Source organism: Vibrio variabilis (genome assembly GCF_003263785.1).
In the GTDB taxonomy this organism is placed as follows: domain Bacteria; phylum Pseudomonadota; class Gammaproteobacteria; order Enterobacterales; family Vibrionaceae; genus Vibrio; species Vibrio variabilis.
Genome location: NZ_JYJK01000078.1, coordinates 57,672 through 173,014 on the forward strand (window position 1 = coordinate 57,672; position 115,343 = coordinate 173,014).

Annotated in this window: 96 protein-coding genes and 17 pseudogenes (2 of these 113 cut by a window edge); 64 read left to right on the forward strand and 49 right to left on the reverse strand. The window is 45.8% G+C overall.

The window, feature by feature from the left end; translation table 11 throughout:
* On the forward strand, positions 1-1,447 hold the 3' portion of the coding sequence (locus tag TZ48_RS12850) for a glycoside hydrolase family 32 protein (protein WP_112479447.1). Its footprint begins 191 nt before the window's first position; 1,447 of the gene's 1,638 nt are visible here — the last part of the coding sequence; the start codon falls outside the window, past its left edge; its stop codon occupies positions 1,445-1,447.
* Between the two features lie 66 nt (positions 1,448-1,513).
* Here TZ48_RS12850 and TZ48_RS12855 read toward each other — a convergent pair whose 3' ends face one another.
* A complete protein-coding gene (locus TZ48_RS12855) occupies positions 1,514-2,164 on the reverse strand; it encodes an HAD family hydrolase (RefSeq protein ID WP_112479448.1) in 651 nt (216 codons plus the stop codon).
* Positions 2,165-2,631: 467 nt separating this feature from the next.
* Between TZ48_RS12855 and TZ48_RS12860 the strand changes: the two genes are divergently transcribed.
* From TZ48_RS12860 to TZ48_RS25105, 9 genes and pseudogenes are all read left to right on the forward strand, one after another.
* Positions 2,632-4,524, forward strand: coding sequence for a PTS mannitol transporter subunit IICBA (locus TZ48_RS12860; protein ID WP_112479449.1), 1,893 nt, complete (start codon positions 2,632-2,634; stop codon positions 4,522-4,524).
* 131 nt (positions 4,525-4,655) lie between these two features.
* Positions 4,656-5,803 (forward strand): annotated as a pseudogene (locus TZ48_RS12865) (mannitol-1-phosphate 5-dehydrogenase).
* A gap of 50 nt (positions 5,804-5,853) precedes the next feature.
* Positions 5,854-6,387, forward strand: coding sequence for an MltR family transcriptional regulator (locus TZ48_RS12870; RefSeq protein ID WP_112479534.1), 534 nt, complete (start codon positions 5,854-5,856; stop codon positions 6,385-6,387).
* A 228-nt stretch (positions 6,388-6,615) separates the two neighbouring features.
* On the forward strand, positions 6,616-7,383 hold the full coding sequence (locus TZ48_RS12875; protein WP_112479450.1) for a DeoR/GlpR family DNA-binding transcription regulator: 768 nt from the start codon (positions 6,616-6,618) through the stop codon (positions 7,381-7,383).
* A 72-nt stretch (positions 7,384-7,455) separates the two neighbouring features.
* Positions 7,456-9,287, forward strand: a pseudogene (gene glmS, locus TZ48_RS12880) (glutamine--fructose-6-phosphate transaminase (isomerizing)).
* Positions 9,288-9,725: 438 nt separating this feature from the next.
* Positions 9,726-10,769 (forward strand): alpha/beta hydrolase, encoded by a 1,044-nt coding sequence (locus TZ48_RS12885; protein ID WP_112479451.1) that lies wholly within the window; start codon positions 9,726-9,728, stop codon positions 10,767-10,769.
* A 213-nt stretch (positions 10,770-10,982) separates the two neighbouring features.
* Positions 10,983-11,654 (forward strand): hypothetical protein, encoded by a 672-nt coding sequence (locus tag TZ48_RS25095; protein ID WP_239670839.1) that lies wholly within the window; start codon positions 10,983-10,985, stop codon positions 11,652-11,654.
* A gap of 17 nt (positions 11,655-11,671) precedes the next feature.
* Positions 11,672-12,121, forward strand: a complete 450-nt coding sequence (locus TZ48_RS25100) for a mechanosensitive ion channel family protein (RefSeq protein ID WP_239670840.1) — start codon at positions 11,672-11,674, stop codon at positions 12,119-12,121.
* A complete protein-coding gene (locus tag TZ48_RS25105) occupies positions 12,097-12,777 on the forward strand; it encodes a mechanosensitive ion channel family protein (protein ID WP_239670841.1) in 681 nt (226 codons plus the stop codon). Before TZ48_RS25100 ends, TZ48_RS25105 begins: the two co-directional genes overlap by 25 nt.
* A 116-nt stretch (positions 12,778-12,893) precedes the next feature.
* Here the strand turns inward: TZ48_RS25105 and TZ48_RS12895 are convergent, their stop codons facing one another.
* Positions 12,894-13,631, reverse strand: coding sequence for a LysR substrate-binding domain-containing protein (locus tag TZ48_RS12895; RefSeq protein WP_239670842.1), 738 nt, complete (start codon positions 13,629-13,631; stop codon positions 12,894-12,896).
* Positions 13,583-13,825, reverse strand: a complete 243-nt coding sequence (locus TZ48_RS25110; RefSeq protein ID WP_239670843.1) for a helix-turn-helix domain-containing protein — start codon at positions 13,823-13,825, stop codon at positions 13,583-13,585. The genes TZ48_RS12895 and TZ48_RS25110 overlap by 49 nt, the downstream gene beginning before the upstream one ends.
* Positions 13,826-14,178: 353 nt before the next feature.
* Here TZ48_RS25110 and TZ48_RS12900 point away from each other — a divergent pair, with 353 nt between their 5' ends.
* Together TZ48_RS12900 and TZ48_RS12905 are read left to right on the forward strand one after the other, a co-directional pair.
* Positions 14,179-14,856, forward strand: coding sequence for a hypothetical protein (locus TZ48_RS12900; RefSeq protein WP_112459959.1), 678 nt, complete (start codon positions 14,179-14,181; stop codon positions 14,854-14,856).
* A gap of 258 nt (positions 14,857-15,114) precedes the next feature.
* Positions 15,115-16,512, forward strand: coding sequence for a DUF3943 domain-containing protein (locus TZ48_RS12905; RefSeq protein WP_239670844.1), 1,398 nt, complete (start codon positions 15,115-15,117; stop codon positions 16,510-16,512).
* Between the two features lie 133 nt (positions 16,513-16,645).
* On the opposite strand, the gene TZ48_RS12910 is transcribed toward TZ48_RS12905, so the two are convergent.
* The 10 genes and pseudogenes from TZ48_RS12910 to TZ48_RS12955 all read right to left on the reverse strand — a co-directional run bounded on the left by TZ48_RS12910 (position 16,646) and on the right by TZ48_RS12955 (position 26,054).
* Complete coding sequence (locus TZ48_RS12910; RefSeq protein WP_112479452.1) at positions 16,646-17,296, reverse strand: MarC family NAAT transporter; 651 nt, start codon at positions 17,294-17,296, stop codon at positions 16,646-16,648.
* A 35-nt stretch (positions 17,297-17,331) separates the two neighbouring features.
* Positions 17,332-18,723, reverse strand: a complete 1,392-nt coding sequence (locus TZ48_RS12915; protein WP_112479453.1) for a magnesium transporter — start codon at positions 18,721-18,723, stop codon at positions 17,332-17,334.
* Positions 18,724-18,767: 44 nt separating this feature from the next.
* Positions 18,768-19,268 carry a DedA family protein gene (locus tag TZ48_RS12920; RefSeq protein WP_338062271.1) on the reverse strand — a complete coding sequence of 167 codons (501 nt, stop codon included), beginning with the start codon at positions 19,266-19,268 and terminating at the stop codon, positions 18,768-18,770.
* Positions 19,237-19,422: a hypothetical protein gene (locus tag TZ48_RS25115; protein ID WP_239670845.1), complete on the reverse strand. Its 186-nt coding sequence runs from the start codon at positions 19,420-19,422 to the stop codon at positions 19,237-19,239. Before TZ48_RS25115 ends, TZ48_RS12920 begins: the two co-directional genes overlap by 32 nt.
* A 57-nt stretch (positions 19,423-19,479) precedes the next feature.
* Positions 19,480-20,571, reverse strand: a complete 1,092-nt coding sequence (locus TZ48_RS12925) for a calcium:cation antiporter (RefSeq protein ID WP_112479454.1) — start codon at positions 20,569-20,571, stop codon at positions 19,480-19,482.
* A gap of 267 nt (positions 20,572-20,838) precedes the next feature.
* A pseudogene (secF, locus tag TZ48_RS12930) lies at positions 20,839-21,740 on the reverse strand (protein translocase subunit SecF).
* Positions 21,740-23,525: pseudogene (secD, locus tag TZ48_RS12935) on the reverse strand (protein translocase subunit SecD). The pseudogenes secF and secD overlap by 1 nt, the downstream one beginning before the upstream one ends.
* A gap of 742 nt (positions 23,526-24,267) precedes the next feature.
* A pseudogene (locus tag TZ48_RS12945) lies at positions 24,268-25,084 on the reverse strand (IS5 family transposase).
* An 89-nt stretch (positions 25,085-25,173) separates the two neighbouring features.
* Positions 25,174-25,917 (reverse strand): LysR family transcriptional regulator, encoded by a 744-nt coding sequence (locus TZ48_RS12950; RefSeq protein ID WP_112479456.1) that lies wholly within the window; start codon positions 25,915-25,917, stop codon positions 25,174-25,176.
* The gene (locus TZ48_RS12955) at positions 25,917-26,054 is read right to left on the reverse strand and encodes a LysR family transcriptional regulator (RefSeq protein ID WP_162631274.1); all 138 of its coding nucleotides are present in this window, start codon (positions 26,052-26,054) and stop codon (positions 25,917-25,919) included. Before TZ48_RS12955 ends, TZ48_RS12950 begins: the two co-directional genes overlap by 1 nt.
* 135 nt (positions 26,055-26,189) lie before the next feature.
* Between TZ48_RS12955 and TZ48_RS12960 the strand changes: the two genes are divergently transcribed.
* From TZ48_RS12960 to TZ48_RS12980, 5 genes are all read left to right on the forward strand, one after another.
* The gene (locus TZ48_RS12960) at positions 26,190-26,450 is read left to right on the forward strand and encodes a hypothetical protein (RefSeq protein ID WP_112479458.1); all 261 of its coding nucleotides are present in this window, start codon (positions 26,190-26,192) and stop codon (positions 26,448-26,450) included.
* A 29-nt stretch (positions 26,451-26,479) separates the two neighbouring features.
* Positions 26,480-27,430 (forward strand): serine hydrolase domain-containing protein, encoded by a 951-nt coding sequence (locus tag TZ48_RS12965; RefSeq protein ID WP_112479459.1) that lies wholly within the window; start codon positions 26,480-26,482, stop codon positions 27,428-27,430.
* A gap of 452 nt (positions 27,431-27,882) precedes the next feature.
* The gene (locus TZ48_RS12970; protein ID WP_112479460.1) at positions 27,883-28,449 is read left to right on the forward strand and encodes a hypothetical protein; all 567 of its coding nucleotides are present in this window, start codon (positions 27,883-27,885) and stop codon (positions 28,447-28,449) included.
* The gene (locus TZ48_RS12975) at positions 28,430-28,675 is read left to right on the forward strand and encodes a glycoside hydrolase family 20 zincin-like fold domain-containing protein (protein WP_112479461.1); all 246 of its coding nucleotides are present in this window, start codon (positions 28,430-28,432) and stop codon (positions 28,673-28,675) included. The genes TZ48_RS12970 and TZ48_RS12975 overlap by 20 nt, the downstream gene beginning before the upstream one ends.
* Before the next feature lie 32 nt (positions 28,676-28,707).
* On the forward strand, positions 28,708-29,778 hold the full coding sequence (locus tag TZ48_RS12980; protein ID WP_239670846.1) for a beta-N-acetylhexosaminidase: 1,071 nt from the start codon (positions 28,708-28,710) through the stop codon (positions 29,776-29,778).
* A gap of 66 nt (positions 29,779-29,844) precedes the next feature.
* Here the strand turns inward: TZ48_RS12980 and TZ48_RS24400 are convergent, their stop codons facing one another.
* Both TZ48_RS24400 and ykgO read right to left on the reverse strand, forming a co-directional pair.
* Positions 29,845-29,997, reverse strand: a complete 153-nt coding sequence (locus TZ48_RS24400; protein ID WP_162631279.1) for a hypothetical protein — start codon at positions 29,995-29,997, stop codon at positions 29,845-29,847.
* A gap of 94 nt (positions 29,998-30,091) precedes the next feature.
* Complete coding sequence (gene ykgO, locus TZ48_RS12985) at positions 30,092-30,235, reverse strand: type B 50S ribosomal protein L36 (protein WP_112479463.1); 144 nt, start codon at positions 30,233-30,235, stop codon at positions 30,092-30,094.
* Between the two features lie 164 nt (positions 30,236-30,399).
* Between ykgO and TZ48_RS12990 the strand changes: the two genes are divergently transcribed.
* Positions 30,400-30,843 (forward strand): DUF2753 family protein, encoded by a 444-nt coding sequence (locus TZ48_RS12990; protein ID WP_112479536.1) that lies wholly within the window; start codon positions 30,400-30,402, stop codon positions 30,841-30,843.
* Positions 30,844-30,905: 62 nt separating this feature from the next.
* Here the strand turns inward: TZ48_RS12990 and TZ48_RS12995 are convergent, their stop codons facing one another.
* The 4 genes from TZ48_RS12995 to TZ48_RS13010 form a co-directional block, all read right to left on the reverse strand.
* Positions 30,906-31,385: a nuclear transport factor 2 family protein gene (locus tag TZ48_RS12995; RefSeq protein ID WP_052413095.1), complete on the reverse strand. Its 480-nt coding sequence runs from the start codon at positions 31,383-31,385 to the stop codon at positions 30,906-30,908.
* A 49-nt stretch (positions 31,386-31,434) separates the two neighbouring features.
* Positions 31,435-32,004, reverse strand: a complete 570-nt coding sequence (locus TZ48_RS13000; RefSeq protein ID WP_112460000.1) for a TetR/AcrR family transcriptional regulator — start codon at positions 32,002-32,004, stop codon at positions 31,435-31,437.
* Between the two features lie 169 nt (positions 32,005-32,173).
* On the reverse strand, positions 32,174-32,515 hold the full coding sequence (locus TZ48_RS13005; RefSeq protein WP_112479464.1) for a DMT family transporter: 342 nt from the start codon (positions 32,513-32,515) through the stop codon (positions 32,174-32,176).
* A 180-nt stretch (positions 32,516-32,695) separates the two neighbouring features.
* Positions 32,696-34,036, reverse strand: a complete 1,341-nt coding sequence (locus TZ48_RS13010) for an MATE family efflux transporter (protein WP_275426439.1) — start codon at positions 34,034-34,036, stop codon at positions 32,696-32,698.
* Between the two features lie 347 nt (positions 34,037-34,383).
* Between TZ48_RS13010 and TZ48_RS13015 the strand changes: the two are divergent.
* From TZ48_RS13015 to TZ48_RS13030, 4 genes and pseudogenes are all read left to right on the forward strand, one after another.
* Positions 34,384-35,266: pseudogene (locus tag TZ48_RS13015) on the forward strand (NAD(P)-dependent oxidoreductase).
* 348 nt (positions 35,267-35,614) lie between these two features.
* On the forward strand, positions 35,615-37,756 hold the full coding sequence (locus TZ48_RS13020; RefSeq protein ID WP_112479466.1) for a heparinase II/III domain-containing protein: 2,142 nt from the start codon (positions 35,615-35,617) through the stop codon (positions 37,754-37,756).
* 334 nt (positions 37,757-38,090) lie between these two features.
* Complete coding sequence (locus TZ48_RS13025; RefSeq protein WP_162674572.1) at positions 38,091-40,052, forward strand: polysaccharide lyase family 7 protein; 1,962 nt, start codon at positions 38,091-38,093, stop codon at positions 40,050-40,052.
* A 507-nt stretch (positions 40,053-40,559) separates the two neighbouring features.
* Positions 40,560-41,252, forward strand: coding sequence for a LysE family translocator (locus TZ48_RS13030; protein ID WP_112479468.1), 693 nt, complete (start codon positions 40,560-40,562; stop codon positions 41,250-41,252).
* On the opposite strand, the gene TZ48_RS13035 is transcribed toward TZ48_RS13030, so the two are convergent.
* The 7 genes from TZ48_RS13035 to TZ48_RS13065 form a co-directional block, all read right to left on the reverse strand.
* Positions 41,245-41,451, reverse strand: a complete 207-nt coding sequence (locus tag TZ48_RS13035) for a hypothetical protein (protein WP_112479469.1) — start codon at positions 41,449-41,451, stop codon at positions 41,245-41,247. The two genes, TZ48_RS13030 and TZ48_RS13035, sit on opposite strands and share 8 nt — an antisense overlap.
* 211 nt (positions 41,452-41,662) lie before the next feature.
* Complete coding sequence (locus TZ48_RS13040) at positions 41,663-41,836, reverse strand: hypothetical protein (RefSeq protein ID WP_239670847.1); 174 nt, start codon at positions 41,834-41,836, stop codon at positions 41,663-41,665.
* A gap of 147 nt (positions 41,837-41,983) precedes the next feature.
* Positions 41,984-43,534: an extracellular solute-binding protein gene (locus TZ48_RS13045; protein ID WP_112479470.1), complete on the reverse strand. Its 1,551-nt coding sequence runs from the start codon at positions 43,532-43,534 to the stop codon at positions 41,984-41,986.
* Positions 43,437-44,471, reverse strand: coding sequence for a carbohydrate ABC transporter permease (locus TZ48_RS13050; RefSeq protein WP_239670848.1), 1,035 nt, complete (start codon positions 44,469-44,471; stop codon positions 43,437-43,439). Before TZ48_RS13050 ends, TZ48_RS13045 begins: the two co-directional genes overlap by 98 nt.
* Positions 44,472-44,482: 11 nt before the next feature.
* Complete coding sequence (locus TZ48_RS13055) at positions 44,483-45,460, reverse strand: ABC transporter permease (RefSeq protein ID WP_112460012.1); 978 nt, start codon at positions 45,458-45,460, stop codon at positions 44,483-44,485.
* A 14-nt stretch (positions 45,461-45,474) separates the two neighbouring features.
* Entirely contained in the window at positions 45,475-46,569 is a 1,095-nt protein-coding gene (locus tag TZ48_RS13060) for an ABC transporter ATP-binding protein (RefSeq protein WP_112479471.1), read from the reverse strand.
* Between the two features lie 259 nt (positions 46,570-46,828).
* Entirely contained in the window at positions 46,829-47,542 is a 714-nt protein-coding gene (locus TZ48_RS13065; protein ID WP_112479472.1) for an oligogalacturonate-specific porin KdgM family protein, read from the reverse strand.
* Between the two features lie 699 nt (positions 47,543-48,241).
* On the opposite strand from TZ48_RS13065, the gene TZ48_RS13070 reads away from it, so the two are divergent.
* Positions 48,242-50,023: a sodium:solute symporter family transporter gene (locus TZ48_RS13070; RefSeq protein ID WP_112479473.1), complete on the forward strand. Its 1,782-nt coding sequence runs from the start codon at positions 48,242-48,244 to the stop codon at positions 50,021-50,023.
* A gap of 556 nt (positions 50,024-50,579) precedes the next feature.
* On the opposite strand, the gene TZ48_RS13075 is transcribed toward TZ48_RS13070, so the two are convergent.
* Both TZ48_RS13075 and TZ48_RS13080 read right to left on the reverse strand, forming a co-directional pair.
* A complete protein-coding gene (locus TZ48_RS13075) occupies positions 50,580-50,900 on the reverse strand; it encodes a cupin domain-containing protein (protein WP_042494945.1) in 321 nt (106 codons plus the stop codon).
* A 22-nt stretch (positions 50,901-50,922) separates the two neighbouring features.
* The gene (locus tag TZ48_RS13080; RefSeq protein ID WP_112479474.1) at positions 50,923-51,663 is read right to left on the reverse strand and encodes a FadR/GntR family transcriptional regulator; all 741 of its coding nucleotides are present in this window, start codon (positions 51,661-51,663) and stop codon (positions 50,923-50,925) included.
* Positions 51,664-52,070: 407 nt separating this feature from the next.
* Between TZ48_RS13080 and TZ48_RS13085 the strand changes: the two genes are divergently transcribed.
* From TZ48_RS13085 to TZ48_RS13100, 4 genes and pseudogenes are all read left to right on the forward strand, one after another.
* Positions 52,071-52,790 carry a FadR/GntR family transcriptional regulator gene (locus tag TZ48_RS13085; protein WP_112479475.1) on the forward strand — a complete coding sequence of 240 codons (720 nt, stop codon included), beginning with the start codon at positions 52,071-52,073 and terminating at the stop codon, positions 52,788-52,790.
* Positions 52,791-52,901: 111 nt separating this feature from the next.
* A pseudogene (locus tag TZ48_RS13090) lies at positions 52,902-54,808 on the forward strand (DUF294 nucleotidyltransferase-like domain-containing protein).
* 3 nt (positions 54,809-54,811) lie between these two features.
* Positions 54,812-55,030: a hypothetical protein gene (locus TZ48_RS13095; protein ID WP_112479476.1), complete on the forward strand. Its 219-nt coding sequence runs from the start codon at positions 54,812-54,814 to the stop codon at positions 55,028-55,030.
* The gene (locus TZ48_RS13100) at positions 55,003-55,539 is read left to right on the forward strand and encodes a 3'-5' exonuclease (RefSeq protein ID WP_112479477.1); all 537 of its coding nucleotides are present in this window, start codon (positions 55,003-55,005) and stop codon (positions 55,537-55,539) included. Before TZ48_RS13095 ends, TZ48_RS13100 begins: the two co-directional genes overlap by 28 nt.
* Positions 55,540-55,559: 20 nt before the next feature.
* Here the strand turns inward: TZ48_RS13100 and TZ48_RS13105 are convergent.
* Positions 55,560-56,127, reverse strand: a pseudogene (locus TZ48_RS13105) (hypothetical protein).
* 270 nt (positions 56,128-56,397) lie between these two features.
* The gene (locus TZ48_RS13110; RefSeq protein ID WP_112479478.1) at positions 56,398-57,996 is read right to left on the reverse strand and encodes an isocitrate lyase; all 1,599 of its coding nucleotides are present in this window, start codon (positions 57,994-57,996) and stop codon (positions 56,398-56,400) included.
* 133 nt (positions 57,997-58,129) lie between these two features.
* Between TZ48_RS13110 and TZ48_RS13115 the strand changes: the two are divergent.
* The 4 genes and pseudogenes from TZ48_RS13115 (at position 58,130) to TZ48_RS13130 (ending at position 64,561) form a co-directional block, all read left to right on the forward strand.
* Positions 58,130-59,082: pseudogene (locus tag TZ48_RS13115) on the forward strand (LysR family transcriptional regulator).
* A 127-nt stretch (positions 59,083-59,209) separates the two neighbouring features.
* Positions 59,210-61,394, forward strand: a pseudogene (locus tag TZ48_RS13120) (malate synthase G).
* A gap of 447 nt (positions 61,395-61,841) precedes the next feature.
* On the forward strand, positions 61,842-63,725 hold the full coding sequence (locus TZ48_RS13125; RefSeq protein ID WP_162674573.1) for a M16 family metallopeptidase: 1,884 nt from the start codon (positions 61,842-61,844) through the stop codon (positions 63,723-63,725).
* Positions 63,665-64,561, forward strand: coding sequence for an insulinase family protein (locus TZ48_RS13130; protein WP_112479480.1), 897 nt, complete (start codon positions 63,665-63,667; stop codon positions 64,559-64,561). Before TZ48_RS13125 ends, TZ48_RS13130 begins: the two co-directional genes overlap by 61 nt.
* Before the next feature lie 439 nt (positions 64,562-65,000).
* Here TZ48_RS13130 and TZ48_RS25860 read toward each other — a convergent pair whose 3' ends face one another.
* From TZ48_RS25860 to ohr, 4 genes are all read right to left on the reverse strand, one after another.
* Positions 65,001-66,458 (reverse strand): RecQ family ATP-dependent DNA helicase, encoded by a 1,458-nt coding sequence (locus TZ48_RS25860; RefSeq protein ID WP_338062275.1) that lies wholly within the window; start codon positions 66,456-66,458, stop codon positions 65,001-65,003.
* Entirely contained in the window at positions 66,398-67,147 is a 750-nt protein-coding gene (locus tag TZ48_RS25865) for a RecQ family ATP-dependent DNA helicase (RefSeq protein WP_275426438.1), read from the reverse strand. Before TZ48_RS25865 ends, TZ48_RS25860 begins: the two co-directional genes overlap by 61 nt.
* 381 nt (positions 67,148-67,528) lie before the next feature.
* Positions 67,529-68,329: a glucosamine-6-phosphate deaminase gene (nagB, locus tag TZ48_RS13140; protein WP_112460027.1), complete on the reverse strand. Its 801-nt coding sequence runs from the start codon at positions 68,327-68,329 to the stop codon at positions 67,529-67,531.
* A gap of 287 nt (positions 68,330-68,616) precedes the next feature.
* Entirely contained in the window at positions 68,617-69,039 is a 423-nt protein-coding gene (gene ohr / locus TZ48_RS13145) for an organic hydroperoxide reductase Ohr (RefSeq protein WP_112479481.1), read from the reverse strand.
* 118 nt (positions 69,040-69,157) lie between these two features.
* On the opposite strand from ohr, the gene ohrR reads away from it, so the two are divergent.
* The 3 genes and pseudogenes from ohrR (at position 69,158) to TZ48_RS13160 (ending at position 71,691) form a co-directional block, all read left to right on the forward strand.
* On the forward strand, positions 69,158-69,598 hold the full coding sequence (ohrR, locus tag TZ48_RS13150; protein WP_112460029.1) for a transcriptional regulator OhrR: 441 nt from the start codon (positions 69,158-69,160) through the stop codon (positions 69,596-69,598).
* 5 nt (positions 69,599-69,603) lie between these two features.
* A complete protein-coding gene (locus TZ48_RS13155; RefSeq protein ID WP_112479482.1) occupies positions 69,604-70,521 on the forward strand; it encodes a LysR family transcriptional regulator in 918 nt (305 codons plus the stop codon).
* Positions 70,522-70,774: 253 nt separating this feature from the next.
* Positions 70,775-71,691, forward strand: a pseudogene (locus TZ48_RS13160) (DMT family transporter).
* 57 nt (positions 71,692-71,748) lie between these two features.
* Here TZ48_RS13160 and TZ48_RS13165 read toward each other — a convergent pair.
* The gene (locus TZ48_RS13165; protein ID WP_239670849.1) at positions 71,749-72,828 is read right to left on the reverse strand and encodes a BamA/TamA family outer membrane protein; all 1,080 of its coding nucleotides are present in this window, start codon (positions 72,826-72,828) and stop codon (positions 71,749-71,751) included.
* Positions 72,829-73,205: 377 nt separating this feature from the next.
* On the opposite strand from TZ48_RS13165, the gene rarD reads away from it, so the two are divergent.
* A complete protein-coding gene (gene rarD, locus TZ48_RS13170) occupies positions 73,206-74,063 on the forward strand; it encodes an EamA family transporter RarD (protein WP_239670850.1) in 858 nt (285 codons plus the stop codon).
* A gap of 86 nt (positions 74,064-74,149) precedes the next feature.
* Here rarD and TZ48_RS13175 read toward each other — a convergent pair whose 3' ends face one another.
* The 4 genes from TZ48_RS13175 to TZ48_RS13190 form a co-directional block, all read right to left on the reverse strand.
* Positions 74,150-74,458 (reverse strand): DUF6482 family protein, encoded by a 309-nt coding sequence (locus TZ48_RS13175; RefSeq protein ID WP_112479484.1) that lies wholly within the window; start codon positions 74,456-74,458, stop codon positions 74,150-74,152.
* 192 nt (positions 74,459-74,650) lie between these two features.
* Positions 74,651-75,799 carry an iron-containing alcohol dehydrogenase gene (locus tag TZ48_RS13180; RefSeq protein ID WP_112479485.1) on the reverse strand — a complete coding sequence of 383 codons (1,149 nt, stop codon included), beginning with the start codon at positions 75,797-75,799 and terminating at the stop codon, positions 74,651-74,653.
* Between the two features lie 218 nt (positions 75,800-76,017).
* Positions 76,018-76,356 carry a hypothetical protein gene (locus TZ48_RS13185; RefSeq protein ID WP_112479486.1) on the reverse strand — a complete coding sequence of 113 codons (339 nt, stop codon included), beginning with the start codon at positions 76,354-76,356 and terminating at the stop codon, positions 76,018-76,020.
* Between the two features lie 152 nt (positions 76,357-76,508).
* Positions 76,509-77,045 (reverse strand): NUDIX domain-containing protein, encoded by a 537-nt coding sequence (locus TZ48_RS13190; RefSeq protein WP_112479487.1) that lies wholly within the window; start codon positions 77,043-77,045, stop codon positions 76,509-76,511.
* Positions 77,046-77,140: 95 nt separating this feature from the next.
* Between TZ48_RS13190 and TZ48_RS25125 the strand changes: the two genes are divergently transcribed.
* From TZ48_RS25125 to TZ48_RS13200, 4 genes are all read left to right on the forward strand, one after another.
* Positions 77,141-78,034, forward strand: a complete 894-nt coding sequence (locus TZ48_RS25125) for a hypothetical protein (protein WP_239670851.1) — start codon at positions 77,141-77,143, stop codon at positions 78,032-78,034.
* 50 nt (positions 78,035-78,084) lie between these two features.
* Positions 78,085-78,366 carry a mechanosensitive ion channel domain-containing protein gene (locus TZ48_RS26135; RefSeq protein ID WP_338062272.1) on the forward strand — a complete coding sequence of 94 codons (282 nt, stop codon included), beginning with the start codon at positions 78,085-78,087 and terminating at the stop codon, positions 78,364-78,366.
* A complete protein-coding gene (locus TZ48_RS26140; RefSeq protein ID WP_338062273.1) occupies positions 78,363-78,788 on the forward strand; it encodes a mechanosensitive ion channel family protein in 426 nt (141 codons plus the stop codon). Before TZ48_RS26135 ends, TZ48_RS26140 begins: the two co-directional genes overlap by 4 nt.
* Before the next feature lie 175 nt (positions 78,789-78,963).
* Positions 78,964-79,821, forward strand: coding sequence for an SMP-30/gluconolactonase/LRE family protein (locus TZ48_RS13200; protein ID WP_112479488.1), 858 nt, complete (start codon positions 78,964-78,966; stop codon positions 79,819-79,821).
* 46 nt (positions 79,822-79,867) lie between these two features.
* Here TZ48_RS13200 and TZ48_RS13205 read toward each other — a convergent pair whose 3' ends face one another.
* The 3 genes from TZ48_RS13205 to TZ48_RS13215 all read right to left on the reverse strand — a co-directional run bounded on the left by TZ48_RS13205 (position 79,868) and on the right by TZ48_RS13215 (position 81,679).
* Entirely contained in the window at positions 79,868-80,113 is a 246-nt protein-coding gene (locus TZ48_RS13205) for a hypothetical protein (protein ID WP_042494984.1), read from the reverse strand.
* Positions 80,114-80,433: 320 nt separating this feature from the next.
* Entirely contained in the window at positions 80,434-81,165 is a 732-nt protein-coding gene (locus TZ48_RS13210) for a carbonic anhydrase (RefSeq protein WP_112479489.1), read from the reverse strand.
* Positions 81,166-81,433: 268 nt separating this feature from the next.
* Positions 81,434-81,679 (reverse strand): hypothetical protein, encoded by a 246-nt coding sequence (locus TZ48_RS13215; RefSeq protein WP_042494996.1) that lies wholly within the window; start codon positions 81,677-81,679, stop codon positions 81,434-81,436.
* Positions 81,680-81,762: 83 nt separating this feature from the next.
* Here TZ48_RS13215 and pcp point away from each other — a divergent pair, with 83 nt between their 5' ends.
* Complete coding sequence (gene pcp / locus TZ48_RS13220) at positions 81,763-82,401, forward strand: pyroglutamyl-peptidase I (protein ID WP_112479490.1); 639 nt, start codon at positions 81,763-81,765, stop codon at positions 82,399-82,401.
* A 334-nt stretch (positions 82,402-82,735) separates the two neighbouring features.
* Here pcp and TZ48_RS13230 read toward each other — a convergent pair whose 3' ends face one another.
* Complete coding sequence (locus TZ48_RS13230) at positions 82,736-83,233, reverse strand: GNAT family N-acetyltransferase (protein ID WP_112479492.1); 498 nt, start codon at positions 83,231-83,233, stop codon at positions 82,736-82,738.
* Between the two features lie 117 nt (positions 83,234-83,350).
* Complete coding sequence (locus TZ48_RS13235) at positions 83,351-84,256, reverse strand: endonuclease/exonuclease/phosphatase family protein (protein WP_162674575.1); 906 nt, start codon at positions 84,254-84,256, stop codon at positions 83,351-83,353.
* A 166-nt stretch (positions 84,257-84,422) separates the two neighbouring features.
* Here TZ48_RS13235 and TZ48_RS13240 point away from each other — a divergent pair, with 166 nt between their 5' ends.
* The gene (locus tag TZ48_RS13240; protein ID WP_112479494.1) at positions 84,423-85,610 is read left to right on the forward strand and encodes an MFS transporter; all 1,188 of its coding nucleotides are present in this window, start codon (positions 84,423-84,425) and stop codon (positions 85,608-85,610) included.
* A 99-nt stretch (positions 85,611-85,709) separates the two neighbouring features.
* On the opposite strand, the pseudogene TZ48_RS13245 reads toward TZ48_RS13240, so the two are convergent.
* Together TZ48_RS13245 and TZ48_RS13250 are read right to left on the reverse strand one after the other, a co-directional pair.
* Positions 85,710-87,183: pseudogene (locus tag TZ48_RS13245) on the reverse strand (Na+/H+ antiporter NhaC family protein).
* A gap of 16 nt (positions 87,184-87,199) precedes the next feature.
* Positions 87,200-88,546: a glutamine synthetase family protein gene (locus TZ48_RS13250; protein WP_112479495.1), complete on the reverse strand. Its 1,347-nt coding sequence runs from the start codon at positions 88,544-88,546 to the stop codon at positions 87,200-87,202.
* 346 nt (positions 88,547-88,892) lie between these two features.
* Between TZ48_RS13250 and TZ48_RS13255 the strand changes: the two genes are divergently transcribed.
* The 12 genes and pseudogenes from TZ48_RS13255 (at position 88,893) to TZ48_RS13310 (ending at position 101,233) form a co-directional block, all read left to right on the forward strand.
* Positions 88,893-89,639 (forward strand): gamma-glutamyl-gamma-aminobutyrate hydrolase family protein, encoded by a 747-nt coding sequence (locus TZ48_RS13255; protein WP_112479496.1) that lies wholly within the window; start codon positions 88,893-88,895, stop codon positions 89,637-89,639.
* 16 nt (positions 89,640-89,655) lie between these two features.
* Positions 89,656-90,213: an HTH-type transcriptional regulator PuuR gene (gene puuR / locus TZ48_RS13260; protein WP_042470741.1), complete on the forward strand. Its 558-nt coding sequence runs from the start codon at positions 89,656-89,658 to the stop codon at positions 90,211-90,213.
* Between the two features lie 26 nt (positions 90,214-90,239).
* On the forward strand, positions 90,240-91,724 hold the full coding sequence (locus tag TZ48_RS13265; RefSeq protein WP_112479497.1) for an aldehyde dehydrogenase: 1,485 nt from the start codon (positions 90,240-90,242) through the stop codon (positions 91,722-91,724).
* 31 nt (positions 91,725-91,755) lie between these two features.
* A pseudogene (locus TZ48_RS13270) lies at positions 91,756-93,031 on the forward strand (NAD(P)/FAD-dependent oxidoreductase).
* A 93-nt stretch (positions 93,032-93,124) separates the two neighbouring features.
* Positions 93,125-93,991 (forward strand): N-carbamoylputrescine amidase, encoded by an 867-nt coding sequence (gene aguB / locus TZ48_RS13275; RefSeq protein WP_112479498.1) that lies wholly within the window; start codon positions 93,125-93,127, stop codon positions 93,989-93,991.
* A gap of 11 nt (positions 93,992-94,002) precedes the next feature.
* A pseudogene (aguA, locus tag TZ48_RS13280) lies at positions 94,003-95,084 on the forward strand (agmatine deiminase).
* Positions 95,085-95,165: 81 nt separating this feature from the next.
* Positions 95,166-96,593, forward strand: a complete 1,428-nt coding sequence (locus TZ48_RS13285) for an NAD-dependent succinate-semialdehyde dehydrogenase (protein WP_112479499.1) — start codon at positions 95,166-95,168, stop codon at positions 96,591-96,593.
* A 28-nt stretch (positions 96,594-96,621) separates the two neighbouring features.
* Positions 96,622-97,897: pseudogene (gabT, locus tag TZ48_RS13290) on the forward strand (4-aminobutyrate--2-oxoglutarate transaminase).
* Positions 97,898-98,181: 284 nt separating this feature from the next.
* Positions 98,182-99,371, forward strand: a pseudogene (gene manA, locus TZ48_RS13295) (mannose-6-phosphate isomerase, class I).
* Between the two features lie 172 nt (positions 99,372-99,543).
* Entirely contained in the window at positions 99,544-100,095 is a 552-nt protein-coding gene (locus tag TZ48_RS13300) for a GNAT family N-acetyltransferase (protein ID WP_112479500.1), read from the forward strand.
* Between the two features lie 143 nt (positions 100,096-100,238).
* Positions 100,239-100,784 carry a TIGR02594 family protein gene (locus TZ48_RS13305; protein WP_112479501.1) on the forward strand — a complete coding sequence of 182 codons (546 nt, stop codon included), beginning with the start codon at positions 100,239-100,241 and terminating at the stop codon, positions 100,782-100,784.
* Positions 100,781-101,233: a hypothetical protein gene (locus tag TZ48_RS13310; RefSeq protein WP_239670852.1), complete on the forward strand. Its 453-nt coding sequence runs from the start codon at positions 100,781-100,783 to the stop codon at positions 101,231-101,233. The genes TZ48_RS13305 and TZ48_RS13310 overlap by 4 nt, the downstream gene beginning before the upstream one ends.
* A gap of 43 nt (positions 101,234-101,276) precedes the next feature.
* Here the strand turns inward: TZ48_RS13310 and TZ48_RS13315 are convergent, their stop codons facing one another.
* Both TZ48_RS13315 and TZ48_RS13320 read right to left on the reverse strand, forming a co-directional pair.
* Positions 101,277-103,073, reverse strand: coding sequence for a choice-of-anchor I family protein (locus TZ48_RS13315; RefSeq protein WP_112479503.1), 1,797 nt, complete (start codon positions 103,071-103,073; stop codon positions 101,277-101,279).
* A 150-nt stretch (positions 103,074-103,223) separates the two neighbouring features.
* Positions 103,224-105,032: pseudogene (locus tag TZ48_RS13320) on the reverse strand (PLP-dependent transferase).
* Between the two features lie 132 nt (positions 105,033-105,164).
* Here TZ48_RS13320 and TZ48_RS13325 point away from each other — a divergent pair.
* The 7 genes from TZ48_RS13325 (at position 105,165) to TZ48_RS13355 (ending at position 110,692) form a co-directional block, all read left to right on the forward strand.
* On the forward strand, positions 105,165-105,620 hold the full coding sequence (locus tag TZ48_RS13325; protein ID WP_112479504.1) for an Lrp/AsnC family transcriptional regulator: 456 nt from the start codon (positions 105,165-105,167) through the stop codon (positions 105,618-105,620).
* Positions 105,621-105,737: 117 nt separating this feature from the next.
* Positions 105,738-106,262 carry a cytochrome b gene (locus tag TZ48_RS13330; RefSeq protein ID WP_112479505.1) on the forward strand — a complete coding sequence of 175 codons (525 nt, stop codon included), beginning with the start codon at positions 105,738-105,740 and terminating at the stop codon, positions 106,260-106,262.
* Positions 106,263-106,597: 335 nt separating this feature from the next.
* Entirely contained in the window at positions 106,598-107,512 is a 915-nt protein-coding gene (locus TZ48_RS13335; RefSeq protein WP_112479506.1) for a sensor domain-containing diguanylate cyclase, read from the forward strand.
* A gap of 348 nt (positions 107,513-107,860) precedes the next feature.
* Positions 107,861-108,430: a DUF2959 domain-containing protein gene (locus TZ48_RS13340; protein ID WP_420822939.1), complete on the forward strand. Its 570-nt coding sequence runs from the start codon at positions 107,861-107,863 to the stop codon at positions 108,428-108,430.
* 183 nt (positions 108,431-108,613) lie between these two features.
* Complete coding sequence (locus TZ48_RS25135) at positions 108,614-108,829, forward strand: hypothetical protein (RefSeq protein WP_239670862.1); 216 nt, start codon at positions 108,614-108,616, stop codon at positions 108,827-108,829.
* Position 108,830: 1 nt separating this feature from the next.
* Complete coding sequence (locus TZ48_RS13350; RefSeq protein WP_112479508.1) at positions 108,831-109,673, forward strand: beta-keto acid cleavage family enzyme; 843 nt, start codon at positions 108,831-108,833, stop codon at positions 109,671-109,673.
* A gap of 62 nt (positions 109,674-109,735) precedes the next feature.
* Positions 109,736-110,692, forward strand: coding sequence for a TAXI family TRAP transporter solute-binding subunit (locus tag TZ48_RS13355; RefSeq protein ID WP_420822940.1), 957 nt, complete (start codon positions 109,736-109,738; stop codon positions 110,690-110,692).
* Positions 110,693-110,932: 240 nt separating this feature from the next.
* Here TZ48_RS13355 and TZ48_RS13360 read toward each other — a convergent pair whose 3' ends face one another.
* Complete coding sequence (locus TZ48_RS13360) at positions 110,933-111,400, reverse strand: DM13 domain-containing protein (protein WP_112479510.1); 468 nt, start codon at positions 111,398-111,400, stop codon at positions 110,933-110,935.
* A gap of 175 nt (positions 111,401-111,575) precedes the next feature.
* Here TZ48_RS13360 and TZ48_RS24405 point away from each other — a divergent pair, with 175 nt between their 5' ends.
* From TZ48_RS24405 to TZ48_RS13375, 4 genes are all read left to right on the forward strand, one after another.
* Positions 111,576-111,761: a hypothetical protein gene (locus TZ48_RS24405; protein WP_162674576.1), complete on the forward strand. Its 186-nt coding sequence runs from the start codon at positions 111,576-111,578 to the stop codon at positions 111,759-111,761.
* A complete protein-coding gene (locus tag TZ48_RS13365) occupies positions 111,683-113,626 on the forward strand; it encodes a hypothetical protein (RefSeq protein WP_112479511.1) in 1,944 nt (647 codons plus the stop codon). The genes TZ48_RS24405 and TZ48_RS13365 overlap by 79 nt, the downstream gene beginning before the upstream one ends.
* Positions 113,627-113,826: 200 nt before the next feature.
* Positions 113,827-114,330, forward strand: a complete 504-nt coding sequence (locus TZ48_RS13370; protein WP_162674577.1) for a hypothetical protein — start codon at positions 113,827-113,829, stop codon at positions 114,328-114,330.
* A gap of 17 nt (positions 114,331-114,347) precedes the next feature.
* Positions 114,348-115,343, forward strand: partial view of a sensor domain-containing diguanylate cyclase gene (locus tag TZ48_RS13375; RefSeq protein ID WP_112479513.1) — the 5' portion only. Its footprint extends 21 nt past the window's final position; only the first 996 of its 1,017 coding nucleotides appear in the window; the start codon lies at positions 114,348-114,350; the stop codon falls past the right edge of the window.

Sequence of the window (115,343 nt, forward strand, 5' to 3'; positions counted from 1 at the left end):
TGAGACGAGCTTGCTTGAGCTAGGTGCTGTGATTGCGGAGCAACAAAAGCTTCTTGCGGTCGATGCAAGTCAGCCAGCAGCTTGTGAACATCGCCCTACTTGGCACGTTTCGCCTCCGAGAGGGTTGTTGAATGATCCGAATGGCTTTATTTATCACCAAGGGCAATATCACCTTTTCTACCAGTGGTATCCACATGACTGTGTCCACAAAGACAAATACTGGGCGCACCTGACGAGTCGTGATTTGGTCAATTGGGACTGGCAACCATTGGCACTGACACCGTCGGATTGGTTCGATAGTCACGGGGTATTCTCGGGGCATGCGCTGAGTCAGGGTGAACAGCTGATGCTGTTTTATACAGGTAACACTCGAATTGGTAATCAGCGAGATCGTCATACTACTCAGTGCTTGGCGGTCTCTGATGACGGTATCCATTTCAAAAAACTGGGCCCTGTTATTCCTGAGCTACCTGATGGCGTCACACCACATATTCGCGATCCAAAAATTGTTCGACATGGCGATCATTGGCTGATGTTACTCGGTGCGCAAACCACAGATCTCAAAGGTCGATTGGCTGTGTATCGTTCGCAGGATCTCCATAGCTGGGAGTTTGTGGCCTTGTGTGGCGATGAGATGGGCGACTTTGGTTATATGTGGGAGTGTCCAGATCTGTTTGAACTCGGCGGCGAACATTTTGCTGTTGTTGGGCCGCAGGGCATTGAATCGGAGAGTGCGCTTCATACGATTCCTCATCATAACGGTTTTGCGAAAGCCCAGTTAGATATTGATGGCAAAATTACCTTGTCGGAATTTGGCAATCTCGATAAAGGTTTTGATTTTTACGCACCGCAAACCCTGTTAACCGCAGATGGCCGACGCGTCCTCTCTGGCTGGATGGGTCTTCCAGATGAAATCAACCATCCTTCGACGGACAACGGTTGGTTGCACCAATTAACCGCGCTACGTGAACTGAGCAATAAAGATGGACGCTTGATCCAAATGCCAATTGCGGAGATCGAGAGCTTGTATCAAGACAAGCAGTGGTTCACCCTCGATAACGAGCGCTATCAGCAACTCAACAACAAAGCGTTTGATATGAGTGTTGAGTTAGACTGGGGAAGTGAGCTGAGATTGCATGCTAAAGATGATCAGTATGTGTCGATTCGATTGGATGAAGCAACTCATACACTGCTTCTTGATAGAACACATACTTTGATTCGCGAAGGGGATACTCAGCGTGAAGTGGCTTTAACCAGTGACAAAGTGGCATTGCGTATTTTATCCGATGAGTCTTCGCTTGAGATCTTTGTGAATGGTGGTGAGCAAGTTCTGACGAGCAGAGTGTTTACCGATAAAGATGCAACAACCATTGAGCTAATAAATGGCTTGGCAGACTTTGAGATTTTCCCACTTAATGCGGCAAGTGCTCCTTTCATCGTTAGCTAGTTAGTGTCGCAATATATAAAAAGCCCTGAGCTGTCTTGACAGATCAGGGCTTTGTTATTTATGGGGTCACTGCTGTGATTTCAGTAGTTCTGTCACTTGGTTTAGGGACTCAAAGATATAGTCGGCACTTTCGGCAACATCTTGGTGTGGCGGGACAATATCGGGAATCATTGCCGCATGACAACCTGCGGCTTTCCCTGAACGCATACCGTTATTTGAGTCTTCAAGTACTAAGCAATCTTGTGCTTCAAGTCCGAGCTTTCCATACGCCATGATGTAGCAATCGGGTTGAGGCTTTCCATTGTCTACATCTTCTGCAGTGATAATAAGGTCAAACTGGCTAAGGTAGTCAGTATCACCAAAGTTCAGCTTGGTTTCTGGTAAGTGTGATGAGGTAACGAGAGCGATCTTGAGCTGTTGTGCCTTGGCTTCTGTAAATAAGTCATGAAACCCTTCTTTAAACGCAATACCTGTTTGGCGCGCTTCATGGTAATGGGCGTCTCGAATTGCTTTATAGTTGGTGAGGTTAAATCCCGAATCAAAGTGCTCTACAAGCATTCTTTCACAGTCAGGGTCTTGAACACCAATAAAGCCCTGATAGAACTCATCCGTTAACTCGTAACCCATCTTTGTCGCTGCATATTGCCAGCTCGCTTTATATACCGTCTCGGTATCAAAGATAAGTCCGTCCATATCGAACAGTAGTGCCTTGAACATTGTGATGTCCTCTTTATTTTCACGTTTTTTTAATCGCTCTACTTTGTCAGAAGTCTTGTGAAATTAAAACTTCAAAGATGTAATTTAATTACATTCCAATACTATTATGGTTAGTTGTTGTTCGGTTTGTAGTCTGAAATAGCTCCGTTGAATAGGTGTATGTGGAGTGATTTATCCATAACGTGACCATGATCACTAACTATTTAGGGGTGTCTTTGAAGTAAAGTGTGATATTAATCAATGTTAGATGAGAGCTATTCTCATTTAAATTGCCGTGTAATTTATCAACGCTCAATTTATGTGATCTAAATCACCACTAAAAATGGTCGGTAGGCTCTTGTGCGTGACCGTGGTCACAAAAAGTGACGCTATGCTGACTTTTTGAAATCCTGTGTTACTTTTTAATGGACTTTTGAATAAACATTTTTGGTCCATTGGACACATATTCTAATAACGAGGATGACCTTATGCTATCTCCTGAAGCAAAAATCAAAGTACAAAACTTTGGTCGTTTCCTCTCCAACATGGTGATGCCAAATATTGGTGCATTTATCGCTTGGGGTTTGATTACGGCACTATTTATTCCTACTGGTTGGATTCCAAATGAAACTCTAGCCGCAATGGTGGGTCCTATGATCACCTACCTTCTACCGCTACTTATCGGTTACACCGGTGGTAAAATGGTAGCAGGCGATCGCGGTGCTGTCGTTGGTGCAATCACCACAATGGGTGTGATTGTCGGTACAGACATCCCGATGTTCATGGGTGCAATGATTGTTGGTCCTCTTGGTGGTCTAGCGATCAAGAAGTTTGACCAAGCGGTTGAAGGTAAAGTGAAGAGCGGCTTCGAGATGTTGGTGAACAACTTCTCTGCCGGTATCGTAGGTATGCTTTGTGCCATCCTTGCTTTCCTTGTGATTGGTCCTGCTGTAAAAGTGCTATCAACTGCGCTAGCAGCTGGTGTTGGCATGATGGTTAACGCAGGTCTTCTGCCTCTAACCTCTATCTTTGTTGAACCTGCGAAAATCCTATTCCTAAATAACGCAATCAACCACGGTATCTTCTCGCCACTAGGCATTCAACAAGCAGAAGAGATGGGTAAATCTATCTTCTTCTTGATTGAAGCAAACCCAGGTCCTGGTCTAGGTCTACTACTTGCTTACATGTTCTTCGGTCGTGGCAACGCTAAGCAATCAGCACCGGGTGCAGCGATTATCCACTTCTTTGGTGGTATCCACGAAATTTACTTCCCATACGTATTGATGAACCCACGTCTAATCATTGCGGTTATCGCTGGTGGTATGACTGGTGTGTTCACACTAACCATGTTTGATGCAGGTCTAGTATCTCCAGCATCACCTGGTTCAATCTTTGCGGTACTACTGATGACACCTAAATCTTCTTTCATCGGTGTGATTCTATCAGTGATTGCTTCAGCAACGGTTACCTTCTTCGTAGCTTCGCTACTAATGAAAACATCTAAGCAAGATGATGAAGAAGAGTCACTAGAGAAAGCAGCAAGCCAAATGGCAGACATGAAGGCAGCTTCTAAAGGTCAAGGCGGTGAACTAGACCTAGCAAAAGTACGCAAAATTATCGTTGCTTGTGACGCAGGTATGGGTTCAAGTGCAATGGGTGCAAGCATGCTTCGTAAAAAAGTAGAAGCGGCAGGCCTTGGCATTGAAGTGACTAACCTAGCGATTAACAACCTACCTGCTGGCGCTGACATTGTCATCACTCACAAAGACTTGACTGACCGTGCTCGTACTCACGCAGCAGATGCACACCACATTTCACTAGGCAACTTCCTAGACGGTGCCTTGTACGATGGTCTAGTAGCAGATTTAGTTAATGCACAACAAGCGGGTGCAGAGCCAAAAAAGCCTGAAGCACCAGCAGACACTAGCTCAAGCAATGAAGAAGGAACGCTTAAGCTATCAAATGAAAATATCTTCTTGGGCATGGAAGTGAAGACCAAAGAAGAAGTTATCAAGTTTGCTGGTGAGCAACTCGTAAAACTTGGTTATGTAGAACCGCAATATGTTGAAGGCATGTTGGCTCGTGAAGAGTTGGTTTCTACTTACCTAGGTGAGTCGATTGCAGTACCTCACGGCACTATTGAAGCAAAACAATTCGTTAAAAAGACAGGCATTGTGTTCTGTCAGTTCCCTGAAGGTGTTCAGTGGGGCGAAGACGAAGATGATGTCGCTAAGATGGTGATTGGTATCGCGGCGCAAGGTGATGAACATATTCAAGTTATCACGGCGATTACGAATTCACTTGATGACGACGAAGCTGTCGAATGTTTGAAGTCTACCACTGATGCTGAAGATGTCCTTCGCATCCTAAGTGGTAAGTAGCAGAAATGGTGATGATCACCTTGGCTTTGAGTCATAGCTCCTAAGTGAAACGAGACCAACAGCCCCCTTGTTGGTCTCATTTTTGATTTTTTCTTTTTCTTTTTTTAATGAGTTATTTAGGAAGACGTCTTATGAAAGCATTACATTTTGGCGCAGGTAATATCGGTCGTGGCTTTATCGGAAAACTACTTGCAGATGCAGGCATTCACGTAACATTTGCTGATGTCAACGAAACCGTAGTTAACGCTCTGATTGAACGTCAGTCCTACCCGGTAAAAATTGTTGGTGAAGATGTAGTAGTCGAAGAAGTGACAAACGTCACTGCAGTTAACTCGACCAGCAGCGACATTATCGACCTTATCGCTAACGTAGAGTTGGTTACGACAGCAGTCGGTCCGACAGTATTGAAGATCATCTCTAAGTCTGTCGCACAAGGTATTGAAAAGCGCGCAGCGAATGGCAATACAGCGCCCCTTAACATCATGCATGCGAGAACATGGTACGCGGCACTAGCCAGCTAAAAGCGATGATTTTTGAGCACCTTTCAGACGATGTTCAAGCGTTTGCTGAGGCAAACATTGGCTTCGTTGATTCTGCAGTAGACCGTATCGTACCGCCGGCAGAAGAAGGTGAAACGGATCCACTAGCGGTAACGGTTGAAACGTTTAGCGAGTGGATCGTCGATCAAACTCAGTTTGTAGGTGACATCCCGGCAATTAAAGGCATGGAATGCACTGATAACCTAATGGCATTCGTTGAGCGTAAACTTTTCACGCTTAACACAGGGCACCTGATCACAGCTTACCTTGGTGTACTAGCGGGTCACGAAACCATTAAAGATTCTATTGAAGATGAAGCAATCCGTGCAGATGTCACTGCAGCAATGCAAGAGAGTGGTGAAGTATTGATCCGTCGCTACGGTTTTGATGCGGATGCACACGCTAAATACATTCAAAAGATTCTAGGTCGTTTTGCAAACCCATACCTACGCGATGAAGTTGACCGTGTTGGTCGTCAGCCTATTCGTAAGCTAAGTCCACAAGATCGCTTGATTAAGCCTCTTAACGGTACGCTAGAATATGGATTGCCGAATGGTCATCTACTTAAAGGTATCGCTGCAGCATTCCTTTACAAAAACGACGATGACCCACAAGCGGTTGAGCTTCAAGCTATGTTTGCAGAACAAGGATTCGAAAAAACATTGGCTCACTATTCAGAGCTGAATGTTGACTCAGAAATTGTTACACTAGCGCACGAAGCGTATTTAGCGCTCAAATGATTCAAGCTGTTGGTGCCACGCAAGTGGCACCCTTTGTTTTAAGAGATGTTATGCCACTGCACCCGCCCAATGAAACTGAACTATTAGAAGCTCTGTCCGAAGCTAAGGACGCGAGTGAGTGTCTTATGGCCGCTTATGATGCTATAGACGACACTCTGGATACTCTTATCAATAGTATTTTTCATAAAGACGACTATGCAGTGAAGTATGTTGTCGATCCCCTTCTCACCAGTGATGGTCCTTTAGGTGACATTCTAGTTCGCGCTAAACTGCTCCTCGGTCTTGGCGTCATATCTAAAGAAGTGTTCGATGACATCGATATTTTTGTCACCTTGAGAGAGTGGACAAAGCACCAAGAAAACAAGGTCAGCTTTACTGAAGTCGACGTTTTATTCGAGCTGAATAAAATCAGTGCCATTCAAAAGATGATGCCGATCGAATACGACGACAGTATGACCGCTGGCCTTGACGAAGTGATGCTGGAGATGTTTTTAGAGCGTCACTACCAACGAGTGAAATCTACCATCATCCTTGCTATCACCGAAATGGTGAGCACACTTTGCCGAGACAACCCACTTGTCTGATTGATAATCGCCCCAATGCTTAATCCGCTTGGGGCTTTTTGTAACTCCTTTCTTATCCTTCGCGTCAATTTTCATCTTTTCTTATCTTTAAGTTTTGAAACGAAACTTTTTTGTTCAAATAAACACCAGTCAAACCGTGTCTTAGAAATAATACAGTCAATTCCTTGCGGTATAACTTACGTTGTGAAATAATTTTCGCATTAGTTAAGTTTTGAAGCGAAAGTTAAAGTGAGAAAACGTAATACTCAGGTTAGACGTCATTCTATTGCCCAGCTTGTACAAGAGCGTGGTGAAGTCAGTGTTGAAGAGCTATCGGCACTCTTCGATACCTCTGAGGTGACAATTCGAAAAGACCTTACTTCGCTTGAGAAAAACGGTCAGCTGCTACGTCGCTATGGCGGTGCGGTTTCGCTTCCACAAGAGGCGGTGGACGAAATACTGAATGAGTCAGTCGCTACCTCTGAAACGAAAGATAAGATCGCCGAAGCCGCTGTCGCTTTAATTAACGATCACTACCGTATTGTGATCGACTGCGGTAGCACAACCGGCGCTTTGGTTTCTCGCTTGGGGAATAAAAAAGGATTGGTTGTGATGACCAACTCTCTTTCTCTTGCTAATGCGATCAACGAGCTGGAAAACGAACCTACTCTGCTGATGACCGGTGGTACTTGGGATGCCCATTCCGAGTCTTTCCAAGGCAAGGTTGCCGAATCCGTTCTGCGTTCTTACGATTTTGACCAGTTGTTTATCGGTGCAGATGGCGTCGACTTAGCTCGCGGTACAACGACGTTTAACGAGTTAATTGGCCTAAGTAATGTGATGGCCGAAGTCGCTCGCGAAGTGATCGTCATGATTGAATCCGAGAAAATTGGCCGAAAAATTCCTAATCTAGAATTAGCGTGGGATGCCATTGATGTGCTGGTGACCGATCAAGGCTTAACAAAAGAGCAAAAAGCTCAAATTGAATCTAATGGCGTAAAGGTGATTTGCGCTTAAACGAATTCTCCCTCTTTTATTGACTTGCTTGCGTTCATAGAGGGAAACAGAAACTAATAATGGAGAATTGATATGTGTGGAATCGTAGGTGCGGTAGCACAACGAGACGTAGCAGAAATTTTGGTAGAGGGTCTACGCCGTCTGGAGTACCGTGGATATGATTCAGCGGGTGTAGCCGTTGTTGATGCAAATCTGGAGCTTAAGCGCGTTCGCGTCTAGGTAAGGTACAAGAGCTTGCTGATGCAGTTGATGCACAAGATGTGACTGGCGGTACAGGTATCGCACACACTCGCTGGGCAACGCACGGTGAACCTTCTGAAGCCAATGCTCACCCACACGTATCTGGCGATATCGCTGTTGTCCACAATGGCATCATCGAGAACCACGAAGAACTGCGTGCTTTGCTTCAAGAGCGCGGTTACGTGTTCCAATCTCAAACGGATACTGAAGTTATCGCCCACCTTGTCGAATGGGAACGTCGCACATCAGAAACTCTGGTTGAAGCGCTGCAAAAAACAGCAGCCCAGCTAGACGGTGCTTACGGTACAGTAGTTGTTGACCGTAAAGACCCAAGCCGCATCGTTGCTGCTCGTTCTGGTAGCCCAATCGTTATCGGTTTTGGTGTTGGTGAAAACTTCCTAGCTTCTGACCAACTTGCGCTTCTTAGCGTGACTCGTCGCTTCATGTACCTAGAAGAAGGGGATGTGGCAGAGATCACTCGCCGCGAAGTTAAGGTGCTTGATGTTCAAGGCAATCCAGTCGAACGTGAAATCACCGAATCGAACGCAGAACATGATGCAGGTGACAAGGGTCAATACCGTCACTTCATGCAAAAAGAGATCTTCGAGCAGCCGCGCGCACTAATCAACACAATGGAAGGTCGTATCACGGATAAAGCGGTAGTGACTGAAGCGATCGGTGTGAACGCGGTTGATATCCTTAAGAAGGTTGAACACGTACAAATCATCGCATGTGGTACGTCATATAACTCTGGCATGGCGGCTCGCTACTGGTTTGAATCTATCGCTGGCGTAAGCTGTGACGTAGAAATCGCGTCTGAGTTCCGTTACCGTGACTTCGTTGTGCGTCCAAACAGCCTACTTGTGACCCTTTCACAGTCTGGCGAAACAGCCGATACGCTAGCAGCCCTTCGTCTTGCGAAAGAGAAAGGCTACATGTCTGCAATGACCATCTGTAACGTAGCGGGTTCATCTCTGGTTCGCGAATCTGACTTTGCATTCATGACTCGCGCAGGTACTGAAATCGGTGTTGCTTCAACCAAAGCCTTCACTACTCAGCTAGCAGCGATGCTGATGATGGTTGTGTCTATCGCTCGCCTTCAAGGCCGTATGACATCAGAGCGCGAAGCAGAAATCGTGAAGTCATTGCACGAACTGCCTGCAAACATCGAGAAAGCACTGGCGTTCGACAAAGAAATCGAAGCTCTGGCAACAGATTTCGCCGACAAGCACCACACACTATTCTTAGGTCGTGGCGAGTACTACCCAATCGCGATGGAAGCGTCTCTAAAACTCAAAGAGATCTCTTACATCCACGCTGAAGCATACGCAGCAGGTGAACTTAAGCACGGTCCTCTAGCGCTTATCGATGCGGACATGCCGGTCGTTGTTGTAGCCCCAACCAACGATCTGCTAGAAAAGCTTAAGTCAAACATCGAAGAAGTACGTGCACGTGGTGGTCTACTGTATGTATTTGCAGATGAGAAAGCAGGTTTCGAAGGCGACGAAAACATGAAGATCATCCAAATGCCTCATGTCGACGACATCATCGCGCCAATCTACTACACAGTGCCAATGCAACTGCTGTCTTACCACGTAGCGCTTATCAAAGGCACTGACGTTGACCAACCACGTAACCTAGCGAAAGCGGTAACGGTTGAGTAATGGCTCTTAATGTCGGAAGGCGGACATTAAAGATTAGAACTCGATAATAGAGTTTTGGGGTGTCTTACTAAAGTGGCAGCGTTCTCACCGAGGCGCTGCCATTTTTATATTTAAAAATTCCTGATCAAATTTATAGTAAACGCTCATTTAGGCGTAGTGTGGTTTGGCTAGCTACTTAGCCTGATAACAAAAAAGAAAAAGAAGATTAAGTAACTTATAAATATTATGCAGGCAGGTAAATACTTCATTATCACTCCTCATGTTTGTAAGTTAATTATGAATAGACTGCGGAGTATTGAATAGGAATTAGAGAAATTCATTCTTGAAGGAGATGTGAACAAATTTGAATTACAGTAATTCATAGTCTGTTTGATTTTTAGAGCGAATAATAGCCGCACAATAACCAATGTTGGTTTGCATGTTCAATCTGGAGTCACGATGAAAAAGAAATTATTGCGCACACTTATCCCTACTTTGTTTTTGAGCTTATCCACTAGCTCAGTCCTTGCCTCTATCACTATGAATGAGCGAACAATACCGACCCCTGTGGGAGTTTCGTCAGAGTTTGCTCAAATTTTAGAGAACAGAACGGTTCCAGCCCCATTGCCAGTGCCGACTAACACAGAAGAATGGTTAACGCTGCAGACCCAGTTTGATGCGCCAGGAATCGAAGTTACCCATAAAGCACTAGAGCGTTCGGGTGTGACTTATGAAACAAAACAAATCGCCGGTGTTGATATATTCTTGGTGACTCCAAAGAATGTCGCACCAGAGTACAAAGATAAATGGTTAGTTCACATTCATGGTGGGGCATTCGTTTTCGGTGGTGGCGAGGCTGCGCTGCGTGAGGCGATATGGGTTGCTAATGGGCTTGGAGCACAGGTGATTTCTATTGATTACCGTCAACCACCTTTACACCCATTCCCTGCCGCAGTGGATGATGCAGTCGCCGTTTGGAAAGAGTTGATTAAGACTCAGTCGCCAGAGTTAACGGCAATGTTTGGGACATCGGCTGGCGGTAATTTGACCCTCGCCACTACCCTTAAACTTCAAGAATTAGGGCTTCCAACACCAGGTGCTTTGTTTGCAGGAACGCCTGCTGTGGATTTGAAAGAAACATCGGATTCTTGGCTAACGCTTCAAGGGCTTGATCCTCTTGGTCAGCGAGCTGGGATGATTGATGGAACATTTGAACTTTATGCTGGCGGGGAGCCTCTAGATAACCCAATTATTTCGCCGATTTATGCCGAGATCAAAGAGTTTCCACCAACGATATTCATCTCGGGTACTCGTGACCTTTTGCTCAGCGACACGGTTCGAATGCATCGCCTTTTACGCAGCGCAAATGTAGAAACTGATCTTCATATCTATGATGGGCAATCTCATGGTGATTATATGAATAGCCTCTTATTTGATATGCCAGAGTCAGATGACGCACTTAATGAACTCAGGAAATTTTTTAATCAGCACATCAACTATTAGGGGCTGTTGATCTTTCGCTGACAATTATTCACAGGGATGTGGCTTCTCATTTTAGGAGGCTGTGATGACCAATATTTTCGCTTCTGTTTTCAGATGCATCGTTACGTTATTGCATGCAAGCTACCATTATTCTCAGCATCAATCCTTATCTGATCATACATATTCAATAGCTCCGCTGATGGAATTATCCGAACAGACTATCGGGAGAAAAGGGTGACTAGAGTTCTATTCAAAACATTACTTGGGTTGTGCTTAGCGATATTCAGTGCATTAGTGGTTTCAAGCACAACCCTTGAGCTATCTGATACCTCTAGCCCTAACCAAACGCTAGCCAGCTTCATGCGAAACTCAAGCATTGTCATTGAGCACTGGCAGCAAGAGTCCCTACATTTAAAAGAAGCCCAATACGCCTATTCCCAAGTTCAACGAACCATGGATCTTTCTATGGTGCCAAATCGCAGTAGAACCGTTGTAGTGATGGAAAAAGTGATTTTGCTAAGAGAGCTACTGGATAGAATAGAGCAAGAGACGCTTCAACGCGCCCCTAATCTTGAACAAGTCGATGAACAAGGTATTGAACACTGGCGTTTTGGAAATACGGAAATCGTCATTTCACGTCAGATGGAAGGGGAGCGTAGGGATCAGTTTCTGTTTAGTTCTAATACTATTCAAAGCTTAGCTCGTTGGTATCGGACGATGTCAGCGTCGCCCTATTATGTAGAAAAGCGCCCCGATTATTATCAGGAGTTTCTGATTAGCCCTGGACCGCTTTTCTCCAAGCAGCTCATCCAATCTTTACCCCAGTCGTTTAATAGGCTCCATGGCTCTTTGCCTTATGGCAATGGTTTGCTCTTGCTGGAACACTCATCCTGTGCCGATTGCTAATAAAGGTCAGTTTTCATATGGGGGATCGTTGGAACTTGCGCTGGGAGAGCAGAGGGCTTAAGTGGCGGACGGGTAGATTGTTCTCGCTCGTCGGTGTTGTGAACTTATTATTTATTGCGAGATGGATCATTGACGATGGTGTTTGGATTACAGGGGGCGTTTACCAACTGTTCACCACGGCGTTTTTGCTTGCTCAGTTTTTCTTTGTATCATGGTTGATCATGGCGATTTTTAACTATTTCGCCGACATATACGCGTTTAAAAAGCATAAAGGAAAGCATGTTGATTCATCATTGATCACAGTACTCGCTCGCATTTTTGGCGGCCTTACCATTGTTATTCTTGGCATTTATGTAATTGAGTTTATGGGTTTTTCTATCTCTCCAATTCTTGCTGGTTTAGGTGTTGGTGGCTTGGCCGTAGCGTTAGCGATTCGTCTATATTGGAAAACGTTATTAATGGTTTAACCCTGTATGCGGATGGTGGTGTGAAACTCGGAGAATTTTGTCGCTATGGGGATAAACTTGGCACTATTGAGAGCATTGGTTTGCGGTCGACTCGTGTTCGGACGCTAGAGCGTTCTTTGATTACTATCCCTAATTCTGAGTTTGCCAATATGGAAATTGATAACTTGGAGCGAAGAGATAAAAGACGCATGGAGCATGTCATTCGACTTCGTTCAGAAACAACACTCGAGCAGCTAAGGGTGCTCATTGTCAGCATTCGTCGCTTATTATTACAGCACCCAATGATAGAAGAAGAACCAGTGCGAGTTCGATTGATGGGAGTAGGCGAATACTCTATTAATATCAATATGATGGCTTATATCAGCTGTCGTGATCATGAGGAGTTCATGGCGGTGCAAGAAGACATTTTGTTTTCTATGCTGACTCAGGTTGAAAGTGTTGGCGCGAAGATCGCCCATTCTACGCAGTATCAGTTGTTCGATAAGGTATCGGCAGACAATCAAGAACAAAAAAGGAAAGCGGAGCAGGTGGTTGCCCAATGGCATGAAGACCAAGCTTTCCCGTTTCCTGATTTTAGTTACGAGTACAAGTATGAGATTAAAAATACCATTATGTATCCGGCGGCAACCTCTGCTGTGCGCACTCCCTCTGCTTAAAGCAGCCTCAGACACCTTAACCTATAGACACTGTGCCCCTAAAACGACTATATATCGGTTTAGGGGCCGGATCTTATAGTTAAGAGTTTTTTAATTGACGCCATAAATCCTGCTCGCTATCGACCGTCAGGTTGAACAACACTATTAAAGTAGCTCTGCATGGTTTGATGTAATAGTTGGTGTAGTGGAAAGCCTCTCTTCGATTGAAGGTAGCCGCCCTCAATACCAATTTGGCGCATTGCTTTTGGCAAGTTGGGTAATGGGTAACAGCTTAGTTCCGAATCATCTTCTGTCATAAAACTGCTGCCAAAAGAGAAGGCATCCGAATTTCTGAGCTTGCTTCGTAATACTGTGAGGCTATGCGTCGCCAGCACAATATTCGCGTTGTAGCCTTTTGATATGTAGAGATCTTCGATTGGAGCACGCTTGGTGTTAATGCCATCAATTAAGATTCTTGTGATTGGTAGGTGATGAATATCTTCCCATTCACTGCTTTTACTCAACACCGGGTGATCGTTACGTGCAATTAGGCTCAATTTTACTTCGGTGAGCTTATGTTGATAGATATCTTGAGGTAAAGGAAAGCCTGAAAGTTGCAATAAATAATCGATTTGTCCATTCAGCACCTCTACCAAGGTTTTTTCTTGCCAGTAAACTAACTTAAAGCGCGCCTGTGGTAGGGCTTTTTGTAGAACCTTAAAAATCCCTTCTCCATATTGTTCAAGTAGGTATATGTTTAAAGCAATGGTGACTTCACCGGTAAATACTTTAGGGTCAAAGTTGTGGTAGGACTCAACCACTTTTATCAAAGGGGAGTACATTTCATCGGCCGCTTCGGCAAGTTTCTCTGCCAACTCTGAAGCTCAACGCCGTGTGCTTTACGAAGAAAAAGTTGATCGCCAAATGTTTCTCTTAACTTCGCCATCCCTCTGCTGACACTGGTTTGCGATATACCAAGTTTATCTGCAGCGGCATGAGTATTACGAGTTTCGACAACCGCTTTGAGCAACTTGAGCAGATTTAAGTCTAGGTCTTGCAGTTCTTTCATGGGTTACCTTTTCGCAATGATAGTAGGTGGCATTCTTTAAGAATAAGGGCAATTTCAAATTTTTCAATAGGTTATGTCTGGTATGTAGAACGAGTAATTGATAATACTCACAAAAATATAGCATGAAATTGTGGCTAGTATCGCTTAGCGCTGGAGGTGTTGATTATAAGGAGGGGACACTTATTAGAGGCATAATGATAATTGGTATTTTGAACACCTAATTTGAATTTCTCTAATTCATATAAAATATCAACCACAAAACGTAAAGTAGCGTTATTCAAATAACATACAGGCGATGGATTGCTCACTGTTTCATGGATGAATTACACATAGAGTAATACAAGAGAGTATCAATGAAAAAAGTAGCCACTATCGCAGTAATTTTAACAACGCTATCTTCTACGTCGGTTCTAGCGAATAAAAATATCGACTTCTCAAATCCGTATGAATTGTACAATGGCCTTGCTGTTGGGTACGGCAGCAATGACTTTGACGTAAGTGCCCAATTTGCTAGCCAAGTTAATAACCGTTGGAATCTACTAGGTACGTATCATAGTGACGAAAATTTTGACAATCACGATCTGAGACTTAATGTTATCCATGGCACTGGTGTGGGCTATTTTGTTGGTTATAACTACGATTCGAACTTCGACAATAGAGGCATCCGAGCCAATACGGGTGAACTTGGTGTACACGTAAACGTACCGCTAAATAAGGAGATTCGTCTGATCCCAGAGTTAGCTCTAGGCTCATTTGAACATCAAGATATGTCGAACAATGCGTACTATACGCAGTTGTCACTCAATATGGTTTACAACACAAATAGCAACATCTGGTTTAGTGTTACACCTGAATATACCTACAGCTTCAATGACCTTAAGGAGGACAATGGTCGTCGTTCCAGCTTCAGATACTGGGATCTCATCGCGGATGCGGGTTATAAGATTAATAACAATCAGAGTTTGGTTTACACCTACCAATACGACAAAGGGGACCATCTCTCTCTTATCTCATACAGAATTGGTTTCTAGTTTATTTTGGGCCCACTTAACGTGGGCCTGTTTATAGATTGAGTCAGTTGTTGTTTATGATATTCGATAATTACTTTCCTCGGTTGTAATATTGGAGATTTAAATTATAGACTTGGTGTTATTTAATTGTTAGGAATAGTGTTGTCCTTTTCTACCACATGCGTAATCTCGCATTTTTGAATTTCTGAAATCCATCGTTACATTTCGCATCCTCTCATACAATCACTCTCGTGATTTACCAGACTAATAGAGGCCACAGTGCGAACGCTCCTACCAACTTTAATAGCGACTACATTTAGCATTTCTTCGCTTGCAATTGCAGAAAAGATCGACTTTTCAACAGCTCTTCCGTCGTATTCTGACGCGGTTGAATATCAGCCAAGCCCTCAATCGTTCTCCATTTATGCAGACTCGGAAATGTCAAATAGTGCTTGGGAAGAGAGTCAGCCACAATATTCTTTCTATGAAAATCCTTACAGGGTGTCGTTGTTTTCTCCTCAAAATGGAGAAGATAGCCAGAGACTGTGGTCACAAACTAAGTCAATAGGCGCTTATGGATTGGGGGTAGCGGGTGTCCTTGCTTTAATGCCAGAATCAATTACACAGTGGGAAAAGAATGGAGATCCATTACTTGATAAGTGGTGGGACAATGTCAGTCAAGGTCCTGTTTGGGATAGAGATGTTTGGTATATAAATTATCTTGGCCACCCTTATTTTGGCGGTGTGTACTACCAGTCGGCACGAAAGTCAGGCTACCGTCAATGGGATTCGTTCGTTTATTCTGCCATGATGTCCACATTTTACTGGGAGTATGGTGTGGAGGCCTTTGCCGAAATCCCGTCGATTCAAGATCTGTTTGTGACTCCGATACTTGGCTGGGTATATGGAGAGTGGGCATACAACAAAGAGCAAGAAATCAGGCTCAGTGGTAGTAAGGTTTGGGGTTCTAGTGCATTGGGAACTACTACACTGTTTTTTCTCGATCCAGTGGATAGTCTCGGCAACGGTGTAAACCAACTATTTGGTAGGCAACTTGTTACCGCAGGAACGGGATTTATTGGTATTCAAGACATTGGTATGCCTGATGGAACATCTGAGCGTCAGTTTAAATTCCAAGTTCAGTACATGCTGGATACTACGCCTGGTTCTTCGAGAGCCCGCAACAACTTTTATGCGCAAAGAAATGATGATCCAATAACCTACGGCATTGTTGGCATTTCTGCTGGGGCGAGTTATGTCACGCCATCGGATTTTTGGCAGTTGGAGTCTGGTATTGGGGCATCTTTTTCACTTGGCTTACATTTTACACCAGCAATTTCGGCTCATTTGACCTACACAAAAGCCTACCTGACTGATCATGAGCAGCGGACGTCAACAGCCTATGAAAACTACAGTGTCAATGCATTGTATTATTTTAACAGCGATTCTCGCTTTAGACCTTTTCTCACTGCGGGTTTTGGCGAAGCAATGAAGAATATGGATCGAAAACAAAAGAAATTTCAGCTTAATGGGGGGCTGGTTTGCACTATCAAATCAACAGCAATTGGGCGGTACAAACAGACTGGCGCTATTCGGCAGTGCCACGCTCAAATGTCAATGATATTCTCACCACCGGGAAGATCATTTATCGTTTTGGTCAAGGTGAAGGGTAGCTAAAATATAAACCACCAATGACGTTATAAATACTCCAGTGATTGCTCCCGATATGATTAAAGTAATTATTGAATGAGTAGTCCATGCGTCTGTACCCTGACGCATGGCATTACGGTCGTCTTATGTAGCAACTTAGCTATAACAGTGTATGAATTTCGACAACAATCTCTTGAATACCAAGCGTAAAGAACTGCACACCCATACAGATCAATAGAAAGCCCATGATGCGAGTAAATGCATTGATGCCATTTTGACCTAATGCTTTGAGCAAAGGGTACGCCATAGTTAATGTGAACGTTGCTATCATTGCGACGATAGCAAGTCCTGTCACAACACCGCCATAGACACTCGTCATGCTTGTGTGATTTTCGTACGTAGCAATTTGAGCGGCCAAGCTGATGATAACCGCCATCGAACCAGGACCGCAGAGTGAAGGAATGGTCAAAGGTACGAGGGCGATAGAATCTTGCCCCATTGGTGTAGAAGTACTTTCAACTCGTGGGAACAGCATATTAAAGCCTATCGCAACGATAATAATGCCACCGCCTAAGCGCAAACTAGGAATGGAAATACTAAAGAGCTCGAGTACAGAGGCACCGATAAAGAATGTAATACACAGAGCAATAAACAGATAGAGCCCTGTGGTTTTGGCTTGAGAGACGATGTAACTTTTATCTCGACCTTTACTGAGTCCGAGTAGAACGGCAGCAGCAGCGGGTGGATTCATTATCGGTAACAACCCGATAATGGTGAGTGTCATGTAGGTGAGCAGTGTTTCAAAATGCATAAGAGTTCCCGGGTTATGGTGAGTGTTAGGTAAAATCACAGTAAAAATACGTGTGCTAAATAAAGAACACTAAAGAATGAAATGGCATCGGTTAAAGTGGTCAGTACCGGGCTTGATAACATTGCAGGGTCAAAGTTGAGCCGCTTGAGTAACAGAGGCAATGTGCCACCAATCATGACTGCAAGGGTGGAAGATAGTGTGTACGCGATGGCGATGACCACGGGCAATCCAGCGTGTTCTCCGCCAAGTGTTAGAAACGAGAGAAGAGCCAGGACGCCACCAATGAGCATTCCATTGAGCGCGCCAATGGGGAGCTCTTTCGCCACCACATATAACAGATCTTTGGCTGAGATCTGCCCTAAGGATAATTCACGTATAGACACTGCTACGGATTGATTCCCAGCGGCACCGGAAAGGTTGGCGACAAGTGGCAACACCGCTGCTAGGACGGCAATTTGCTCTATGATGGGCTCGTATACAGCAATAATTGAAATTGCAATATAACTTAATGCAACCGAAGGCATTAAAAAAGTGAGTCGGCGTAGGTTGCGTTTGAGTACTGGCATAGTGCGAGATTCATCGCCGCCGAACACACCAGATTGTTCGAGCATTTGCTGCTTCGAACGTTGATATAAGGCTTCGTTAAGGTGTTTAAAGCCAACAATACCAATTTGGAAACCTTGATCATCAACGACGGGTATCACCGGGTGCAACGTTGTATCTAGCGAGCTTTTAATCGTATTTAGATCAGTGTGAGGGCTGATGGTTGGCAGTGTGGCATCAATGTACTCCTTTAGTAATACACCACGTGGTAGCAATAACACATCGCGTATTTTAAGTCCGCCTAAATAATTGCCTTCCGAGTCGTGTAAGTAAACGTAGCGCCACTCTAGTCGATCCAAACCGTGTTCTTCTGTACCTAGTATTGCGCTCAAACTGTCGGCGGTAGCCTCTGCTGGCAGTTTGAGCACTTCGCTTTTGCAAATACCTCCCGCTGAGTTTTGTGGGTACCTCAAGGCGGCACGCTCTTCGTCTTCCCATACTGAAGGTAGGGCAAGTTTGAGTTGTTTTGTTAGTTCGCTAGGTAGTTCATTGAGTAGTAACCGACGATCCGCGGAATGCAGAAACTCAAACAACACAATGCTGGTGGTTTCAGGTAACTGGCTGAACAACCACAGAAGCTCAGGATCTGATAAGTGATCCAGTAAGTTAGCAGCAAGGTTTGGGTTTACTTCGCTTAGTAGAGTCCAAGTAGCGATACGCTGCGGGTAAGAGAGGTTCCTTAACACTGAAGGCAGATCGGAAGGTTCCGCCCCTAGAATGGCTTTGTTCAGCCGTTTCCCGTTTTTGGGTATAAAGCATCCGATTATTTCTAAGTACAGATTTTCCGCACCTTCTGACGAAAAAGCCAAGGTAATTAATGTCATATTCTAGGCCTTTGACAATGAGTTAAATGTGATTGACGCTAGGTTTAATTAGACGTTTGTAGCGGTCGCTTTTTGGCCGTAAGTCTAATGAAAAGTGCAATGAATGCAGCGATCATCAGAATGAAACTGCCCATTAAAAACCACTTTGTAATGAACTCTTGATATTGAGAGACAAAAGGGTGTCGCATCACCCATTTCCCCAACAGTAATAGACTGAAAACCCATGTAATCGAACTAGTGAAGCTGACAATAAGTGTTCTTATGACGCTGAGCTGGGCTACACCCATGAGCATCGGGGTAAGTACACGAACAAATGGGATAAATCGTGATACGAACAGGGATAGAAATCCGAATCGATTTAATAGTTTTTTGGCTTTGGGTAACGATCCATCTGGAAGTGTTTGTTCAGCTTTTCGCATGAACTGAGTGTTGTGCAACCAACGTCCTTGAAAGTACGCGATAATGCTGCCTGAAAACGAAGCACAGGTGAGAAGTATTAGAGCACTTGAAAAGTCAATTGCCCCAACCCCACCATGCCCCAACAAATAACACTAAACCATCACCAGGCAGAGGTAAAAATACAAAACTCGACTCAAGGAAAAGTACAACACCAAGCAAAAGCAATAAGACGTGCAGTGAGTTCAATTCAAGCAAAGCATCAAAGTCTTGCAGCCAAATTGCGGAAATTATCTCTTGCATGGAAACTCCAAGTTAACGTGGGTGCTGGCTATGGAACGCCAGAACCCACAAAGTGTTTTAATCAAACATTAAGATGATGTAGGCAAAGAATAGAATGAGATGGGTCGCTCCATTGAGCGAGTTGGTTCGTCCGCTACTAAAGCTGACACTTGTCATTAATAGCGTTGCACCCAATAACACCATTTCAGCGGGAGCTAGTCCGAGTTGAATGGGTTCATTCATGACTCCGGAAATAAGCAGAACTGCAGGAACGGTGAGTGCTATCGTAGCGAGAACCGAGCCAAAGAAGAGGTTCATCGCACGCTGTAATTGATTAGTCACGGCCGCTTTAATCGCACCAACGGCCTCGGGAGCGAGAATGATCAAGGCTACGATCAATCCACCTAGCGCTGCAGGCGCCCCCATTTCTGTTATGCCATCGTTAATCGGGATGGCCAGACTTTTTGCGAGCAGAATGACGACTCCCAAATAGCTCACCAGCATAATGGTATGGAATATATTGCTATGTAGAGGACCGTGATGTTCATGGTGATCTTCATTGTCACCGTCAATGAAGTAATCGGTATGACTGCGTGTTTGAATAAATAGGAATACCGCATATAAGGCGATTGAAGCGAGTACCAATGTCCAAGTTAGGCTGGTCGACATATTACCCAGCGCATCCATTGTGGTGAAATTAGGCAGAACCAAACACAGTAAGGCGAGTGGAATAATGGCGACCAAATAGGCTTTTATTCCATCAAGGTTGTAGGTTTGGGTATGATATTTCATCCCACCAATTAATAAGGTGATACCGACAAAGCCATTAAGGACTGCCATCACAACCGCGAACATGGTGTCGCGCGCTAAGAAGGGGTTAGATTCTCCTGTCAACATAACGGACGAGACCATAATGACTTCGAGCAACACAACTGACAGCGTTAATATAAGTGTACCGTATGGGTCACCCAGCTTTATCGCCAGAGCATCTGAGTGACGAACAACGGAAAAAATTGCGCTCATTACCGCGTAAAACAGCACCGCAGTAATCGATATGTAGGCGAATTGAGAGAGTTCTGCAGTGAGTAAGTTGTCACCGACCAGTTTGAAAAACAGAACGGCAACAATACCAAGCGGCAGCTTGTATTCTTGTTTGAGTGCGTTGAGCATGTTGAGCCTTTATTGAGTAACCGAAGGCACGCTAATATCCTTTAACGAGATTAAATCGGATGAAGGCTGCAATTTCCTGTGCAGCAAACGGTTCGTTTCAAGTTATGTGCTTAAGCTTTTGCATAAATAACGATAGGTGCTGGGCTACGCGCCTAACTACTTAGCTAACTTAATGTTTGCGGGTGAACCAGACTATGAATTAGAGAAATTCTTTGTTGCTATCACATGACCGAAAGTTGCTTAGCAGCGTTTTACATTCGCAATACACTAAGGCATGCGTTCAAGGGATTCTGGTTCTTCAGGTTTATAGTGGTTGGGTTGTAATCCCACATGAGTTGGCAAGAGTGTGCCAATAGAGATAGAAGACCAGGTTCCACTGAAAATACCTACGCACAGTGCGATAGCAAACCCTTCTAAGGCACTTCCCCCGAGTAACCATAATGCAGAGACGGTGACTAAGGTGGTACCTGATGTGACGAGTGTTCTTGATAACGTTGATACAATTGACTGATCGAGAAGGGCGTCGATTTTACCGTCTGGTTCTGCGCGAAACACCTCGCGGATTCGATCTGAAATTATGATGGAATCATTAAGGGAATAGCCCATTACCGCTAGCAAAGCGGCGAACACAGTTAGGTTGAATTCGATTTGAGTCACTGCAAATAGTCCGAGTACAATGACAACGTCGTATAGCAATGCTGCAATCGAGCCTAATGCTAATCGCCATTCAAATCGGTAGCTCAAGTACAGCAAGGTAAGAACGAAGCAGGCTAATATGGCCAATCCGCCTTGTTCTACCATTTCTAAACCAACCTGAGGGCCAATCACGCTGCTGTTGGTAATATGAAAGTGACTGTCTACTGGCGACAATGCTTGGTTCAGTACTTCTCTCAAATCGAGATTCGTATCATTGAAACGCAACTGCCAATGTCCTTCACTGCCCGCAGCGGTCACTTGAACGTCTTGGTTCAGTGCCAAGTCGAGATGAGATTTAAGATCAACTTGAGATACGTCTGATTTTGTTTGAATATCGGCAACAACACCTCCCGTAAAATCGAGCCCCAATTAAATCCCCTTGAAGCGATAGAAATAATAGAAAGTGTCAATAGAATCAGAGATATCATCGTCATCAATTGACGTATTTTGGTGACGTTAATTGATTTGGTCATTACAGTTTTACCTCATGTGAGGTGTCTCTTCCCCACAAATAATTAATAATAATTCGAGATGCAAATACGCCGGTAAACAAGCTAGTTAATAGCCCGAGTCCAAGTGTGATAGCAAAGCCTTGAATCGGACCGTTACCTATTGCATACAAGGCGATGGCGACGATCATGGTGGTGAGATTGGCATCAAAAATTGAAGAGAAAGCACTATCGAAGCCTCGCTCTATGCTTGTGAAAAATTTCTCCCTTCGCGCATTTTGTCTTTGATGCGTTCAAAAATGAGTACGTTGGTATCGACAGCCATTCCCACTGTTAGTACGAGGCCTGCGATACCCGGAAGGGTGAGCACGGCTCCCGGAATAAGAGCCAAAAGACCAAATAGACAGATTAAATTAATAGTGAGTGCAGCATTCGCAACCCAGCCAAGTCGTCGATACCAGCAGGCGATAAACACCAAAGTAAAGCCTAGACCCAAGGCGAGGGCGGCAAAGCCATTTTTGACATTCTCAGCGCCCAGAGTGGGTCCTATTGTGCGTTCTTCAACAATGGTGACGGGAGCGGTGAGCGACCCGGCTCTCAGTAGAAGGGCAAGATTCTGAGCGTCAGGCATTGACCCTACGCCGGTAATTCGAAAGCGATTACCAAGTGTGGATTGAATCGTTGCAACACTGATGACTTCGCTTTGTTGAATAGACTGCCCTTCCTCCGATTGCATGTACTCGCTGTACAGCGTTGCCATCGGGTTTCCGATATTGCTTCGCGAATGATTGGCCATTAGCCGTCCCCCAGTGCTATCAAGAGTGATGTTAACTTCGGGGGTACCCATGTCTCCTAGGCTGGCACGAGCATCGATAATATGCTCGCCCCTAAGATACTATTTCTATGAAGAATTACGGGCCTACCATCTTGGTCATTGATGGATTTTGTTCGCACGCTGGCATCGGACTCTACATGGTAGAAAGCTAATGATGCGGTAGCGCCAATAATGTTTTTTGCTGATGTTGGATCCTGTACACCTGGTAGTTCGATGCGAATTCGATGTTCACCTTGAGGTTGTACTGCTGCTTCTGTGATCCCTAGTTCTTCTATACGACCTCTCATTGTTTGAAGATTTTGCGTCACGGTCAGAGTTCGAATCGCCCGTCTTTCCTCTTCGTCCATCGAGATAGCTAAGCGACTTCCGGATTGGCTCATCGTCCAATTTGGATACTGTGATCTTAGGTAAGCACGAATATCGCCCAGGTGTGCGTCACCATATTGAGAGAGTACGACGTCACCATTGACTACACGACCACGTACGCGAAACTCTTGACGAAGGTCGTTAATAATCGATTGTGCGTGAGCGTTAAAAACGGGGACTAGGTCGACTTCCAAGAGAAATTGCACGCCACCACGAAGATCTAACCCCAACTTAATGGGTTTAAAGCCTAGCGAGATTAACCAAGAAGGAGCGGAAGGCTCTAGTGTAAGAGCAACGGTCTCCGACGAATGAATGAATTCTGTCATCAAGGCTTGTGCCGCGGCTTGCTGTCCGTTTGAGCCAAATGTCACCACCAACATATCGTTAGTTTCGGTGACGCTGTGCACATCAATATTGTTGCTCGCAAGGTAACGATACACTTCATCTGCGCGTGCCGGGTCGGTTTGGTTTGAAATGTGCAAAGCTTCTCGTTCACCGAAAGCTGAGGGTAGGGCGCTGAGCAGCATTAGTGCGACAGACACTACAAGAATCATGACCTTCCATTTAGCTGAATAATTTACGGTTGTGATTGAGCGCTTTAACTTCATTTTAGTTCATCTTATTAATTAACTCACACCACTAAAGCCAGACTAATCTCTAAAGTTGCATGCTAACAATCTCAGTGCGTTATAAGCGGTTACGCAAGTATTTGGATAGAAAAATACAGCCACTCAGCATGTATGAGTTGAAACTAAGGGTTTTGAAGGTTATCGAGGATGCTTTTGGCTTCAACAATAAACCCAACTATTGGTTGCCGAGCAATGGTAGTTCTTGAGCTTCATTACCACTATGGGTTAGAGAAATTCATATTTGGTTAGGGTTAATTGTTCATATATGAATTTCTCTAATTCCTCGCGGTAGATCGATTCGTGGAAAATAATGGAGACTGAATCGGCAAGCGGAGCAAGTCTAAGTGGATTGCACAATATATTTAAATGACCGCAAATATAGATTTCTCGATATTGGCGAAGGGAAATGTACCTTAGTGCTGTGCTATTCGATGAATGTAGAGTCTCTTTATCAGCACCTTTGCAAACAGTCCTTTGGTTTAGAACGAATGATAATCATCGATATATCGACATGTTGGAAAGGTGAAATAGACTCGCTAGACGACATTCAACGTAATGAACTATTTGGCGATGTAAGGCTATTGGCAGATATTTATTGGCTTGAAGACTATGAAATTAAAATAGTTCAAGGCCTGGGGTTGTCTCCACCAATTTAGTTTTACGGAACGGCTTTGTTGCCGAATTCAACTGAAGAGCGAACGCTAGCTAAATCGTTCGCATTTTAAACAACATACTGAGTTTCAGGCATACCTATCCCAGTTAGCTTGTTGAGTGCTTTGATCATGGCGTAAGTCTCACCCACTTGTGCGTTATAATTTCGAAGCGTGAGTGAAGCAGCGAGTAGTTGTTTTACGCGATACATCGCGGTCTCCGACAATGAACGCTTATGGTAACCATACGTCTATTTCCACTTTTTGTTCGAGCCGTAGAGCTTTTGGCAGCCAACTGCCAGATTACGTGGATGACCTTTTTCCGCTAGCCGCGCGCCCAGAAAGCTGCACCTTCACGCGGAGGGATTAAAGGTGTCGCTTTCTTAACTCTAATCGCTCTGCGGCGATAATTTCATGTGTGTCTGTATCAACCGCAAGATGGAGTTTACGCCAGACTCGACGCTTGCCATCAGTTCCATGCTTTTTCACTTTCCATTCTCCTTCACCGTAGACCTTGAGTCCTGTTGCATCAATGGCCAGGTGTTGGATGACGCCTCGTGTTGAGGCTTTGAAATTAACTTCTACATCCTTGGCTCGGCGACTTATACAGGTATAGTGAGGACAAACCAATGGAACATTCGCCAATTTAAATACTGAGTCAATGAAGCCTTGTAGCGCCCTTAAGGGCAGGGAAAAGATGCGCTTCACCATGAGAGTTGTCGTGATAGCTAAGTCACTAAACAATCGCGGTCTACCACGTCTATGCTGTTTAGATTGTTTCCACTCTGTTATTGCTTCTTCGTCAATCCAAAACGTGAGTGAACCTCGATTGACTAGGGAGTTGTTGTACTTGCGCCAGTTGGTGGTTTTATAGCGAGGCTTCGGCATGAAATCAAAGTCAGTAAATGAATGTCTCTGATCCGATCGTAAGATTTTGATTTAGTTCATTCGATTTCGGCAACAAAGCCGAGTAAACGCTAAACCCGTTGAGAGAAAGCAGCATGTACTTGATCAATAATACAATGATGTAACTCTGTTGTTCTTTGGCCTTTTGGCCAGATAATGTCGTATTGCATATGCATGTCAACCAGAGAGAATTCAGGAAAAATCTCCTTAACACCTTCAGGTAAGTCGCTACCATATACTGGCAAAAATGCCCAACCAATATTGGCCTTAAGTAATGAACACAAACTATCGTATCCTTCGGCTAGCCATGTATAAGGTGACATTTTTTGTGTCTGCATAAAGGGCGAGTTGGGATCTAGGGAAGTGGGCAGTATTTGGGTAAAAGCTGCGAGTTGATCGTTAGTTATATTTCGGGATCGACTTAACTCATGATCGGCACCGCATGCCATTTTGTATGGCCATTGACCGACGGCTCGAAACTCATAGAATTGACTGCTTCCTTGTAAGGTGGGAGTAATAGCGATATGTACATTGCTATTTTTGACCTCTTTGAACAGTTTGGGAGCGGCTTGTCTCTTTAGTACTAAATTAAGGTTGGGCCAGCGTTTCTGTACAGAATGAAAGAGCTCTGAGAACGGAGCGAGAGGCAGATCTTCATCTATTCCCATCACCAGTGTTGCTGGGATCCCTTTAGAGAGTTGACGGGCGCTAAAAGCAAATCGCTCGGTACTGTCGACCACGACTTTGGCGCTATCATAGAGAGCCAGCCCCGCTTCAGTAATCTGGGGGTATTTTCCTTCCCGCTCGAAGAGCACTATCCCAACTCATCCTCTAGTCTGGCAATATTGCCGCTAATAGTCGTTAAGTGCTTTCCTAACTGACGGGCTGCAGCGCTGAAAGAGCCAGTTTCAGCGGCTATAATAAAGGCTTTAAGTAGCTCAGGTCTAAGCATGTTTTCTCGTTCCATCCTATGGTGAAACCATAGGAAGCCTATTAATAAGTTTTGCGTCACCCTTGTATCATAGACGTATTCCCACAAACGGGAAAACAATTAATACACTTTGAACATACTCATGAGGATAGCAATATGAAACGCGCCATCATCGCAATCGCACTTGTAGCGGCAAGTATTACTGCAAAGGCAGACTCAGCTTTTGGCCCCTCTGCTGATCTTAGTCAGTTCTATCAGCCATTTGACGCAAACAACATTCCTCACAGTCAGATGCAAACCTGGCCGTATTACAAGCATGTGAGTATGAACATGGCGGATTTTGTTACTCATGGAGTAGAGTCCATTAAGGCGACAAAGCCACTGTACTTAAGCAGTCTCAACAGATTTTTGATTTAAACACTGAGTTTGAAGCGGGTAAAAGTTACTTGGACAGTTTGCAGGGAACACAGACTAAAGGGTTTGTCATCTTAAAGGGTAGTCAGGTTGTCGCAGAGTTCTATGACAACGGGTATAACCGAGGTATGAGCAACAATCTTCAATCGGCATCAAAAAGCTATGCGGGACTGATCATTGGCCAACTGATCGACGCAGGTAAGATTGATCCTGAAAAAACGGCTGCGTTCTACTTGCCGAATCTGGCTGGAAGTGTGATTGGCGAAGCAACCATACGCAATATTGCTAATATGGCGAGTGGGGTTCAGCAGTTAGGCGACTATCATACACCAGGCTCGGAAGGTTACAAATGGGAAGTCGAAATAGGGCTCCAGCCGAATGGAGAGCCTATCGGGCATTTTAATGCCATCAAAAACGCGATAGGCAGTGGTCAAGAGCAAGGTACGAAATGGGAGTACACCGATCAGAATACCGACACTCTGGGTCTTATTGCTGAAAAGGTAACGGGTAAGTCTTTCGCTGTCCTGTTGCAGGAGCTGGCAGACAAACTGGGTCATCAGGACAAAGGATCTATCGCCAAAACGTCGGATGGAACGACTTCACCCGCATATGGTATTAATGTGAGTGCATTGGATTATGCTCTATTCCACCAGTATATCGCAGAAGGTAAAGCGGGTGAGGCTTATTACCAGTTGGCAAAAGATGTAGATAGAGACTTGTTGGCCAAGGGCGAAAAGGGTGAGTTTATAACTAGCTCAACCGGTTACAAAGTCGCTTATGGCGCGCAGACATTTTATTTTCCAGAAGAGAATATTTTGATGAGTGTTGGGTCTTTTGGTCAGCTGGGTTTCAGTGACTTAGATACAGGCATTGCCATTGTGAACCAACAAGATTGGTCAATTAATATGGACCAAGATAAAGGGCCAGAGACGATTAAGCGCTCAATTGCTCTGATTAAAAAACTGCGAGTACAAATGAAATAGAACTCTAGAGCCTACTGAAATGAAGAGAGATGCAATTGCTTCTCTCTTTTTTGTTTGCGTGAATCGAGTGGGCTAAATCAATATGGTGAAGGACAATCATTTGGACAAATCGCTTTTCGAGTTGTTTTTAACGTCAGGCGTGTATTTACGATTCGCGAAAGAGTACATGCTGGACGAGCAACTTGATGAGGTTGATATTACGAAACTGATCTAGGCTGTTTCTTAGATCTCTAGGCGTCAGACTTCGATTCTATAAGCACCTTAGCGTCTACGTGAAAGAGTTTGGATAAGCAATAGCTATCTTGTTCTACAAGTCAATAATTTAGGGTGCGCCGCATTCTTGGATTTCTGCAACGCGAGTGTCATCACAGGGTTTTGAGCAATTGATATGCTAGGTAGTTACACGCCCTGCAATCAACGCTCGTTAGCGTATAAAGTAAGAAGGATTTGTCGTGAGTAAACCTAAATTACACTTTGATGTGCTTAACAGTGCAGATGACTCGCTCAAGCTCAATATTGTCCTAGAAAATAGCACTGATACAGAACTGAAAGATTTTGTGCTGTGCTTTGATATGCCGCGCTTTATCGATAAACAAACCGTGGTCAATGGACACGTTACCTCGCAAGTTGGGTCGCACATTGAGATGGCACCTCCGGTAAATACTGCGATAGGAAAAGGTGAGCGCTGGCAAACCACCATCGAAAGTCAAACTTGTGGTTTGTTCAATCTTTCTGAGCGCCCAAATCATCCCTATCTACGACTTGGAGAAACGATAGTCGATGTTGAAATGGGAACACATAAGATGAGTCAACCTGAAGACTTAGATCTTCGAGTGTTGACGCTTCCCGCAGCGAGCTCAGGTGTTATTCCTCAGCCGCAGTCTATTGAGCCTGCCGAGGGTGAATTTCGACTAGCCAATCAAGTAACTTTCAACGCTGAGTGGCCAGAAACTCGTAACGCCATTGATTGGTTTTCAAATCAGTTTCCTGAGGTGACCTTTGCCAAAAGCAGAAGGTGATGCGACGCTGTCGCTATCGCTATTGAAGGTAAGTGCAGAGCACATCAAACCTGAAGGCTATGAGTTGACGATTGGCGGTGAGTCTATACAGATCAAAGCGGCGACATCGGCAGGGTTCTTTTATGGCGTGGTAACATTGGCGCAGCTGTTGGTTACAGGTCAAGGTGTCGTCGCTCGGCTACTATTATCGACGCGCCTCAATACCATCACCGTGGGCAGTTTTTAGATTGTGCACGCTCCTTTCATGGCATCGACACAGTGAAGTCAGTTATCGACCAAATGGCGTGGCTTAAGCTCAATACGTTCCATTGGCATCTCACCGATGACGAAGCATGGCGCATAGAAATCGACGCCTTCCCTGAACTCACGGATCTGGGTGCTTGGCGCGGCGAGGGAGAGTTACAGCCATCTCAATTTGGCTCTGGACCAAAGCGATACGGCGGCTTTTTTACAAAGCAGCAGATAAAAGAGGTGGTTGAGTACGCCAAAGCGCGAGAGATCGCTGTGATTCCAGAAATTGATATTCCAGGTCATGCTCGTGCCCTGATTATGGCGTTACCGCATTTGCTGCGCGAAGCTGACGATAAGTCTGAGTATGTTTCCATTCAGCAGTACCAAGACAATGTACTCAATCCCGGGTTGCCAGGCACCTATCAAGTGCTGGAAACCATATTGGATGAAGTATGTGAGCTGTTTCCATCTCAAGTCATTCACTTGGGTGGCGATGAAGTGCCGAAACACGTATGGGAGAAATCTCCGGCGTGTATCGCCAAGGCAAAAGCAATGGGACTCGACGATGTTCGCTTGCTAGAGGGGCATTTGATTTCCCACTTGGAGCAATATCTAGCCCAGAAAGGCCGTAAGATTGCCGTGTGGGAAGAGGCCAGCCATGGCAACAAGATCACCAGTAACGCAACAGTCTGTGCATGGTCAAACGGAGCTGAAGGGCAAAAAGCAGCGGGATCGGGGTATCCTGTCATAATGTGTCCGGCTCAGGCCACCTACCTCGATATGGCATGGAACAAGGATGTTAATGAAACTGGAGTGCTGTGGGCTGGAGCCATTGATCTTAAAACGGCCTACGAATTTGACCCTGGAAGTATCGACAACAGTGAACAAGTGATAGGTACCCAAGCATTGGTGTGGACGGAGTTTGTTAAAGACAAAGCCACATTGGAGTACTTGTTGTACCCAAGGCTGTTCGCTGTTGCCGAGGTGGCATGGACGGCCAGCGAGAACAAGTCTTGGCAAAGCTTTTTACCAAGGGTGGCTGCTCAGTTGGAATATCTTGATATGCGCAATATTAATTACAGGCGCATGTCATCTTAGTTTTTATGTAGAAACGATAGAAAGACCGCCCTTGATAGGGCGGTTTTATTTGAATCAAAGTTTGAGCTATAGCTCGAGACCCTGGCACTTCTCACACACTTGCTCTACTTGAGCTTCGTCTTTGTGCTCTATATTGTCGACTTCGAATGCGTCGTGTGGTGTTACTGAGTTGCAACGCGGGCAGTAATCGTTAACCAAATAAAACTGTAAATCGTCCATAGTGCCTCCTTGCCGGTATTTACCATTCAAGTCTAATGTCATTTGGTTGCAGCTCTCAAGCTGGTGTTAACAAACTCTTTACATATGTCACGATTTAACGTTTTTTACCGGCCTTACCCTGAACTGCTTTGAATCTAGGGTTCGATTTACAAATAACGTAAATGCGGCCACGACGCTTGACGACTTGGCAATCTGAGTGACGTTTCTTGGCACTTTTAAGTGAGCTGAGGACTTTCATGATTATCTCTTTTGTTATGTTATAACGTATACAAATGATAATTGTTATCGAGTGTGAGATCCAGACATTTTTAATTATCTCAAAAAGCCCCAGGTATAATAGGTTGAATTTCAAATGATAATCAATATCATTTAATGGGTGTGAATTTTGATGGAGAGGATGCAGTGGATACAACGAACTGGGAGCAACATACCTTGTTGGCCGATGAGGCGAATCAACAAGGTGAACTAATGACGGCAGTGACGCATTATCAGGCGGCGCTTTCTGAATCTAAGCAGATGGACGTGACGATCAGCGATTCAGATGAATTCGAAGATCTACTGGCAATCAAAGTGATGTCTTGCCACAACCTTGCGGACTTCTGGCGTGCTCAAGGTGACAGCGACTACGAGCTCAAGTATCTACAGTTGGCGTCTGAAGAGATAATGACGTTGATTCCCCAATGTCATCAAGTCCATTGTGATCGATTTATCTCTTCGCTTGGTTGCTGCAAATCGGCTTTGGTAAGCTTCTTAAAACGACACCCTAATCCGCAAGTCGCAAAACATGTCGAAAGCATGCAAGCGATCAGTGATTGCGAGATCATTGCTCGATTTAAGCTTCAATGACCACACTACTTGTTAGGTGGTCACTAGAGAATACCGAGCGCCGTTGTTAGCTTACATCACTGCTAGAACACGCCGTTGTTATTGCGGATAGCGCCACCCGTGAAAAACGCATAGAGACGCATGAAACTGTCTAGCGGCTGGATAGCATCCCAGTGAGCTTCAATGTTGTTACCGCTGATTTTCCAAGTATCAACAATGTTGAGTCCTTTCTTATCGTTGCCACGGTGTGATTTCTTGATGGTAGCGTGAGAGTGCAAGGTGACATAGTCACCATCCACATAGATGTTCTTAACGTTGTATGAGAACTCTGGGAATCGCTTTACAAAGTTACCAATGTAGTTCAAAACACCTGCCAGATGGTCAGGGATCCCGCGACTATGTTGTACATAGGTTGAGTCACTGTATTGTTGGTGGATGTAGTCAAAATTGTGCTCATTCATAATGTTTTGCACGAAGTCGACGATCATCTCAGCATTGTTCAACTCTACTTCAGACCATGTATCACGTTTGAAATCGTCTAATTTGATTACTGGTGTTGTCATCTTGATATCCTTTCTGATTTGTTCCGTTCTTGATCGTAATAGCTGCCGGTTAACGCCCCAGAAGCTCTGTTAACCAAACCTCCATTGCGTCACTTTGTGTTTCAATAATAGTGCTGTCGCCAAGTGTGCTAGCAAGTACTGCTGCGCCTTGGTTTTGTGTCATTAGATGAAGGGAGTAGCGGTCTGCTTGTTCGTGGTATCCAAGCGCTTCAAACTGAACGACGAGCCAACGTCGAAACAATGAAAACATCTCAGCAGCTTCTTCCTTCGCTGGATGCACCAGTTTATTGAGCTCTGAGCAAAGAGAGCCCATTGGGCAGCCAAAGATCTTAGTTGACTCTTTATTAGGTAGTGACGAGCGAATAAAGGCACGAATTCGTGCTTCAGGTGTTCGGTGCTCTTGCTCCCAAGATTCGATCAGTGAGCGGATCGTCTCTAATCGCAACGTGATCACCGCTGTTAATATTTCGTCTTTCGTTTTGTAGTGGTAGTAAAAATTTCCCCTAGAGATCCCAACCTTGGTCGCGATCTGTGAGAAAGAGGTGTGCTCGAACCCTTGTTGATAAAACAGCTCATTCGCTGCTTCGGAAATTTTTAGCTTTGTTTTACTCAGTTTCATGGTAAATCCGCATTAGGATGGTTGTCCTAATTTTAAATTAGGATGATTGTCCTAATAATGCAAGTGTGAAATTTGAACAAACAGGGATGGTGAGTAAAAACGGGTGGATTGTTTGAGTGAGTTTATTGCCTAGGGTCACGAAAGACAGTGACCCTAAAAGGTCTCGAAATTAATGAGTTACCGAGGATGAGAAGATATTAATGATCATCGTGCCCACTAAGATAAAGCCAATCCCTACTATCGCGTAGAGATCAAGTTGTTGCCCGTAAACCAACCAAGAAAGGCCAGCGACCAAGACAATACCTGCGCCACACCAGATGGCGTAGGCGACACCAAGTGACAAAGTTTGCACTGCGACCGCGAGTAAGTAAAACGCCAAACCGTAACCAACCAATACGGCGAGCGTAGGACCAAGCGCGGTAAACTGCTCGGTTTTAGGAAGCAAAGATGTAGCGAAGACTTCAAGGCCAATGGCTATTGCTAGTGCAAGGTAAGGAGGAATCGAAAGCATGTAAGTGCTCTGGTTGAAAATGGATGCGGTACATTACCACACCAATATGTCAGTTGGGTGTCTTAATTGAAAGCGAAACAGTTAGAAACGGTTACCGCTCATTGAATGGACACAAACACGCTCGAACTATTGAAATATCGAATGCGTTTGCGGTTTTTATGAATCTGTTTTAAAGATTTACTACTTATCAAACATCAGTTTATCTATCTGCTTACTATCAAATTCCGCCAGCGAGCGTCTAGCTAGCATTCGAAATGGCAAAGCCTTAACCATTTCTTCAATTGGCTGTACGGCAAAAGCCCAAAAAATTGACCCATCTAAGCCCAAGATAATAAATGCGCACAGGGGAATCGAAATAAGCCACTGACCAGTAAAGTTGATTTTGAATACAGCTGTCGTTTTGCCAAGCGCACGCAATACGTGACCATGCACCGTGTTATACCCACGGACGAGAGGTAGAAATATGTACAACGGAGCGATGATAGATAGTGCATCATAGGTCGCTGGATCCAGTTCTGGGTAGATATCGGCAAGCACAAAATGGAGTCCAGCGAAGCAAACCGCGCATGCAAAAGATGCCCAGACAGCAACATCAATACTGGTATCGATATTCTTTACCATGCCATCGGTTTTTCGGGAGCCAATTGCTTGACTAATGGTAATGGCCGTAGAGTGTGCCCACGCCGTTATAAACTGAGTGCCTGCTCGTATCCACGGAAAAATGATGGTAATAGCAACATAAGAATGAAGACTAAGCTGAGAGTAGAGCAGTTGATACGCCGTCGCGCCGATCGATAAGATGGTGACATTGGCTGCCACCGGGAATACTTCGATAAAGTGTTTTCTTAAGTTGGTTCTTGTTGGGGCTGTAAACAAAGCCCCGTGACCGCGGAACATGGGCTCTTGCCGTACATTCCATCCGAGGTACACCATGCGTATCGCAATGGCGATGACGCTGCCAAGTGCGGCACCGCTCACTCCTAAGCCTTGGAATGCAATCATGCCGTTGCTCGAAATGCCATTGATCAACACATACGAAAGCGCGGCGTTGATGGGTAATTCAATAAGGTATCCCTTAAAAGGAACTTTGCTTCGACCCATGCTATTGAATAGCGCGATGAGGATCTGCGTGATAGCGGTAAACAGCACTAAGTATTTCGAGATGCTCAGGTAATCACTTATCTCAGCTTGCAGTTGTGAATCCTGGATGATCATGGCAAGTAGCGGTGCTTCAAACAGGGAAAGCAATGTCCAAAAAAGCAATGCCACTGCAAAGTTAATGAGCATTCCTGAAGATACGGCACTCGATAGCGCTTGAGGTCTTCCTGAGCCGACAGCGCGGCTTAGTACCAATTGAGAACCGTTGGCCAACGCCATCTGTATTCCCAGAATAAAGGCGACGATAGTCGTTGCAATCCCCATAGCTGCAAGAGGCTTCTCACCCAGTGGAGATACTAACCAAATATCAATCATTAACATCGATTGCATAAGCAGTGCGTTTAACGCGAGAGGCCATGCAATAGTGAAATTGGTACGGATATAGTTTTGAGAAGACACGAAAAACCTTGACTTGTATCGACAAATTGAAGAACGCAAAGTGGTATTGTAATACAAAATTAGTTGTTAAACTAAGGGTTGTGTCACGCTCTTTCGGTCGATCTTCCGGCCAAGGAATAACAAGAACTTCGTACTATTTAAAAACAGTAACTTAGGTTTCGATATTGTCTATTTGTCTGACTTTATGTGCGTTATATCTCAATCTAAACGTCTAGTTCCATTTTTGTGGCTAATGGGAATTGCGAAACCAAAATAGACGATATATAGTAAATTACACAAATAGTCATACAATAGTATTTTAGGAGTGACACATGACAAAACCAGTTATTGGTTTCATCGGCCTAGGCTGATGGGCGGAAACATGGTTGAAAACCTGCAAAACCGCGGCTTTCAGCTCAATGTAATGGATCTGAACAAAGAAGCAGTTGCAGCATGTGTTGCTCGTGGTGCGAACGCTGTTCAGACGCCTAAAGAGCTAGCTGAAAACAGCGACATCGTCATGCTTTGTCTAACAACGTCTGCCGTTGTAGAGAAAGTAGTTTACGGTGACGAAGGCATCCTTGAAGGTATCAAAGAAGGTTCGACTCTGATTGATTTTGGTACATCTATCCCAGCTTCTACTCGCAAAATCGGTGAAGAGTTGGCAGCGCGCGGTGCAGGTATGATTGACGCACCACTTGGTCGTACTCCAGCTCACGCGAAAGACGGTTTGCTGAACATTATGGCGGCCGGCGATATCGACACATTCAACAAAGTGAAACCAGTACTTGATGAACAGGGTGAGAATGTATTCCACTAGGTGCACTAGGCTCTGGTCACGTCACTAAGCTTGTTAACAATTTCATGGGTATGACGACAGTTGCAACTATGTCACAGGCGTTTGCTGTCGCTAAACTTGCTGGCGTTGATGGTCAGCAGCTGTTTGACATTATGTCAGCAGGTCCTTCAAATTCTCCGTTTATGCAGTTCTGTAAGTTCTATGCAGTGGACGGTGAAGAGAAACTAGGTTTCTCTATTGCGAATGCGAACAAAGACTTAGGTTACTTCCTAGAAATGGTGTCGGATCTAGGTACCGAGTCGCTTATCGCAGAAGGAACATCACGAAGCCTGCAAGCTGCCGTAGATGCAGGTCTAGCATCGAATGATGTACCCGTTATTTTTGACTACTTCACTCAGTTGAAAAAAGACGCTTAATCAAAAATACGTCTAGTAATGCCCCCACGTATTAGACGGTATATCCCCCAGGCACTACACTTGGCCCCGCTTTGCGGGGTTTTTTTGTATCTACAAGTTATCGCGACGTTTCTGGTTTTTTTGTAATACAATTGAGGCGAGATTATTGAATTTAATCTACGTAAAACATGAAAAGAGTTGGTTTCAAAGTAGGTGATGATTAATCACTGTAGATCCCGTTAAGTAAGACACTTATGCCTATATCTTCTATGTGATTGACGTCTGCTTTCTTCCATGAATAGATTTAAATCTTAGCTATATTGTATTACTTTATTGAGGTCGAGTCCGGGATATAGATTGAAGGTGAAAATGTCTACGTTAGTTCAACCAATACTGCTTACAGACAATGAAGTAAAGCAACTCAGTAAAGAAGTCGGCCGTGATACGCTCATGGGAAAAGCCATCGCTAAGAATGTTACGGATCTGGAAGCCTTTATGAGACTTCCAATAGAGGTTCCAGGGCATGGTGAGGCGGGTGGTTATGAGCACAATCGCCACAAGCAAAATTACACCTATATGAATCTTGCGGGTCGTTTGTTCTTGATCACGGGCGAAGAGCGTTATGCCCAGTTTGTGCGTGAGTTGCTGGCATCGTATGCTGACTCGTACTTAACCTTCGATTTTCATGTACAAAAAAATACGAATCCAACTGGACGTTTATTCCACCAAATACTCAATGAACATGTATGGCTGATGTTTAGCAGTTTGGCGTACTCATGTGTTGCATCGACCATGGCAGAAGATGAGCGCCAACATGTGATTGATAATCTCTTCAATCCAATGCTTGATATGTTCACAGTGAAGTATGCTCATGACTTTGACCGAATTCACAATCACGGTATTTGGGCTGTGGCAGCTGTGGGTATCTGTGGCTTGGCCGTGAATCGTCGCGAGTTTCTTGATATGTCGGTCTACGGTTTGGATCGAGATGGAAGCGGCGGTTTTCTGGCACAGATCAGTAAGCTGTTTGCGCCTTCAGGCTACTACATGGAAGGGCCTTACTATCACCGTTACGCAATTCGTCCATTGTGTGTGTTTGCTGAAGTTCTGCATCGTCATATGCCTGAACTCGATATCTTCAATTACAAAGATGGTGTGATTGGTCGAACAGTCGAGGCCATGCTAGCGACGGCGTATCCTAACGGCCAATTCCCGGCACTAAATGATGCTTCTAGAACCATGAGTATTAATGATGCTGGTGTTCAAGTGGCCGTTAGTCAGTATGCCGAACACTATGGTATTGATGAGAACTTACTTGGTATGGCCAAGATCCAAGACTCAGTATGGATGCATGCATGTGGCTTAACATTATCGAAAGCGTTTGAGAGTAAGAATGATGTTGGACTGCCTTTCTGGCCAAGTGTTGAGCTTAATGAAGGTCCGAATGGCGATCGCGGCGCTCAGGGCTTCATGCGCGTCCAAGATAAAGACAAAGATGTGTTCCAGTTGGTTATGAACTATGGTCAGCATGGTATGGGGCACGGTAACTTTGATACTTTAGGTATCTCTTACTTTAACCGTGGCAAAGAGGTACTGCGTGAGTATGGCTTCGGTCGCTGGGTAAACGTTGAGCCGAAATTTGGCGGTCGCTATTTAGATGAAAATAAGACGTACGCACGGCAGACGATTGCTCACAATGCTGTCACTGTTGACGAAACCTGTCAAAACTATTTTGACGTGGAGCGCGCTGACAGCGTGCATGGTGACCCCCACTTCTTCTGCGCTGATCACCAACAAATGGTTGGTATGAGTGCATTCGCTAATGCACATTATGATGGTATAGGTCAGCAGCGCAGTGTCTTTATGTTGAAGCACGAAGACTTTGAAGCGCCTTTGCTTATTGACCTGTTCCGACTGACTAGTGACTGTGCTCATCAATATGACTATTCGCATCAGTTTGACGGGCAGATCATCAGAACTAACTTTGATTATGAAGCGCACAAAGAACTGAATGTGGTCAGTGATGCTCTGGGCTATCGCCATCTTTGGAATGTTGCACAGGGTGACTTTACAGGCAGCGCATTGGTGAGCTGGCTTCAAGAAAGCAGTTACTACACCTGGCTAGGCACCAGTTCAAGTCTAAATGGGCAAGTTATTTTCACTCGCACTGGCGCTAACGATCCGAGCTTCAACCTACGTAGTGAGCAGAGCTTTATTTTACGAACGCACGGCGAAGATACCTTACTTGCGTCCGTGGTTGAGACTCATGGTTACTTCAATGAAGAGTTTGAACAGTCCGTCAATGCTCGTGGTGTGACAAAAGAGATTCGAGTTATCGGACATTCAGACTTGGCCTCTGTGGTGGAAATTGAGACAGAGAAAACTCGATTCACTTTAATGGTAAGTAATGATCCTAATGTGACCCGTGACAGTGTGAATCATGCGGAAATAGCAGGTAAAACCTATTCATGGGTTGGCTTTTATGCGATTGAGCAAGCGGTATTAGTTTAGCCTGTCTTCAATCCAAATCTTGGAGTCGTCATGTGAACCTGACGCACGGTTCTCGTTGATAGTGTCGAATATAGTCCGTTTTACAATCATACAAATAAACAAAGCCAGCGATATGCTGGCTTTGCTGTTTATGGTGTGTAGTCATTACTTTACCAAGCAACTAACGAGTTATAAAAAAGATCTGACCGTTATCTCATTTAAGAGTTCTTTGCCTTATTTGTAATACAAAAATATGAGAATATTATTTGTAACAATAAAGGCATCAACGTAACACTTAGTATTGGTGACGCCTATTGTTTTCAGTTTGATTGGACAACTCAAAAGTGATGGAACCATGAATAAAAATTACTTCAAAACCCTACTCGCTTCATCCATTGTTATCGCTCTGACCGGATGTGTTTCGACCGGTGACAACGCCACCATACAAACGCCAAAACCTATCTCTGTTGTCGCCTCCAGCCACGATGGGAACAGCCCTGAAATGGTTTTAGATGGCGACTCGAAGACCCGGTGGTCAGCAAATGGTGTGGGTGAGACCATGACGTTTGACTATGGACAAACGGTCGCCTTCGATGCCGTCAAATTGTCATTTCACAAAGGTGACAAGCGCACGACCAAATTTGATATTGAAACCAGCCTAGACGGGTCAAGTTGGACAAAAGTCATTACCGATGGTGAAAGCACGGGTAAATCACTGGATTTAGAACGATTCGATTTCGCTGAGACTGAAGCGCGTTACATTCGTTATGTTGGGAAAGGAAATAGCAGCAGCGCGTGGAATAGTGTGACGGAGTTTATCGGAGTTAACTGTGCGAGTGATTACTGTTCCGACCAAGAACTGCCAAGAGTGGATATTTTAACGCCTGTCGCCATCGAATCATCTAGTCACGATGGCAATGGTCCAGAGCGTCTGTTTGACCAAGATATCAAGACTCGCTGGTCTTCTAATGGAGTAGGCGAGACGGCCACCTATGATTATGGCAGCGTTAATCAGTTTGATGCCGTGCGCCTAGCATTCCACAAAGGTAATGCGCGTTCGACCTTGTTCGATATTGAAGTCAGTGTTGATGGCAATACATGGAGCAAGGCACTTGAAGGTGGCATGAGCTCTGGTGCCGTCAATGGTTATGAGCGTTTTGAGTTTGCACCTGTAGAAGCGCGCTATGTGCGTTATGTGGGTAAAGGTAACTCAAAGAGCAGTTGGAACAGTGTCACGGAGTTTGCTGCTTTGAACTGTAAGATTAATGCTTGCCCAACCAATCACATTATTACGGAAGATGTCATTGCGGCAGAAAAAGCGGCTGAAGAAAAGCGCAAAGCCACGGCGAAAGTTGATGATAAACGCAAGGATCTTCGTAAAGGCAACTTTGGCGCGGTTGTCGCTCTGCCTTGTGCGACAAGTTGTGACTGGGATGTGCCTTTAGCAGAGCCTAAGCTGCCGAGTACGCCTCAAGCGGGTAACAAGCCAGGTGAAAACTTTGACCTTACTTCATGGTACATCTCTATGCCGTTCGATCATGATAAAAACGGCAAGCCAGACAATGTGTATGAGTGGGATCTTGCCAACGGGTACGAGCATCCGGAGCTGTTCTATACCGCAGATGATGGTGGCCTGGTATTCAAGACCTTTATCAAAGGCGCGCGTACCTCGAAAAACACTAAGTTTGCCCGTACCGAGATGAGAGAAATGCTGCGCCAAGGTGACAAGAGCATTGATACTAAAGGCGTAAACAAAAACAACTGGGTATTCAGCTCGGCTCCAATTGAAGACCAGAAAGCTGCTGGTGGCGTTGATGGGGTACTTGAAGCGACCCTCAAGATCGATCACACCACGACGACGGGTGAGCTAAATGAAGTTGGCCGATTCATTATTGGTCAGATCCACGACAAAGACGATGAGCCAATCCGACTTTACTACCGTAAGTTGCCTAACTATGACAAAGGTACAGTCTACTTTGCGCATGAAAACACCAACAAAGGCACCGACAATTACTACAACCTTGTCGGTGATATGACCGGTGTACCAAAAGACGGTGATGGCATCGCACTCGGTGAGACCTTCAGCTACCGCATTCAAGTTGTTGGCAACGAAATGACCGTCACTTTGATGCGTGAGGGTAAGCCTGACGTTGTCCAAGTCGTGGATATGTCCGACAGCGGTTACGATGTTGGTGGCAAATACATGTACTTCAAAGCCGGTGTTTACAACCAAAACATCACAGGTGATCCAGATGACTATGTACAAGCGACTTTCTACAAGTTGAAGAAGTCACATAGTAAGTTTGCTGCGAAGTAAGCTATAGAGCAGGGTAAAGTTTGAGCCAGCAGTTTTTTGATTGCTGGCTTTTTTGACTTGGCTGCCGTGTTGCCAATAACAACAGTATTTCCCGAGAGTAAAGGCTTCGGTCAATCTTGGATGGTTACCTTTACTCCATTTCAACCGCAATACCCATCATTCATGAAGGTTTCAAGAAGTCGAACTGGAGCCTGTTTTGCAAGGGGGATTTATGATGCTTTGAGTAGCGCTTCGGTTTCTGCATCCATATTGCCCATGATGCCAAAAATTACGTCTTTCATAGTGAGTCCTCAAAAGTAGATTTAATAAGCGGTGAGGAAAAACTACGGGAGAATGGTTTCGGAGACGAATCGCTTTTGATGGGGGAATCCTCCTCTGTAGATTAGCTTGTTCAATGGTGTGTATATTTTTTGTTCGACTTGAAGAGGTGAGAGCGGTAAGGTTGGGGGATAGGTGTGCTTCAAAGCATACGGTTGAACAACAGGTTACACGCAAGGAGGACAAAAAATGGAATGGAGCTTATGGTTGGCTTATGTGGGCGTGATTACGGTGTTAATCTCATCACCGGGTCCTTCAGCGATGCTGTGCATTGCACACGGCGTTAAATATGGGAAATCCAGTGCCCTTGCGACTGTGTTTGGCGGGACGTTTGCGTCGCTTACCTTGATGTTCCTCTCTGCTGTCGGTTTGGGCGCTATTTTGGCGGCATCGTCAGAAGTCTTTTTGCTATTGAAAATCTTTGGCGCGCTCTATCTTGTTTATCTTGGATACCAGACTTGGAGAGACACAGGGACTGAGTCGGTGTTGAGTGCAGATACCGGACAAGAGAAAGTCGCGTTTACCCAGCGTGGGATTCTCAAAAAAGCCTATATGGTCGGTATCAGCAACCCTAAAGACCTACTGTTTTTTACCGCACTGTTCCCCAACTTTATTAACGTGAATGCGCCTCAACTTAGCCAGTTTGTGGTGCTCGCTCTGACATGGGTTGTGATCGATACCTTGATCATGTTGGTGTATGCGAGGCTTGGCGCTAAGGTGAACCCTTGGTTATCGAGTAAGAAAAACATCAAGCGCTTTAACAAGGTCATGGGGGCTTCTTTATGTCAGCTGGCGGGGCGCTGTTTGCTTCGAGCACAAAGTAATCTCAAAAGTCTTCAGTACAAGGGAATGCAGACAATAAAATTAATAAAGGCTAATTAAATAAAGCGCTGATGGCACGTACAATCGGTCCCAGCGCTGGCAGTATCAGAAGCAGCAAGGCCACAACGGCTAGAAAAAGGATTCGCTTCCACGACTTTGCTGCTTGCTGCGCAAAACGAACCTCGAATAGAGAACCAGAGGCACTGAGCATGGTATCTTCTTCTGTACGGTCTCTTTGCTCTTTTTCATAAAGCCCCATGAGCGTTACCTCTTTCCATCTTTATCCAAACTTGTTGAATTTATATCAAATTACATGCGCATAAAGTGATTCTAGACACGAATGAGCACTTATCACGTGAATGGCAATAAAGGTTGCAGTAGATTACTTACGCTAAAAAGAGCACCTCGAGGGCGCTCTTTCGTCTTCTTCCCTAACTCATGCTAGATAAGTCGTGCAATCAGCGCGAAGATTACTGGTTTTTCGGGTGGATACCCAGCGTTGTTGATTCTGCTTTGCTCACGTCGAACATAGTGAAGTTGTATGTCTCTGCTGTCCATGTATCGTAGCGGTCTAGTGCCCATTCACCTTGGTTGCGGTCTGTGTGCACTGTCCACAACGTTGGGAACACATCTGGTGTTTCCAAAGAGTGATCAAGCTGGTCATAACCTGCAAATGTGCTGTTGGTGGGCGTATACGAAAGGATAGTGATATGCCATGGCAGAGAGTATGTTCAAACAAAAAGACCCGCATCGTTTTTGATGCGGGTCTGTAAGTTTGGTTTTTTTAAAGATTAATTCGCTTTATAAGCTCTATCGTAAGCAGCTTGCATCGCACTCACGACTTTTTTATAACCCATGCGCTCTATGCTCTTTTGGTAATTTGGCCAGTCTTTCTCGATATCACGAGAGCCTAAGATCCAAGCTTGCTGCATCTCTACCATATAGTCGCGGATGGTGACCCAGTGCTTGTCGTAGATGTCTTTCTCTTTCGCATTTAGAGAGACACCCATGAATGGTTCTAACAAGTAATCACCTTGGTCATACAGGGCTATACCTTCAAGCGCGTATTTGTTCGACCACTGCACTTCGTTCTGATAATCCATTGGGAAACCACGTTGAACTTGAGCACCGATCGCCCACATTTGTGCGTTAACCGGCGTATCCGCTTCTAGGATCTCTTTTTTAAAGACTGGCTTGCCATCGACTAGGTCATAGTGCTCACCTTGGATACCGAAGTTTGCTAGGCGTTTACCTTCTTGTGTGAACCAGAAATCGAAGTACTTAATGGTTTCGATTGGGTGTTCGTTAGTGTATGAGATAGCCCAGCCGTCTGGCTTCACTTTGGCGCGGCGGTGCTCCTCAACACGTTTACCACTGATTGATGCTGGTGGCGCGAACGCTTTAAATTGGAAGCCTTTTACTTTGTCTGCGAGTGAATCGTTATAGCCAGAAGTAGACGCAAACCAGTCGTGGGTCATACCACCAAGGTCTGCAGACAATAAGTACTCACGAGATCGACTGCCGCGAGTGAATACTTCGGCATCGATGAGACCCTCTTGATACCATTTGGCGAGGTTCTGAATACCGACTTTGTAGTTTTCTTGCGCGTAGCCGTGTTTGATCTGGCCATCAACAACGTGGAAGTCGTGGAATACATCAGAGCCAGACGTACGACCATCCCATAATGTTACGAGACGAACCATCTCTTGCCAGTGACGTGCAAAGAAAGGAACTTCATCTTTCTTGCCGTTGCCGTTTGGATCTTTATCGCGGAATGCTTTGAGCACCTCGTACATTTCGTCGACATTTTTCGGTGGCTCAAGACCGAGTTTTTCTAGCCAGTCATAACGCACAAAGTAGCCACGACCGTATTTACCGTCTGGTAGGTACGGGATGTAATACACGTTGCCATCGGAGGCTTTGATGGATGCCCAAACATCAGGGTTGGCGTCAAAGAATGCTTTAATGTTTGGCGCATGCTCTTCAATCAGTTTGTTAAGAGGAACAAACGCACCTTCAGGACCGTACGTGTTGACGTTGTTCTTCATGCTCGAACCGCCGACGATATCAGGCAGGTCGCCCGATGCGATCAGCAGGTTAAACGCTTCTTCACTCTTGGTGGTTGCCATTGAGGCTACGTTGTTTAGGTGAACGTTAGTCAGACGCGCCGCTTCTTTTTCCACTGGCCAGTCGTTGTTATAGACGAACTTCTTTTGGTGTAGGTGGATGTCGAGTTTGATTGGCTTATCTGCCACTTTGTATGCACCATCTTCCGCTGCAAATGCTGGGGCAGCAAGCGTAGCAGCGATCAGGGTAGACAACGCAGTGATTTTTACATTCATCTTTTGTTTCCTTTCTCGTTATTGTGTTTTGTATTAGGAAGAGGGGGTTACTCTTTAACCCACCCAACATAATTCCCTTGTTGAAGTACTTTTGAATAAATGGATAAATCAGAAGCACCGGAATGATTGAGCAGATCATGATTGCCGCGCTTACGGTCTCAAAGGAGTAAGCTGAGTTAATCAAAGTACTGGCGAACGTATCGTCGTCTGTCAGCTGAGTAATGATCTGACGCAGATAAACCTGAAGTGGCACCTTGCTTTCATCGCGAAGCAATACCATGGCCCAGAAGAAGCCGTTCCAGCGCGCAACGATACAAAATAGCGTGACTGTCGCGAGGGCAGGTTTTGCTAGTGGTATAAATACCTTCCAAAGTACTTGGAAGTCATTGGCACCATCCATTCGAGCCGCTTCTTCAAATGACTTGGGGATAGCCTCAAAGAAGTTACGAAGTAGGATGATGTTGAACGCGTTACAGGCAAAACCGATGATGATACCGAAGTAGCTATCAAGTAAGCCGAGATCGCGCATGTTCAAGAAGAACGGAATCATGCCCGCGTTAAACCACATGGTGAACGCGACTAGGATGTTCCAGTACTTGCGACCCAGTAGCTGCGGTCTAGATAGTGCGTAGGCACCGGGAACGATAATCAATAGACTGACTAGCGTGCCGCCAAAGGTGTAGATAAAGGTATTCTTATACGATGTCCAAAAAGCGGGATCTGTAATGACCTTCTCATACGCGGCAAATGTGATATCGACAGGGGTGAGCACAACCTGACCCGCTGTTACCGCATCACCAGCACTGATAGACATCGATGCCACGTAGATGAAGGGGTAAAGTGTACTGATGGTGAAGATACCCACGAGGAACATGTTCAGATAAACGAACGCCTTATCGCCTCGGGAGTACAGATTCATATTCATTGCTTGGCTCATAACTTACTCCATTACCACAGCGATGTTGAAGAGACGCGACGGCTGATCTTGTTAGCGGTCATCACTAAGATAAAGGCGATAACAGCATTGAACAGACCGGCGGCAGCGGCGAGATCGTACTGAGCAGCTTGAATACCTTGACGGTAAATGAAGGTGCTGATGACGTCTGCGGTTTCGTAAGTGGCAGGCTGATAGAGCATGATGATCATCTCAAAGCCAACCTCGAGGATGTTACCGATACGAATGATCAACATGATGATGACCGTCGGAAGGATGCAAGGTAGCGTGATCTTCCACATCATCTGCCAGCGCGAAGCGCCGTCCACGACTGCAGACTCATAGAGTGATGGATTAACACCTGCAATTGCCGCTAGGAAAACAATGGAGCTAAAGCCTGCTTCTTGCCAAATGCCAGTACCGACGAATATCGTACGGAACCACTCCGGTTTGGTAAGGAAGTACACCGAGTCATAACCCAGAGCATTGAGGAACAGATTCACCACACCGGTTGAGGGTGAAAACGCGGTAATCACAATACCTGCAATAATTACGGCCGAGATAAAGTGTGGGAGATACACAATCGTTTGTGCGGTGCGTTTGAACTTCGCATTGAGGATCTCATTGAACATCAGTGCGAGGATGATTGGCACCGGGAAGCCAAAAATAAGGCTAGCACCACTTATCATCACAGTGTTGCGAATGGCACGTAAGAACTGATCGTTTTCAAACAGCGTAACGAAGTGTTCAAACCCCACCCAAGGGCTCTCTGTGATTCCACGAAATACGCTGTAGTCTTTAAAGGCGATTTGCAGACCATACATCGGTTTGTAGAGGAAGACTAAAAACCAAATAACGGTAGGTGCGAGTAGCAGGTAAAGTTGCCACTCTTTTTTAAAGTGATGGATGAGCCACTTGGTCTTTTTCTGCAACTTGCTTTGCGAAGTAGGCGACTTGAGTGTCTCATCTGTATTTTGATGAAGGTTTTCCATAACACACGCTCCGTCTAGTTCACCGCGATACGCTTGAGCGCATTGCCAGTCGATTGATCAAAGACGGTGATGGCGTCCTCTCGGAAGTACAATGTGTTGATGTGATCAAGGTGATCGATGCGACCATGGGTTTCGGTCTTAACGACAAACGGTTTGCCGACAGATTTGGTGTGCAGCAATGCTTCGGAACCCAGTGTCTCGACGAGGTTGATGTGAACAGGAATTGCGCTTGCTTGGTCAACAGGTTCGATGTCGATATATTCTGGCCTGATCCCCAAAAGAATATTCTTGTTGTGCTCAAGTCCTGCAACATTTGGCAGTTTGCATTGAATCTCTTCAAATTCTGCATACCACCCATCTTCACGCAGTGATGCGCGTGCTTCGATAAGGTTCATAGGTGGCGAGCCGATAAAGGTGGCAACAAAGGTGTTCACTGGACTATTGAAGAGCTCCATTGGCGTGCCAATTTGCTCGATTTTACCGTTGCTCATCACAACAATTCGGTCTGCCAGTGTCATCGCCTCGACCTGATCGTGGGTAACGTAAACGCTGGTTACGCCCAAGCGGTGGTGAAGACGCTTAATTTCAGCGCGCATTTGGGTGCGAAGTTTGGCATCCAAGTTAGAAAGGGGTTCATCAAATAGAAAGACTTTAGGATGGCGAACAATCGCACGGCCCATGGCAACACGCTGGCGTTGGCCACCGGAAAGGTCGGCAGGGCGACGCTCTAGAAGTTCTTTTAAGCCTAAAATTTCCGCCACATCATTGACAGACTTGGTGACTTCATCCTTGGGAACTTTGCGAATTCTTAGGCCAAACGCAATGTTCTCGAAAACACTTAGGTGTGGGTACAGTGCGTAGTTCTGGAATACCATAGCCACATCGCGATCTTTGGGTGCGACTTCGTTGACGCGGCGGTCCTCAATGTGAATATCGCCATCGGTGATCTCTTCTAGCCCAGCTAACATGCGTAGCGTCGTCGATTTTCCACAGCCTGAAGGGCCAACCAATACGATAAACTCTTTCGACTTTACTTCTAAATTAATGCCATGTACGACACTAGTATCGCCATACGCTTTAACGATGTTATTTAACTGAACACCAGACATAACTACTCCTTGTTGCAAATCAGCAACCGAATAAACACTGTTCTTTGTGACTTTAAAATAAATAACAGCAATGATTTATATTTGGCGTTTGAAAGTGAATATGTTTAATCCGATGTTAAAATGGCCATCTTATTTATTGAAGTTTAACAGTTCGCCAATATAACAATTGATTCAATCACGCTAGATATCAGTGCTATTTAAATAGGTATAATTTCAATGCCCAGTTAAGTGGGCATTGAAAAATGACGGATAGTAAACATTAGAAGCTATAGGTTATGCCTACACGAGAGCGAAGCTGGCGTGTAGCATCTTCACTGCAGGAGCTAGAGCAGTTGACGTTACCAAACTCAACATATGGACGCCATGCCCAGTCTTTTCCTTTGTAGCCGATTTTGAGGTTGTAATCCCAGTCGTATTGGCCGTTTTGACCCGTTTTATAGATTTCATTGAAGAAGTCTTCGGTGTAGTTGCCTTCAAGCCCAAACTGCCAGTAGTTCCATTTATAGTCTAGGTTGGCAGTTAACTTACTTTTGTTTACAGAGGAATATTTGTTACCGTCGCGACCAGTTGTGGAGCTACCCTCTTGGTAGTAACGGAACTCGTGACGATAGCGAAACTTAGCGACCAAGCCAGAATCGAACTTATAGCCTACTCGAATCTGTGGCTTGTAGGTGACGTTAGTGGAAGAAAACGTCACGGGCATGCCTGGCTGAAGGTAAAGCTTATCGTTGATTTTATATTTGTAACCAATCTCAAATTCATTGTCACCTGAGCGCCAGTCTTCAAAAATATTTCCGTTTTGTTTAGCTTCGACACCAAAATATACATTTCCTACGCCACCGCTAACTTTAAATCGACTCGCATAGGATTCTTGCTCGTGTTTATATTCCTGACGGAAGTCAACAGAGGCCGCTGTTGCAGCGCCAGCGAATAATACAAGTGCAACACCAAGAGCAGATTGCTTAAGTTTCATACTGATATTTCCCTAGTTTATCTATTTATATTGTCATTTCTTTGTGGCGATAAACATCGAGTAACCTAGCGGGGTGCAAGGAATACATTGTGTTTATAACCATTGTTAAGAGGGACTTTGTTACTCATTCACTTGATAGTTATTGCAGAGTGCGTTTTCCTTTGATTACCGAAACATCTTACAAAAGCCTATCTCGTGGTCGTCCATGGCATCAATTTTCTGTTATTGAATTAATGTATTACAAATACTAGGTGGCTCAATGCTAACTTTCTGTGAAATGGCTCAATATTTCACCTGAACAAAGGTGTTTTTTATTGATATAAAGATTTAGCTCACACTTTTTACACTTTGAAACACTTGCTTCATGTTTAGGCAAAGGGAAGGGTATTGAAGGTAATGATATAACTATCTTTTTATGATGTTGTTTCTTATAGATTTTGCTCTGGTACTGTTTGCGGGGAACACTGGGTTGCGTTAGCTAGCGATGTGTGGCTTTTAGTTTTAAAGGCGTTTCGACTACCAAAGTTCGCTTTGTCACGCTCGCAACCGTAACAAAGTTTGATCAAGGTAACTATGTGGACGCTTTTCCACACCAAAAACGATATCCACGTCACGGATGGGTATATTGTATTACAAAAAGGTCGATTTACTCGTTATATTAATCATACAACAAGTAAAAACGACAAGGATTCACATATCATGGATTTAAACACAGTTATTGTGGGAGTTTACTTCCTCTTCCTAATGGCAATAGGTTGGATGTTCCGAACATTTACCAACACCACCAGTGACTACTTCCGCGGGGGTGGTAACATGCTTTGGTGGATGGTGGGCGCTACCGCCTTTATGACTCAGTTCAGTGCTTGGACATTTACTGGTGCTGCAGGTAAAGCATACAACGATGGTTTCGCCGTCGCCTTTATTTTCCTTGCGAACGCGTTTGGTTACTTCATGAACTACGCTTACTTCGCACCTAAGTTCCGTCAGTTACGTGTAGTCACCGTTATCGAAGCTATTCGCATGCGTTTTGGTGCAACGAACGAGCAGGTATTTACTTGGTCTTCGATGCCTAACAGTGTTGTCTCTGCGGGTGTATGGCTAAACGCTCTAGCGATTATCGCTTCGGGCATCTTCGGTTTCGACATGAACCTTACCATTTGGGTAACAGGTCTCGTTGTATTGGCGATGTCAGTAACGGGTGGCTCATGGGCGGTAATCGCATCTGACTTCATGCAGATGGTTATCATCATGGCGGTAACCGTGACGTGTGCTGTTGTTGCTGTTGTACAAGGTGGTGGTGTTGGCGAAATCGTTAACAACTTCCCAGTGCAAGAAGGCGGTTCATTCCTAGCAGGTAACAACCTAAACTACCTAAGCATCTTCAGCCTATGGGCATTCTTCATCTTTGTTAAGCAGTTCTCTATTACAAACAACATGCTTAACTCTTACCGTTACCTAGCGGCGAAGGACTCAAAGAACGCGAAGAAAGCAGCGCTTCTAGCGTGTGTACTGATGCTTTGTGGTGTATTTATTTGGTTCATGCCTTCTTGGTACATCGCAGGTCAAGGTGTTGACCTAGCGGCTGCTTACCCAGAGCAAGGCCGTAAAGCAGGTGACTTTGCTTACCTATACTTTGTACAAGAGTACATGCCAGCAGGTATGGTGGGTCTTCTAGTAGCAGCAATGTTCGCAGCAACTATGTCTTCAATGGACTCAGGCCTTAACCGTAACTCGGGTATCTTTGTTAAGAACTTCTATGAGCCGATTGTTCGTAAGGGTCAAGCGTCTGAGAAAGAGCTAGTAACGGTTTCGAAAATCACGTCAACAGTATTTGGTTTCGCTATCATCCTAATCGCACAGTTCATCAACTCGCTTAAGGGTCTGAGCTTGTTCGATACCATGATGTATGTAGGTGCTTTGATCGGCTTCCCAATGACCATTCCAGCGTTCCTTGGCTTCTTCATCAAGAAAACGCCTGACTGGGCTGGCTGGGGTACGCTAGTTGTAGGTGGTATCGTCTCTTACGTGGTTGGTTTTGTTATCAATGCAGAAATGGTTTCATCAGTATTTGGTCTAGAAGAGCTGACTAAGCGTGAATGGTCTGATGTGAAAGTAGCGATTGGTCTAATGGGTCACATTACGCTAACAGGTGGTTTCTTCGTACTATCTACACTGTTCTACAAGCCACTTACTGAGAAGCGTCAAGCTGATGTAGACAAGTTCTTCGGTAACCTATCTACGCCACTAGTTTCAGAGTCAGCGGCTCAGAAGAAACTGGATAACAAACAGCGTCAAATGCTTGGTAAGCTTATCGCGGTTGCAGGTTTTGGTGTGTGTCTAATGGCGCTACTACCTAACCCACTATGGGGACGCGCAGTGTTCATTTTGTGTGGTGTTATCGTGGCTGGTGTTGGTGTTCTACTCGTTAAAGCGGTGGATGAAAGTGCAGAAGCGAACCTAACGGAAGCGGAAGCAAACTAATAACACAACAATGCAATTAAGTAGAAGGAAGGCTTTTGGCCTTCCTTTTTTACGTTTTAACCCCAGAGTGTATTACAAGCGTGCCGGGTCTTTAGGCTGTTTCTCATTCCATCCATAGTCGCACTTGACTCAATACTCCTCGTCCATTCTCACCTCATCGGCACAGGTAATGTCGGAGTTAACTTCGATAATACCAAACAAAATTGGGAGGCTTTCTGGCTTAGTGCCAGTGAGCTTCATATCGGCATCAGCGATGTCATGAGCCTGAGCTTCAGTCAGTTCTGTGCCTTCATCTGTTCTAAGTCGTTATCTGGCCACTCAGCCATAATGCTCTCTGGTGTATAACGGGGGAAACTATGCAGATATTTTTGAGACAATAGCAGATGAAGAAGTGCGTCCAATTTACTAATTTGATTGATAATACATGTCTAGACTTAGACCATTGAATAAATGCTGAAGCTGAGAGAAACAAAAAAAGCTAACAGCCTTCGCTGTTAGCTTTGTGAAAATCATTAATAAAAATGGGCGAGGCCCGGCAAAGGATTAAGTCTATGGCTTAAACGAAGTCTTTGCGCATTGGTGTGAAGTTATCAATCAGCACGCCTTCTTTAACACATGTACAACCGTGCATGATGTTAGGCACTTTGTAAACCGTGTCGCCAGCAGTCACACGCTTGGTTTCGTCACCAACAGTAAAGTCAAACTCGCCAGAGACTACGTACGTGATCTGTTCGTGTGGGTGGTTGTGCATTGGTGCCACTGTGCCTGTCTCGAAGTGAACTTCGACAGTCATCATGTTTTCGCAATGAGCAAGTACTTTACGACGTAGACCGCCGCCTTGATCTTCTAGTTTGATGTCTTTGTTGTAAACAAACATGCTGTTTTCCTTAAAGTGTTACCTAACTCGGCGTGACTAACGCGAGCTTCTGGTTATGGTCATTGAGTAATAGTTGAGAAGAAGCTCGAGCCTTGAATGCGTCGCCCGTCATAATGGCGTCGTAGATGGCTTCGTGCTCTTCTAAACAAAACCGTCCTCCAGTCGAGGACTCGTCTATAAATGTCTTGAATAGTGATTCAAGGATATTGGCAAACGGTATGTAGAATGGGTTACCGGTTGCCAGAAAAATTGTTTTGTGAAACTGGTGGTCGTTGATCGTCCACGCTGCGTAGTCGTGGCACGCAGCCGCTCGTTTCATGTTTTGAAAGCTAATCGATAGCGCCTTTCGATGGTCAATCGATGCATAGCGTGCCGCGATGGAGCACGCTTCAGGCTCAATAGCTTTCCTCAGTCCTAAAAACTGGGTTAAAAATCGTTGTACGTTGTCTGCCTCTTTGATCCAGTCGAGAAGTTGAGGGTCGAGAAAGTGCCATTGCTGGCGAGCTTCGACACTTGTTCCAACTTTGGGCTTAGAGGAAATCAATCCTTTCGCCTCTAGCAGTTTGTTGCACTCTCGCAGTGAAGTCCGGCTAATACCAAACTTGGCCTTGAGATCATTCTCACATGGCAGCTTTTCACCTTGGTTCAGCTCTCCAGTTAATATCTTTATCGCAATTTCCTTAGCGACTTGTACATAGACCCGATGGCTCGATGAAGAGTCTGATGCTGCAACAGCATTCCCTGCTGATTCGTTTGAGAGCATGATCATTCCTTTGTCTGTATTTGTTCTCTAAGGGTCGTTTTGGCATGGCGCAAACATCCAGTTTGCCTGCAGCAACAACGGTGTGCCGCTGTCAGTGATGTCTCTACCAAGGTGGTTAACGATCCCCATGTACTAGCTAATAGACATTAAGTAATACAATATCATTTATTTGCTTGGTGAGATAGATTGAAGTGTCACAAAATACAAAGTTAGATTGATTATTGTGAGTGACAGGGAATGAATGATTTGAACGAAGATTCAGTTCGTTATGGGATTTAACGCGGCAAATGCTGTACAGAGCTGAGGACTTATCATCAATAAATGCGGGAGGTCACATTTACTCGACCTCTATTAATGGTAAGATATCTACTAAAATAATACATATTCAATTCAAAATCGGTAGCATTATGTCAGGTAAGTTCAATGTAATAACGGGCTCCAAGCGCAGTATCCATGTGCAGGTAGCGAGAGACATCGCCAGAGGTATCCTCTCAGGTGATTTGGCTGAGGGCTCAATCATCCCGGGTGAAATGGCTTTGTGTGAGCAGTTCGGTATCAGTCGTACTGCGCTTCGTGAAGCGGTTAAACTGTTAACTTCAAAAGGGTTACTGGAGTCACGACCAAAGATCGGTACTCGCGTTGTTGACCGTGCCTACTGGAACTTCCTTGATCCGCAACTGATCGAGTGGATGGATGGCATTAGTGATGTTGAACAGTTTTGTGGCCAGTTCCTTGGACTGCGCCGTGCCATTGAGCCAGAGGCTTGTGCACTGGCGGCGAGATTTGCATCTGCTGAGCAACGCATCGAACTTTCTGCCACCTTCCAAGAGATGGTTGAGGTTTCAGAAGCAGAGCCTTTCGATCAAATGAAATGGCTGGATGTGGATACGCGTTTCCACTCGCTTATTTTTAACGCGACAGGCAACGACTTCTTCTTGCCGTTTGGTAACATCCTAACCACCATGTTTGTGAACTTTCTTCAGTTCTCTTCCGATGGAGGTTCAACATGTATCAACGAGCATCGCCGTATCTACGAAGCGATTATGGCTGGCGACTCAGCTAAGGCGAGAGAAGCGTCTGCAAACCACCTACGTGAAGAAAATCACCGTCTTCCAGTGGCGAGCTAATATCATAGTGAAAGAGCAAGAGGGCAGCGTTTACGCTGCCTTTTTTATTTACGCTAGTCCTAAATATAAATAATTGCTATTGTAATACAAAATAGAAGTCTGGAGACAAACATGACCGATGCTCTTGTACCCAATATTACTCACTTTCTCAATAACGTAGACCCATTCAATAAAATGCCTGAGTCGCTGGTAAGACAGGTCGCTTCCACGGTTAAAATTACCTACGTGGGGAAAGGCGAGATCCTTGACCCTTGCTTGAATAGCACAACAGCGCAATCCGTCGAGGTAGAAGAGTCAGAGAAACAAGACAAATATCTGTACGTGATCCGCTCCGGTGCTATGGAGCAAAGAGAATCGGATGGCGTACTGCGTGCAAGATTGGGTGCAGAGGATGTTTTCGGTTTTACCTTCTTAGACAGCAGTGTCTCGGATCAAAAGGGCTACAAAGCCATTGCTTTGGAGAACACCTTACTGTATCTGATTCCACATAAGGCATTGACGTCGATTTTCAAGGACTCTCCAGAGTTCGCCGAGCATTTCGCCGCACAAGCTCAAACACGACTTAAGTCCGCGCTGGATGTCGTATGGTCGAACAAAGAAAAAGGTTTGTTTATTCGAACGGTGTCTGAGGTCGCTAGCAAAGCCATTGCTATTGTAGATGCAAAAATGTCGATTCAAGAGGTGGCCAAGGAGATGCGTTATAAAAAGCGTTCTTCGACAGCGTGGTCTGTGATGACGGTCAGTTAATCGGCATTATTACTGACAGGGACATGACCAAACGCGTAATTGCGGACGGGTATGAACTCAATGCGCCAATCAAATCAGTCATGACGGCCAATCCTATGACCGTCAGCCCTAATGACTTAGTTCTGCATGCTGCATCACTGATGATGCAGCACAATATTCGCAGTCTACCTGTCGTTGACGAAGGCAAGGTTGTCGGACTGCTCACCACTTCTCACTTAGTTCAAAACCATCGTATGCAAGCTATCTTCCTAATTGAGAAGATAAAGTATGCCGAGTCAGTTGAAGACTTGGAAGCGCTCAATACCGAGCGACAAGCGATATTCGAAGCACTTATCGAGGGGCAAGTGCCGCCAGATATTACTGGTCGAGTAATGGCGATGATGATGGATGCTTACAACCGACGTCTAATTCAAATGGCGATCTCCCACTTCGGAGAGCCACCGTGCAAGTTTGCGTGGATCGTTGCCGGTTCACACGCCCGAAATGAAGTCCATATGCTGTCTGATCAAGACAGTGCATTGGTGCTCAGTGACGACGCGACTGAAAATGATAAAGTTTATTTCCGTCAACTTTCCCAATACGTGGTGAAGGGGCTGGATGCATGTGGTTATCCTCTCTGTCCTGGCAATTACATGGCAGCGACGCCGAAATGGTGTCAGCCACTATCCGTGTGGAGAGAATACTACCGCAAATGGGTATCGAACCCTGAGTATGAGCGTCTTCTCAACATCAGTGTGTTCTTAGAGATACGCTGCGTATACGGTGAGTCGAGTTACGCTGATGAGCTCAGAGATGAGCTGCATAGCCAGATAAAATCAAACCGTGAATTCCTTGGTATTTTGACAAGAGACGCCATTAATACTCAGCCACCGCTTGGGGTATTCAAAAACCTCGTGTTGGAAAAAACTGGCGAGAATAAGAAAACCCTCAATATCAAGAAGTACGCAATTAACTTGATCATTGATTTGGCGCGCATCTATGGCCTAGCCGTAGAGTGTGAATCTGCCAATACCAAAGAACGTTTCACGCGAGCTAATGAGCAGGGGATCTTAAGCGATGATGCCTACAAGAATATCCTCAACACCTATCAATATGTATTGATGTTTAGGCAACACCATCAGTTGGAAGCGTTAAAGCAAGGTGGTCAACCAAACAGCCATATTAATCCCGATACATTTGGCAGTTTTGAACGTGGCAATCTAAAGGACGCGTTTTTGATCATTTCTGGGTTGCAAGATGCGGCGAAAGTTCGCTTTGGTGGAAGGATATAGTTTGTGTTGAGAGCCGTTTGGAAACTGATGAACCGCATTCACGCGTACCATCAATTTGAAAAAAAGCGTACACAGTACTTTTCAAAGGTCTCCACACCAAAAGAGCTGGATGGACTATCAAGTGGTGAACTTCCAGAGATTGAGTCGTTTGGCAGTCAGTTGAACTATCTGGTCGTTGATTTCGAGAGACGGGATTGGATGCCAGCACTGATAGCATCTTAAGCGTGGGCTGGGTTGCGGTGAATGGGTTTAGCATTGACTTGGAGTCTGCTCAGCATTTGTACGTCGATACAACAGCAAGCGTCAATGCAGACGGTGCAGTCGTAAACCACATTGTTCCGGAAATGCTCAAAGATGGTGTTCCCCTCGATGAAGCGATGAATCGACTATTTGATGCGGCGAAGAACCGTATATTGATTGCTCACGGTGCGATCATAGAAGCGTCGTTTGTAGAGGAATATTTGAATCATCGATATGGTTTGAAGGACGTGCCGATACTCTGGATTGATACCTTAGCTATCGAAAAATCAATGGCCAAGGCCGTTAACGCAGACAGCTCTATCGATGTGCGTCTTGCAGAAACAAGGGAAAGATACGGACTGCCAGAGTACAATGGTCATGAAGCACTCATTGATGCCATCGCCACCGCTGAGCTGTTTTTAGCTCAGCAGACGCGTTTATTCGACAAAAGCTACCCTTGTATTGGCAAGCTCTATCGAATGAGTCGATAAGAGCATCTATTTGTGTGAGCTTACTCCGTGACAGGCTCACGCAGCTCTTCAATGCATCCTCGGCTAATGTCTTCATTGATGTAAGCCATGCCAAGAATGTTTAAGAAATCCATTCGATCGGCGTTGCGAAGGTCAATCTCTGGCACGGCAAGATTATTGTCTTGATAGAGCTTAGCGATGTGCGCCATAAATGCCTCGCCATCACGCATCATCAGAAGGCTCATTGCGCCTACGTCCGGTTTAACGCGACTTTGCTGATCCTCGTTGAGGTTTACCTGCAAAACGACGGGCTCTTCACTTCCTCCAAACCTTACACCACGTTCGCGAACCGTTTGCTGCGCCCAATAGTAGGCGAGCTCTTTACTTTGCGTGAGAAATACTGGCTCGGTGGCGTCTTGGAAGTGATTTCCTATGGTTGCATGGTGGCTTTTGCGACATCATTGAGGCTTGGTCGCCAGAGCGTTTTAAGCCTTGTGCTTGGATAGAGGCGACGAGTGCTGAAGAGGTGCCATGGTACCAGGTGTTGCTGGTGGTGAAGCCAGTTTTTGTTAGTAGGGTTTGGGTGTCTTTTAGGTGTTGTGGGGTCATGGGCGGCCTCTTTGTTTTTAGAGCTGGGTGGTGAGAGTTTAGAGTTGAAGGTTAAAGGTTAAAGGTTAAGAGTTAAGGGCTAAGAGTTAAGGGCGAAGAGCACCCCCTCAAGCTCCCCGACTACGCGTCCCGTTATTAAGCGGGAGAATTACTGGCTTGCTCCTGTCGTCGCATCGCGTATTTTGTATATAAGGCGATGCGTTAGCGAGCCTGTGGTTCCTCCCCTTTAAGCGGGGCGCGCAGCCGGGAGGCTAGGAGGGGTAAAAGCTCTTAGTCAAACTGATGCGAAGTATTCAACTCACCCGCCGCTTTCAGCGCGTTCTCACCCGCAAAGTACTCTTTGTGGTCATCACCGATATCTGAACCAGACATGTTTTGGTGTTTAACACACGCGATACCTTGGCGGATTTCTTTACGTTGAACGTTCTTAACATAGCCAAGCATGCCTTCATCACCGAAGTACTCTTTCGCTAGGTTATCTGTTGATAGCGCAGCGGTGTGGTACGTTGGTAGTGTGATTAGGTGGTGGAAGATACCTGCTTCACGTGATGCGTCTGCTTGGAACGTGCGGATTTTGTCGTCAGCGCGTTTTGATAGCTCGGTTTCGTCATATTCAGCGCTCATTAAGTTTGCGCGGTCGTATGCTGATACATCTTCACCAGCTTCTACCATGGCGTCGTACGCTTGTTGGCGGAAGTTTAGCGTCCAGTTAAATGAAGGCGAGTTGTTGTAAACTAGCTTCGCGTTCGGGTGTACTGCACGTACGCCGTCCATCATCTCTTTGATTTGACCGATGTGTGGCTTCTCAGTTTCAATCCACAGTAGGTCAGCACCTGCATTGATAGCTTCGATACAGTCAAATACACAGCGATCTTCACCCGTACCTGAGCGGAACTGATATAGGCCAGAAGGTAGACGCTTAGGACGTACTAGCTTGCCATCGCGGTTAAAGCAAACGTCGCCTTGTTTCATGTCTGCAACATCGATCTCTTCAACGTCTAGGTAAGAGTTGTAGATGTCGCCTTGGTCGCCCGGCTCTTTCACTACCGCAATTTCTTTGGTTAGGCCAGCGCCTTGTGAGTCAGTACGTGCAACGATGATGCCGTTGTCGATGCCAAGCTCGAGGAATGCATAACGTAGCGCGCGCAGTTTCGCGTGGAAGTCAGCGTGAGGTACGGTTACTTTACCGTCTTGGTGACCACACTGCTTCTCATCAGCTACTTGGTTTTCAATCTGTAGACAACACGCACCCGCTTCAATCATTTTCTTAGCCAGTAGGTAAGTCGCTTCTGCGTTACCAAAACCAGCATCGATATCGGCAACGATTGGTACAACGTGAGTTTGATGGTTGTCGATTTTGTCTTGGATTTGATCTTGAAGTGCGACATCGCCTGCTTCACGAGCTGCGTCTAGCTCACGGAATAGACCGCCTAGTTCACGCGCATCCGCTTGACGAAGGAAGGTGTATAGCTCTTCGATTAGTGCAGGAACAGACGTCTTCTCATGCATTGACTGGTCTGGAAGTGGACCGAAATCAGAGCGCAGTGCCGCCACCATCCAACCTGATAGGTATAGGTAACGCTTATCAGTCTTGCCACCGAAGTGCTTCTTAATAGAAATCATTTTTTGTTGGCCAATGAAACCGTGCCAGCAACCCAAAGACTGAGTGTACTGAGACTTGTCTGCGTCGTACGCTTCCATGTCTGCACGCATTATATCCGCCGTGTATTGCGCGATATCTAGGCCAGTTTTGAATTTGTTTTGAGCACGCATACGAGCAGCAGATTCAGCATCGATGGCATCCCATGGCGTACCTGCAGCGCGTTTTGCAACTTCGATCATTTCGATATCTTGATTAATTTGCGACATAACTATTCCTTAGTTTCACGTTGGATATAGGGTGGCCAGTGGCCTGTAGTATTAACTAGTTGTTATGGACAAATCCTAGCCGCTTGTGTGATAATTTTGTTAATTTATAGTTGTTATACTCGGTATTTTTGTTATGAATATTGCTCGTATTGACCTTAATTTACTTGTGTATTTAGACATGCTGCTGCGAGAACGAAACGTGACCCGCGCGGCGAATCAGTTGGGCATCACTCAGCCTGCGATGAGTAATGGATTGCGTCGCCTGCGTGATTTGTTTGAAGATCCACTTTTGGTGCGAACCAGTGAAGGGATGATCCCGACCGAGCGTGCCCAGAAGCTTCAGCCGCAGATCCGAAATATTCTTGCTAATGTAGAAAAGACGGTGCAAACCACGACCGAGTTTCATGCTGAGGATAGCGAGCGCGTGTTTCGTATCATGCGAGTGATTACGCCGAGTCCACTATTATTCAACCGCTATTGGAAAAGCTCAGTGAAATTGCCCCCAAGATACGCTTGGACATCATGACGCCGAGTGATGTGAGCTATCAAGATGTAGAGCAGGGCACGGTCGATATCGTCATCAACCGCTTTGATGATATTCCTCAGTCCTTCCATCAAATGAGCCTGTGGCATGATGGCTTTTCTTGTCTATTCAGTCGCGACAACCCGATCGCCGATAACTTTGATTTGTTCTCTTATCTAAAGGCGCAGCATGTTTGGGTAAGTAAAACCGGCATGGGTACCGGGCACGGTGTCAATCCGAGTCAAGCTCAGAAACTGGGCTGGATTGATGAGGCGTTGATGAAAATAGGTAAGACGCGAAATATCACTGTGTTCACTCGTCACTACCTTTCCGCGATTCTTTTTGCACAGCAGAAGAATCTGATCTTGACCATTCCGAGCAAGGCTGCTCAATCACAGCGCAACAATCCCAAGCTGCTTATCAAACCTGCGCCATTTGCGATAGAGCCGTTTGAGGTCAAGATGGCATGGAGCCCGCTGTTGCAAAGTAATCCCGATCATCAATGGATGCGTCGCCTGATAAAAAGCGTCGCCAATGAGTTGGAAAGTGGCGTAACGGAGTAACTGAGAAGGTCAACAATAGGGGTATTTTTTCTATGAATGTTAACTATAAGTGGCATAAATTAGTCAAATTCTCCTCAGTTACGTAAGTTTTTAAGCAGTGGTCATCGACTAATTCGAGAGAAATTTTATGAGCAATCGTATTCAACAGGGAAGCTTGAACATTGATAGCACCCTCTACAATTTGGTTAATGAGCAAATCATTCCCGGCACTGGTATTGAAGCCGACGCATTTTGGCAATCATTCGAGTCGATCTTATCTGACCTAGCACCAAAAAATCGCGCACTACTCGTCAAGCGTGACGACCTGCAGCATCAAATCGATGTTTGGCATCAAGAGCGCGCAGGTCATGCGATTGATCCAGTCGAGTACAAAACCTTTTTACAGCAAATTGGCTACTTGGTTCCCGAAATCGATGATTTCGAGATCACCACAGAAAACGTAGAGCCAGAAATTGCGACACAAGCAGGACCACAGCTGGTGGTGCCTATTATGAATGCCCGCTTTGCGCTCAACGCAGCGAATGCACGTTGGGGTAGCTTGTATGATGCGCTTTACGGCACGGATGTGATCGGCGAAGAGGACGGTGCGGAGCGTGGTGGCAGCTTTAACCCAGTACGTGGTGAGAAGGTGGTTGCCTATGCTCGTGAGTTTCTTGACTCAGCAGCGCCACTCAACGGCGTATCACACCGAGAAGTCGCTCAGTACAGCATCAGTAATGTCAGTGTAGGTAACACCCTTACCGCTACCCTTACCAACGGTGAGGAAGTGACCTTGATGGATAGCACGCAGTTTATCGGCTATCAGGGGGAGGCGAGTTCACCGTCATGCATTCTTCTTAAACACAATAACCTTCATATCGAAATTCAAATCGACCCGAACACACCGATTGGACGTGTAGATGCAGCGGGCATCAAAGATGTGGTCGTTGAAGCAGCGCTGACCACCATTATGGATTGTGAAGACTCGGTTGCAGCGGTCGATGGTGAAGATAAAGCGTTGGCCTATCGAAACTGGTTAGGTCTGATGAAAGGCGATCTGCAAGAGAGCTAGAAAAGAATGGCAAAACCATTGTTCGAAGTCTGAATCCAGATCGTCAATACACCAGCGTGACAGGCGGAGAGATCAACCTTAAAGGTCGCAGCATGCTGTTTATTCGCAATGTCGGCCACTTAATGACAAACCCAGCGATCCTTGATAGTGCAGGCCGTGAAGTGCCTGAAGGTATTATGGATGCCATGATCACCTCTTTGATTGCCATCCACGATCTTAAAGGCAATAGCCCATACCAAAATTCGACTTCAGGCAGCATCAATATCGTGAAACCTAAGATGCACGGCCCTGAAGAAGTGGCGTTTACCAACGAACTATTTACTCGAGTGGAAGACGCGCTAGGTTTGGAACGAAATACCATCAAAGTCGGTATTATGGACGAAGAGCGTCGCACCTCGGTGAACCTAAAAGCGTGTATTCATGCTGCGAAAGAGCGTGTCGTATTCATCAATACAGGCTTCTTGGATAGAACGGGTGATGAGATCCACACCAGCATGGAGGCGGGCGCATTTGCTCCTAAAGCGCAGCTTAAAACCATGACCTGGATCGGCGCCTACGAAGATCAAAACGTGGATCTCGGTTTGGCGTGCGGTTTACAAGGCAAAGCACAAATTGGTAAAGGTATGTGGCCTGAACCAGACAACATGGCAAAAATGATGGATGCCAAGATTGGTCACCCACAATCAGGTGCTAACACTGCATGGGTTCCTTCGCCAACCGCAGCGACATTGCATGCGCTCCACTACCACCAAGTCAGTGTGCCAAGCCGTCAAAAAGAGCTTCGTGAGCGCGTGATGGCGAGTGTGGATGATATCTTAACGATTCCACTACTAGGCTCGCAAAAGCTGACACCAGAACAAATTCAAAGCGAGTTAGACAACAACGCGCAAGGCATTCTCGGCTATGTAGTACGCTGGATTGACCAAGGTGTTGGCTGTTCCAAAGTGCCAGATATTAATGATGTCGGCTTAATGGAAGATCGCGCCACACTACGTATCTCAAGCCAGCACATTGCCAACTGGTTACGTCATGGTATTTGCACGGAATCTCAAGTGATGAAAACCATGCAGCGTATGGCACAAGTTGTTGACCAACAAAATGCCGATGACCCAAATTACAACAATATGGCCCCAACTTTGACAGCAGCATTGCGTTCTCTGCCGCATGTCAGTTGGTGTTCGAAGGCTGCGCACAGCCCAATGGCTATACCGAGCCCGTATTGCACGCAATGCGACTCAAATTAAAATCACAACAACGATAAAACACTGTAATTACCAAGCCCAAGGTAACACCGCGCTTTCGAGCGCGGTTTTTTTTGCAGTGACTAACGGAAGTTTTACCTCAAAGCTGATATTGTCGTCATTCCTGCGCAGGCAGGAATCTAATTACAGCGAGCGATAGACTCGGAGTCAAACTCGCTTTCGCCCCATTCCTTGTTTGAAGATATATTCCTTATGGCACCTATAGTGGCTGATGAAGTACTACGCCCATGCTTAGTCATTGGCTCTAACAAGAACTCATCAATATTTTATCTTTTAGGGTGTGTTACATGGCCACTGTCTAAAAGCATGAAAGTGCTCGCAAACCCTTTTGACGATTAAATCTATTCAGGTTCACTGTAGTATGTTTCTTGTTCAGCTTAGGCTTAACAGGGATCATGATGATAACAAGAAAATTACTCGTCTGTTTTTTATTGGGCGCCATATTATTGGGGTGTCAAACTACCCTTATCGAACAATCTTTTACGGCGGATACAAGTTGGCACACGACGACATTAGACAATGGGCTCATACTTCATATCAAAGAAGTGCCGGGTCAAACCGTATCGACACGCTTTTTGGTTCGTACTGGTTCTAGAGATGAAGCAGATGACCAAAAAGGTTACGCGCACTTTCTTGAACATATGGCGTTTAACGGTACTGAAGCCTTTCCAAAAAATGACATCGTCGCTCTATTTGGTGAAGAAGGTGTCGCGTTCGGCCAGCACCTCAATGCTTTCACTACACATGCTAATACCGTCTATCAGGTTGATCTTCCCTCTGATGACAAACTAACCAACGCCTTAACCTGGTTCAGAGAAATTGCCACTTCACTTTCTCTAGACCCTGAGGAAGTATCGAGAGAGCGAGGCGTTGTGCTTGGCGAAATGCGTCTTCGATCTCAAACAATTGGAAACCTAGATTTTGAACTTTACCGACTAATAGCAGAGCAATTATACGGTATTAAAGGGGATATTATTGGCAACGAAGACAGTATTCAAAATATCTCAGAGCAGCGATTAAGAGATTTCTACCAAACTCACTACACACCAAATCGCAGTGAAATCTTTATTGCGGGGGATATTGACTCTACTTCAGTGATTACCGAGGTGAATACCATTTTTGGCCAGTGGTTTGCACCAGAAAACGGCTCACCTATCAACAATATCTCACCACTTAAGCGCTCAAAGAGTACCGTTCTTGGCGGAATTAACGGCTCATTCCCATCAACAACCATACTGTTGGATTTGGGCCCAAACACTATGGTGTCGGCGGCGGATTTCGAAGACTTTGCTGCGGCGAACATCTTGACTGATGCCATTAGCACGCGCTTGAACGATCGAGCACGAGATCTAAATATACCCATACAAAATACTTATGCCGAGCTGATCCAATGGTTTGAGCGTGTGGTGATGAGAGTCCATATATCCTATGAAGCGCAGAACCAACAAACAGCCATGCAGTTTTTGGCTAAAGAGTTGGCTACGTTGAGAGACCATGGTTTAAGCAGTTTAGAGGTGGATGCACAAGCGAGTGCTTTTCTGAAGCTCGAATCCAACTTTGCTGACAACTACACGGCGCGCAACTATGCCGATGATCATGTCTTTTTTCGTATGATAGGCAGACAAACGTTGTCCCCAGAGACTTACAAATCGTTATCGGAAGCGTTGGTCTATCGGGCAGACAAAACCTGGTTTAATAAGCGGCTAACAAGTTTGCTTGAAAGTAATGATGTCCAAACGGTCGTTGCCATCGATCACCTCTATTTTTTCACTGAAGCACGACAAGAACAATTGGCTTTCGTCTCTGATATGGAGAGCACGTTTAAGCTAAGTGGCAAAGCGTTGATACTGCCGGAAGTCCTATCCGACTTTCCTCAGCCTGGTGACAGCGGTGAGATCGTGTCAATTGAGGAGCTCGATCCCAACACCTCCAAATGGCAACTTAACAATGGTGTCGTTGTTTACCTCAGGAGTATGCCGAACGCCGGCGATGAAGTTCACGTATACGCTGGCTCAAAAGGTGGACTGGCCGCCCTTTCACCTTCACTTCGCCCCGCGGGTGATCTGATAGCAGGGGCGTACGCAGAGAGTGGTCTTGGCGGCTTTTCCTCCAATGATTACAATCGGTTAATGCTCAAAGAAAATGCGTTTCTTGAACCCATCGTTTGGGAGCATTTACACGGTTTTCATGGCAAATCGACCAAAGCCTCGCTGCCCTTAGTCCTTGCCTCTATCTATCAAGCTTTCAGCACGCAACACTCGATGACGAGATGTTTTCTCGTTACAAAAAGCAATTTATCACGAGCAATCGGCAGTATCTCGAATCCGTGAATGGAAAGGCATTTAAGGCAGTCTCAAATGCAATTTATGATTCTGACTCCGTTCGCTATACGAGAGCGTCTGAGGATTATGAAAAAGTGACGTCGAGTGACATGAAACTTGCTTATGAGCAACTAATGAAAACCAATCGTGGAATGGTATACGTCATCGCGGGAGATATCGCAGTAGACGAGTTCAAGCCACTGGCAAGAAGTTATCTGGCGGCTATGACGTTCAATGAGTTGTCCGCGAATAAGCTCTATCAAGTGAAGTTGAATCCTAAAGATGAGGAACTCACATTTGCGTTTGGATCGGCAGGTAATAATGTGGAGCTGTTTTCAATGTTCGCGCGTAATGCGAAGGAGAAAACCACTAAGGATTATTTCTTAGCTGACATAGCAGGACGGATCGTAACTTCCCGTTTGACAGAACAAGTCAGGGAACTGGGAAGTCTGGATTACTCACCATATTCTTTCGTAGATTGGCCTGAAGGAGCTGACACTCAGCAACTGCTTATTGTGATGAACTCTTCTATCATCAAACGAAAAGAGGCACGAATGGCGTTGAACGAGATTGTTGAGTCTATTGGCAATGGAGCCACAGAAGAAGAGTTCAAGAGCACAACAAAGCAGTTATCTCATGCCCTAAAAGATGGTTTATCGCAACCACATGAGCAGGCAAGAATGATATTCAACTATGTACTTGCCGATGCCGACCCTTTGGCTGTGGTTAATCCTGATAGTGTGATTGATTCATTGACTCAAGAAGACATCAACCAGTATCTAAAAGCGTTTACGTCAAAAACAGCGACTCGGATAGATGTAACTAACTTACCATCGGGGAACTAAAGATTATGCCGGGCATCTCCCGGCATTTTTAATGCAGGGGTGGATGATAAAACCGGTCATTCGAACATAGGTTTCACTTATTCCTATTTGTTCATATAGAGCCAATTAAGCTAACTCACTAGCTCAGAATTGTCCACACATGCCTTAGAAACCGAGCTACGTACTGCAAGGTTCAAAGACCTACCGCGCAGTGGCTGAGCATATTAGCCCTTCGGCCACATTCTCCAAGCGAAAAAAAACGCCAAGACAAACAGTCTTGGCGTCAAAGATAGTAATCGTAAACTCGGGAGGCTGAGTCTCCCATGCTCTACAATCTCAAATATCCCTTTAGCTACTTTCCTGTAGCAACGTTGTGATCATATATTCATCACCTCGATGGCAATACTAGCCTAAAGTGGTAAACACATCGTCATCAGTGCAATCTCATATTCCATTTTTATTAACTTTGTGCCGCCATATTAGCGAGCACACATTTTAGTGTGCCGTAGTCGTATTGCGCCTCAAAATGTTCGAACAGTGGTTTGAGAGCGTGTTGGGCAAGTGAATCGAGCGCTATGGCTTGCTGCGTGATTGTTTCGATCTCGTCTTCGCTTAAAGCGACCACGCTGTTTAACTCGCAGGCGTTTAATTCTATGGCTTGAGCTAGATGAGACATGATTGTTGTCGCCTTTAGTCCGCGTTTATTTGCGATGTCTTCAACGGTAAACCCTTTGTTAAGAAGTCCTAGAGACTCGAGCTCGGTATCTGATAGTTGCTTTTCAGCTTCGGACTTAGGCTCAAGAACGGCGATGAAGGCAGCGCCGTTCTTCTCGATCTTAACTTCACCAAAACCTGAGATAGTCGAAAGTTCATCGAGGGTTTGTGGGCGCACGCTAGCGAGTGATTCCAACGTGGCATCATGACAAATCATGTAAGCCGGCACCGATTGCTGCTTAGCTAGCTCTGCACGAACCTCGCGAAGCTTTTCATACTGCGGCATATCGGCAGTAGACAATGTGCCAGAGTTTTTCTTCTTAGCGCCTTTCGCCGCTTTTTTCGAGACTCGCAGTTTGCGAAGTTCGATGGGCTGCTCACCTTTTAGATAAGGACGACACAACTCGGTAAGCTGCAAACTGCCGTGTTCACCATGTACTTCCAGAAGGTTCATGGCAAGCAGTTGACGAAATACTCCTTGCCACTCTTTCGCAGAAAGGTCGCCACCAATACCAAATGTAGAAAGGGTATCGTGCTGGTTTTGGGTAATTCGACTGTCGGCTTTACCTAAGAGAATGTTGACTAAGTAGCTCACACCAAACCGCTGACCGGTTCGATACACAGTGGAGAGCGCCTTTTGCGTCGCTTGTAAGCCGTCCCAGGTTTCGGGTGGGGTGAGACAGTTATCGCAGTTTCCGCAAGGCGTTGATAGCGTTTCGCCAAAGTAGGCGAGTAGAGATTGGCGACGGCAAGTAGCCAAATCACAATAGCCAAGTAGTCGATTGAGTTTTTGAATGGATACGCGCTTATATTGCTCTGCGCCTTCGGAGTTTTGCACCATTTGTCGTTGTAGAACCATGTCTTGCATACCAAAACTCATCCAAGCATTTGCAGGCATGCCATCACGTCCTGCACGGCCTGTTTCCTGGTAATAGGCTTCAATACTTTTTGGTAGGCTTAAATGCGCCACAAACCGAACATCGGGTTTATCAATCCCCATCCCAAATGCGATAGTAGCGACGACGATGATGCCGTCCTCACTCAAAAAACGGCGCTGGTGATTCGCGCGTTGCTCACTTGATAGCCCTGCGTGGTAAGGCAAAGCGGTTTTGCCCATGTCACACAGCCACTGCGCTGTCTCTTCTACTTTTTTACGTGATAGGCAATAGACAATACCGGCATCACCTTGATGATGAGTATCGATAAAGCGCCATAGCTCTTGTTTGGCATTGCAAGGTCGGAGACGTGGTAAGTGATGTTAGGACGATCAAAACTGTGAACATAAACATCGGCTTGCTCAAGTGCCAATTGAGCGATGATCTCTTCACGTGTTTTAAGATCGGCGGTAGCGGTGAGCGCGATTCTCGGCACGGCAGGAAAGCGCTGCTTGAGCACACTGAGCTGCTGATACTCCGGGCGAAAATCGTGACCCCATTGGCTTACACAGTGTGCTTCATCAATAGCAAACAGCGACAGGCTCGATTGCTCCAGCAAACGAAGCGTTTTTTCCATTAATAGTCGTTCAGGTGCGACATACAGGATTTGGATGTCACCAGTGAGTACTTGCTCCTCCACGACTTGCTGATCGTACGGGCTCAATGTTGAGTTTAGGTAAGCAGCACGAACGCCAACTTGATGTAGGGCGTCGACTTGATCTTGCATCAGTGCGATAAGGGGAGATACCACAACGCCAACTCCCTGCCTTAGAATCGCCGGAATTTGATAACAAATAGATTTACCGCCGCCGGTTGGCATTAATGTCAGTACATCATTCCCCAACATCAACGAGTCGATAATATCCGCTTGTTGATGACGAAAATTATCGTAACCAAATAGAGATTTCAGCAGTTCATTGGGCGTGATGGGATTCGCGGTCGGAGTATTTGGCATCATAGAAGCTTTGGGGTTATCACAAAGTGGGAAGATAGCGGGAAAGTGTGTCAGGAGCAGAGTAGGTTTTCAAGCATTCATCGAGATAATGCGCAGTCATTCTCAATGTGGTTGTGGAACTGTGTCGTAAGAGTTGTACGACTTGAGGTTAGTCTTGTTATGACAAGGCTTTTTCAAGGTGCTGTGAGTGATTAGGAATGGGAACGCAGCGAGAGAAAGTCGGGCTTAGCTTGGCATATAAGCCCGACCTATACGGAGCTTTGGAATACTGTGCGTTTCCATCGCTTTTGCTGCCTTTTGCTAATAGTGCAAAGAGGTAACAATTTGTTAGACACAAGGTAGAAGAAAAGTTCCGCTACCTTGTATCTGAAGGCTTAAAAAAGCTTATAGACCTTTGATGTTCTCAACTTCAAGTTCGTTGAAGTAGCGAACTGTCTTCACTTTTAGCTCTTGTTGAGCTGCATCGTCAGCAACGATGATTGCTTTAGAGTGCATTTGTAGCGCAGTCACTGTCCACATGTGGTTTACAGAGCCTTCTACAGCCATTTGTAGAGCTTGAGCTTTGTTGTGACCCATAGTTAGGATCATCACTTCTTCTGCGTCTAGTAGAGTTGCAACACCGATAGTTAGTGCGTATTTAGGCACTTGGTTGATGTCGTTGTCGAAGAAACGAGAGTTTGCGATACGCGTGTCTTCTGTCAGTGTCTTGATACGAGTACGAGAGTTTAGAGATGAACCTGGCTCGTTGAACGCGATGTGACCATCGATGCCTACGCCGCCCATGAATAGGTTGATCTTGCCGTATGAACGGATTTTCTCTTCGTATGCTGCACAGTGTGCGTCGATATCGTCCGCTAGACCGTCAAGAAGGTTGATGTTTTCTTCTTGGATATCAACGTGGTTGAAGAAGTTGTTGTACATGAAAGAGCGGTATGACTCAGGGTGCTCAGGGTCGATACCTACGTACTCATCCATGTTGAACGTCACAACGTGTTTGAAGCTTACTTCGCCTGCTTTGTGCAGAGCGATAAGTGCTTTGTACGTTGAAAGAGGCGTTCCACCAGTTGGTAGACCCAAAACAAACGGCTTTTCTGCTGTCGGTTTGAAAGCGTTGATACGCTCAACGATGTGGCGAGCAGCCCATTTACCTACTTGTTCTGCGTTCTGTAATGGAATAAGTCTCATGTTGATCCCCTAATAAAAGAATTTAATGTGTTCTGAAACATTAATTCGCATTATAAAAAAAGTTTTTCGACACGGCTATTACTTTTCTGTGAATTTTCGTTTTTTTCTTGATCGGGATCGCCTTTTGCCATTCGTGTTGAAGGTTTGTTAACAAGAAGTGCTTTTTTAACAAGAAAAATTTTCAGAAGAAAATAAAGTGCGGTTTTGGGGGGGTTGGGGAGAGAAACTTGAAGAGGTAGGCTTAAGGAGGCTGGGTAATTGGGCAGGAAGCCTGCCCAAACCCTTGTTTAGATCGCTTGACCGTTAGCGGTGACTGCAACGTCGACGTTGCCACGCAGTGCGTTCGAGTATGGGCAAACTTGGTGCGCGACACGAACCAGTTCTAGTGCTGCGGCATCATCCATATCTAAAGTCACATCCAGAGCGACATCAAGAACAAACCCACCATGTTCATTGGCCTTTAGTGCGACCGTTGCTTTTGTTGGTGCTTGTTTTACTGCTAGTTTCTGCTGCTGAGCGACATGAAGAATGGCATTAGAAAAACACGCTGAGTAACCTGCTGCAAAGAGCTGTTCTGGGTTAGTTGCAGTGCCAGTTCCACCTAGCTCTTTTGGATAAGAAAGCGCAAGATCGAGCAAGCCATCATCTGTTGATACTTGTCCATTGCGGCCGGCGATTGCAGTTGCTGAAGTAGAGTAAAGTGCTGACATAGGTTCATCCTTTTATCGATTTTGATTGTGTAAAATTAGGTTGTGCGCTAACTATATTGTTAAAGTTGGATGATTGCAAGTATATTGTGCACAACTTAATTTACTCGAGTGGCCAATTATGAAGTTAGATAGCCCTGAAGCCTTAGATCTAGACAAGCAAGTTTGTTTCGCACTGTACAGTGCTAGCAATGCACTGACTCGTGCCTATCGGCCAATTCTTGAGCAAGTCGACCTCACTTATCTGCAATACATGACGATGTTGGTACTTTGGAAACAAGCGCCTATGAATGTCAAAGATATCGGGGCAGAATTGAAACTCGATTCCGGCACACTTACGCCGCTGCTTAAACGCTTAGAGCAAAAGGGCTTGGTGGAGCGTAAGCGCAGTGAATCCGACGAGCGTGCTCGAATGATTTTTGTTACCGAGCAGGGTAACGCGCTTCGCGAGAAAGCGATGTCGATACCTGGAGCGATTGCTTGTAAAGCCAAACTCGACCCAGAGGAGGCGATGGTGCTCAAACGGATTTGTGAGCGACTAACAGACAATTTGATGGATTAACATAGATGGATATTGAAGGACTCAATCGAGTCGGGTTTAAACATTTATTGGCGCTGCATGTGATGCTAGATACGTGCAACGTGACTAAAACGGCAGAGCTACTGTCTGTTACCCCTTCTAGCGTAAGCAAAACTATTACTCAGTTACGCGATATTCTTGATGATGAGCTGTTTTTTAGAGATGGCACTTCGCTAACTCCAACGCTTTACGCTGTTGAGATCGCTCCGCTCGTGCATTCAATGTTGGCGAGTATGAATGGCTTGCTTAACCAAGCTCGTTTTGAACCGCAAGTATTTGAAGGCCGTTTTAGCCTATCAATGCGTGAAAGTACGTTTGAACTGTTTGCTAAACCGCTGGCGAAACTGACGACCGAGCTCACACCCAAAGCTAAGCTCAATATCATGACTAAGGCGAAATTTGGCTTTGGTGCGCTTCATAGTGGGCAAGTGGACTTCATTATCTTGCCACACGATGTCAGTCAGCCACCAACTAACACCAAAGAGCTGGTATGGGAGGTTGTGCTCGAAGATGAGTTGGTGTGTTTGATGTCACCTGACCACCCATTAGCAGAGGTTGATCTAACGATAGAGCATTACCTCAATAGTCAGCATATTGGCATCGCTGAGTCGGAGCTGAGCCGTCCTTACTTTGAACAAACACTTAGGCAACAACACGGTGTTCGCGATGTGAAAATGATTGTGCCAGATTTTGGCGCTGCCGCGGTGATGTGTCATCAGTCCGAGTTACTGTTTACCTGTTCAAAACAGTGGGCTGACGTCGCCAGTCAAGCGAAGGGATTGACGGTAAAGTCTCTGCCGTTTGAATATGGCAAGGTGGCTTACAGCGTTGTCTGGAATCGAGCGGCGATCAACGATCCTGCTATTCAGTGGCTTTGTTGTTATTTGCGTGATTTACGTGTCTAGTTGAATCAATACCGAGCTGATTTAACGACCTAAAGGATTGGAGTGTCGAATAAATCGTTAGTTGCATACCAGGTCAGCTTCTTGTAGCCTGAAATTTCATCAAAAAGGGTATTTATGCATCACACAGTTTCTTACCTCTGGCTCACACTCACTATGCCTGTAGCTCGGTAGGATCCCCTGTGCCTGGCTACGAGTTGATTGTAGCCAGAATCGCACCTTCATTCTCGTAGCCCAAAGTTAAAAAGGAACGAGAATGAACTCAAGGACACACATCGCTCATCACGACAAAAAGCAGCAAGTTCAGGGATTAATATACGCGTTAGTCGGTACCGCACTTTTTTCAATTAAACCTATTTTCATCAAAATAGCCTATCAATATGGTGGCGATGCGACGGCCATTATGTCGCTTCGCGCACTGAGTTCATTACCCTTTTACCTCATCGTGTTGTGTTTGCTGTGCCGGGATGGGCAAAAGCGTTCACTGGTACGTCACCATGGTTGGCAAGCGGCACTCGTTGGCATCCTCGGCTACTACGTCGCGAGCTATTTGGACATTGCTGCACTGGCCTATATTAGTGCTCAGCTAGAGAGGTTACTGATTTTCTTGTTCCCAAGTTTTGTCGTGTTGCTGAGTTGGCTGTGCTTGGTCAGCGACCCACGCGTAATGTCGTACACGCGGTTGCTCTGGGATATTTAGGAATAGCGGCCATCTTGTTTCATGACGTGCAATCGCTGGGTAGTGAGATTTGGAAGGGGAGCGGCTTGGCTATCGCATCCGCTTTTATTTTCGCCATCTATCTGATGCTGAGTAAAAGTATCATTGGCAAGATGGGAAGCGAGCTATTTACCAGTATTGGTATGGGCAGTGCTGGTGTCGCCATTCTTATCCAACTTGCTTTCTCTTCTGCATCGATGAGCAACTGGTCATTTGAACTTGTCGTGCTTGGTGTCTTACTGGGGATTTTCTGTACTGTGTTGCCGTCTTATTTCGTTGCGGCGGGCATGGCTCGCTTGACCGCGACAGAGCTGAGTATTACCTCGAACATTGGTCCTGGTGTGACGGCTATTATGGCGGTATTGGTGCTATCCGAGGCGTTCACTGTGTTTCATTTTGTTGGATTATGCTTGGTGACCTTGTCGGTATATTGGATGAAGAAGCCAACAAAGTAGCCCTGAGTAAGAGGGTGATGCCGCAACGGTCAGCGGCATCATTATGCCATTGCGGAACTATTTCCAAGCGCTGCCGAACTGAATATACGTTGTCCACTCTTCAGGGCCTTTCGCTACATCGACACCCACACGTATACCCAGTTGGCGAGCGATGAGATAGCGGAAACCGCCACCGCGAGTATAGTAAACCTGACTTTTAGCAATGCTTTCATCGTGGTTAAACGCCGTTCCTGCACCGACGAAGCCCAGTATTGTCCAGCGTTCGTCTATATCGTAACTGAGTTCTAATTCGCCCAACGCTGTATTGTCTGCTTGATAACGCATTGCTGCGATACCACGCATCTCAACATACGGTCGAGCATAAATAGAAGCCGGAAACTCGACGTTGTCTGAAATTGACTTAACATCACCGCGTACGCCAAGCCCCCAGTCTTTCGATAGACGGGTATAGTGTTGAGCATAGGCGTTGTATTTTTGGTAGTCGAACTGGCCACCAAAGGCTTTGCGGTGATAATCGACTTTTAGGCCAGCTTTGGTGCCCTCCCGTGGTGAAAACTGGTTGTTACGAGTGTCGTACATTACTCGCCAGCCGAGGCGGCCATCCTTGGAGGCCTGGTCTAGGCCTTCAAGTTTTGTATCTGAAGACATGTAACTGTAAACCCCGCCGATAAAAAAGTCGGAATCACCGAGGCGAACATCTAGTTCTTGAAAGAAATACATCCCGCGGATGCTCAGATCTAAGGGATTAGGCAGAAGTTCATTGTGGAACTTGAGGTTGAATTTAGCACCAAACAAACCACCCAGATATCTAATGCGATCATTCATCCAGTTACCATAGTGGAAACCACCATAGAGTTGACTTCCATTATTAGTACCGAGAGCCATGAGCCCCGATGTACTGGCAGGAATGTCTTTCACTTCCTCTCCGGCAAGGCGTCTTTGCTTACGCTCTTCGGATTCGTGAAAAAATAGCAATGCTGCTCCGCCACCAACGCCAACGGCAGGGTCGGTAACCGTTAATGGCATGGGAAGAAAACCGACAGCATTATCGAGAATAAACTGGCTGCCATCCAGTCGTCCATCTTTTGGGTCAATGAAGTTATCCATCACGCCAGCCTGAAGGTAGGTACTGCTCAAGAGAGCACTAACAAGGAGAGACAGAGAAAATGATCTATTCTTATTTTTCATATATGTAACAATTCAATAGTAGTTCGGTAAAAGTGCTCCCTGCGTTTTTTCCAATTATATCGGCATATTAACTTCATATTTGTCATTTTTAGAACATGTAAGTACTCAAAATCGAGCTTCTAAGGTGTTTATCTAATCGATTATCGAATGGATTGCATTTGCTTATTAGGTTCTTTGCTCTAACTGTACGGGGCAAATAGATTTGGGTGGTGATCTTCGATGATGAGTGCAGTGGTGTTCATTCACGTGTTACATGAAAAAACAGTATTCCAGAGAATAAAATTGCGATAATGTGCGCACATTTCGTATTAGGGGTGATGGTAACAATGCTGCGCCGATTTCATGATCTTTCTCAGACCTCAAAAGGGGTCGTTGCCTCAATTTTAGCGTCTTGCCTTTTTGGCTTGTTGCCACTTTATGTGCAGTTTCAGCCGGATCTTGGTGCGTTTAAGGTGAGTGGGGGTGAAGGGCACTGGGTAGCTGCACAGCGAGTAACGTGGAGTGCAGGACTCATGATGGTCATTCTTGTTGTTACCGGTCGTATTCGTCAGTTTTGGCAAGCATTCAAGCAAACACGGTTATGGCATCGCTATTTAGTGTCGGCGCTGCTCGTTGCACCCCAATACTGGGTATTTGTTTGGGCGCCTTTGTACGGAGAGACACTGTCTGTTGCACTCGGCTATTTCACTCTGCCTCTGGTGCTGGTTGTCGTGGGTAAATTCGTTTATGGAGATTCATTGTCACGACTGCAATTGCTTGCTTGTTGTTTAGCGGCTGTTGGTGTCGGCTATGCCTATGTGATGGCTGAAGGTCTATCGTGGATTGTACTGCTGATTGCTTTGGGGTACCCGATCTACTTTATCCATCGCAAAACATTGGATGTGTCGAGTGACGTTGGCTTTACCCTCGACAATGTGTTTTTGTTGCCGCTTACATTTTTTGCGATGTTCTATCTATTACCTGTAGAGACGATTCAAGCCATACGTGCAACAAGTTGGTTGTACTACCTTGGTCTCGCGGTTGCCGGCGCAGTACCTATGCTGCTATTTCTGTATGCGTCTCAGTCGCTGCCGATGTCGTTATTCGGCCTGCTAGGCTATGTCGAACCTGTCTTGGTGTTTGCCGTTGGACTACTGCTTGGCGAGCGCGTGGAGGCAGCAGACATGCAACTTACGTACTGGTGATGATGGCACTGTCCGTTCTCGCACTGGATGGTGTGAAAAGAGCGAGAACGCACGGCGCCGTTTAAACAGGTTTAGCGATTTAATCTCTACATAACGGAGTCGAGTCGCCCGAGAGGCACTTCAAGCGTGTTTTGACCGTGCTCAATCGGACTACCCACCATTTCATCGTAAGCGCTGTCTTGTCTTAGAACGACTTCTTTTGCAGAGAGGTTTTGACAAAGGCGGCGCATGTCCACCACGTTGTGCGCGCGAAGCAGCGATCCATTATCGTGGGTGACATAATGCTCCTCACCGTCAAGTTCCACTGAAGCTTGGTAAAGTGACATCTCCAACGAATGAATGACTAATTTGTCAAATTGGGCGTATTGTTCCAGTGTGCTTATCTTGGTATTCATCGCGCGTCTCCATCATTGCCCCGATTGGGTTTGTTTAGAAGGAATCAATGACAAACTTGTACGGCAGGGATTATATAAACGGTTAAATATCGTCCAGTAAAGATTTAAGTATAAGAGAGTTGTTTGGCGAGTTTACAATGTAAAAGTCAGGCAGACTGGTGCTACCTGACTTGGTGTTAGTGAGAGAAGGGATTACATTGCCGCTTCAAAGATTGCTTCAATTTCCGCTTGGCTTGCTTGGCGAGGGTTCGTCATACAGCACACGTCTTCTAATGCACTTTCGGCAAGCTTGGCAATGTCTTCCGCTTTTACACCCAGTTCTTTAAGGGTAGAGGGAATACCTACTTTGCTTGATAGCTCTTCCATAGCCTCAATTGCAAGCTGCGCTGCTTGTTCGGTACTCAAGCCTTGCGTGTCTTTACCCATCGCTTTGGCAATATCGGCAAACTTCGCTGGGTTGGCACTCGCATTGAAACGTTGCACGTGTGGTAGCAACACGGCATTGCACACGCCGTGTGGCAGGTGATACGTGGCGCCAAGCTGGTGTGCCATTGCATGAACATAGCCAAGCAGAGCATTGTTGAATGCCATACCCGCCATAAACTGAGCGTACGCCATTTGCTCACGAGCTTCGATGTTTTCACCGTCAGTAACACAGGTTGGTAGGTGCGCTGTGATCATCTCAATCGCTTTGAGCGCCACCGTATCTGTAATTGGGTTTGCCGCGATTGAAACATAAGCTTCGATCGCGTGAGTCAATGCGTCCATACCGGTTGCTGCAGTGAGTGAGCTTGGCATAGCCAGCATTAGGTTAGGATCGTTCACTGAAATCAGCGGCGTGACTTTTTGATCCACAATCGCCATCTTGATCTGTCTTTCTTCATCGGTGATCACACTGAACATGGTCATTTCAGAGGCTGTACCCGCCGTGGTGTTGATAGACATGAGTGGGAATGGAGCGAGCGTCGCTTTGTTGATGCCTTCGTAGTCTGTAATTTTGCCGCCATTGGTTGCAACAAGCGCAATGCCTTTCGCACAGTCGTGTGGTGAACCACCACCAACCGATAGAATTAAATCACAGCCTTCATCCGTTAGGACTTCGAGACCCGCTTCGACGTTTTGAATAGTAGGGTTGGGTTGGGTTCCATCATAGACAGCAGATGCGATCTGACGATCGTCGAGTTTTTTTGTAATTTGAGCGACAAGGCCAATTTGATTCAAAACAGCATCCGTTACAATAAGTGCTTTTGTGAATCCCTGTTGCTGGATAATATCCAGTGCTTTGTCTAGACACTCTTTTCCTAACAAGTTGGTCGATGGAAGGATAATAGTACTGCTCATTTGAATGCTCCTTGCTATTCGTCATGATGAATATAATGGCGGTAAGCTAACATGAGCATTTAATGAGAAGTATGATGTAAATCAATAGGTAACGTGGCGTTTAATTATTAAACGATATCAACATTAATGTTTTAAAACATAGTGTTAAGTATCTTGTGTGCACTTTAATATTGCTTTCTTAGCTAGTTGATTGCCCTAACTATTGAATTGTTGAATGGTTAATAAGCATTCATTTCACCAAGAGTTATCTTTGACAGCTGAAGGTTTACCCGCAAAGACTCGTTAATGATTAACCTAGGGTCATCAAGGCCGATACCCTGTTCAATCGAGTGATGCGCTTTGTCTGAAAGTGATTTGAGCAATTCAATTGACAAGGAAATGTCGCTTTCTGAGCCTTTAGAACTGCTGAGCGATTGGAGGCTAAACAGTTGTTCGGTGAGTTTGTTGACGGCGGATTCGAGATCGTAGGCTTCTTCACTGAGTCTGAAATTCGGTTTAAGTTGTTCCAATTGCCGTATAGTGGAAATAAGGGTTTCTTGAAGGGTGAGTGAATCCATGCTTTCTCCTTGTGCATAAAGTTTCATTTGTGTATCGATTAATACTGGAGCAGTATGCTGTAAAGTCGAGCTTGTTTTTAAAAACTGAGACATGGATCATTAGTCGGATATCAGCGCTTTGGGTTGCAGCCCTATTTAAAGCGCTCAGTCCTTTAAACCAGCCCTTTCAGCTTTGCCAATCCCCATGCTGCCGTTGTCACTACATCTTGAATCTCTCCCTCAATGAGCATGCGTTCAAACTCAACAACAGTGAATTCACCAGCGATGAGATCTTCTTCTTCACTGTCGTGGTTCGGCTCACCTTGGGTTAACTCGGTTGCAAGATAGATATGACAAGTTTGATTAAGAAAGCCATAGGCGATCAGCTGCTTTCCAACATAGGTCATTGAACCAGCGATGAGACCGGTTTCTTCTTGCAGTTCACCTTTTGCAAGAGATAAATGACTTGCATCTGGACTGGACTCCCATGCACCTTGCGGCAGTTCCCAAAAGGTTTCGCTGACGGCGTATCGATATTGCTGAACCAGATGAATATTGCCGTTGTCGATAGCAATGATCACCGCACAATCGGGTTTATCGACAACACCATAGATACCTTGGTTACCACTTTCACGTTCGATTTTGTCTTCACGAACAGACATCCAAGGGTTTTGATAGACGACGGTTGAATCTAAGGTTTTTATGGTCATAGGTGGTTAAATAGTTGGCAAAACATACGGTCAGCTTACCTCAGTTTTTCAATCTATCCTATGCTAATCAATGAATAACAACGAAAAGGGCTAGCATGATGAAAATAGGGTTGAAACAAGCTGCGGTAGTGATGTTTGCCGTTGTGGCTTGTTGGGTAAAGGCGCAGGACAAATTTCCGCTTGCACCACCTGATACCAGCACCCCAAAGCAAACTTACGAAAGTTATATAGCGGCGGTGACACAGGCGAATAATGAGTTGGGAATCGTTTATCGAGACTTGTCTAATGTAACGGAGTCTCAGCGTTACCTTATCGACTCTTCTTTTGAGCGAGCCTCAATGACGTTTGATTTATCGCAAGTGTCTGCCTCGAGTCAAAATCGTGTGGCAATCGAGTCAGTCATGTTGCTTAAAGAGGTGCTCGACCGTGTACCTCCTTTCGATACAAGCACTATTCCAAACAATACAGACGTTGAGCGTTGGACAGTACCGAGCACGAGTATTGATATCGTTAAGCAGCCTTCAGGCCAGTATCAGTTTTCAAGCGAGACCGTCGAACACTTGCACAGTTTCTATCGCTTGGTGAGTCATCTACCTTCCAACATTCAAGCCTCTCCCGATTACTATGAATACTACTCACTAAGTGCAGGTCGTTTAATACCACCTCCATGGTTTGCAGTCATTGACGCGATGCCAGAACAGATGATGATTGAATTTGGCGATCAAGCTATGTGGCAATGGGTCGCACTGATTCTGCTGGTATTTGTGTTGGCGTGTTATGCCTATTGGGTTTACCAAAAGATTGAACATGTGCTGCTAAAACCTGTTCTCATGGCGCTTGGGTTATTTGTATTTGATTGGACAGCGGATTATCAACTCAACTTGACTGGTACGTTGATGACAACCCTAAACATGATAGGTGAGCTAATGTTTTGGCCACTCATCGCACAAGCTGCTATTTACTGGGGGCGTCGTGTTGTCGCTGGTTAATGGTAGGTCAGCGAATCAATACGGGTCTTAAAAAAAGCCTGGCGCAGATCATGGGTACCTTAGCGGGCAGCTTTTGTGCTGTTTGCGTCATTGGATATGGCCTACATCGCTTGGGCGTGCCGGTTTACGGCATTGTTACCGGGCTCAGCCTAGGCGGGATGGCGATTGCACTGGCGATCCGCCCCACGATGGAGAACCTCATTGGTGGCGTGATCATGTTTATGGATAAGTCTCTGTCGGTAGGGGACTTCTGCTCAGTCGGCAGTGTGTCCGGTGTGGTCGAACAAATTGGGGTGCGTTCTACCGGATTCGTGCCAAAGACCGTACTTTGATCACCATCTCTAATGGTGATGTGGTGAAGATGCAAATCACCAATTTTAGTCGTCGAGATCGCTACCCATTTTTAGTCAAACTTGGACTGCGCTACGAGACACCAATGGAAACCATGGTCGCGGTAACGCGCGATATTCGAGAGTTTTTAGCTCAGCATCCTAGAGTTTTGGCGTCGCCGCTTCGAGTCCATTTCTCTTCGTTTAGTGACTATAGCCTAGACATTGATGTGTTTGCTCATATCGATACTCGCGACAGGGAAGATTTTCTCAATACTCAGCAAGAGCTGCTGATGGAAATTAATCGTGTGATTGAGGAACATGGTGCTGAGTTTGCTTTCCCATCTACGACGACTTATCTTAATCCCGACAGTCTCACGCAAGCGCCAACAACGCTTAAGCTAGCAGGCGATGGGCAAGACTAAAGTAATGAACTTTTTCATCTTGCTTTTAGCAACGTTTTCTGGGGTGAAAACACAAATCAGTGCTAGCACCTAAGCACTGATTTTGTTACAACAGTGGCCATAAATTCCATGCTAGATACTCGCGAATCTGGCTGGGTACCTCACCAATAGCAACAAGTATAAAAAGGACATCAACGTGGCACAGTCTCTACAGTTTGAAAAGTTCGTCGATCTAGAATTTGATTTAGCAGAATGCCCACGCTGGGATTGGCGCACAGAGTCGTGGATGTGGGTCAACATCTGTGAAGGGGAACTTTGGCGCCACAAAAATGGCGTGAGTGAAAAGCGTGAGTTTGGTGACAAGCTAGGCTGTTTTGCACCGCATGGCGAGCAAGGCTTTGTCGTTGCGCTTAAATCCGGGATGTACCACATCCAAGATTGGGATGCAGAGATGACTTCGTTGGCACCACTGGTGTCAGAATTTCCTCGTATGCGCTACAACGACGGCCGCGGTGCGCCAGGCGGACGCTTTATCGCAGGTACTCGCAATGGTGCAAAAGAGGGTGACCAAGGTCAGTTCCATCAGCTACACCTAGATGGCACTATCGAAGCACTGCCTATGTTCGCGTGGACATGTAACGGTCTGGCATTTTCTCCAGATGGCCAATGGCTATATTGGGCAGACACTGGCTCAAGTAAAGTGTTCAAGCACAGCTATGATGCAAGCACAGGTCAATATGGTGAGCAGCAATTGCATTGTGATCTAACGGACTACAACGGCCGCCCAGATGGCGCAAGCGTCGATGTGGATGGTAACTATTGGGTTGCGATGTACGCAGGGCAATCTGTCGTCAAGATTGCTCCAAGCGGTGAGGTACTGGAGGTGATTGATGTTCCTTCAGAAAACCCAACTATGGTTGGCTTTGGCGGCGAAGAAATGCGTGATCTCATTGTGACATCGGCAGAAGGTAGCAACGAGAAAGGCAAACTTTTGATTGCTAAGAATGTAGCGCAAGGCTTGAAAGAAGAGCTCGTTAAGGTGGTGATTCGTTAATCACTGACTTTTTAATAGTGATGAAAGCGGAGCCCACGGCTCCGCTTTAACATGTCATCGAAAGCGTGTAGTGTGACGCGCGATTCATATCGCTTAGCTCGTCTTCAGTAATGTATTTTTTGGCAACCACATTACCCGCCACAACAAGGTGGGAAATATAATCACGACACGACGTGGTTGGCATATTACCCCACATAAAATCGGCTTTGGTCGCATCGGAAAATTCGATATTCAGCACGATGGATTGCTCCTCGCACCTCAAGTCATACACGTTGATCTCGTACTGCTGCATACTACTTCCCCCAAATTTCACTAACCGTTACTCAAAGGCTAACCGTACAAGCGTGTGTAGGGAATGCAGTTGAATAGCATGTTATTTAATTTCTCATCATTGCAACATGTTCTTGGTTTTGTTTAACGGTTAAGTTACATGGTCTTCGTACGGTAAACTTTGAAGCACTTCAAATAGTGAATTTTTGCCAAGAGTCAAAATGTATTTATGGAAGGTTAGTCTCATAAATCATTGGCAAATCGTCCTTTTGTGTGAAGAAATATGAATCAAGATAACAAGGCGTGCTCACTCGGGCAGTGCACAAGTGAGCACGGCGAGAGTTATTCTAAGATAAGACGAGCATTGAGCGCCTGTGTCGGTCTAGCGTTCTCTCCCATGGTGCTAGACAGACGTTTCAGCTGGCTTTTCGGGATGAACTGAGGATCACGTAGTACCAACCAACGCACACCTTCGCTGCATGGAGGAGTCGTTAGTGAGCCGTTGTAGCGATAGTAATCTTTTACGCGCGGCAATAGGTCATCTAGGTTGACCTCTTTTTCCAGCGTGATGGTTTGTGCTTTTGCAGGTAGAGTATGAACAATGCTATCTAGCTGTGCACTTTCTCGCTCTCCTTCTCGATACATCACCGCTACCACCGCAAGTTGCCCTTTTTCGTTAGCATGAACAAAATGTGCTTCCAATGGCGCCGATTTACCGTTGATCGTGTTTTCGGAAGGGGTGTGGAAGTGAAACTGTTTGAGCTCAAAGTCTTGATCGTCGATATGAAGGGTGTTCTTGCCGCTAACGTTGACTTGAATTGTGTGGCCGTTGTTGATGACATTTTTGACTTGCCCTTGATAGTCGAAAGCAAGAGGCTGTTTTTTGGCGCTGGTGAGTGTATTGGTTTCGATGTCAACGGGACTTTGGTTTTGTCCTTTGTCACACGTTGCGCTGACAGCGCCCCAAGTGCTCGGTCCATTGTTGTCGCCATATCCCCAAGCTTCTGCATGAGCAGATATGCTTAGAGGCAGGGTCGTGACTAAGGCGATAGAAAGTGTTGTTAGTGTTTTCATAATTATCCTTTGTTTACTGACGTCGCGGAAAGACCGCATCGCAAAAAAGGATAGATGAGAATAAAGGTGAACAATGCGCTGCACACTTAGATTGCGATTCCGTTCTAATAAACGTGGAATCAACCTCACTTTTCACTTTAATTTCAGTAGTATGGCTCACAGCTTAGTTCAAAGCAGAGCGTAATTAACTGAGCGAAAAGACAATAAAAAACCCAGCCGAGTAATATTAACGGGTGCTGGGTTTCAAAAGCGAGTTAGTACTCAATAATTAGTTGCGACGTGGACCGTTGCGCACCATGTCTTTGCCATTTTCATAGACATCTTGAGAGACCCAGCGACCGAGTAATAGCTCATGTTTGTCACTCAGTACAGCAACAAATGGACGACCGTCAGAGTTAGAGGTCGCCAGTGCAATACCTGCCACGCCTTGTAAACCCAACGCGCCGCTTTCAACTAAGATCAGGAATTGCTCGAGTTGTTCTAATGTTTCAATTACTTCATTGTCAATGTTCATCGTTTTCTATCGCTTGACTGATACCATTGGTGGCGTACTCTACCTAAGTTAAACAGAGAAACCAACAATAGGCATAAAAACCGATGAAAAAAGTACTGGTTACGGGCTTCGAACCTTTTGGAGGTGACGAGGTTAACCCGTCACTAGAAATCATCAAAAGGCTCTCAGGTGTGATGATTGAGGGCGGCGAGATTGTCACTTGCCAAGTACCAGTGACCCGCTATGAGTCGATCGATTGCGTGTTAACTGCGATTGCCGAGCATCAGCCGAATGTGGTGATCAACCTTGGGTTAGGGGCAGGGCGAACCGCCATTACCCCAGAGCGTGTTGCGATCAATGTCGATGATTTTCGGATTGCCGATAACGCGGGTAACCAACCTATTGACGAACCTGTTGTAGAGCACGGTTCTAACGCATTTTTCTCAACCTTGCCCATCAAAGCCATTACTCAAGCATTGAATAAAAACGGGATTGCTTGCGAGGTGTCGAACAGTGCGGGCACATTTGTCTGCAATCACTTGTTCTACGGACTGCAACATCATTTAACGGGGCAGTCGATTGCTCAAGGCTTCATCCATGTTCCTTTAATGAAACAAGTGAATGACCAAACCTCTTCTCCTTCGATGCGGCTTGAGGACATGGTCAGAGGGATTGTGCTTGCTGCAGAGGTCTGTTTGCAGGTTGAACAGGATATTAAGTATGAGTCGGGTCAGATTTGTTAAACCCATCAATCTGATTCGGGTAAAGGAGATGGGTAAGCCGCTCTGAGCCAATAAGCAGTTTCTGTCCACAATGGCTACAGACATAGCACTCCCTTACCCCTAACAGCTTCATAAATAGGCTTCTTTTTTGACGCTGTAGTGTTCCATGCTTGCACATTTCCCTGCTCCAATGTTTATGCTGATGTGATGTTGCTTCCAACTTTATCACTGCATGCAGGTGCAGACTATGTCGTTTAACATCAACAAGTTGATGTGCGATATCTGGTTAATAATCATTTACAAAACGAAGTCGATAGACTTACCAACTTCCTTTATTTGAAGCTGCAAGTCGTGTCTACTGCTGATCTTTAAGCCTTGCCATATAGTAGGTGGAAATATACTCACCATCTCGAAATGCGGAGCACAGAGCTTCCCCTTCGATGTCAAAGCCGTATTTTGAATAAAGGGCAATAGCGGCTTTGTTGTCGGTGTTCACTTCAATATGAAGTCTCAATAAGTTGAGCCAGTTGTCTGCTAAATCCAACACGGTCTCGATAAGTTGACTGCCGATGCCCATCCCGTGGTAGTCATCATGAACGGCGAGACCAAAGGTAGCGCTGTGCATCAGTCTTGGGCGTTGCGACTGCGTTAGCGCGATATTGCCGACAATTTTACCATCCAGTTCTGCGACGTACGAATAGACTCCAACCGGGATGTTGTTGAGTCGCTCTTGCCACATCGCGAGGGTAGAGTGGGGTAAATGCAGTGTTTCTCGCATGGCTTTTGGTTGCAAAAACAGGTCTCGCAAACCTTCAGCATCTTTTGGCTCAGTAGGTCGAATAAATACGTTCATCGACGGCTCCGCTATGGTCTCTATTTGTAGGGTTGGGTATCGAGGTTGTTGGATACTCACGTATATAACTAATTGAATTATCGAATTGTAGCAAGCAATTTTTCGATGCTGGGTAGGTTAGTGTCGCGATTCGAAAGTAATGGACACTAAGGCATGATCTGAGCCCACATCATCGACACCAAACGTCGGGTTAACAATGTGCTTATCGGTAAGCTGATACTCAATAAGTTCGTACATCGAATGTTCGTATTCAGGGACAAATTCACTAGAGACCAATATGTGGTCAATGCGCTGCCCAGATTCACCATAGTAGTGGCTGCGAGGTGGCTTGATAGCATCTTGAGCTCGAACGGGGATACCCTGGGGGATTAGCTTCCAGCTGTCGTGGAAGTGATAGGGAGCGATGGCAGCGCGGGAGTCACGTCTGCGGTGGCGCTGCTGCGCGCGAAAGGGAGCAAACTCATCCGCAGTAAGCACATTGTTAAAGTCACCAAGTAAGATAAACGGGCGTTTTGCCTCGCGCTTATGGCCGACGATTTGAGCATGCAGCGATAGAGCTTCTTGCTGACGAAGCTGACTTGATAGCGTAGAGCCAGCCAGTTCATTTAGCCACTCTGTGACGTTGTCACCTGAATCTTCGCCGTCTATGGTCGCTCGCTTAGACTTTAAGTGGACGTTGAAAAGATCAAAGTCGCCAAGTCCTTTAATCGATAGCGAGACATGCAGCGGCGGTCGACTGAATTCGCCTTTAAATGGTTCACATAGCGCCAGGTTGGCCTGCTTAGTTATGGGAAAACGCGAGGCAACCGCCAATGAAGGCTTGGAATAGATGTAATCGGCTTCAATTGCAGGGAGTTGGTTATACTCAAAGAATCCGTAGCCAAGCTCTTTGGTGAGAGCACGCAGCGCTTCTATGGAAAACACTTCTTGAAAAGCAATGATGTCACTGTTGAGTTCACGTAATGTGCTCTTCAACCAATGGGTTTTCTGTTGCCACTGCTTTTCGGAGTAAATGTTTTCCATTTCATAGAAAGCGAAGGGCGGCTTGACAAAATTACATAAGTTGCAGGTGGTGACTTTCAATGTATTTATTTGTGTCAAAGTATTAGACTCCATTACAGCTTATACCTGTCACAGTGTTTCAGGCCGTCAGTGAGCATATATGAATAACGCTTTCAAAGGAATTACCATGTCTCAAGCGAAAACCGAACCTGCTTGGCGAACGCCGCAGAACTTTCTCATTATTATATCCATTATAGTGCCCATCGCTTTTTCCAGTTGGATGGCACTGCTTAATAACTTTGTTATTGAGAAAGCAAACTTTGACGGCTCAGATATTGGCCTTTTGCAGAGCGTACGTGAAATTCCTGGGTTTTTAGCCTTTACGACGGTCTTTGTTCTACTGTTCATCCGTGAGCAGAAATTCATGATCATATCGCTGCTGCTACTCACTACGGGTACCGCGATAACGGGCTTGTTCCCATCGGTGGCAGGTTTACTTATCACGACACTTATCATGTCTACTGGCTTTCACTACTTTGAGACTCTTAAACAATCGCTTTCCTTGCAATGGCTTAGTAAGGAGGAGGCGCCAGAGGTGCTCGGTAAATTGATCTCCGTGGGTGCATTGGCCTCGCTTTTGACCTACGCAGGTCTTTGGGTGATGGTTGAAGTTTTCAAGCTCGACTACGTATGGGTTTACGGTATTTCTGGCGGCGTTGGTTTTGTTTTGGTGCTGTTTATTGCTTTTGCATTCCCTCAATTTAAAACAGATACCCCTCAAACCAAGAAGCTTGTACTCAAGAAGCGTTATTGGCTGTACTACGCCCTGACATTTATGAGTGGCGCGCGACGTCAGATCTTCACAGTATTCGCTGGCTTTTTGATGGTCGAGAAGTTTGGTTACAGCGTGTCTGATATCACCTTACTGTTCTTGATTAACTACCTGTTTAACTTTTTATTCGCGAAAAAGATTGGTCGATTTATTGGCATCGTTGGTGAACGTAAGGCGCTGATGGTGGAGTACGTTGGACTGATTTTCGTGTTTGTCGGTTATGGCTTAGTACAAACCGCTGAATGGGCGGCGGCGCTGTATGTGATTGATCACCTGTTCTTTGCGTTAGCGCTGGCGATCAAAACTTACTTCCAAAAGATTGCTGATCCGGCTGATATGGCCTCGACTGCTGGGGTGTCGTTCACGATTAACCATATTGCTGCGGTTGTGATTCCGGTGTCGTTTGGGTTTATTTGGCTAATTTCACCGTCGAGTGTGTTTTACATTGGTGCTGCAATGGCGGCGGTGTCGTTGGTGTTGTCGTTGAATATTCCTAAGAAGCCGGAACAGGGGAATGAGGTTCGGGTTTTGAAGTGGGGTTGATGACTTAGCAAATGGGTTTTGAAAGCAATGTGTAGCAAAAAAAGGGATGCCTGCTGAGTGGCATCCCTTTTGGTTTCTTAATTGCGTAGCGAAGCGATGCTAAGCCACGACAAGGAAGAATAAGGTAGTGGCGACGATACCAATCAGTGCATAAGGGAACTGAGTCTTAGCATGTTGCATTGCTGTACAGCCTGAGCCTTGTGCAGAGAGGACGGTCGAGTCACTGAAGAAACATGAGTGGCTACCTGCTGCAGACGCTGACAGCATCGCTGCGATTGTAAGATGAAGCGGCACGCCTAATTGCTCGGCGAGCGGCAGAATAATCGGCATAGCGACCGCAAATGTGCCCCAAGAAGATGAAGAGGCAAATACTAGACCACCAGTGATGATGAAAATCAGCGCAGGGAAATATTGTGCAGAAAGGTAAGGTGCGACAGATTCTATTACAAACTCAGTCAGTCCAAGCGAGTCGTTGACACTTTTTAGCATGAAGCCGCCAACCACCGTCGCAAGCGGAATGAGCATGACTTTGACACCATCAAATACCGAATCAAACAGTTCATTCATTGATACCAATCTTTGGAACCCATACAGGCAGAGCGTAAAGATGATAGCGACGACCACACCTGCCAGTAGATCAATGCCGTAGAACCATGTTGCGCCGACAAGAACGATCATTGGCGTTAAGAAGTTAATCAACCCATAGTGGGTGATGTCGTTTGTGGTGCTTCACCGGAGAAATCGATGTCTTGTGCACCATCAGGCTTTACTTGACCTTGTTGTGCACGCTCTTCGGCTTGTTTCATGGCACCAAGGTTTGGCAACTTGTCCAAAGAAACGAGAACCACGATTGCCAGTGTTACCCAACCATAAGCCATGTATGGAATCGCCGAAATGTAAGCTTCGATACCCGAGCCTTCGGATGCAGCGCCATTGGCTCTAGCAAAGAACTAAAGAAGATAGCCCAAGTAGAAATTGGCACCAGAATACAGATTGGTGCGGCGGTCGAATCGACTAAGTAAGCGAGCTTTTCACGAGATATTTTGTAGCCATCAGTCACCTTCTTCATTGATGATGAAATAGCGATAGCATTCAGGTAATCATCGATAAAGATAATAAGGCCGAGCACGAACGTCATGAGCATTGACTGTTTACGGCTTTTTACTCGGCTTACCAACATGTTACTGAAGCTAAGAATACTGCCACCCTTTTCAAGTACAGCGATTAATCCGCCCATCAATGCACAAACCAAGATGATCCAAGCGATGGTGCCATCCATCATCACATCCATAGATATGCCAATGAATTTTTCAACCACTTGAGTCGGGTCAAGAAGCAATACGCCGGCGATGGTACCAGCGACGAGCGCTTCAACGGTTCGGTGTGTAGTCAGAGCGAATATTAATACGAGTGCGGTGGGTAGCAGGCTGAGCCATCCATAGGCCTCACCTTCTGCGTGGTTTAAGCCCAGAGCCGTAAACCCTATCAGCACGCTAGCAACAAGCGCAGTCACAAATAGGTGCTTGCTACCCGATTTACTAGGTGGGGTGAGTACACCTGATTTCGTTGTCATAATTTCCTTCCTTTGGCTATGCGGAGTGAAGCATCCAGTCGATTTCAAGCGGAGTAATGATGCGCTCAAATTCGGCCAGCTCACTGCGTTTACAAGCGAGATACATATCAATAAATTCCCCAGATAAATACTTGCTTAACTCGCTCTTTTCGAGCTGAGTCAAAGCGTCAGACATGCGAGTTGGCAGGTCTAAGGCATTGTCACTTAGGGCTGGTGGGCACTGTTCTTGGGTATAGTTATCACTCGCTAATACTGCGGAAAGTACTACTGCAGCGAGAATGTAAGGGTTCACATCCGCACCAGCGATGCGGTGTTCAATACGACGGTTTTTGCCATCGCTAATCGGTACGCGAAGTGCCACACCTCGGTGGTTCTTCCCCCAATCTGCACGTGTTGGTACATAAGCTCCAGGTACAAATCGACGGTAAGAGTTCACGTTCGGGCAAAGTAGCGCCATCGCGTCCGGAATTTGGGATAACATCGCCGCCATTGTCTGGAAGAACATTGGACTCGCTGAGTCATCCTCATTATTAGTAAATAGGTTATCGCCTTGTTCGTTGATGAGGCTGATGTGCATGTGTTGACCGTTTCCTGCTTCTTCAAGGAACGGCTTCGCCATAAAGGTGGCGTCAAAACCATGCTTGTGAGCGATTTGTTTGATTAGGCGTTTTGAGAAGACGATTTCATCGCAAACACGCAGTACGTCTTTAGAGTGGTTGAAGTTGATTTCGAACTGACCTGGTGCAGACTCGGCTAGCGCGCCTGCTGTGTTTAAACCTTGCTCGGCGGCAGCGGCATTGAGTTCTGATAAGAAGTCGGCATAGTCATCAAGGCCATCGACGTCATAAACTTCGGTGTCACGTTCTCTTTTATTCTTCGTTGGGTTGATGGCGGTTTGCAGCTCCCCATTCTCGCCGCGCACTTTATCGATAAGATAGAATTCAAGCTCAAGCGCCACGACAGGGAATTGATTTCGGGCGTGTAGAGTTTCCACCATACGTTCAACAATGTTGCGGATAAATAGACGATGTGGCGTTTTGCCGTCATCTTCCATCATAGAGAGCAATACCTGACCCGTCCCTTCTTTCGCTGTCGGTAACAGTGTTCCGGAGACAGGGAAACACAAGTTATCAGGTTCACCGAGATCTTCACCCAATCCAGCCGATTCAACAACAGCGCCTTTGGTATCCAGAGTAATAGTAGAGAGGGGGAGGGCGACACCTTTTGCGAGCTTTTCGAGGGCGTCTACTGGGATGCGTTTGCCGCGAGGCGTGGCGTTGAGATCAGTAAATATGACGTCTACATAATGAATCTCTGGCCAGTTTTGTCGAAAATTTTTAACTTCCTGTAAATAGGTATCCATCTTTACTACTCCTAGTGACCCTGTTTCGTTGACGTGAAAGTTAAGGTGTTTAACAAATTGAACACAAAAACCTTGCTTGAATTAGGGGTTTTGGCTGAATTATCACTTTATATCATTGTTTTTATTGTCTTTTGTTTAATTTGGTGATTGTTTATACCGCGTTAAACGTTAACTAATTTGTAACAGTTGATCGCCTTTTGCTCAATATATCGAGCTAAATTAGTGCTTTTTTTGAACAAATTAGAGATCAAGGTCACGATTTGGCATCTATTTTTAACGATGCTGTTGATAATTTTGTACATGAGTTGTACGGTTTTTGTTAAATAAATTGAACGTGAGTGTGACAATGTCTGAGATAAGAAAACCAATAATAGGACTCGTAAGCTGTAAGAAAGAGCTCGCTGGCTATCAAATACAGGCATTGAATGAGTTCTACCTCCAGGCGGTGAAAGATTTTGGCGGTACGCCCATCATTCTGCCATCGGTAATAGAAGCGGATGAGTTGGATCGAGTATTGGCTGTCTGTGACGGACTATTGTTTCCAGGAAGCCACTCTAACGTAGCGCCACATCGCTATAACGGCAGTCACGAAGAGAAAAAGAAAGATGAAGCGCGTGATGAGCTATCTATTCAGCTGATTCGCCGTGCGATAGACATGAACATTCCATGTCTGGGTATTTGTCGCGGCTTTCAAGAAATGAACGTGGCATTGGGTGGTAGCTTAGATCCGGCGGTACACGAGTCAGGTTATCAAGATCACCGTGAAAATGAGTCGAAAGACTTTACAGAGAAATACGCGCCAGCCCACCCGGTGTTTGTTGAAGGTGACGGTGTGTTTAAGGAGTGGCTGGTGAATGCCAAATGGGAAGATACCAGCAAGTTTGATGTTAATACCCTTCATAACCAAGGGGTTAAACAACTCGGTTCAGTACTAAAAGTGGAAGCAAAAGCTCCGGATGGTCTTATAGAAGCGTTTAGCTTACCGGGGCAAAAATACTTTGTTGGCGTGCAGTGGCACCCAGAATGGGAAGCAAAACACAATCATTTCTCACAAATTTTGTTTAAAGAATTTATTATGTCAGCTTCCCAATGATTTAGAGGCTGAATGCATGGACAACCACCAAATTGGTAAAAATATTGCTCAACTAAGAAAAGAGCGCGGACTTTCACAACGAGAACTGGCAGAGCGAGCGGGCATTACACATAGCGCTATCTCATCCATTGAAAATGCCAAAGTGAGTCCTTCGGTGAGTTCTCTGCAAAAAATAGTGAACGTTTTTTCCTTGTCGCTCTCAGAGTTTTTTACTCTCGAGCAGCAAGAAAACAAAGAAGTAAAGGTTGTGATTAAGCCGGAAGACTTGATTGAAATCGGCAGTGAAACGGTATCAATGAAACTGGTTAACAACGGCAGCAACAAACAAGAAATTGGATTTTTGATAGAGGAATACGCTCCTAAAAGTACCACTGGAGCATCCAATATTAAGCATGACGGAGAGGAAGTCGGCACCGTATTGAGCGGTGAAGTCGAACTGGAGTACAACGGTGAAACCTATCTGATTAAAGAAGGCGAATCCTATGTCATCGACACGACTATCCCACACAAATTTACTAATTACTCCGATAAGGCTTGCAGAATGATAAGTGCTCATACACCAAAAGCATTCTAGCGCCTTGAGGTAACCAAGGAGAGCGTATGAAAACGCAACAACAATGGATTGAACAACGAGAAGCGCAGGTGATTGAACAGCGCGCTTTTCTTAACGGTGAATACACAGCCGCTGTCGATGAAACGACACTTGAAGTGGTCAACCCGGCCACTGATGAGATCATCGCGAACATCGCTCGCTGTAAATCTGCCGACGTCGATCTTGCCGTTGAATACGCGAAAAGAGCCTTTAAAACAGGTGAATGGAGCCAAAGCTCTCCAGCACACAGAAAATCTGTACTGACCAAGTTTGCTGATCTTATCGACGAGAACGTTGAAGCGTTGGCACTTCTTGAGACCCTTGATACGGGTAAACCTATTTCTCACAGTGTTTCTACAGACATTCCGGGGGCGGCTAAGTCCATTCGTTGGTACGCAGAGGCGATCGACAAGGTATATGGCGAAGTTGCTCCAACCGAAAAAGACGTCCACGCGTTCGTATCTCATCAAGCAATCGGTGTGGTAGCGGCTGTGGTTCCTTGGAACTTCCCTTTGTGGATTGGCTGTTGGAAACTCGGTCCTGCGCTGGCGGCAGGAAACAGCGTGATTCTTAAACCATCTGAAAAGTCCTCTTTGACGGCCATTTTCTTAGGCAAACTCGCGAATGAAGCGGGGATCCCTGCTGGCGTATTCCAAGTGATTACTGGCTTTGGTCATGAAGCGGGTGAAGCACTTGCTCGACACAACGGGGTTGATTGTATTGCCTTTACAGGCTCAACACGTGTCGCTGGTCATCTCATGATCGCATCTGGTGAAACTAACCTAAAACGCGTATGGGCAGAAGCGGGCGGTAAGAATGCCAATATTGTTTTTGAAGATTACGCCGACCTTGATGGCGCTGCTGCTGAAACAGCTGCAGGTTGTTTCTACAACCAAGGTGAAGTGTGCGTGGCGGCCACTCGACTGCTAGTGCATGAAAGCATCAAAGATGCCTTTATCGATAAAGTGATCAGTGCAGCACAACGTTTCATGCCTAAAGATCCAATGGATCCAACCTCTTCAATGGGCGCGCTGATTGACCGCGAGCACAAAGCCAAAGTATTGGATTACGTCAAACTTGGCGAGCAAGCCGGTGCGGTTGTGCGCTGCGGCGGCGATGTTGAAGGAAAAGGCGCGTTCGTCGAACCTATCATCCTAGATAATGTAAATAACCAAATGCGCGTTGCTCAAGAAGAGATTTTTGGCCCAGTACTTTGCGTTATTCCTTTCAAAACTGAACAAGAAGCCATTGCTATCGCCAACGACTCTCAATACGGTCTGGGCGCAGCGCTATGGAGTGACAACATCAATCGCGTACACCGAGTCGCTAAGCAATTAGAGGCTGGATCTGTGTGGGTGAACAACTACAACGAGGGCGATATGACCGTCCCATTCGGTGGATTCAAAATGAGTGGTAACGGACGCGATAAGTCCATCCATGCTATTGAAAAATTTACCGAAACCAAAACAACCTGGATTCGTCTCCACCGTTAAGCCCGAAGCCGTTATTACAAGGAATAGAATGATGAATAAACATACAGATTCATACTACGCTCACTCAATCTCAAATGTAAGTGAGTACCCACAACTGCAAGACAATATTGAATGTGATGTTTGCGTGGTTGGTGCCGGTTTCTCGGGCTTATCGTCAGCGCTGCATCTTGCTGAGAAAGGCTTCAAAGTTGTGGTACTTGAGAATGCCAAGGTTGGCTTTGGTGCGACAGGTCGTAACGGTGGTCAGATTGTAAATAGCTACAGCCGCGATGTGGATGTCATTGAAAGCCGATATGGCGCGAAGCAAGCGAAAGCGTTGTGCGACATGATCTTTGAGGGTGGCGACATCATTCGCGGCCTTATCGACAAGCACAACATCGATTGTGATTTCAAACAAGGCGGCATGTTCACCGCGCTGAACAACAAGCAAATGAAAGGGCTTGAAGAGCATAAAAAGCACTGGGAACGCTACGGCAACGATAAACTGAGTTTGCTTGATGCCAATGAAGTCGAAGCAGCAGTGGGCACAAAAGCTTACAAAGGCGCGCTACTGGATATGAGAGGTGGTCACATCCACCCACTAAAACTAGCGCTGGGAGAAGCGGCAGCCATCACCGCTCTCGGTGGTCAAATATTTGAGCAATCTGGCGTAACTCGCGTCGAAAAAGGCGTGAACCCTGTCGCTCACACAGAAAAAGGCAGCGTAAAAGCCAAGTACATTGTCCTAGCAGGCAATGCGTATCTAGGCGGCTTGGCACCAAATATCAGTAACAAAGCGATCCCTTGTGGTACCCAAGTAGTGGCAACCGAGCCGCTGTCAGAAGCGATGTTAAAAGATATCCTGCCATCAGACTACTGTGTCGAAGACTGTAACTATCTACTGGATTACTTCCGCCTAAGCGCCGACAAACGTTTGCTGTTTGGTGGTGGCGTAGTCTACGGCGCACGTGACCCAGAAAACATTGAAGCTTGATTCGACCTAAGATGGAAAAGATCTTCCCACAACTTAAAGGCATCGGCATTGATTACAAGTGGACGGGTAACTTCCTACTCACTTACTCTCGTATGCCACAGTTTGGCTCTTTTGCCGACAATATTTATTACCTTCAGGCTACAGCGGCCATGGTGTGACTTGTACGCACCTAGCAGGGAAACTGCTTGCTGAAGCGCTATCGGGTCACGCTGAACGCTTTGATGCTTTCGCCGACCTTACCCACGTCACGTTCCCTGGTGGTCGCCACTTCGCGATTCCGTTCACGGCGATGGGTGCGGCGTACTACAACTTACGCGACAAACTCGCAATCTAACCCCCAAGAAAGATACACCACTAGATAAAAAGAAGTGCCTGCAATGACGGGCACTCAGTCAGCCATTAGTTAAAAGAGATAAAGGAAGATCCTATGAGTAAAGTAGTTAAATTTGCTGCCCTTCAGTTGACCAAAACTTGGGACCTAGATGCAAACCTAGAAAAGATTAAAGGCGCGATTCGTGAAGCAGCAGCGAACGGTGCAAATGTGATTGTGCCTCAGGAGCTCATGGCTGCCCCTTATTTCTGTAAGAAACAAGAAGCGAAGTACTTTGAGCTTGCGGAAGAAACGGACAACTGTCGTCTGATTAAAGAACTGAGTGCATTGGCAAAAGAGTTGAATGTCGTTATCCCAGTGAGCTATTTCGAAAAAGCGGGCAACACCTTTTTCAACTCTCTTGTGATGATCGATGCCGATGGCACTGTGCTTGAGAACTACCGTAAGTCGCACATTCCAGATGGTCCTGGCTACAGCGAAAAGTACTACTTCAGCCCTGGCGATACCGGTTTTAAAGTGTGGAAAACGCAATTTGGTACCTTTGGTGCCGGTATTTGCTGGGATCAATGGTTCCCAGAGCTTGCTCGCAGCCTAGTGCTGAGTGGCGCAGAAGCTATTTTTTATCCAACAGCGATCGGCTCAGAGCCACAAGACCTATCATTAGACTCTAGAGATCATTGGCAACGTACGATGCAAGGCCACTCCGCGGCGAACCTAGTGCCGGTGATTGCTTCTAACCGTGTCGGTGTCGAAGCGGATGACGGCATTGAGACAACCTTCTATGGCTCATCATTCATCACAGATCATACTGGTGGTAAGCTTGCGGAAGCACCTCGTGAAGGTGAAACGATCATTTATGCGGAAATCGATCTTCAAGAAACCGCTAAAGCTCGCCACGCTTGGGGTCTGTTCCGTGACCGCCGCCCAGACCTATATCAAGATATTCTAAGCTTAGCGAAGTAGTGAGGTGACCGATGAAACTCACCACAACACCCAAACAAGATGGTTTCTTTTTTCCGGCTGAGTTTGAACCGGTAAGAGAAGTCTGGTTGGCTTGGCCTGAGCGCCGCGACAATTGGCGAGACAATGCCAAGCCAGCGCAGAGAACCTTTGCAAAGGTCGCTAATGCGATTGCTGATGTTGTCCCTGTATCTGTAGCAGTGAGTAGCGCTCAGTATGAGAAGGCTCGCGCGATGCTTGACCGCTCAGTAAAGCTGGTGGAGATGGCATTCAATGATTCTTGGATGCGAGATATTGGCCCAACGGTCGTGGTTAACGCGAAGGGTGACAGGCGCGGCGTGAGTTGGCAGTTCAATGCTTGGGGTGGTGAGTTCAATGGGCTTTATGATGACTGGAGTGATGACGATAACGTGGCGGCTGCCGTGTGCGATGTCATGGGCATTGACCATTACCGAGCGCCATTTGTCCTAGAAGGCGGCGCTATCCACACTGATGGTGAAGGGACGCTTTATACCACCGAGGAATGCTTGTTGAGCCCGGGACGTAATCCTTCCCTTTCTAAGGCTGAGATTGAAACCAAACTGAGCGAATATCTTGGTATAGAAAAAGTCGTATGGTTGCCAAAAGGTCTTTTCAACGACGAGACTGATGGTCATGTTGATAATCTTATTCATGTGGTTGCCCCGCTAAAGTGGTATTGAGTTGGACTGACGATCCGTTCGACCCGCAATATGCGTTATCCAGAGAGGCATTGGTTGCACTCAGCGCTCAAACCGATGCCAAGGGGCGCACGATTGAAGTGATTAAAGTGCCTTTGCCCGGTCCGTTGTTCTATTCCGATAAAGAAGCGTCGGGAGTTGAAGCGAGCGATGGGATGAACCGACAGGCTGGCGAGCGACTCAGTGCGTCTTACGCTAACTTTCTAATGGTCAATGGGCATATTTTCTTGCCTTTGCTTGATAGCGAGTTCGACAACATTGCTATTGAGATATTGGTCAAAGCACTGCCTGACTATGACATCATCGGTATACCGACACGAGAAGTACTGCTTGGCGGTGGCAATATTCACTGTATAACTCAGCAGATCCCGGCCTAGGGCTCTGTTTATAGACTCTCTCGATTTACAAACAAAATGGCGGCTCAATAGAAGCAAGCCATAGAAGCAAAAGGATTCACCATGCAGCAAATTGACAACAAAAGCCTATTGGCGTTTATGGTGACAGCAGCCGACAACGCTGTTGAAGTAACCAACCCTGCAACTAACGAGACGGTGGGCTTTGCGCCACGCTCAAGCGATGCAGAAGTCATGGACGCCATTGAGCGTGCACATGTGGCACAAAAAGAGTGGGCTAAGGTGCCTGCAAAAACACGTGCCGGTATGCTTAACCGTTGGTTTCAACTGATTCTAGATAACAAAGATGATCTTGCTCGAATCATGACGATGGAGCAAGGTAAACCACTCGCAGAAGCGGCGGGTGAAGTGCTGTATGGCGCGAGCTTTATTGAGTGGTTCGCGGAAGAAGCTAAACGTACTTATGGTGATACGATCCCAGGTCCAACGGCCGATAAGCGAGTCGTGACTATCAAGCAACCTATTGGTGTTGCTGTCGCTATCACCCCTTGGAACTTTCCTATCGCAATGATCACGCGTAAAGCAGGACCGGCTCTTGCTGCAGGCTGTAGCTTTGTAGTGAAACCATCTGATTCAACACCGCTCTCTGCGTTCGCGATTGTAGAACTGGCTTATCAAGCGGGCATTCCAAAAGACGCGTTGCAAGTCGTGCTGGGTGAAAGCTCACGAAAAATTGGGGCAATCTTCACATCGCACCCTCTGATCAGAAAACTCTCTTTCACCGGCTCTACTCAAGTGGGCAGTGTATTAATGGCGCAGTCTGCTAAAGATATCAAGCGCACGTCAATGGAGTTAGGTGGTAACGCGCCATTTATTGTTTTTGACGACGCCGATATTGATGCTGCGGTTCAAGGCGCAATGGCGTCTAAGTTCCGAAATGCAGGCCAAACGTGTGTTTGTGCAAACCGTTTCTATGTTCATAGCAAGGTTTACGACGAGTTTGTGGCCAAGTTCGATGCGGCTGTTCAGCAGCTTAAGATAGGTAACGGTCTAGATGAAGGCGTTAGCATTGGCCCTGTGATTAATGAAAGTGCAAAACAGGGCATCCAAGCACTGATTGATCGTGCTGTTGAGCAGGGCGCAATACCTGTCACACCGCTTAAATCTCTTGAAGGCAACTTTATGCAGCCAGTGGTGCTAAAAGAGGTGTCCCACAGTATGGATATCGTTCAAGAAGAGATCTTTGGTCCGGTTGCACCTGTGATTCGCTTCGAAACGGATGAAGAGCTGATCGAGATGGCTAACGACACCATTTACGGTCTAGCAAGCTACTTCTACAGCCAAAATATTCATCGTGTATGGAAAGTGGCGGAAGCACTGGAATATGGCATGGTCGGCATCAACGAAGGCATTATTTCTACTGAGGTTGCACCATTTGGTGGTGTGAAACAATCGGGTATTGGCCGTGAAGGCGCGAAGCAGGGTATCGACGAGTATATGGACGTTAAATATCTCTGCTTTGGTGGCAATTAATTAGCGATAACGAATAAAGGACTGAACAATGAAAAATCAACAACTGCACGAAAGAAGAAGCAAAGTTATCGCTCAGGGCATGGGCGCACTTTACCCACTGTATGTTGAGAAGGCAGAAAATGCGCATGTATGGGATGTCGATGGCAACAAATACATCGATTTCGCAGCAGGTATTGCGGTAACCAATACTGGCCACTCTCACCCACGCATTACAGAAGCGGTGAAAGCGCAGATTGAAAACTTCTCTCACACGTGTGCCATGGTGACACCATACGAATCGTTTGTGGAGCTGGCTGAAAAACTAACGGAGCTTGCTCCGGGTGACACCGAGAAGAAAGCGATCTTCCTGACCACAGGTGCCGAAGCGGTCGAAAACGCGGTGAAAGTGGCACGTGCTCATACAGGGCGAAGCGGCGTTATCGCTTTTAAAGGCGGTTTCCATGGCCGTACCAATATGACGATGGGTCTAACCGGTAAGGTAGCGCCTTATAAAGCGGGTTTTGGACCGTTCCCGAACGAGATCTTCCATGCGCCGTATCCGAATGCGTTCCATGGCATTAGCACTCAAGACAGCTTGCAAGCACTTGAAGATCTGTTTGCTTGTGACATCGAGCCTAGCCGTGTTGCGGCGATCATTTTTGAACCTGTACAAGGCGAGGGTGGTTTTTATCAAGCACCTCAAGACTTTGCTGAAGCGGTGCGTGCACTGTGTGATAAGCACGGTATCTTGTTGATCGCGGATGAGATCCAAACAGGTTTTGCCCGTACAGGCAAAAATGTTCGCAACCGAGCACATTGGTATTGAACCTGACTTGATGACGATGGCGAAAGGGATTGCGGGCGGTTTCCCAATCTCTGCAGTAGTCGGTAAAGCCCACGTCATGGATTCAGCGCTTCCTGGTGGCCTTGGTGGTACTTACGCGGGCTCTCCACTGGGTTGTATCGCGGGCTTGGAAGTGCTCAAGATCATCGAAGAAGAACAGTTGTGTGCTAAAGCTCAAGGTATCGGTGAAGTTGTTAATGCTCGAATGACTGCGTTGCAAAAGCAAGTTCCAGCAATTGGTGAAATCCGTACTATCGGCGCAATGATGGCGATTGAGTTTACCGACCCACAGACACAGCAGCCATTGCAGGATGTCACCAAAGCGGTGATTGCTAAAGCTCAAGAAAACGGTCTTATTTTGTTGTCGTGTGGCGTGAAGGCGAATGTGATTCGCTTATTGCCACCGCTAACCATAGAGTCAGAAGTGTTAGCAGAAGGCTTAGATAAGCTAGAAGCTATCATTTTAGACGTGGCGAAGTAATCCCCCTAGCTTGCCACAGATTTTTATCGCTCCGATAAAGTCTCTCCCTAAAAAAGCCCCCTCGATTCGAGCCCGAGGGGGCTTTTCTTTTTTCTGATCTTTTTGTCAATTTTTGATCTTGCCGAAAGTATTGATCATCTATCAATTTAAAACTATATAGTTTTAAATGTAGTTCTGTTAACTTATTTGGGTGGTCGGCATTCAGTTAGCAGATCTGGATCCTGATAGCGCTCTTTTGAACAAGTCCGCTATCAAGATCCCTTTGATGATTGGTTGGAATTTTCATGACGCAACAACATTTTTTACCTATGAGTAACGTTATCCAGGATTACCCATGGGGCAGTGAGACCTCGATTTCGACGCTATTTGGTATCGAGAATCCAGAACATAAACCGCAAGCCGAACTGTGGATGGGCGCGCACCCTAATGGCTGTTCACAGGTCTTCATCGACAATCACTTGGTCCGTCTCGACCAATGGGTGGCGGGCGACCCTGAGTCTATTCTTAGCCCTTCTGTACAGCAGCAATTTGGAGAGTTGCCATACTTGTTCAAAGTACTTGCGGCAGAAAATGCACTGTCAATTCAAGTGCATCCGAGCAAAGAACAAGCTGAAAAAGGTTATTTGTTGGAGCAGCAACATGGCTTGGCTTTAAACGCGGACTGTCGAAACTACAAAGATCCCAACCACAAACCAGAGTTGGTTTATGCTTTAACTCGCTACCAAGCATGAATGGCTTTAGGCCTCATGAAGAGATCCTAAAGCACTTCAATAGATTGGATATTTCGGAGTTGTCTGAGCTCGTCACTGAATACGGCTCAGAGCCGAACCCAGCAGGACTCGAGCAATTCTTTGTCGGACTGCTGAAGTTGGAGGGGGACATCAAATGCCGCGCCATTGACGCCCTATTAAGTTTTGCTAGCAATCAGCAAGGCGATGAGACATTTGAGCTTATTACTTGGTTAGCAGAGCGATACCCAGGTGATATCGGCTTATTCGCACCGCTCATCTTGCATGTTCTTACTTTGGAGCCAGGCCAGGCAATGTACCTAGATGCGTGTACTCCACATGCCTATTGCAAAGGGACAGGTCTTGAAATTATGGCGAACTCCGACAACGTGCTTCGTGCTGGCTTGACGCCAAAGCATATTGACGTTGCTGAGTTGGCTGCCTGCACAGTGTTTGAGCCAAAACGTCGTGAAGATTTGCTCTCGACTCCCCATCGCGAGAACGGCGCAGAACACTTTTTGGTGCCAGTAAAAGACTTTAAATTCAGCGTGTATGCGAATCAGCACCAACGTGAGCTTTTGGTGGAAACGCCAGAGATCTTGTTTGCACTCGATGAGCCAGTGCATTTAATGCATGAAAATGGCGAGGTCGCTGTGTTGGAGCGCGGACATTCTATGTTCATTCCGGCTTTTGCTAAGCGCTATTCGGTCAGTTGCCAAGGTAAGTTTGCGCGTGCCTACTGCTAGGCTTGAGAACAAAAACTGACGCAATATCGACAAATTGCTAGGGAGATCGCGAGAGATCTCCCTTTTTTATCCAATTTGTACAGAATGCAATCAGCATGGATTGCAATTTAGTTACAGATAACTAGTATGTAATTTAAGGAAATGTAAAAACTAAAGCACTAGGTACTGTAAAATGGAATTTAGAGTAGCAGAATATGCTGACTTTCAAAATGTAGCTCAATTACACGCATCGAGCTGGCAACACGCTTATAAGGGAATCATGCGCCAATCGTATCTTGATGATTCGGTTCTAGAAGATAAACAACTGATTTGGCAGACAAGGTTGCTCAATCCTCCTTTCAGTCAGCATGTCCTTGTCGCAGAAGACAATGGTGAGTTGGTAGGGTTTATTTGTCTTTTTGGCAATCATAATGTCGATTTCGGCACTATCATCGATAATCTACATGTCACGCCTCAAGCACAGCGTCGCGGTGTCGCTAAACAGCTTATCGTTCGTGCCGTCGAATGGGCGGAAAAGTTCTACCCGGACAATGGTATTTTTCTCGAGGTTCTGGCCGACAATGCCAATGCCATTCACTTCTATGAGTCGATCGGCGGCCATCAAGCCCTCAAACAACGCACAGAATCCCCTTGTGGTAAGTTTCTCGATGAATATCTCTACACTTGGAAGCGCCCAGTGGACTTGGGTGAAGGGTGCAAAATACCAGTATTCCATGAGTCATAGCCAAAATAGACAAGTTGTTAGTTGAAGTATTAGCACTTAATGTTTGGGCACGCTCTAAGCATTTTTATTTCAATTTGAAGAGACAGTGAGGTAAACGTACTTTGGATTTCAATTATTGATGATTCCTAAGTGGTTTACCTTCGATGTCAAAAAATAGTTCTGAAAACAAACTGAGCAACTTAGCTAAGTTCAAGTCTACACCATGGATGCTAACGGCATACGGTGAGTTGGGGCAGGCTGAAATTCGTGGAAAGCGAGCCAACCCGAAGATTATGAGGTACTTCTCAGCGTCAAGGTTTTGGGGAAAGGATGATTCAGGGGCTGAAAATGCTTGGTGTGCTTCATTTGTTGCATGGGTAATGAAACAACATGGGTATGAGCCTGTTGCTCACGCTTATCGCGCCTTGTCGTGGATGAGTTTTGGAAAAGCGGTCGACAAGCCAGTAATGGGTTCAATTGCTGTCAAGAAACGAGGTCGAGGTGGCGGGCATGTTGGTTTTGTCGTTGGGCAGAGCTCAACTGGAAAGTACCTGTTTATTTTAGGAGGAAATCAAGGCGATAGCGTTAGCATTGCGAGGTACCCGGCTAATATTTGGGAAGCTTTTGTTGTTCCAAGCAAATTTGACTTAAGCTTATCTAGTTTGCCTATATATACTCAATCAGCCAAGGTAGCGTCGTCGGAGGAATGATGACTCGTATTTCTTTTGGAAAATTTGCTCTCTTTATCGTATTTTCATTTTGTTCTAATGCTGCAAGTGCAAATGAGGTTATGGAGCAAGCATTGGAAAATTCAGTTCGTCAAGCTCCACTAACAGCAGTTATATCGAGAGTTTCCGTAGCCCGTGTTGGTTCAGATGATTCCGGTTGGGATGAGTATGAATACTATGCAGAGGTGCTTGAGCTTATTAATGGAGAAAGCCCGAAAGACATCAGATACTCTGTTTACGTTGAGGCTGGAGATGATGTTACGCTGGATAAAGCGCCAATACTCTTAAGTTTGTGCTCCGATGGAGAGACTTTTTATTCTCCGGGCGTTGGTACTATTTTCCCTGCATCTCAGTCTCTTATTAATCTCGCCCGCATCTATGCTCTAGATAATACGACTTTGTCTGAAGTTACTTTTGATATCTGTGAGTAAAACATGACCCCGACAGCTGTGAGCTTTGGGGTCATGTCAAATTCTAAAAATCTAGCCTAAATACAGAAGTCGTTCCGCTCACTTCGTTGCCTACCGCGATGAAGTGATGACCCTGCCTTGTAAAATACTTGATCGACTCAGGTCCAAGATCTCTGGCTTTCGGGTTATACGTGTCGTTCGTACAATCACCATCGTCTACTTGAGTGCAAACCGGTTGATTAAAGTCTCGATTGTTCACATAGGTGATAAATAGTGCCTGCTCTGGAACACTAACGTCATAAACCATAATACCGCCTTGTCGCTCTAAGCCAATAAAGGCGTAATGACGGCCATTAATAGAGGCGACTTCAATGGCTTCTGGCTCGATGCCTTTGTCATCACTACGATCATCGGCTGATGTGTTGTTGTCGTTAGTGCTGTTGAAGTTGGCTTCGTCGCTTATCAGTACAATGTTCGCGAACTCATCTCCGCTGTCGTAAACCGCTTTTCCCTGGTCATTCCAAATCGTGAAAGAACGAGCGCCAAAGGCTTGTACCTTTTCGTCAGCCTGCAGTGGACTGTTTGTTTTGATGACTTTAAGACGAGCAAGTTGTTTGTTGTCTTTGAGCGCTTTGGCAAGAGGGTGGTCATCAGCAACCTTGAGCTTTTTGCCGCGCACTTCATCCACATAAGCAATACAGAAATCTTGGTTGGACGCGTAATCCGCTGCTGACTGGTCTTCATCGCCATCCCATTGATAGCCAAGTTGGTCACACTGCTTCTGAGTGGTATCAAACCCATATTCACGGCCATCACCTTCGTTTGCGGTGACTATGTAGGTTTTACCATCCACTTGGTAACTAGTAATACTGTCAGGCATATAAAGCCCTTCTAGCATTGGGTAGCTTTGTAAGTTGCCAACCATCTTGTCTTTGTTGGATGCATCAAGCTGAGCAATTTCCCAGGATTTGCCACCAAGTCCGTAGATGCCAACTACGCGTTTTTGTTCAACGTCGATGGCCGCCAGCGCGTTGTTTTCTTGAAGTGCAACATATACTTGCCCGTTGTCCGCAAAGGTTAAGTATTCGGGTTCCAGATCTTGCGCAACGCTCGCTTTCGGGTGTGAGATTCGAACCTTGTCACTCAGTTCAGTATGTCTGGACTCACCTTGATTGAAGTCTCTAAAGTCGATTTGCGTCACCTCGGCATTGAGTGGGCCTTTGCCTAAATCGACAAGCGTGACTGAGCCTTCTGGATCGATGGAGTAATCTGAGTTTGGTTCACCCTCGTTGGCCGAGGCGATGTATCGCCCATCTCTAGAAAAGCTCACCATATCTGGAAGTGCGCCTGCTGGATAAGTAGTAATCAGCTCTAAAGTATCTGAACGGTATAATGCGATAAGACCCGCTTGCTGTTTATTCGCGTTTTCAATGGCAACCGCGACCAATCCTTGATGCACAGAAACGCTGTTTGCCGCACCAATAGCAATGCCTGACTGCGCTGCTGCCGAGTTAAGATCAATTTGTCCGGACAGAGTTGGTGCACTCGCTTCGTCAAGTGACATGACGTCAACAGTTTTGCCTTGAGCATTGACGACATACAGCTTGTCGGTGCAGCTATCGTAACTGACGATTTCAGCGGCAGAGCTAGCAAACGGCGCATCAGCCACAGAAGTCCCGACAATAGTAAGACCACTGACCGTCATCTCACTGGGTTGCGGCGCTGTTTGAGCCAGACATTGAATATTAAATTCTGTCACAGCCGAGAATGGCTGACTTGTGGATGTTGGTGTGCTTGAGGCGCAGCCCAGTAAACTGGCAGAAGCAATAGCCAGGGCAGATAGAGCGAGTGTGTGTTTCATGTTTCCTCCTTGAAAGTAGACTCGCCGACTTTAGAGAAGTGGTATGAAGGTTTTATGTCGTTAATGTAACTATCTGATTAAATAATATAATTGACAATAAAACAAAGCGAGAGCCAATGCTCTCGCTTATCTCGCCTCTGATAGTCGGAACTATCGCCTTAGTGTATTGAAGCTAGGTTGATTGCGAACGATTTTTTCATGAACCTGCGTGTAGGTTTGCAGATAGATGTCGTCTATTTGCTCGGCACTTGGGAAACTTTGTGAAAACTCGGGATGCTTATTATCAATAGATAAGCTTGCTGCCTCTATGATGTGGGCGATAAACATACGCGGATCTTCTAGCCAATAGAGAGCCGCATGGTGGTTGGCTTTATCCCTGCCTCGGATAGCGCCGAATCACTAAGCTCTGAGTGCGTGGTGAGTGCAGGGCATAGAGCAACGGTGTTGGTTTGCCCAAGGCTGACCTGCATGCCAATCGCAGGCTCTAGCATGTCAAAGAACTGTTTAAATACTTCCCGGTTGATGGGTGCTCGATTTCCATTTCCTTCCATGTCGATGGTAAATAGCGCTGCCGGTAACCCCAAATACATATTTTTCTGGCAGTGAAGGTAGTTATCGCTATCAGGGAGTGCAGGGCAAGAGACATTGATATCAGGATGCGCATCGAAGATCTTCGCTAGCGTTAGCGTGTTAATGGTTTTTTGAACCACACGCATCTCATAGGTTTTCATGCCGTTGAGTACTTCAAACGCTTTGTCCGCATCGAGGAACGCGCCCTTAATATAGTAAACGTTCCAAAACAGCGAGTTATTCCACTCAATGGTCACTTCATCGCCATTAGGTTTAGTGAATGGCACACTCTCACCTTTAGGGATAAACATGGTTTCGTTTCGACCGATTACTACACCGGCGGTCGTTGTCCCGGAGCCAGCAAGCTCCTTGGTATAGGAGTGAATGACGTAGTCGGGGCGCTCCATAACATCGTCACGTTTGAGAACAGGGTGTAGCATCGGCGTACCAACGGTTGAGTCGACAATCACATCCCAGCCGCGCGTGTGTGAAGCGCGGCTAATGGCTGCGACGTCCAGCACGTATCCGTGAGGGTTACAAGGCGATTCTAGGTAGACGTAGATGCGTTTGCCGTTTGCTATTCGGTCTGCGTATTTCTCCGTCACTTCATCTAAGCGTTTTGCGAAGTCGTCGCCAGAATAACCATCGACCCATTCAACCGCGATATTGAGATTCGACGGCTTAGCGAACCAATCTTCAAGCAATTGATACGAGCCGCCATAGATGTTTCGTGATGCCAGAACAATATCTTCATAGCCCAGCAAATGACTAAGTAAACCATCAATCGCTGCCATTCCAGAGTTGAAGTTCCAAGCAAGGTATTGGTTTGCTCGTTCACCCGCTTCTAAGTCGACCATATGATTTGCAAGCGCAATCGACGTTGGGTTGAGCAGCTTGAGTAGATATCGTGCAACGGCTCTTTGCCGTTAAATGCATCTTCAATCCACTCTGTACACGCGAAAAGATAGGTCGCGGTGCGAGTGATAACTGGGCTCGCAGAGAAGATCGCAGCCACATTGTCAAAAATAGGGTATGCCCTTTAGAGGCGAAGTTGCCATTGTTGGTGGCGATTGATTGATAAGTGGCGCGCATCGGGTTTTGCAAGTTATCTAGGATCTTGGCGATCTGGAATGACAAAAATCGTTTGGCATTAAACCAAGCAATACGATCGCTTTTGTCGAGATCAGATAAGCCTTCGACGGTGATTGCCCAAAGATCATGGGTCTTGTTGTTCGCTTTGTATAAGGTCGTTGCAAGCTCGACCAGCGACATTCCGTATTCACTGTTCGGATCGATTCCAAAATGCTGGGCTTGCTCAATTGCCAATGCCTCTGCTTGTTCGTGTTTGGTTGTTTTTCTTAGAGGGCTGAGTTGAGTCGAGGTATTCATATTTCCATCCTTTATTTTACCTCCTAAAAGTTTAGTATTATAAAAATGTTAATGATTGCGATGTGCTAACTAGTTACGGGTTTTGGCGCAATAATATTGCGTTTAATTGGTTAATTTTGAAGGAACCTGCCAATGGATGAGATTGATAAGAAGATATTGAAAGAGCTTCAAAGTAATGCTCGGCTAAGCAATCAAGAGCTTGCCGATCGCATCGCTCTTTCACCGTCTCCCTGCCTTCGCAGAGTACGGGCATTGGAGAAGCAGGGCATTATTCGTGGCTATCACGCGAGTGTCGATCAAGAGGCATGTGGTTTGCCAGTTAACGTCTTTGTGCTGGTTAAGCTTGAAAAGCCTAACGAGGATAATATGCGTGATTTTGAGCAGCACATTGAAGCAATGGACGAGGTTCTAGAGTGCTTTTTGATGACAGGGAATCACGACTATTTACTGCATGTGGTGAGTGGGTCACTGAAAACCTATGAGCAGTTTATTCGTCGTCAACTTACTCCGCTTCCCAATATTGCTTCTATTGAATCAAGCTTTGCATTCGGGCAAGTGAAGCGGAAGACGAAGCTTCCGATAAACTAGGTATCGGATCGTTGAACCGTCGAACCGGAAACTTTTACACAGCTTTACATTCCTGACTATCGCCTAACAATTGTAAATTCCTGATAATGTCCTTAGCTTTCTTAAGGAAAAATAATCATGTCAAAAAAACTATCAAAACCGACAATTGCTCTTCATTGGTTAACAGGGCTGACTTTTATCGGGATTTTTGTACTCGGTAAAGTTTTTGAATCGATGGAGCGTAGCCCAGAAAAATTCGAACTTTTGGGTATTCATAAATCACTGGGTGTCATCTTACTAGTGTTCGCCACTGCGCGCGTGGTTTGGCGATTCAAGGAGGGTGCTATAGAAAGCGCTGCACCTATGCCGAGATTGCAGGAAATCGCCGCGAAATCTATCCATCACTTACTTCTGCTGGGCACATTACTGATGCCGACCTCTGGCATTATGATGAGCATTGGTGGCGGACGAGGGATCGATGTATTTGGCTGGGTTCTTTATAGCAGGGGCGATAAGATCGAATGGCTTGGTTCGCTGGGCAGCAACCTACATGGTATTGGTGCGACGGTATTGATGGTTGCGGTTGCGTTACATGTGCTTGGTGCGATTAAACACCAAGTTATTGACAAAGATGGCACCTTGGCACGTATGTTTGGTCGATAGTTACATGTCAGCACGTAACAATTTTCGGGGCTAACTTTTCTCGCCTAGTAAGAAATGGCTTTGAATTATGATTCAAAGCCATTTTTTTATGTCTCAGCACTATGTTGGTCATAAGTGAATCAAATAGCTCACTTGGCTCTTTTCTGCGGAGTGGTTTTTTCCTCTTGCTAGTCCAGTGTTATGACGTTTTATAACATAAAATCAGGGAGTTACTGTCACAATTGTCAATAGTAATGATATGGTGCTAGGATGTCGTTTTGTAACACTATTGTTGGTTTAGTTATTAAAAGAGAGAGACATGCAGGATGCGTGTCAGTTGTTCTCATTGAGTGATAATGAAAAAAGCAGAAACCCTTCAAAGTATCTCTAGTAATCAAAGTCATGCACTGCTTAGTGCTCTTCCTTACAATGCGTTTGTATTTACCGAGCAAGGCGACTGTATTGAAGCGTTTGTCGGCAATGAAGCCACTGTCACGAGCTTTGATTACAAATCGCTGGTTGGATTAAGTCTAAAGCAGATGTTGTCTCCTGAGCTCGCTAAACGACTTCAAAATCACATCAATAAGGCAATCAAATCTGATCTGACCGAGACAATTATCCATCCTGTCAGCGCTGCAGATTTAGCGCCCGAGTTTCAGACCTTAACGGGGCCGAATGAGACGCTCTGGTTTGAAGGAAAAGCGACCCGAATCTCGCATTGGGAAGGGGAAGCCAGTGCGGTGATGTGGCTGAGCAGTGACATCACTTTGACCATTAGTCGAGAGCAAAAAATTAAAGCACTCATTGAAATGGATGCGCTAACTGGTGCTCGCAGTCGCCGTTCGTTGCTTAAAGATTTGCGTAGCGCGTTCAAAAACAAAGAGGCTTCGTCAGAGCCATACTCGCTACTTTATATAGAAGTACGTGACTACCCAACCTACAAAAAAGACTATGGATTGGTGAGAAGTGAAAATCTGCTCAAGCAGTTGAGTGATTTTTTCCAGCAACACCTCAATTCGTCAAGCAAACTGTATCGCTTTGAAGGCAGTGACTTTGTCGCCATATTGCCAGATACACCTTACGAAGTTGCCTGCAGTATGGCGAAAAAATTGACTGAAAAACTGATCAACACCGAGATAGAAATCGGGCACCACGCCCTCACTATTCCAATTGATGTGGGCGTGGCGGAAAGCCATTCACACTCAGCAAGTCGTCCGCTGGACGTCCTCTACCGTGCGAACGAAAATGTCGGCAAGTATCACTTGAGTTAGAGCTTCGTGACAAGCTTTTGTAAAAGCTGGATCATGGTCGCTTGTTCTTTATCGGTAAGCGACGCAAGAAGCGGTTGATTCACTTCGAGAGGCAAGTTGATCACTTCTTTCGTCATGTGCAGAAGTCGAGATAGAAATTCATTAGATTGAAGCGGAATGCGTATCGAGTGCCACTTTTCTAAGGGATACTGAAGAAGTCTAGCTTCTGAACTTGTCACTCCTATGACTTGCCATTTATAGTTAACCTGTCAAACATACCGAAAAGGAATGGAAACAATGCGTTGGATGTTAATTGGAGCCTTGGCAGTAGGTGGTTTAGTAGGCTGCCAATCAACTTATTACTCTGCAATGGAGCAAGTTGGTTATCACAAACGCGATATTATGGTGACTCGGGTTGAGGATGCCAAAGAGTCTCAGCAGGAAGCGCAAGAGGAATTTACGAGCGCGCTGGAGGCTGTATCCGCCCTGAGTGGGTTTGATGGCGGTGATTTGGAAAAAGTGTACAACGACATCAACGACAAATACGAAGACAGTGAAAAGGCTGCGGAAGAGGTGCGCGATCGCATTTCGGCAGTAGAGGATGTCTCTGAAGCGTTGTTCGAAGAGTGGCAAGCTGAGCTTGAGCAATACACGAGTGCTAAGCTGCGCCGCTCGAGTGAGCAGAAGCTAAAGGATACTCGAGCTTCTTATCAAACCATGTTGAAAGCAATGAAGCGAGCAGAGCAGAAGATGACACCTGTATTGAATACATTGCGTGACAACACCCTCTATCTCAAACACAACCTTAACGCGAGTGCGATTGGCTCGTTACAAGGTGAGTTAATCAGCCTTGAGAATGACATTCAGGTGGCGATCAGTCAGATGAACGCCGCGATTGAGGAGTCGGATAAGTTTATTGGTAAGCTTAATAACCAATAGCGAGTGTAAAGCAACGATACTATTTATTTAGCCTCCATAAATCTGGGGGCTTTTTCATTCTGCGCTTAAATTGTATTTTCAAGAATCCCGTCACATCCATTTCTTCTGTTTAAGTTTGTAAAACCCCTTAAAGCAAACAACTATTAACGAATAACTCACCATATCTGAGGGGAACCATGAGCAGTGTATTTCATCGCAGTTGTCGCAGAGCCTGTTGTTGGGGCAACCGCTGGTGCGGTACCAGCAACTGCGGGGTATTTGCAGCGCATTCGAGAGATATGCGACCGATACGATGTGCTGCTGGCGCCGCCTTTTATTATCTCGGATGCTGAGTTAGACGAGCTTGTGGCTAAGCTAGATGTTTCGCTTGGTTTAGCCGCTCGGAAATGGAGGCAATAGCATGACGGAACCGATGTTTTCAGAGTCGGCGATCATTGTTGCACCAAATGGCGCACGCAAGACTCAACGGGATCACCCGAACCTACCAATGGATCAGCGGAGCATCGTTGATGAGGTGATCGCGTGTCGAGATGCTGGAGCGGCGATGGTGCATTTGCATGCTCGTGACAAACATGGTCGGCACTCGCTTGAGCTTGACGATAACCTCCCCCTCTACCGAAAGCTCAAGGAGCGGGTTGGTGATACGCTTCTAGTTCAGTTGACCACGGAAGCTGTCGGTCTGTACCTTCCGGAGCAGCAGCAGGCATTAATAAAAGCAATCAAACCGGAAGCGGCGTCTTTTGCACTTCGAGAGCTTATTCCTGACGAGCAGCACCTAACATCGGCGAGTCGCTTTTTTCACTGGGTCGCAGAGCAAGGCATTATTTCGCAATATATTCTCTATGACGAACAAGACTTGCAGCGCTATTTGCGATGGCTATCGCGTGGATTGTTGCCCAATTACCACCATCATTTGTTATTAGTATTAGGGCGCTATCGCGAAGGGCAGTTGGCACATCCTCAAGATCTCGCTGCTATGTTGGGATCACAATTATTTGAACTGGATCACCGTTGGGCGGTGTGTGCCTTTGGTCATTTTGAACACAATTGCTTGACGGCTGCTATGCTTATGGGAGCTGATGTACGAGTAGGGTTTGAAAATAATCATTATGACAATCAAGGTGCTATCGCGGATAGCAATGCTGTTTTAGTGACTCAACTTGTCGATACGGCGACAGCGCTCAACATCAAACCGATGACAACAGAAAGATTAAAAAACCATCTCACTTCGACCGGTAGTTAAGGATTACACCGGTCAGGATACCTACGACAGGAAAAGGAATAATTATGACCAAAATAAAGACCATGTTAACCGTATCTGCTGTTTGTATGGCAATGGGCGGCGCTACCCTCGCGCACGCTGAAGACCAATTTGTCACAATTGGTACTGGTGGCGTAACAGGTGTCTATTATCCTACTGGAGGGGCGATTTGCCGACTGGTAAATAAAGATCGTAAAGACCACTCGATTCGCTGCTCTGTAGAAAGTACAGGCGGCTCTATCTACAACATTAACACCATTCGAGCAGGTGAGTTGGACTTAGGTATCGCGCAATCAGACTGGCAATATCATGCTTACAATGGCACCAGTAAATTTGCTGAGGCCGGCCCTTACAAAGAGCTTCGCGCCGTGTTCTCTATTCACCCAGAACCGTTTACCGTTGTGGCACGTACTGACTCAGGTATTGAGAAGTTTGAAGACCTAAAAGGCAAACGAGTGAACATCGGTAACCCAGGTTCGGGCCAACGCGGTACGATGGAAGTACTGATGGATGGCTACGGTTGGGGCATGGATGTATTCAAACTGACTTCTGAGCTGAAAGCTTCTGAGCAATCCAAAGCGCTTTGTGACAATAAAATCGATGCAATGATCTATACCGTTGGTCACCCTAGTGGCGCTATCAAAGAAGCAACAACCTCTTGTGATAGTAAGCTAGTAACCGTTGACGGCTCTGTAGTTGACAAGTTGGTGGCAGATAACAGTTTCTATCGTGTTGCTACAGTGCCTGGTGGCATGTACAAAGGCAACCCTGAGGACACGATGACTTTCGGTGTCGGTGCGACATTTGTTTCATCTACCGCAGTACCAGAAGATGTGGTGTATAACATCGTTAAGTCAGTGTTTGAAAACTTTGATGACTTCAAGCGTTTACACCCAGCGTTTGCGAACCTGAAGAAAGAAGAGATGATCAAAGATGGCCTATCGGCGCCACTACACCCAGGTGCTGAGAAATACTATAAAGAAGTGGGTCTACTTAAATAGCCAAATGGCTGATAAAAGTTCAAACCCAACGCAATAGCGTTGGGTTTGTTGCTTTTGGGGGAAGCAAAAAAAGAGGCAATACAAAACGGTATTGCCCCGAGTTACACACATAACACAAGTTCTAGGTGCTTAAGGCCAAATCATAATGCGCCTAGTTGCGTTTGTTTTTGTTAGTAAACCGTGAGCGAAATGTCAGCGCCATTGGCAGTTGGAACCGCTCTCACAATTATTTTTTCGACATCAATTTAGCCTGGCAGAGGTAATAAACTCTCCAAAACTCTCACACCACACAATAGCGGTGTTGTATTGAGTTAAATCGGTTTGTTCAGGAAGTGTCAGCAAAAAACGATCGAAGGTTTTTACATCTCCCACTTGAAGCATGGATGCTTTGTTGGCGACAAACGCTGCCTCAGTTTCTATGAAGGTAGGGGAGAGGTACAATTTGTAATCAGGCCCCGGAGCCAGTTCGCCGATAAACATTGCACTCTTATCTGAAAAGCTGATTTTCCCCTCGCCCCAATGCAGAAAGTCACTGTCCGCGCGCTCTTTGCTAAATTCTCCCTGATAAACAATGGCAAAGCTTTGTGACTCTATTGCCTCTAATGATGGCGAGTCAGGCTGAGTGAGAATAGGTAGAACATAGATCCCCAGCATAAACCCAGCAAACAACGCCGCTAAGTGAGTAAAAAGTAATAAGACACGTTTCACAAAGATTCCCTTCTGTTCTAAAAACGGTTAATACCTAGACTTAACTCTAGTACAGCGATGAACTGATGGATAGCCATCAAAGCGGTTGTTACTTAGCGGTTTGTTGTTGCTTCAGATAAGGTATTTCCTGTGCTTGCTTACAAGCTCTCCTATACTTTTGACTAGGAGGAATACTATGAAAATCAGATTGTTAATCAGTGGTGTCATCATAGGGCTAGCGGGCTCTGTGATGGGACATCAGGTCGAAGCCGCACCATCGATGGGGTTGGTGTTACCCGGCGGTTGGCAAGCTGGGGCAGTCGCGCTAAAGAGATACAGCAATGGGAAGCACAAAATAGCGATATTGTATTTGGCAGCCTAGGCACACCTGAGCTAAACAAACAGACTACCGCTCTGGGTTACATGTACAGTCAGAAGCTGGATTGCTTTGCTGGTGAACAGGAAGCGTGGCTTCATCGGCAACTATGGCAGCAAGGCATTAACCCAGAGCATCTCTATTTGCATGCCGCTCAAGAGACGCACTTAGCCTATGACAACTTATCTGCAAAGGCGCTGCAATTTCTTGATGGAGAGCCACTTCATATGATGGTGAAAAAGGGCACGGTGCTTCAGACCGCCCGATTGCCGTTAACACTGTCTATAGATGAAGAGCTTATCGTCGTCACCTCTCAGCCTTTTTTGGCGATCAACGTTCCCTCTATCGATACACTGTCGATTAGCCTTGCTAAGCCAGATAAGATTGGTGCGCCGATAACTACGTGGCAATCATTGGTGATTGATAAGTCGGATGTTAGCTCTAACTCGGATGCAGGTTCTTTGTTGCAAGTTGCTACCAAAAAGCAGATGCAAGCGGTTACTCCTTGGCTTGGGGAGTATCATTTCAATACCGGACATCGCGCCCTTGATTTGGATATGCCGGTATACATGGCTCGGTTGAGTTGGTCAACGCCGCAGACTATTGATGCATTGTCGGTTGACTATGGCTTGCGTCAGGAAGCGAAGCATGTAGTGATTCCGGGTTGGGATTGGCGCAATGATGCCAACGGAGATGGGTATTTAGATGATAATGAGTATCGGCAAAGAACGAACTCAAAAGCTCAAGCGCGTTACGCCTCACAGGCGCGCCTTATCCCGATAGGCAACATGTGGCCTGGAACCTGTTGGCAACGCACTAACTTTTCTCACCCGTCAGCCAATCAAGCACATATAGATTGGTATAAGTATGATTGGCACAGGCAAGGACTGAGCGGTGCCTACAACGATGATATGGCAAAGCTGCTTGGCAGCAATCAGTATCAAGTGCTCGAAGGAGGCGCGATCGCTGAGTTGCCCGGTAAATTAGGCACGAATGAGGCTGCCTTGAATTATGCAGGGCAAATGGCGAGCTTTCTCTCACAGCTCAAAGAGTCCATTCCTAACACACAGTTGGCCGCGAATATCTCAGAGCTCAACTTGTGGCGTTACCCACAGTGGACGCCCGAACTCAGAGATGTTTTTGATGTTTGGCTGAGAGAGCACTATCTGTACGCAGCAATGGGAACGGATGCGCTTCGCCAGCGCTGGGAGCATTTTGCGCTCTCTGCCATGGGGGATGAGAGCCTTGTTATGACCACGACCCGCTTTGGTCGCAGCGAAGTCAATATTAGTGATGAGAAAGCTTGGCAGCAAGACATCGCCACAGGGTTGGCTCTCTATTACTTGTTCCATATACCCAAACAAACCCACTATCACAGCTGGAATCAGACCTTTTATTACGGCAGTGAGCCTACTGATAACAATAACTGGTATCAAAGCGGTACAGCAAAAAACCAAGTTTACAGGCCAACCGCGATACTCAGTCACAATCTGGGTGATCCTATTAATCAAACAGACTCTTCATTTGACTGGCTGACGCGAGACCGCGCTGAATTGAAGCAAGTAGAGCCGCTGCTAGAAACCGCCGCTCCAGGGTGGTTTTGGCTTACCGATAGTCCTTGGTACTGGCCTTCAAAATACAAGGCCATTGGGCGTCGATTTGAACGTGGTTTAGTGGTGTACTTTGCCGGTGACTCGCGCGCAGACAATCAGATGTGGCGTGATGACGAGGCGTGGAATGAAGAGAGTCAAATCCTACGGTTACCCGGCCAATACCAACGCGTGAATTGGGATGGCAGCTTGGCGCCAAAAAGTGACCAAATTAAACTTCGGCCTTATGAGGGAGCTATATTGATTATGGAGAGTGAGTGATGGCCAACTCGCGAAGTATTGGCGCATACGGTAATAGATAAGTGCGACGCATTGGTGAGATATAATGACTTTTATCAATAACAGTTCTTTTATGGAGACCGTGTACTGTTCTGATTTTCAAAAAAATTAGGATGTTGGAGATATTATCCTAAGCTAAATTAACTGCATAATATTAATTACAAATCCCTAAGTTGATTGGTATGGAAAGGACAAATAAATCACTCATCTCTACCGTGTCAGTGGCGGTCATATCAAATTTCTTGATCTTGTATTTTATTTTTGTCCAGATATCGGGAGTGAACTCGATTAGTGAAGATTGGGCAAAAGTACAAGACCAGAGTATACGAATCGCTATCAACCTTGCTGAAGTCGAGCGCGACTTTGGGTATGTTGGCTTTATCCATCACTTCAAAAACTATATTATCAGGAGAACCGATAGTTACTACTTGCGTGCGGTTGAGAGTCACAAAGATGTGTCGGAGGCATTAAATAACTTCAAGAAGCATCCTGCTTTAAGCCAGAGTGATCTCCAATCTATACGAGTCCTTGAAAACACCTTGTCAGAGTACAAGGCGAAGCTAGAGCTTGCGCGAGAGTATCCCGTAGACTATCAAATCGATGAACTTGACAATATTGTTAGAGTAAATGACTTACCGGCCGCCAACGCACTTGGGCAACTGAGAGCAGACATTTTGCTAGATTGAAAGTGGCGGAAACATCCATGAATGAGAAAGTCGGAGTATTCCAACAGGAAACCATGCTGTTGGGGCTTTGTTTAATACCGCTTTTTCTCTTTTTCAATACCGTCACTATTATCACTTTGCGTAAGCAGGCTATTAGCATTAATGAGCTTACCGCTATTTTTAACTCTTCCTCTGACGGTATAATCTATGTGAACGCTAGTGGGAAGATATGTAAGGCCAATAACGTCGCTTTAAAAATATTTGGCTATACCAGTAGAGAGTTTAGGCGTCTTGAAATAGAAGATTTGTTAGACAGCGCCCTAAGAAGCAAACATAGGGTTTTAAGAAGTGGCTTTATGAGCGAAGAGCAATCACGCTCTTTGAACGGGTCAGATTCAAAAGTTCACGGGGTGAAAAAAGATGGTTCCAAAGTTGAACTGAGCATTGCCATAACCGCGAAAAAGTTGGGTAATGAGATGATCGGTATTTGTGTGATAAAAGATCTAACCGCGATAAATACCCTCCAACAACACTCAGAAAGTGACCACCTCACTGAAATAAGCAACCGGAGACATTTCGATTACATCTTGAATAAAGAGCTCAATCGAGTGTTGCGAAACCAGCGAGAGGCTTCTTTGCTCCTGATTGATATTGATAATTTTAAGCAGTTAAATGATGGATATGGGCATTTGGCTGGCGATAAGGCATTAAAGCAAGTTGCTGAGTTTTTGGTACTTCAGTCTAGAGAAAGTGATTATGTCTGCCGTTGGGGAGGAGATGAATTCGCCATCTTTTGCCCTGAGTTGCTATCAACAGAAGCGGTTATTTTTGCAGAGCGATTAAGAAAGAGCTTCGAGACACTGACGGAAAATGATGAACACCCTTTAACCCTGAGTATTGGTATTGCAGGCACGAGTCTCGTCCAACCTTTGACATCCATTAATCTATTGGACTCAGCAGACAAGGCCGTTTACCAAGCAAAACAAATGGGTAAGAATCAGGTCGTGAACTTTCAAGATATTTTTGATGCCAAA

What these genes read in the sequence shown, in the direction of transcription:
- TZ48_RS12855 (WP_112479448.1), bottom strand. Translation starts at nt 2,164, where the DNA reads ATGTTCAAGGCACTACTGTTCGATATGGACGGACTTATCTTTGATACC.
- TZ48_RS12860 (WP_112479449.1), top strand. Translation starts at nt 2,632, where the DNA reads ATGCTATCTCCTGAAGCAAAAATCAAAGTACAAAACTTTGGTCGTTTC.
- TZ48_RS12870 (WP_112479534.1), top strand. Translation starts at nt 5,854, where the DNA reads ATGCCACTGCACCCGCCCAATGAAACTGAACTATTAGAAGCTCTGTCC.
- TZ48_RS12885 (WP_112479451.1), top strand. Translation starts at nt 9,726, where the DNA reads ATGAAAAAGAAATTATTGCGCACACTTATCCCTACTTTGTTTTTGAGC.
- TZ48_RS25100 (WP_239670840.1), top strand. Translation starts at nt 11,672, where the DNA reads ATGGGGGATCGTTGGAACTTGCGCTGGGAGAGCAGAGGGCTTAAGTGG.
- TZ48_RS25110 (WP_239670843.1), bottom strand. Translation starts at nt 13,825, where the DNA reads ATGAAAGAACTGCAAGACCTAGACTTAAATCTGCTCAAGTTGCTCAAA.
- TZ48_RS12900 (WP_112459959.1), top strand. Translation starts at nt 14,179, where the DNA reads ATGAAAAAAGTAGCCACTATCGCAGTAATTTTAACAACGCTATCTTCT.
- TZ48_RS12910 (WP_112479452.1), bottom strand. Translation starts at nt 17,296, where the DNA reads ATGCATTTTGAAACACTGCTCACCTACATGACACTCACCATTATCGGG.
- TZ48_RS12915 (WP_112479453.1), bottom strand. Translation starts at nt 18,723, where the DNA reads ATGACATTAATTACCTTGGCTTTTTCGTCAGAAGGTGCGGAAAATCTG.
- TZ48_RS25115 (WP_239670845.1), bottom strand. Translation starts at nt 19,422, where the DNA reads ATGCAAGAGATAATTTCCGCAATTTGGCTGCAAGACTTTGATGCTTTG.
- TZ48_RS12925 (WP_112479454.1), bottom strand. Translation starts at nt 20,571, where the DNA reads ATGCTCAACGCACTCAAACAAGAATACAAGCTGCCGCTTGGTATTGTT.
- TZ48_RS12955 (WP_162631274.1), bottom strand. Translation starts at nt 26,054, where the DNA reads ATGCTTAGACCTGAGCTACTTAAAGCCTTTATTATAGCCGCTGAAACT.
- TZ48_RS12960 (WP_112479458.1), top strand. Translation starts at nt 26,190, where the DNA reads ATGAAACGCGCCATCATCGCAATCGCACTTGTAGCGGCAAGTATTACT.
- TZ48_RS24400 (WP_162631279.1), bottom strand. Translation starts at nt 29,997, where the DNA reads ATGGACGATTTACAGTTTTATTTGGTTAACGATTACTGCCCGCGTTGC.
- ykgO (WP_112479463.1), bottom strand. Translation starts at nt 30,235, where the DNA reads ATGAAAGTCCTCAGCTCACTTAAAAGTGCCAAGAAACGTCACTCAGAT.
- TZ48_RS12995 (WP_052413095.1), bottom strand. Translation starts at nt 31,385, where the DNA reads ATGACAACACCAGTAATCAAATTAGACGATTTCAAACGTGATACATGG.
- TZ48_RS13000 (WP_112460000.1), bottom strand. Translation starts at nt 32,004, where the DNA reads ATGAAACTGAGTAAAACAAAGCTAAAAATTTCCGAAGCAGCGAATGAG.
- TZ48_RS13005 (WP_112479464.1), bottom strand. Translation starts at nt 32,515, where the DNA reads ATGCTTTCGATTCCTCCTTACCTTGCACTAGCAATAGCCATTGGCCTT.
- TZ48_RS13020 (WP_112479466.1), top strand. Translation starts at nt 35,615, where the DNA reads ATGTCTACGTTAGTTCAACCAATACTGCTTACAGACAATGAAGTAAAG.
- TZ48_RS13025 (WP_162674572.1), top strand. Translation starts at nt 38,091, where the DNA reads ATGAATAAAAATTACTTCAAAACCCTACTCGCTTCATCCATTGTTATC.
- TZ48_RS13030 (WP_112479468.1), top strand. Translation starts at nt 40,560, where the DNA reads ATGGAATGGAGCTTATGGTTGGCTTATGTGGGCGTGATTACGGTGTTA.
- TZ48_RS13035 (WP_112479469.1), bottom strand. Translation starts at nt 41,451, where the DNA reads ATGGGGCTTTATGAAAAAGAGCAAAGAGACCGTACAGAAGAAGATACC.
- TZ48_RS13045 (WP_112479470.1), bottom strand. Translation starts at nt 43,534, where the DNA reads ATGAATGTAAAAATCACTGCGTTGTCTACCCTGATCGCTGCTACGCTT.
- TZ48_RS13050 (WP_239670848.1), bottom strand. Translation starts at nt 44,471, where the DNA reads ATGAGCCAAGCAATGAATATGAATCTGTACTCCCGAGGCGATAAGGCG.
- TZ48_RS13055 (WP_112460012.1), bottom strand. Translation starts at nt 45,460, where the DNA reads ATGGAAAACCTTCATCAAAATACAGATGAGACACTCAAGTCGCCTACT.
- TZ48_RS13060 (WP_112479471.1), bottom strand. Translation starts at nt 46,569, where the DNA reads ATGTCTGGTGTTCAGTTAAATAACATCGTTAAAGCGTATGGCGATACT.
- TZ48_RS13065 (WP_112479472.1), bottom strand. Translation starts at nt 47,542, where the DNA reads ATGAAACTTAAGCAATCTGCTCTTGGTGTTGCACTTGTATTATTCGCT.
- TZ48_RS13070 (WP_112479473.1), top strand. Translation starts at nt 48,242, where the DNA reads ATGGATTTAAACACAGTTATTGTGGGAGTTTACTTCCTCTTCCTAATG.
- TZ48_RS13075 (WP_042494945.1), bottom strand. Translation starts at nt 50,900, where the DNA reads ATGTTTGTTTACAACAAAGACATCAAACTAGAAGATCAAGGCGGCGGT.
- TZ48_RS13080 (WP_112479474.1), bottom strand. Translation starts at nt 51,663, where the DNA reads ATGCTCTCAAACGAATCAGCAGGGAATGCTGTTGCAGCATCAGACTCT.
- TZ48_RS13085 (WP_112479475.1), top strand. Translation starts at nt 52,071, where the DNA reads ATGTCAGGTAAGTTCAATGTAATAACGGGCTCCAAGCGCAGTATCCAT.
- TZ48_RS13110 (WP_112479478.1), bottom strand. Translation starts at nt 57,996, where the DNA reads ATGTCGCAAATTAATCAAGATATCGAAATGATCGAAGTTGCAAAACGC.
- TZ48_RS13130 (WP_112479480.1), top strand. Translation starts at nt 63,665, where the DNA reads ATGTTTTCTCGTTACAAAAAGCAATTTATCACGAGCAATCGGCAGTAT.
- TZ48_RS25865 (WP_275426438.1), bottom strand. Translation starts at nt 67,147, where the DNA reads ATGATGCCAAATACTCCGACCGCGAATCCCATCACGCCCAATGAACTG.
- nagB (WP_112460027.1), bottom strand. Translation starts at nt 68,329, where the DNA reads ATGAGACTTATTCCATTACAGAACGCAGAACAAGTAGGTAAATGGGCT.
- ohr (WP_112479481.1), bottom strand. Translation starts at nt 69,039, where the DNA reads ATGTCAGCACTTTACTCTACTTCAGCAACTGCAATCGCCGGCCGCAAT.
- ohrR (WP_112460029.1), top strand. Translation starts at nt 69,158, where the DNA reads ATGAAGTTAGATAGCCCTGAAGCCTTAGATCTAGACAAGCAAGTTTGT.
- TZ48_RS13155 (WP_112479482.1), top strand. Translation starts at nt 69,604, where the DNA reads ATGGATATTGAAGGACTCAATCGAGTCGGGTTTAAACATTTATTGGCG.
- rarD (WP_239670850.1), top strand. Translation starts at nt 73,206, where the DNA reads ATGCTGCGCCGATTTCATGATCTTTCTCAGACCTCAAAAGGGGTCGTT.
- TZ48_RS13175 (WP_112479484.1), bottom strand. Translation starts at nt 74,458, where the DNA reads ATGAATACCAAGATAAGCACACTGGAACAATACGCCCAATTTGACAAA.
- TZ48_RS13180 (WP_112479485.1), bottom strand. Translation starts at nt 75,799, where the DNA reads ATGAGCAGTACTATTATCCTTCCATCGACCAACTTGTTAGGAAAAGAG.
- TZ48_RS13185 (WP_112479486.1), bottom strand. Translation starts at nt 76,356, where the DNA reads ATGGATTCACTCACCCTTCAAGAAACCCTTATTTCCACTATACGGCAA.
- TZ48_RS13190 (WP_112479487.1), bottom strand. Translation starts at nt 77,045, where the DNA reads ATGACCATAAAAACCTTAGATTCAACCGTCGTCTATCAAAACCCTTGG.
- TZ48_RS25125 (WP_239670851.1), top strand. Translation starts at nt 77,141, where the DNA reads ATGATGAAAATAGGGTTGAAACAAGCTGCGGTAGTGATGTTTGCCGTT.
- TZ48_RS26135 (WP_338062272.1), top strand. Translation starts at nt 78,085, where the DNA reads ATGGGTACCTTAGCGGGCAGCTTTTGTGCTGTTTGCGTCATTGGATAT.
- TZ48_RS13205 (WP_042494984.1), bottom strand. Translation starts at nt 80,113, where the DNA reads ATGCAGCAGTACGAGATCAACGTGTATGACTTGAGGTGCGAGGAGCAA.
- TZ48_RS13210 (WP_112479489.1), bottom strand. Translation starts at nt 81,165, where the DNA reads ATGAAAACACTAACAACACTTTCTATCGCCTTAGTCACGACCCTGCCT.
- TZ48_RS13215 (WP_042494996.1), bottom strand. Translation starts at nt 81,679, where the DNA reads ATGAACATTGACAATGAAGTAATTGAAACATTAGAACAACTCGAGCAA.
- pcp (WP_112479490.1), top strand. Translation starts at nt 81,763, where the DNA reads ATGAAAAAAGTACTGGTTACGGGCTTCGAACCTTTTGGAGGTGACGAG.
- TZ48_RS13230 (WP_112479492.1), bottom strand. Translation starts at nt 83,233, where the DNA reads ATGAACGTATTTATTCGACCTACTGAGCCAAAAGATGCTGAAGGTTTG.
- TZ48_RS13235 (WP_162674575.1), bottom strand. Translation starts at nt 84,256, where the DNA reads ATGGAAAACATTTACTCCGAAAAGCAGTGGCAACAGAAAACCCATTGG.
- TZ48_RS13240 (WP_112479494.1), top strand. Translation starts at nt 84,423, where the DNA reads ATGTCTCAAGCGAAAACCGAACCTGCTTGGCGAACGCCGCAGAACTTT.
- TZ48_RS13250 (WP_112479495.1), bottom strand. Translation starts at nt 88,546, where the DNA reads ATGGATACCTATTTACAGGAAGTTAAAAATTTTCGACAAAACTGGCCA.
- TZ48_RS13255 (WP_112479496.1), top strand. Translation starts at nt 88,893, where the DNA reads ATGTCTGAGATAAGAAAACCAATAATAGGACTCGTAAGCTGTAAGAAA.
- puuR (WP_042470741.1), top strand. Translation starts at nt 89,656, where the DNA reads ATGGACAACCACCAAATTGGTAAAAATATTGCTCAACTAAGAAAAGAG.
- TZ48_RS13265 (WP_112479497.1), top strand. Translation starts at nt 90,240, where the DNA reads ATGAAAACGCAACAACAATGGATTGAACAACGAGAAGCGCAGGTGATT.
- aguB (WP_112479498.1), top strand. Translation starts at nt 93,125, where the DNA reads ATGAGTAAAGTAGTTAAATTTGCTGCCCTTCAGTTGACCAAAACTTGG.
- TZ48_RS13285 (WP_112479499.1), top strand. Translation starts at nt 95,166, where the DNA reads ATGCAGCAAATTGACAACAAAAGCCTATTGGCGTTTATGGTGACAGCA.
- TZ48_RS13300 (WP_112479500.1), top strand. Translation starts at nt 99,544, where the DNA reads ATGGAATTTAGAGTAGCAGAATATGCTGACTTTCAAAATGTAGCTCAA.
- TZ48_RS13305 (WP_112479501.1), top strand. Translation starts at nt 100,239, where the DNA reads ATGTCAAAAAATAGTTCTGAAAACAAACTGAGCAACTTAGCTAAGTTC.
- TZ48_RS13310 (WP_239670852.1), top strand. Translation starts at nt 100,781, where the DNA reads ATGATGACTCGTATTTCTTTTGGAAAATTTGCTCTCTTTATCGTATTT.
- TZ48_RS13315 (WP_112479503.1), bottom strand. Translation starts at nt 103,073, where the DNA reads ATGAAACACACACTCGCTCTATCTGCCCTGGCTATTGCTTCTGCCAGT.
- TZ48_RS13325 (WP_112479504.1), top strand. Translation starts at nt 105,165, where the DNA reads ATGGATGAGATTGATAAGAAGATATTGAAAGAGCTTCAAAGTAATGCT.
- TZ48_RS13330 (WP_112479505.1), top strand. Translation starts at nt 105,738, where the DNA reads ATGTCAAAAAAACTATCAAAACCGACAATTGCTCTTCATTGGTTAACA.
- TZ48_RS13335 (WP_112479506.1), top strand. Translation starts at nt 106,598, where the DNA reads ATGAAAAAAGCAGAAACCCTTCAAAGTATCTCTAGTAATCAAAGTCAT.
- TZ48_RS13340 (WP_420822939.1), top strand. Translation starts at nt 107,861, where the DNA reads ATGGAGCAAGTTGGTTATCACAAACGCGATATTATGGTGACTCGGGTT.
- TZ48_RS13350 (WP_112479508.1), top strand. Translation starts at nt 108,831, where the DNA reads ATGACGGAACCGATGTTTTCAGAGTCGGCGATCATTGTTGCACCAAAT.
- TZ48_RS13355 (WP_420822940.1), top strand. Translation starts at nt 109,736, where the DNA reads ATGTTAACCGTATCTGCTGTTTGTATGGCAATGGGCGGCGCTACCCTC.
- TZ48_RS24405 (WP_162674576.1), top strand. Translation starts at nt 111,576, where the DNA reads ATGAAAATCAGATTGTTAATCAGTGGTGTCATCATAGGGCTAGCGGGC.
- TZ48_RS13370 (WP_162674577.1), top strand. Translation starts at nt 113,827, where the DNA reads ATGGAAAGGACAAATAAATCACTCATCTCTACCGTGTCAGTGGCGGTC.